The sequence below is a fragment of the Clostridioides sp. ES-W-0018-02 genome (genome assembly GCF_020658175.1).
Lineage (GTDB): Bacteria > Bacillota > Clostridia > Peptostreptococcales > Peptostreptococcaceae > Clostridioides.
Genome location: NZ_JACVVY010000001.1, coordinates 1,153,430 through 1,268,772 on the forward strand (window position 1 = coordinate 1,153,430; position 115,343 = coordinate 1,268,772).

Genomic DNA, 115,343 nt, shown 5'->3' on the forward strand with positions numbered 1-115,343 from the left:
GGAGTAGAAGCTGTATGTTGACCTTGTACAGTAGTTGGAGCCATTTGCCCACCTGTCATTGCAAACATATTATTATTCATAACTAAAAATATTACATTATCATTTCTAGTAGCAGCTGACATAGTTTCTCCAAGCCCTATTGCATAAGCTCCACCATCTCCAGCTATTGTAAATATATATTTATCTGGTCTAACTCTTTTCATAGCTGCCATAGCTGCACCCATTTTACCATGAGGAGGAACAACAACATCTACATTCATACTAAATTGAAACATATGATTACATCCTATATCTGAGCATATAATCGTATCTTGACATATATTCATTTCTGTTAATACTTCTCCAATAATTCTATCGACTATAGAGTGTCCACAGCCTCCACAGAACATATTTTCACACATCATTATTGCTGGTGCTTTTTTAGCCATAATTAAAATACCTCCTCTTGCTTAGCTTTTCCATCTATAATCTCTTGAGCAAAATCTATTAATTGATTTACTTCTGCCATATATTGAGCTGTTGCTACTGAATATACTGGGAATCTATTATTACATGCTATAATTACATCTTCCTTCATTTGTGCCATCATATTCATTTCAACTGTTACAAGCCCTTTTAATGAATCTTTTAATTTTTTAAAAGCTTTTCTTGGGTAAGGCCACAATGTTTTTGGTCTTATTAATCCAAGTTTTATACCTCTTGCTCTTGCATCTCTAACTGCGCCTTCTGCTATTCTTGAAGAAATTCCATATGCAACAAATACCACATCTGCATCTTCTATCTCTATTTCTTCCCATCTTTGTTCATTTTCTTGAACTTTTCTCATTTTTTCTATATAACCTTTTTGCCATGTATCTTGGTCCTCAAAATATGTTATATCAGTTATTACTTTATTTTTTTCTCCAACAGGAGTTCCTTTTGCTGCCCATGGAGCGTTATCCTTATCATATTCTTTCATTGGTGGTGCTATACAAGGTTCTACCATTTGACCTATTGTAGCATCAGAAAGTATAAGTACTGGATGCATATATTTTTCAGCTAATTCAAAAGACTCATATGCCATATCCATATTTTCTTGAACACTATTAGGTGCTAATACAATTAAATGATAATCTCCATTTCCTCCACCTTTTACAGCTTGCCAGTAATTATCTTGACCAGCTCCTATAAATCCATCTCCTATACCATATCTCTGTACACATGCTACAACTGCTGGTAAACCAGCTGATACCCAATATGCAATTCCTTCTTGTTTTAATGAAAATCCAGGTCCAGATGAAGATGTCATAGCTCTTGCTCCAAGTGCACTTGCCCCCATAACCATATTTACGCTGGCTATTTCAGATTCACCTTGAATAAATACTCCTCCAACCTCTTTTTGTCTCCAAGCCATCATTTCTAATATTTCTGATTGTGGTGTTATTGGATAACCTGCATAAAATCTACATCCACCACGTATAGCTCCTTCTGCTAAGGCTTCATTTCCCTTAATTAATAAACTTTGCATACGTTTTCTCCCTTCCAATAAAAAGTTATTTATAATATCTCAAATACTAAATCAGGACACATTGTATAACAAGCGCCACATTGAACACACTTTTCTTCATCGACTTTGACTGTTACAAAGCCTTTTTTATTTGTGTAATCAGAAAGACTTATTGCTTCTTTTTTGCAAGCTTCAATACAAAGATAACACCCCTTACATCTTTCAACACTCAACTTGACTTTTTCCATTTTTCAAATCTCCCCTCTTATGTAGTAATTTTTTTACCTAATTTTAAATATATAATATTCATGTGGGTTTATTATATATATTTTATTATTGTTCTATTCTTTAGAACACTGTTCTGTTTTGTATTGCTTAATTAAAAGATATCACATTCGCTTATATATTTCAATAATTTTTTCAATTTTAAAAATATTTAATTTTTATATTCAATAAAAAAGAGACCCTATCTAAACTGGTATTTACAAATAACAATTTAAATTTAGTCTCTTTTTATTATTCAAATTTATTTCTTAAAATTATCTAAAAAGTTCAGATATGCTCTTTGCAGTTTCTATAACCCTTTTAATTTTATATTCAAAGTCTCCTTCTCGCATCCTTATAGTAGGACCTGATAGACTTATTGCTGCTATAGCTTTATTGTTTTTATCCAAAATAGGTGCTCCAATACAAGTTAAACCATGTTCTAGTTCTTGGTCATCTAGAGCATATCCTTGCTCTTTTATTTTTGCCAAAAAAATCATCATATCATCCCAATTATCAATTGTATGTTCTGTATATTTGTGTATTGGAGTTTTTCTGTATTTTTCAAAATCTATAGAATCATTAAATGCCATAAGACATTTCCCAACCGCTGAACAATAACATTCGCTACTAGAACCAACTGACGGATTTACTGAGAGTAATTGATTTGAACCATATTCTTTATGTATTATGATACTTCTTGGAGAATCTTGAGCTCTTTCTTCTAGTATAGACACATTCACCACTTCGTTAAATTCTTGATTTAATTTTTTCGTATATGGTTTTACTATTTCAGTCAATGACATCTGTTCTCCCACAACCATACCTATTGCATATAAATTTATTCCCAACCAATACTTACCATTCTCAGTGTTTTGTATAACAAAACCTTTGTTTTCAAGAGTTACTAAAGTTCTATGTATAGTACTCTTATATACTCCCATAATCTTACTTATTTCAGTTATTCCCATTTCTCTCTTTTCATGATATAATAGCAAAATTATGTCTAGGGCTCTATCTAATGCATTTATTATTTCTCCCATATACAAGTACTCCTCCTGCGAATATTAAGCGTTTATTCAACACTATACTAAATATTATATATTAAAATTACAAAATTATCTATTTATCTTAATTATATTTTATAAAACAAAAATATTATACTTATTTAACAAAATAAAGAGTCATACTAAGTATATGTTCCTTATTTTGACTTTTAATAGTACTCTACTGTTATATTTTTACCAACTCTAGATAATAATATATATATAATTATACAGCATATTTATTTTTATACAAGTCTAATAATGAGGTGAAATAATGGATAATTTAAAAGAGACATTGTTAAATGAACTAGATAATTTTAAAGAATATTCTTTAAAATTATTAAATGGAGAAATAAATAAAATGCAATACAAAGGATTTTCTGGTGGATATGGAGTTTAAAAAAATCATTTATGATAAGACTTCGAGTATCTGCTGGGGTATTGTCGAAATCTCAACTTAAAAAAATTTACCAAATGGCTACCAAACATAAGCTAGATAAGATACACTTAACAACTAGACAAGCTATACAATTACATGACTTGTCTATAGACTCTATAGTTGATATTATGGAAGAGGGAATAAAAAATGATATCTTCACTAGAGGCGGTGGTGGTAACTATCCTAGAAATGTAGGCTTATCTCCATTATCAGGAGTTGACCCTGACGAAGCTTTTGATGTTACCCCTTATGCAGTTGCTACTGATAAATATTTTATCAAAAATGCTACTACATATCACTTACCTAGGAAACTAAAAGTTTCCTATTCTAGTTGTTACACAGATTCTGCCCATTGTAGTATACAAGACTTAGGATTTGTAGCTACTCTAAAAAATGGCAAACCATATTTTAGAGTTTTCTTAGGTGGAGGTTTAGGTAAACAACCTAAAGTTGCTTTAGAACTTGATGAAGTTATAAAACCTAAAGATGCATTATATTGTGTAGAAGGAATGATTAAATTCTTTATGGCTTATGGTAATTATGAAAATAAAAACAAAGCTAGGGTTAGATATATGGTTGAAACGCTTGGAGAAAATATGTTTTTAGAAAAATTTAAAGAATACTATAAATTAGAAAAAGAAAAAGGTAATCTTGAACTTAATGTTGAACAAATCGACTATTCTAAACCTGGAATTAAGATAGATTTACATGACTCTAGATTAATACATCAAAAACAATCTGGCTTATATACTGTATATATACATCCAATTGGAGGTCTATTATCTAATAAAGATTTAAAACTTTTACTTCAAGGGTTAGATAATATTAAAAATCCTATGATTAGATTAGGTATGACAGAAGGCTTGTACATTCTAAATTTAGATGGAAATGAGGCAAAAAGGATATTAGAAATAAGCAAGACTATTAGTTGTAACTCTCAATTAGAACAGAGTATCTCCTGCATAGGTGTTCCTATTTGCCAGATGGGTATACAAAATAGCCAAAAAATATTACATGAGATAATAGATTATTTTAGATTACAAAACAATGAAGAAGTTTTAAGTAAAGCTCCTAAACTGTATATTTCAGGATGTCTAAATTCATGTGGTGTTCACCAAATTGGTAGCATAGGATTATGTGGTAAAAAGAAAAATGTCAATGGAGTATCTACTGATGCATTTGAATTATTTGTTGGAGGTAGTTTTGAAATAGGTAAGACTAGACTAGGAAAATCTCTAGGAGATTTTAAGGCTAGTGACATTCCTAAAATGCTTTATGAAATAGCTGAGGTTTCATCAGAAAATTTTTATGAATGGATAGATTCAAATGATGATTTATTAAATAAAATAATTGATAAGTATAAAATATGACTTAACATAAATGATTATAAAAAATGAGATAGCTTATAACTATCTCATTTTTTACAATCGTTTATGTTTTTATACTATTTATAAACTATTTTAGATAAATCACAAATTTCTAACATAGTATCATATATTTGTTTAAGTAGACCAAGTCTGTTATTTTTAATTGCTTCATCATTATCCATAACCATAACTGAATCAAATAGGTTATCAACTACAGGTCTTAAAGATGCAAACTCATCTAAAGCAGTACCGTATTTCTTATCTTTTAATAATTCTTTTACTCTTACTTTTACTTGCTTAAATTCATTATAAAGCTTAATTTCAGCATCTTCTTTTAATAGACTTTCATCAACCTTATCACATTCTGCTTTCTGAGCCAAAGTAGAAACTCTATTAAATGCAGTAAGCATTTCCACTAATTCATCTTTTTCTAGCCAATTATTAAGCTCTAAAGCTCTCATATGCATATCAGAAATATCATTTATATCAGAACTTAAAACAGCATCAACAACATCATATCTTATACCTAAATCTTTAAATAGATTTTTTACTCTTTCATTAAAGAAGTTCATTATTTGTTCAACAACATCTTCTTTATTAAAATCTAAGTTAGAATAATTATCTAAAGCATGTTCAATAAGTACTTTTAAGTCTACAGCTACTTTTCTATCCATAAGTATACTAAGTATACCTAAAGCTTGTCTTCTTAAAGCATATGGGTCTTGAGAACCTGTTGGTTGTATTCCTATAGCAAAAAATCCTGCTATTGAATCTAATTTATCAGCTATTGATAAAGCTACCCCTGCATTAGTTTTAGGAAGAATATCTCCTGCAAATCTTGGTAAATAATGTTCAAAAATAGCTTCACTTACAACATCATTTTCTCCTCCAACCTTCGCATATTCTTTTCCCATAAAACCTTGTAATTCATCAAATTCTCCTACCATTCCAGTAACTAAATCTGCTTTAGATAATTTAGCAGCTCTCATAGTGTCTGCCTTTTCATCTGCTAATCCTAAACTATCAAGTATATCAGCGCTTAGTTTTTCAAGTCTTAAAGTTTTGTCATAAATAGTACCCAATTTTACTTGGAAAACAACAGTTTTTAATTTTTCTATGTAGCTTTCTAAGTTTCTCTTAGTATCTTCTCTATAGAAAAATAAAGCATCAGCAAGTCTTGCTTCTAAAACTTTTTCATTTCCAGCTTTAACATTATCTATTCTGTAAGAATCTCCATTTCTAACAGCTATAAAGTTAGGTAACAGTTTTCCTTCTTTAAGAACTGGGAAATATCTTTGATGTTGTTTCATAGGAGTTATGACAACTTCTTTTGGTAGTTTTATATAATCTGTATTAAATTCGCCATAAAAAGCAGTTGGATATTCAACTAAGTAAGTTACTTCTTCAAGTAAATCTTCATCAAACTCAACTTCGCCACCTAAAGAATTGGCTACTTCTATACATTGTTTTCTTATAATTTCTTTTCTCTTATTTTGGTCTAAAACTATATGATTTTTCTCTAATTTTTCAAAATATTCTTCTATAGAATTAACTTCTATTGTACTTTCTCCTAAGAATCTATGCCCTTTTGTTACATTAGAAGATATTATTCCTTCTAAATCAAATTCTAATACCTTATCATTTAACAATGTAACTATCCATCTTATAGGTCTTGCAAATTTTAGGTTTTTTCCTCCCCAACGCATAGCTTTTGGAAATACTACAGATTTTATAGTTTCTGGTAATATCTCTTTTAACACTTCTGAAGTGTCTTTCCCAGCTTGCTTTATAGTAGCAAAAATATATTCATCTTTTCCAACTTGTTTAAAATATATATCAGATTCGCTTAATCCTTTACTTTTTATAAATCCTAAAGCTGGTTTTGTGAAATTATTGTCTTCATCAACAGCAATCTTCTTAGCTGGACCTTTTATTTCTTCTTCTAAATCACTTTGCTTATCACTTAAACCTTCAACTACTAAAGTCAATCTTCTTGGTGTTCCATAGGCATCTATTTTATTAAAAGATATTCTATTTTCCTCAAATAATTTATTAAGATTGTTTTTTAATTGTTCTAGTGTACTACCCATAAATCTTGATGGCATTTCTTCAACACCGATTTCAAATAAAAGATAATTTTTCATTATTTGTCACCGTCCTTTAAAAGAGGGAATCCCATTTCTTCTCTTTGTTTTACAAAAGTTTCTGCAACAGTTTTTGCCATATTTCTAACTCTACCTATAAATGAAGCTCTTTGACTAACACCTATTGCTCCTCTTGCATCCAATGTATTAAATGCATGAGAACATTTTAATACATAATCATATGAAGGTATTACAAGACCACTTTCCATAAGTCTTAATGCTTCTTTTTCATATATATCAAACAGATTAAACAACATATCTGCATCACATAATTCAAACGCATACACTGAATTTTCATACTCAGCTTTATTAAACACTTCGCCATAAGTTATTTTATCATTCCATTTTAAATCATAAACACTATCAACTTCTTGAATGTACATAGCTAATCTTTCTAACCCATATGTAATTTCTCCTGTCTCAAGCTCACATTCAATATTACCTACTTGTTGGAAGTATGTAAATTGAGTTATTTCCATACCATCTAACCAAACTTCCCATCCAAGTCCCCAAGCACCAACTGTGGCAGCTTCCCAGTTGTCTTCAACAAATCTTATGTCATGTTCACTTGGGTCAATTCCAATTTCTTTTAAGCTCTCTAAATACAATTCTTGTATATTATCTGGAGATGGCTTTAGTATAACTTGGAATTGATGATGTTGATATAATCTGTTTGGGTTTTCACCATATCTTCCATCTGCTGGTCTTCTTGAAGGCTCTACATAGCATACTTGCCAAGGCTCAGGTCCTAATGATCTTAAAAAAGTATTAGGATTCATAGTTCCAGCACCTTTTTCAACATCGTAAGGTTGCATCATGATACAACCTTGCTTTGACCAGTATTTTTGCAATGCCAGTATCATTTCTTGAAAATTCATAAAAATCCCTCCTATAACAATAAAGCCTCTCGTCTACACGAAAGGCTATTTTAATAGTTCTTCTACAACTTTTAGAATATCAAATTCTATAAAATTTGTCAATGTTAGTGATAATTCTTATAATTATCTTCTTTTCATTTTTTAAAAGTCACTTTATATCTATTTATTTTCGTCTTCGTTTTCATTATTCTTTTCAGATTCTTCTTTCATTAGATCAGCAGTTACATCTTTATCATCTTCTTTTTTATCAACTACTACATCTTTTACATCTTTGGCTGCATTAGTTATCATATTCTTCAAAACATGAAGTTTTTCTTCATTTAATTCACCTAAGTCTACAACTTCACCATCTTCTTCATTTTGAACTTTTATACGATATTTACTTATAACAGCAGCTGATAAACCAACTAGAGTAGCTAATGGTACAAAAGCTAATCCAACAACTCCTACTGTTAAAGGAATATTCATCATAGTTTTTCCATCTTTTTCAACTATTACTCTTACAACACTACTTTTTTTAAGAAGTTCTTTTAATTGATATTTTATATTTTCTCCATCTTTACCAAATACTTCTTCCATAGTTTCTTTAGCAGATTTAGCTTTACAATTACAAGTATTCTTTTTATTTTCTAAATATATTACTGCCTCAATTACATCTCCATTACATTCCACTAATGCTTCTTTTGCTTCTGCATAAGTTGCTCCTGGAACTCTTTCAAAGACTGAATCAACCATTTCAATAGTTATATTACTACTCATTATTATCCACTCCCTTATTGTTTTTTACACTTTGCAATACGTGTAATGATTTTAGATTAATATTATCAACATAAACTTTCAAATATTTTTCTAGTATATTTTCGAGTTCATGTGTTATATATTTTGATACTTTAGCTTTGCTACATGTTAAAATATCATTCCTTAATACATATTCCATGAGACTAACAGTTGTTAAATCCAGTTTTATATTATTATCAAAAAGTGTATTACACTTACTACATAGTATACCACCTTCATAAACATTAAACATAGAATTTTGCAAAATTTTACTTCCGCAATTAATACATTTATTTACTATTGGTTTAAATCCTATATAGTCCAAGAACTTTAACTCAAATGCAGCTGTTACAAATCTATTATCTGTATTTTCTTGTGTATATAAATACAGCGTCTGTGCAAGTAATATAAATAACCTATTATTAGTCTGATTTTCAAGTATAGAATTTTCAACTAATTTTGTAATATATGTAGCATAAGAAAATGCCTCTATATCGTAGGATATATTATAAAAACTCTTTATGATTTCACTTTGAGTAACCTTGTACATATTTCCTTGTTTTTTTAAAGTAAAATTGCTATAAGAAAATAACTGTGATGATGAAAGTAAAGAGCTCTTATTTTTTTTAGCTCCTTTTGCTATTGCAGATACTTTTCCAAGCTTTCTCGTAAACAGAGTAAGTATTATATCACTTTCCTTGTACCTTATAGCTTTAAGTACTATCCCCTGGGTGTTCAGGATTATCATCGTCTTCTTTTTTCTCCCTTACTTCTTCGACTTCTTCACTTAGGTTTTTGCAATCACAGAAGTATAGATATGCATCTATACTGCCTGTTTTTTTAAAAACTTCCCAACTGATATTGTTCATTTTTAAAAAACCCCCTTCTTACATTTATACTTATATTTTTAGTAAGAAGAGGATAAATCATACATAAAGTTATTAAACAATTTTTGACAATAACGCTGTCGTTATTATAAAATAAACTGCTATACCAGTTATATCAAGAGCTGTAGATATAATTGGTGATGAAACTGTAGATGGATCTGCATCCATCTTTTTTAATAAAACAGGCATAAATGCACCTATTGTTGCACCCAAAACCATATTTATAAATAATGATATTGAAACAATTAATACAATGTCTAATTTTTTCATAACAAAGTAAATTACAATACCTGTTATTATACTACACAAAAGACCTGTAATAATTCCTACAATACCTTCTCTTACCACATTGCTAAAATTCAAATCTTTATTAGACAGTGTTATTACTGTAACAGAAGATGATTGTGTTCCAATATTACCACCCATACCTATTACTACAGGTATAAAAAATACCAGTGGAGCATATATAGGGTTCATTATATAATCTAAATTAGAAAGTATTAGAGAAGCCAATAGACCTCCAATTAATGTAATAATTAACCATGGCAGTCTACCTCTAAGAGCTGATATTGTCTGCTCTTTCAATGTAGGATTTTCCTTTTCAGCAACTTCTCTTTCATGCTCTGAACTTCCTGCAAATTTATACATATCTTCAGTTGCTTCTTCTTCCATAACATCTATTATATCATCTACTGTTATTATCCCTTTTAACTTTTCTTGTCTATCTACTACTGGAATTGCTATTAAATTGTATTTCGATACTAACCTAACCGCTTCTTCTCTATCTTCATCTACATAAACAGAAATTATATTTTCACTCATTAAATCTTCTACTATATTTGCATCTCTCGCTATTATTAGCTCTCTTAAAGATAATACTCCAACTAGCTTTTCTTCATCATCAACTACATATATATAATAAATAGTCTCAGCTTCATCAGCTTCTTCTCTCATATGTTCTATTGCCTCAAGAGCTGTCATATCTTTATTTATAGAAATATATCCAGTGGTCATTGTTCCACCTGCAGAGTCTTCATCATAGAATAATAATTCTTTTACATAGTCAGCGTTTTCTTGATTTAAAAGATTTATTATATGTTCTCTTTCTTCTTCTTCAAGTTCACTAAGTTTATCTGCCATGTCTCCAAGAGACATAAGTTCAAGTATGTTTTTTGCATGTTCTACATCTAACTTAGATAAAATACTAATAAAAAACTCTACACTACCTTCTTCTAATATAGAAGATGCCATATCTAGAGGAAGTACTTCAAACAGTTGAATTTTCATGTCTTCCTCTAAATTTTCCATTATATCGAATATATCAATTATATGATATTCCTCTATTAATTCTCTTAACTCCAATACTTTATTATTATCAATTAATGATTTTACTTCATATAATAAATCTTGGGAAGCATCCAGTTTCCTATCCATATAACCCACCTTTATTTATCATTATATCCAAAATTATTTATATAATTTTGTAAATTTCTCCAATTTTCTTTAACCTTAACCCATAACTGGAGATTTATTTGTGAACCTAAAAGTAATTCTATATCTTGTCTTGCTGATTTACCTATTCCTTTTAGTTTCCTACCATTCTTTCCTATTATTATTCCCTTATGTGAATCTCTTTCACAATATATTACAGCAGATACATCTACTATTTCTTTATCATTTCTTGCTTTCATTTTTTCAATTTCAACAGCTACACCATGAGGTATTTCATCATTAAGATAATGAAGAACTTTTTCTCTTATAAGTTCTGCTATTAATACTCTCTCTGGTTGATCTGTAATCATATAATCTGGAAAATACTTTGGTCCTTCTTCTAAGTAATTTTGTATAACTTTTATTAGAGTATCTGTATTTTTTCCTTTTAACGCTGATATTGGTACTATCTCTTTGAAAATACCTTCTCTATCATACATTTTTATTATATCAAATAATTCATCTTTTTGACCTAGTTGGTCTATTTTATTTACAACTAGAATTATTGGTGTCTTAACAGATTTTAAATCCTCTATTATTTTTCTGTCTCCAGGACCTATTTTTTTAGAATCATCAACTACAAATAATATTAAATCTACATTTTTAAAAGCTTCTGTTGCTGCCTTTACCATGAATTCACCTAATTTATTTTTAGGTTTGTGAATACCTGGTGTATCTAAAAATACTATTTGAGTTTCTTCATCTGTATAGACTGCTTGTATTGTATTTCTTGTAGTCTGAGGTTTATCACTCATTATAGCTATCTTTTCCCCTACTACATTATTCATTAAAGTAGATTTCCCTACATTTGGTCTACCTACTATACTGACAAATCCTGATTTGAACATTAACTGTCTCCTAACTTTTATCTTCTTGTATTTAATTGCTTTAAATTTATTTTAGTTTTTTAATTTATTTTAAATCATTTCCAGAGAAATAGTTTGGTAGCAAATCTTTTATATCATGCTCAAACACCTCTCCTTTAGTATATCCTGTTATTATTTTTATATCAGAACCAAACTCTATAATTACTTGTCTACATATTCCACAAGGATATGTTTGTTCATTATTTTCTGAGTTATCACTTGCTATTGCTATTTTATATATATCCTTATCACCTTCTGATATAGCTTTAAAAATAGCTGTTCTTTCTGCGCAATTTGTTCCACCTAATGATGCACATTCTATATTACATCCAGTATAAACTTTTCCACTCTTAGTCAAAAGAGCTGCACCCACTCTAAAACTTGAGTAAGGAGCATAAGAATGTTGTCTAGCATCTTCTGCCAACTTTAACAATTCTATGTTGTCCACAACATCTCCTCCTGTATACACTTATTAGAATTTATTTTTATTTAATACTCTACATTATATCATAAAAATTTAATTGTAACAGATTTGTTTCATTGTTAAATATTTTATGTACATTCATTTTAATTATAAAACATTCCAAGCTGAAATACTAATACTGCTATTAACACGCCTAACAAAGCTCCTGCTATGGTTTCCCAGAATGTATGTATTTTTCCCTCAATCCTACTTTGAGCAACCAATACAGCCATTATATATGCAAGAGTAGATGCAACTACTCTTTCTGTCATAAGTGTAATTGCAGTTGCTATAGCAAATGCTAAAGCAGCATGACCACTTGGCATACCTCCTTTTAAAGGTGTCCCTGTTGAAGTCAATGCTTTTACTACTACTACAGCTATAAGAACCAATAATATGCATATCAAGGTTATATGTAATTCTGATTCTCTTATCTTGTAAATTAACATTCCAGATATATCTGTCAATTTATCATAAAATAAAATATATCCAACTACTACTGAGTTTAATGCTGCTACTAGTACACCACCTGCTGCAACATCTTTTGCTATTTTTGCAAGTACATGATATTCATCAGTTACCAGGTCTACTGCTTTTTCTATAGCTGTATTAAACATCTCAGCAACTACAACTAAACATATAGACATCAGTAACATTATCATTTCCAATTTTGAAAAGTTAAAAAATAAACTTATTATAAGCACAGCAACTGAGCCTAAGTAATGTATTTTCATATTCCTTTCAAATTTAAATGTATATAATATTCCTTCTATAGCTGCATTAAAAGCTTTAATTATACCTTGACGAGTTTTTCCTGTTTTCATAAGAATTACTCCCTTGTTATGTTTAACTTATTTAATATGTATTCTTCTTTTTCTCTCATTTCTTTTGTATTTTCATCTGTATCATGGTCATACCCTAAAAGATGAAACATACTATGACATATTAAAAAACATACTTCTCTTTCAAAGCTATGATTATATTCTATGCTTTGCTCTAAAGCTCTTTCAAGAGATACTACTATATCTCCTAAAGATTCTTCTTCCAATTCAACATCTTCAAAATCATCACTTAAAAGAGGAAATGATAAAACATCAGTTGGTCTATCAACTCCTCTATATTCTCTATTTAATTCATGAATCTCTTTATTATCTACAAAAGAAAGACTCACTTCATAATTATCATCATATCCTTCATAATCCAAACACTCTAAAATTATATCTTTTATTTTTTCTATTAGTTCTTCATTTACTTCTAATTTATCTTGTCTATCATCTAATATCAAATCCATTAATTACACCTACTTTTTATTCATTAATAATGCTATACATCTATATTACTACACTTTTACTTTCTTTTGAAAGTCTTTTCCTGTATTTTCATTTTTTTGCGCTCTTCTTTTTTAAATTCTTCTTTTTTATCATGCTTCTCATAAGCTCTTATTATTCTCTGTACTAGCTCATGTCTTACAACGTCTCTGTCTGTTAACATTATAGAGCCTATCCCTTGAACGCCCTTAAGAATCTCTGTAGCTTGTATAAGACCACTTTTTTTATTTTGAGGCAAATCTGTTTGTGTTATATCACCTGTAACTACAGCCTTAGAACCAAATCCTAATCTAGTTAAAAACATTTTCATTTGCTCAGAAGTTGTATTTTGAGCTTCATCTAATATTATAAAAGAATTATCAAGAGTTCTACCTCTCATAAATGCAAGTGGTGCAACTTCTATAGTACCTCTTTCTAAATACTTATTAAACTTATCAGCACCCAACATTTCAAATAATGCATCATATAATGGTCTTAAATATGGGTCTACTTTATCTTTTAAATCTCCTGGTAAAAATCCTAAACTTTCTCCAGCTTCCACTGCTGGTCTTGTAAGTATAATTCTACTAACTTCATCTCTTTTAAAAGCTTTCACTGCCATAGCCACAGCAAGATAAGTCTTTCCTGTTCCAGCAGGGCCAACACCAAAAGTTATATCATTATTTTCTATAAGCTTTATATACTCTTTTTGCCCTAAAGTTTTAGGTTGAACAGCTTTACCTCTTTGAGTTATAACAATTGTACCTTCAAGTTCTTTTATCTTTTGCTCACTACCTTCAAGTAAAAGAGATAATGAATAAGAAATGCTTTGTTTATCTAAATGCTTACCATTTGATACAGTTTGATGCAATTCATTCATAAGTTTTAATGCAGAATCTACATTTTTTTCTTCTCCTATTAAAATTATATTGCCTTCTCTAAGTATTACATCTATATTTAAAGTTTTCTCTATCAATTTTACATTTTCATCAAAGTTGCCAAATAACTCTCTTTCAAAATTGCCATCTGCTATTGTAAATTTTTTTTGTATTATCAATTGAATTAATCCTCCTCAAGTTTTAGGTTAAATTTTATTAATTGTTGTTACTATTATTATTTTGACTATTGTTACTATTTTGATTACTATTATTTCCATCAGAATTATTTTGGTCGTTATTATCTTTATTATCCTCATTAAACTCATTTCTTATATCATTTATTGGTCTTTTTTGTGGATTAGAAGGAACTTCCTCTTCTCCCTCTTTTGGTTTACTATCTTCCTTTATAAATCTTTCTGCCTCTGCTTTACTAAGAGGATAAATTTTAGCTATATTTTCACTAGTTTGAACTGTTATTAAATATTCTAACATATTTTTATTAACCTTATAGCTATGTTTTACATCTATTATTCTAGCCGAAGCTGGTATTATGTATTCTAATTCTTTTAAAGCTTTTTCAGATAATTCTTTTTTCAACTCTTCTTTGTTCTTTTTCACTTCAACTTTTTTGGTTTCATAAAAAGTACTCGTCTTTATTTTTATAGGGAAAGTATAATCTCCCATTGAAAGTCTTTTTTCTTTATTTTCAACAACATAATTTTTATATTTTATATTTTTTCTAATTGTAAATTCTTTATCATAAAAACTTATTGTGTGTACCTTTTTCTTTTCTCCAGTTTTTTTATTTACAGTATCTACATAGCTTGCCTTTTTAGTAGATTCATAAAAAGTACTTGCCCATACTTCGGGTATTGATTTTGTATTAGCACCATTTAGTAAAACAGCGCCCTTTTGGACTATATCTCCAGATTTAACAACAGACTTACCACTTCTAGGGATTACCTTTTCTATTATACCATTTTTTAAAGCAATTACATTACAATAATTTGATTGGTCTGTAGATTTTAAGGATTCAGCCTTTTTTGTAACAGTAACAAATATATTGGTTCCTTTTACATTAATAGATAAATATGCGACATCATTAAATTTTGACATCATATGGTCCCTAACTTCTTTTCTGTCAATACTCTTTTTGTATACTCCTGGTCTTACTCCAACTTTATAAAGTTCACTTCTAAGAGTTTCTTTTTTTATACCTTCTGGAGATTGTATATATACATCCGTTACAAATTGTGATGTTGACATCAATAAAAGTAAAGAAACAATAGCACAAATCCACATACCTTTGTGCTTATAAATTCTTTTAATAATAAAAGGAACTCCTGTTTTTTGTTTTACCTTAATATCAAACTTACTTCCTCTATAAATATTCTTAAATTCTTTTATATCTTGTCTATTTATATTAAACTCGATTTTAGTATTTTTTATTCTAGTTACATTGTAAACATTTATTCCATTTCTTATAAGATGATTTAAAAATTGTTCAAGCCCTACTCCTTCCACAACTATAACATAGTATCCCCTTATAAAACTTATCAAGTGTATCTCCTCCTAATCAACATACTCCACATTGTATATAATTCCCTTTATACCTATCTCACTGTCAGTAATATACTTAAGCGAAAGTTTATCCCCAGATATTTTAATTGTTTTTACCTTAGTCTTTATTTTTATTAAATCAACTTCATATTCTAGTATTGATAGATAATTTTCTATACTCATAAAAGTATTACTTGTAACAGTAACAACTGGTTGATTTACTTGTAAATCAGTGGATATTTCTAACATAAGCATTACCCCCTTAATTAATTTTATGCTTAAAATAGGTATTTATGCACTTTATTGATACTATCATGGAGTAGTTTTAAATTTTTTTAGACAGTAAATACCTAATATTTAATATATTATTTAAACAAGAAAAAGGTAATCATATTGATAAAAATCAACATGATTACCTTTTTACTTTTTTGTATATAAAATATAAAAAGTATACAATTTTTTTATTAGTCTTGCTCTATTAAACCATATCCACCTGCTTTACGCTTATATACTATATTTATTTCAAAGTTATCTTGATTTCTAAACATATAGAAGTTGTGTCCTACCAACTCCATTTGAAGAATTGCCTCTTCTGAACTCATAGGTTTTACATTAAATTTCTTTCTTCTCTCTATAACTATATTTTCATCTTCCTCATCATCATAGTCATAATCATTAAATTCGCTACTATTATCTATAAAGTCAATATTTTCAAATCTTATGCTTTTATTATTTTGAACTTTGTCTTTAACCTTAGTCTTATACTTTACAACTTGTCTACTTAATTTGTCACAAACAATGTCAATTGCTGCATATAAATCTTCTTCTACGTCTTCTGCCCTTATTATTTGACCATTAATAGGAATTATTGTAACCTCCACTTTCTGTCTATCCTTTTTCGCACTTACTGTTACTTTCACTTCTGATTCAGGATCAAGGTATTTTTCTAACCTACTTAATTTTCCATCTACGTATCCTTTTATTCCGTCAGTTAATTTCATTTGTCTTCCAGATACTATTATTTGCATAAAAACCTCTCCCTTCGAGCCTTTCCAATTCTAATACTTTAATATGTTAATCTTTAAATATATTTTTGATACATTTATTATATTTAAATTAATATAATTGTATATGAAAATGATTATTTTTAATAGTCTATTCATTTTTTATTTGATATGATATTATTAAAAGTACGGGGTAATTTACAAAACCTTTACATTCTATTTATTAATAAACCATATAAAATAATTCAAAAATCCAGCATAAACCAGCCATATCAAATAAACCAAATTTATATATCCAGCTCTCTTATCTATTTTAGAAAATTTTAAAATAACTATTATAGAAACCATAATCATTATTATTATGTCTATTAAAGCTGTAAATCTAAGTCCAAATCCAAAAAATAGTATACTCCAGACAAAATTTAATGCAAGTTGTAATCCATAATAAAACACTGCATCTCTTACTTTAGGCAAGTTGTAACCTTTTTTTAATATTAGGTATGAAGATATACCCATCAATATGTACAATATAGTCCAAACAATAGGGAAGATAAAAGCTGGTGGTGCAAAGCTTGGTTTTGTAAGTTGTAGATAGTACGTTGAAATATCTGTTCCACTAATCAACATGGTCAAAATACTACTTAAATAACCTATTATTAATGGTATTGATATGTTTATCAAAAAATTTCTAATTTCCTTTACCGATATAATCAAATTTTTCCCCTTCTTTCAAAATTTTCTTTGATTATAGATATGCTCAGATATGACTTGTTATTCTCAAAAATTATAAAAAGCCTAGAGATTTCTCTCTAGGCTATATCAATCTATTGTAAGTTTTGTTTTACCAACTTATTTATAAGTTTTCCGTCAGCTCTACCCTTAACTTTTGGTTGAATAACTGACATTATTTTTCCCATATCCTTCATAGATGTTGCCCCTACTTCAGATATAGTACATTTTACAATTTCTTCTAACTCTTCTTCGCTTAATTGTTGAGGTAGGTACTCTTTTAAAACTTCAATTTCAGCTTCTGTTTCTTTTACTAAGTCTTCTCTTCCAGCTTTTTCAAATTCAACTAATGCATCTCTACGTTGCTTTAATTGTTTTGCTATTACATCGATAATTCCATCTTCATCAAGTTCAGTTCTATTATCAACTTCATACTGCTTTATGGAAGCTCTTATTAAAGTTACTACAGATTTTCTCACTGTATCTTTGTTTTTCATCGAAGATTTCAAATCCTCTTGTAACTTTTGCTTAAGGGACATCCCCTTCACCTCTTTATTCTTATTTACTACTATTTTTTAGCGTTTTTTCTTCTTGCTGCTTCAGCTTTTTTCTTACGCTTAACGCTTGGCTTATCATAGTGCTCTCTTTTTCTTACTTCTGACATGATGCCAGACATTGCACATTGACGCTTAAATCTTCTTAAAGCGCTGTCTAATGTTTCATTTTCTCTAACTCTTACTTCTGACATTTCTTTTTCCCTCCCTCCAATAGCGCAATTATGCTGGGACTGTAACTATGTTCTTTTTGCATAATATGCATTACAACCTAACACTTTGTTTATTATAAACTAAATTTTTACTTTTATCAAGTATTTTTATCAAGAAGGAACTCAATTTTTCAATAATTTAGTTTAGTTTTGTTCTGCTTCGTAATTAGGAAGCTTTTTACCTGCTAAAATATGATAGTGCAAATGCTTAACTTCTTGCCCTCCATCGCTTCCACAATTATTTATGATTCTGAATCCAGTTTGGTCAAAACCTTTCTCTTTAGCTATTTTATTAATAACAACATGAATATGTGACACAATATCCATTTCTATATCAGGAATATCAATTACACTATCATAATGTTTTTTAGGTACAACTAATATATGATATGGAGCAACTGGGTTCAAATCATTAAATGCCAATACTCTTTCATCTTCATAAACTTTAGTTGAAGGTATTTCTCCGTTCGCTATTTTACAAAATATACAATCCATTTCCTTCCACCTCCTATCTTATAAATATTATAATTTCTACATGTTATAGCAAAATTCCTTCTACATATTCATTTTTTACATCATTTATTTTTACTTTTAATATCTGACCTTGTATGTTTTTGTCACTTTCAACAACAACTCTTATATAATTTGAAGTCAGTCCTTCAAACTTATTGCCCTCTATATTTTGTTCAAATAAGACTTCTAATTCACTACCAATAAATTTAGTTGCAAATTTACTAAAGTTTTCTTTACTTAAATTTAAAAGTTGTTCACTTCTAAAGTGTTTCATTTGAGGGTCAATTTGATTTTCCATAGTTGCAGCTGGAGTTCCTTTTCTTGGCGAATATTTAAAAATATGCATTTGTGAAAGCTCTATATCTTTTAAGAAATTGTATGTTTGTTTAAATTCCTCATTAGTTTCTCCTGGAAAACCTACTATTACATCTGTAGTTATTGCTACATTTGGTATTTTATCTCTTAATCTATCCACAATAGTCTTATACTCTTCAGTTGTATATCTTCTATTCATTCTTTTTAGAGTTTCATCACATCCACTTTGAAGAGATAGATGATAATGAGGACAAACCTTCTCCATCTTTAAAACTTCATTCACAAATTCATCAGTAAACAAAATCGGTTCAACAGAGCTAAGTCTAATTCTTTCTATTGCATCTATTTCATTTATTTGTTTTATTACATCAAGAAGTTTAATATCCTTATCTTTTAAATCTTTTCCATAAGAGGCTACATGTATTCCTGTTAATACCACCTCTTTATAGCCATTTTTAGCCAATTTTTTCACTTCATCAACTATACTATCAATATCCCTACTTCTAACACGTCCTCGGGCATAAGGAATGATACAGTAGGTACAAAATCTGTCGCATCCATCTTGAATTTTCATAAATGCTCTAGTCTTTCCATTAGTTTGACTAATTTCTATTTCTTCAAATGCTTTTACCTTCATTATATCATCAACTGTGCTAACTTTTTTACTTGCATCTATCCTTCTAATCTCTTCAACAATCTTCCTTCTATCATTTGTACCCATGACTAGGTTTACTTCTTCTATATCCAAAATTTCTTCTGGCGATACTTGTGAATAACATCCCACAACGGCTATTATTGCATCTGGATTTTTCTTTTTAACTCGTCTTATATATTGACGAGATTTTCTATCACTCATATGAGTTACGGTACATGTATTTATAACATAAACGTCTGCATATTCTTCACTATTAACTTGTTCATATCCATCTTTTTCAAATAGTTCTAGCATAGCTTCAGTTTCGTATTGATTGACTTTACACCCAAGTGTATAAAAAGCTACTTTTTTCAATTTATTATTCTCCTCCTAAATCACTCAGCTCATACAAAGCTATTGTTGATGCTACAACAGAAGCTGTCTCAGTTCTCAATATTCTAGGTCCTAATGATACAGTACTGCAATTATCTTTTTGAACTTGCTCTATTTCTTCCTCAGCAAAACCACCCTCTGGACCTACAAAAATTCCAACTCTATCTATATTAGAATCACAATTTTTAAGTGCCTGTTTTATTGAGACAGTTCTTTCGTTCTCATAAGGACAAATATTTACATCATTTTTTTTCATATCTTCTAAAGCTTCTTTAAAACTTAAAACACCTCTTAAATTTGGAATTTTACCTCTTTTACTTTGCTTTGCGGCTTCATAAATTATTCTTTCCCAACGTTCAAATTTTTTATCTTCTTTTTTATCATCAACTTTAGCAACACTTCTCTTAGTTTGAACTAATATTATTTCATCTACACCAACTTCAGTTAGTTTTTGAAGTATCATCTCCATCTTTGGAGCTTTTGGAAGACCTTGATATAATTTTACCTTAAGTTTAGATTCTCTATTTATATCAACTTCTTCTAAAATTTTTAAATTAACCATATTTTTTTCTATATTTGTTATCTCGCAAATATACTCATTATTATCTTTATCACATATCTCAAGTTTTTCTCCTAGTTTACACCTTAAAACTTTTGAAATATGTTTTACATCTTCACCTTCTATAATGCAGGCTTTGTCTTGTAAATTTATATTATTTTTTTCAACAAAGAATCTATCCATTATATTCCACCCAGCCTTTTACTTTTTAAGTTTAGAAACTATCGCTGACCATTCACCTAGTTTTTGAACCTCAACTATTTCAAATCCATTTTCGATTAAGCTTTCTTTAACTTCCTCTACTTTGTCCAAAATTATACCTGAAGATATAAATATAGCATCTTCTTTCATAAAATTTTGTACATCTTTTGCAAGTATTTTTATTATATCAGCGATTATATTTGCAACTACAACATCAGCTTTATCTTTTATTACATCTGTTAAATTCCCATGCATTACAGATACATTCTCTTCAACTTTATTTTCAAGCACATTTTCTTTTGCAACTTTCACTGCAACTTCGTCTAAATCTACAGCTACAACCTCTTTTGCCCCTAATTTAGCTGCTGCTATTGCAAGAATTCCGCTACCACAACCAATATCAAATACTTTAGAATCTTTATTTACATATTTCTCTAATTCTCTAATACACATACTAGTAGTCTCATGTGTTCCTGTACCAAAAGCCATACCAGGGTCAAGCTCTATTATCAAATCCCCTTCTTGCATATCGTAATCTTCCCATGTAGGTTTTACTACTACCTTTTGACCTACTTTTGTTGGTTTATAGTATGCTTTCCATGCATTTGCCCAATCAGCTTCATTTACTTGGTCTAATGACACACTTCCTTCACCTATATCTATACCAAAATCTCTTAGTCCTAAAACTTTTTGCTTTATTATTTCGACAAATTCCATCACATTTTTTTCTTCTGACACATAAGTCTTTATCAGTACACCATCTTCTTCATTCTTTTTAAATACTTCTTCTTCTACATAATCCCAATCTAATTCATTTTTCTTTTGAAATAAGAAATCTTTTGGGTCTTCTATTACAGCCCCTCCAGCACCTTGTTCATATAGTATATTTGTTATTGGCTCAACTGCCTCTGTTGTTGTTTTTATAGTTACTTCTATCCAATTATTCATAAGTTTACCTCTCTTTTCTATATTAATTTTCCTATTTTTCCATAACTTTTATTATATCACAAATATCATACTTTTTTGTTTTATAAATTTTTTATTAGTTTATATCTACATTATAGTTAATTTACTTAATTTATAATAAATTGTCTAACTTATTTTTAGCACTTTATTTGATTATGCTTTTCCCTTAATACATTTTAAATAGTTCACATTATATTTATTATATACAAATTAGCAAGATATACATTTTAAACAAAAATTTTTGGTTATTTTATATGTTTCCTACAATAAAATCATCTGATATTATATAATTAAATTTTAAATTATTAAGGAGAATTACAATGTCAGAAGTAATATTAAAAGATATATCAAAACTTTATTCTAATGGATTTAATGCAGTAAAAAATATAAATATAGATATTAAAGATAAGGAATTTATAGTTTTAGTGGGACCATCTGGTTGTGGTAAATCGACAACACTTAGAATGATTGCTGGTCTTGAAGAAATATCTTCTGGAGAATTATATATAGGAGATAAACTTGTCAATGATATAGAACCAAAAGATAGAGACATAGCAATGGTTTTTCAAAATTATGCTTTATATCCTCACTTATCTGTTTATGAAAACATGGCATTTGCACTTAAACTTAGAAAAATGCCAAAAGATGAAATAGATAAAAAAGTTAAAGAAGCCGCTAAAATATTGGATTTAGTCCCTCTTTTAGATAAAAAACCTAAAACATTATCTGGTGGACAAAGACAAAGAGTTGCTCTAGGACGTGCAATAGTTAGAAATCCTAAGGTATTCTTAATGGATGAACCTTTATCTAACTTGGACGCAAAACTTAGAACTGCCATGAGAACAGAAATAACTAAGTTACATCAACAGCTTGGAACTACATTCATCTATGTAACACATGACCAAGTTGAAGCTATGACTATGGCTGACAGAATAGTAGTAATGAAAGACGGAGTGGTACAACAGATTGCAACTCCACAAGATGTATACGACTATCCAGCTAATGTGTTTGTTGCAGGATTTATTGGAGCTCCACAGATGAACTTTATTAATGTTACATTAATAGAAGAGAATGAAGAAATATATGCTAAAAACGAATACATTAAGATAAAATTAAATAGAGAAAAACACTATGATTTAATAAAGGACAACTATATTGAAAAAGAAGTTATTATGGGTATTAGACCAGAAGATATACATATAGGAGATAATTTTGTTAAATCTAATCAAGATACTTGCTTTAAATCAACAGTTGAAATAAAAGAGCTTATGGGGGCAGAGACCTATGCTCATTTAAAATTAGATGTAAATACAATAACAATTCGATTTGACAGCAAAAATAGAGTTGATGTTGGTGATAATTTAACTCTTTCAGTTGATAATAATAGAGTACACTTATTTGACAAAGAAACTGACTTAGCTATAAGATAATAGTATAATCTTATTTCTAAGGAGACTTTATGGAAGACTTGAAAAGTTTTTTTGAAAAACAACTCAATAAAAAAATAAATATTTACCCTTATAAAAATCAAAGTTTAGATGCCAATAGTCATTTAGTTACTTTTAATGATACTGTTTATGTTATTGATTTTTTAGATGAAAATAACTTAGATAATCTAAATGGTCACTTTTATTTAATTTATCAGCCACATATAGATTTTGAGTATCTAAAAGGTATTTTTTATAACTTATATGATGATATAAATACAATTCAACATAGTAGTTTTTTTGTAGTAAACTCTAAGTATAACTTAGACATTAATGTAACTACACAAAATATAATTGAAACTGAAACTTATCAAAGTACTTATATTTTCTATCTTGGTGAGTTAGATAACAAATCTGATTTTAATTTTAGATTGCAGTTATGCTCTAATTTACTATCTTATATTGTAAAAGATAATGCTAAGGATAAATTTTTAAATTTATTTGACCTTATTAGGTATAAAACTTTAGACTTAATTAACAAAGACGATGTACTTAATAGACTGATAGACTTCAATAAGATAAAATCTATTGATGAAGAACTTCTATCTACAGGAATAAAATTTATAAATAATGACTTAAACATCTCTAAAACATCTAGTGATATGTTTTTACATAGAAATACACTGGTATATAGGTTGGAAAAAATTAATGAAATACTCAACCTTGATTTAAAAAACTTTGAAAATTCAATGATTTTTTATCTAAGTGTAAAATCTTATTTTCTATATAAAAAAAATTAATTGCTAAATCAAGCAGAAATGCTAACTCACATTTCTGCTTGATTTTAAGTTAAAATACTATATACTTTATCAAATGTTATTTATCAAATATTCTCTCCTTTAAACTTGTAAATATTTGATAAGATATCCTTTTTTATAAATAATATCTTTAATCTTATTGAATCTATTATTTCTTTAATACATTATTTCGCTTGCTTTAATTGTTTTGTAAAAACAAAGTTTAGCAAAAAACTTATTGTACCTAAAATCACCATAACATATCCTAAAATTTTAAATTGACTTGATGTTATAGTTGCTTCAAACACCATTCCAAGTAGTACAGTAGCAAAAATTGAACCTAAATAACGACTAGTTTGAAATAGACCAGAGGCTGTACCTATGCTCTCAGGAGGACTTTCTTTAAACATTGAAGATTGTAATGCTACATTACCAACTCCATAACTAACACCTGCTAATGATAAAATTATCCCCTTACCTATTACTGGTATTTGAATAAAGATTAATGAAAGAAGTATTGCACTAATCAACATAAAAATTGATGACACTATAAGAGGTACTCTAGTTCCAGATTTGTCTATCCATTTTCCAGTCAATGGAGATATGAAAATTCCTATACCAGACATGAACAACATAAATAGACCAGTTGACCTAGCACTGTAATGTAGTGCATCTTGAAAATAACTTGGAAGACCAAAAAATAAGATATAATTGAAGAAGTTTAATATAATAAACTGTAAATATACCTTTGATAACTTAGGATTACTCATAAAAAGTTTAATATCTATAAAGGGTAATCTCGTTCTCAGTTCATGCCAAATAAAAATGCACATCAAAATTAATCCTAATACAAATTGCTCTAAATTAAAAGACTCCTTAACTGATAATAAGAATAGTAATATAAAAATCATTGCAATTGAAAATAAAACTATACCAACAACATCTAATCTTGATAAAACATTCTTAAAAGTCTCTTTTATACTTTTTTTCTCTTTTATTTCTTTTGGAAATAAAAAATATCCTAGACAAATGGCAACCATAACAATTGGTATATTTACAAGAAATATAGCATGCCATCCACCTAAATCAAGCAATACTCCGCCTAAAGTTGGACCTAACCCTGCTGTAGTTGAAGCGAAAATAGTTAAAACTGCTAATGCAGAAGATTGTCTTTCCTTTATATTATTTTGTATAAGAGCAACTCCAGATGGATACAATGTACTTGTTCCAATAGCTTGAATTACTCTTATAAAAATCAATATAAAGAATGATTGAGTAAATGGTACCATAAATGCTGAAAAACTTACGAGTATTAAACCACTTAAAAATAAAACTTTTCTACCTATTAAATCTCCAATCTTTCCTGAAACTGGCTGTGCAATAGCACTAGCTAAATAAAAGGCTGAAACCATCCAAGACACAGTTGTAAAACTAATATTAAAATCGTTTTGTATACTATGTAATGCAAGTGAAATCATAGATGAATTAAGAGGATTCAGCATAGTTCCTGAGCCTATAGCCACTAAAAAAAGAGTTCTTTTAGCATTTATCTTACTCATATATCATGCCCCCAATATTTTTGATTCATTTATCTTATAAAAAAGCTGCTCCTATAATTCCTGCATCTGAACCTAGGGTTGCACATACAATTTTTGCTATATCTTCTTTTTTGTATAAAACAAACTTTCTTACCAATTCTTCAATCCCATCAAGTATTATATCACTTGCTTTAGAAACTCCTCCACCAATTGATATCACTTCTGGGTCTAATGTATTTATTGTATTTGCAAATGTTTTTGCTAAATAAGTTTTAAATCTAGTTATTACTTCAATTGCAACTGTGTCATTTTCTCTATATGCATCAAACACCATCTTTGCATTTATTTTTTTTAAATCTCCTTCTGCTAAATCTAAAATCATACTTTTTCTACCTTCTTGTATAAGTTTTTGAGAATATTTTATAATGGCAGTTGCTGAGCAAAAAGTTTCCACACAACCATTATTTCCACAATTGCAATCAAAATAGTTTTCTCCTATTACTTGATGCCCTATTTCTGAGCCTAATCCATGGGCTCCAGAAAAAACTTTTTGATTAATTACTATTCCTCCACCTACTCCAGTTCCTAAAGTATATAAAACTCCAACATCTGCACCTTTCATACTTCCAAACTTTGATTCTCCAAGTGCTGCTACTGTTGCATCATTTTCTCCATGAATTTCAACATTTGGAAACCTTCTTTTTAGTTCATTCTCAAAACTTTCTCCATCCCATTTTAAGTTTACACAAGTTACTAAACCTTTTTTATTTATAAACCCAGGTACTCCAAATCCAATAGACTTTATCTCTTTCATCTTTAGATTGTTTTCTTCTAACAATTTATCAATCATTATTTTTATATCATCTAGTATTCCTTCAAATCCCTTTTCAACCACAGTTTTACATTCTGTTCTAAAAAGTATCTTTCCTTGATTATCAACCACACCTGCTTGTATGCCTGTTCCTCCAATGTCTACACCTATATAATACATCTTTCTCACCTTTCTCTTTTAAATTTTATTAATATATCTATATTATCATGTCTATATTATATTAAAATGTAAAACCATGCAAATCTTTAATAATATCTTTAATACAAAACAAAAACACCTTCCCATAGTATATTTTCACTATGAGAAGATGTCTATTTTTATAAATTATTTCAATTTATTAGATGTCAAAACAAACTATATTTAAATCAATTATTTTAAACTTTTATCTCGACTTATTTTTTCGTACTAAACAATATTTTTGCAACTATATATCAACCAAATCTTAAATATATTTTTTACAAACATAAATTAGTTTTCCATAACATAATAAGTTGCTTTTATTATTCACCAATCTATACTAAAAATCTTATACACATAATATATATATTTCTTTACATATACATATATTTGACTAAATACATATTTCTTTACATACATATCTAGCCTATTACCTAACCATACATACATATTTCTTTACATATGCACATATCAAAAGCAATTTTTTACATAAATTTTTCTAACTAAATTATAAGCAAATATGCAATTTGTAAAAGTTTTAATTCTTACAAATAACTTTAAAACTTAGATGCTTTGGCTATACAATATGACTATTTTACTACCAAAATTTTAAGTCTAGGCAATTCCAATAATTATCCCAGCTTTTGAGTTTTTCCAGTACTTAATATAGCACTAAAAACATCTAACTTTATTTCATAGATTATAATTGAGTTTTCTTCATCATTTGGCTGTGCCACATCCGTTCCCACTGGAATCACCCCTTTCTCTTATTTGATTATATTATAGCATATTAGATATGTAGGGACAAGCATTTTTTCAGAAAATTATTTATATTCAGTTTTATTTTTTGTCTATCTTATAGCATGTTAATGTAATTAATATTTATACAATTTACTCTTTACATATATAAACAATAGAAGAATATTTTGAATCTAAGTCAGTCTTATATATAGATTTTAGATTTTTAACACTTATAGTATACTCTTTTCCAGATTCAAATTTAGCCTTTATATTCACTATAAAATCTCTTTTAGAATCTACTATAATATCTTCTACTTGAACTACTGGATCTATCAAGTAGTTCAATTCATCTTCTGCTAATACCTTATCAAGTGTCATATTAAAAGTAAGAGAAATTCCATCATTATTATTATCAACTGCTTCAAGTTTTAATTTTGGCTTTTCTACACCACCTGCACAAACTGGTAAACTTCCCCCTTGTATACCAGAAGCCATTGCGCTCAATCTACATTTTATAGATGGTTCTTCACAAACATTATATTCATTTCCTGTAGCATTTTCATCTGATATTAATCTACATAAATCTCCCAATTGCTCATATCCTCTAAGAGTTAAAGTCATCCATTGGTCACCAAACCATATTTTTCTACTTACAACACCAAACGAATAATAATCTGATGGTCCTGTCCCTGACATTTTATCACTATTTTGTGGTACTCCTCCATAGAAGCGACCTATCCCATGACCAATTGCCATAGCAAGACCCTCAACATCTAAGTTTTCCATTCTAACTAATCCACCAGATACTAGGACAGTCTTTACTCCATATTCTTCAAATGCATATACATTTGGTTCTATTCTATCCCATTCTAAATGTATATTTATATCTGGATAAAATCCTTTAAATAGTTTTATTAAATATTGGATTGCATTTAAGCCCAATGTCATATGTATTGGAAATTGTGTGCCATTTTGGAATATATCATTTGCTTGTTCTCTTGTAAATAGGGTATGTGCAGATGTTATAGTTCCTTTATATCCAAATTTATATGGTGAGAATTTTTTATTAATGGCCACCTCTGTGTTGTCCTCTTTATGGAAAAGTAACACACCTCTTTCTTTCACAAGATGTTTACATGCTTTCATATGTTCTTCACTTCCTATAATAGGTAATTCATTGTAGTTTTCCACTTTTAGATTATCCTCTAAATCTTCAAAGTGAAGTTGAAGTGTATAATCCCCACAAACTACTCCACCTGCAATAACTAAATGTTTGTCAGCACTTCCCTCAAAATTAATATCAGTTGTTATATGATGAACTCCACCAGTATAATGACCTAAACTTGCAGTTAAAACAGGTACTTCATTTCCATCTTTGTCAATTAACATGTCTCCAGGTTTCAATTTACCTGCCACAGTAAATTTTCCATTAGCAAGTAAAAATACGTGGTCTGCAGTTACGATTAATTCGCTCTTACCATTTTTTATTTTCTTTTCTAACTCATCTGAACTTTCTTCATCTAAAGAACGATATACAATGTATACCATTGATAGTTGTTCTCCACTTTCTGTCCCTGTACTAAATTGTACTTTTACAGGCTCCCATGCAAGATTTATTTTTTCTCCAGCCTTTTTTATAGAACCTCCCAATACCTCATCACCATTTTTAATATTTTGTACTTCTACTTCTCCATCTGGTATTGCAATGAAAGTACCATCTGCAAAGCATGAACAGCAGCAACAACAATCTTCTAAATTCCAGTCTTTATTCTCCATACGTTTAGCTATACAGTCATCAATTAAATGTTCTGTAGAAGATGGAAGTGTTTCTCCTGTCTTACTATTCCTACACATTACCACATGTACTGCTTGATATATTCCTTGGTCTCCACATGAATCATGATATGCCTTTGAAGTAGAAAAATCCATACAATGCATTTCTAAACAAGCCTTTAACTTTTTTTGCTCCAAACGTCTTTTACATTCATTATAATCATAGCCCATAGTAAAACACTCCTCATTATTTTAATTTTCTAATAATATTTCTCTTGCCACTTCTTCGTTGTTCGATTTTAATATATAAATAATTTGTTTAAGATATTTAAATAGATACTCTAAGTCTTCTTTACTTGTATTAAGACCAAAACTAAAACGTATTGAAGCATAGTGTTTTGTGTTTGCTCCTATTGCTTCAAGTACATGAGAAGTTTTTATCCTTTTTGAACTGCATGCAGACCCAGGAGAAACACTTATACCTATATTATTTAAACTTCTTATAATCGCATGACTATCAAGAAGCGGAAAGCCTATATTTAAATTATTTGGAAGTCGATTTTCAAGAGACCCATTCACAATATAATCTGGTTCAATTTTTTCAATCTCTTCTAAGAAAAACTTTCGTAATTCTAAAAGTCTATTTGATTCATCATTCATTTCATTGTAAGCAAGTTTAGTTGCCATTCCTAAAGCCATTATATGACCTACATTTTCTGTACCAGCTCTAAGTCCATATTCTTGTCCTCCACCATGTATTATTGGAACTAAGCTTAATCCATTTTCTACATATATTCCACCAATGCCTTTTGGAGCATATATTTTATGTCCTGAAAATGTAAGAAGTGAAATTCCCCACTCCTTAGGTTTTAAAAGTATTTTACCAAAAGCTTGTATTGCATCCACCATGAAAGGTATATTATAACCTCTACATATATCTCCTATCTCCTTAATAGGATTTATTGTACCTATTTCATTATTTGCAGCCATTACTGATACAAGTATTGTATTTTCCTTTATAGAATTTTTTATATCTTCTGGTGATATCCTTCCCAATTTATCTACATCTATATAGGTTACCAAAAATCCAAGTGTTTCAAGATATCCCATAGTTCTAAGTACTGATGGATGCTCAATCTTAGTGGTTATAATATGACCTTTTTTATCCAAATACTTAAACGCTATCCCTTTTATAGCCAAATTATTTGATTCAGAACCTGAGCCTGTAAGATATATTTCCTCTGTATCAACCATTAAACAGTCTGCTATTGTCTTTCTGGAACTATTTATAATATCGAAAGTATAATGTCCTTGTACTGTTGAACTACTTGGATTAGCATAGCCATAAACCCCATCATAATAATCTTTAAGTAATTTAACTATCTCATCACGAATATAAGTTGTTCCATTTGAATCTAAGTACACTTCTCTAAAATCATTTGCTTTAATTTCAGCACATGGTTTACATGATTTAGCTTCAGGATTTTTTTTCTTTTCTTCCTCTATATAAGAACCATACTTATCTTCATAATCTTTTTTATTATCTTCATATACAAAACTTATTTTAGATTCTTTAATTATGTTATCAAGTTTAGAAAATAATGTGCTATCTAAAAATTCTTTTTCAACTTCTTCATCTGTATAATCTAAAGCTGGATTCTTTATAAGATATTCAAGAAAACTTTGAACATTTCTACATGTATGCAGATTATGTGCATATGTACTATCTTTTGCAATACTTAATAAAACCTGACTTGATATATTATCTTTTAACCCAAATAAATTTCTAAATTCTACACAATAGCTTTGTATATTTTTAATAATATCCATTTGTATTTGCCTTCTTTCTAATATGATTTAAAAAACATAATACTGACTAGATTTACCAATTTAATCAACTTAAAAAATTTTACTTTCATAGTCCAAAACCATTTCTATTCCATATAATTTCTTACCATCAATATGATTATTTTCTTTAAGAAGCTTCTTTAAATCCTTATCTTTTTTCATTTTTTCTAAATCTATCTTTATACTCCATTTGCCTTTAATATCATTCATATTTAAATTGATATTATTTACCATTCCAATATCTTTATTTAAATTTATTACAGTCTCTTTCATACCTAAATTTTCAATTGTTATGAAGTCTGATTTTATTGGTAAAACAATATCTTTTAATATATCTAACTTCATATATATAGCTTTAACATTAACTTCTCTAAAGAAACTAAGTTGGGATAATGAAATGTCAAAATTAAAACTCTGTAGTTCTTGATTATCACATTCATTTATAAACATATTCCATTCTGTAGAAAATATCTGTTGTAAAGGAAAATAAAGTCCACCTACATATGGATAACTTTTAGATAACAATTCTATAACCTTTTCTTTTAAATTTGAATCCTCAAGAGCTGTATATTTTACATTTATTATTACATCTGATATACTATCAAAATTAAACCTATTCGTTTCTTTTAACATCTCAAGTTCCCAGCTAGAAACAACTCCTGTACCTTCAAATGGTAAGTATCTCTCATCATTAAAATTAAGCAAGAACATTCCACTATCATCAATACCTTTTGATATGGCAATTTTTTGATTAGGCAACCAATTTTCTCTAATACCTTCTTTTGGTTTATTTCCAATTTTATTACCCAACAGGTAAGTTACAACTTCCAATAAAGGTTTTGTAACAACACTATTGTTTTTCTGAACTAATGTAGCTTTAATATTTTGAAATGGACCAACCACTGCTGGCACAGATATAGATATACTCTTAATTTTTCGTAAATAATGTCCAGGGAAATCATAATCAAACATTTTTTCAGTCAATTCAAAACTACATTTTCCAAATGATTTGAGATTTAATAATGCTTCAGGACTAATCATTGCCAAAGATATAGTTTTTTCTACTTCTAGACCCCTCTTATTTTTATTATAATAGGATGCCTCCATCTGACTTAATGCTAATTGAAGTCCTTCACCTGCCAAGAGTCCCTTTCTCATACTATCCCAATTGTTAAAATTTATAAATTTATCATCGCAACCAAATTCAAGTTGATAAGCTTTCTCAGCTACATGAGCCATATTTAATCCTATTTGGTACATTTGCCAATATATTAAACTTATTCTACCTACCATCCAAGAATATAAATCTACATTATTAAATTTATTTTTTAGAATATTATAAACTTCATTACCCTGTAAAATTGTTTTCTTATGTATTTCAAGCTCTTGTTTTGCGCTCTGGACTTTTATTTTAAGAGTCTCAATCTGTTTCTTAATATTCTCAATTTCATAATTAGCTAATTCTTTGTTAAGTGTCCAATCTTCTTCTCTTCTATTATATCCAGCCATTGTTAAAGAACGTTGTGCTTCATAATTTGAGATAGATGCCCCTATTTCTGCTGCACCTGCCATTCCTTCTAATACAGCTCCTAACTGCTGTCCTCCATACGTCATGGCAAAAGGAGAACCTACTTGTGGAACTGCATATCCAATGCTTGAAGATGTTTTAAATATATTTGCATAAACTTGGAAAAATAAGGCTACTCCCATTGCATCTAAATTTGTTTGTTCTTCTTCTGAAAGTCCATCTTTTATTGAATTCTCATAATATGTTTTCTTATGTTCTGCACTCTTAAGGGATTGATCCATTGACTTAATAGTTTCATTTAGCTCTTCTATTTGCTTCTCTTTTGTTACTGTAACCATATTTAAAATATTGTTTTCTTGTATTGAATGAAGCACTGCCATACTTTCTGCATCGTTTTTTTCAATTGTATTTAATAAACTTGTTCCAAGTTGACATATATGCCCTGCAAATTCCTTTGCTTTTTCAATTAGAAATGAAAAACGATAATTAGAAAGTTCTATATCTAGTGATTCTGCTAATGAATTTACATTATTGATTGAACTTGCAACCCTAGAAAGTAATTCTGGTGAAATTGGTGGTTGATATAACTCCAATAATCTCTTTTCACCTTTAATATTCATTGAATGTCTAATCTTATTTAATCTATCATCCACTATATCCCAAAGTTTTATAAGTTCCTCATTTTCTGGTATTCCAAAATAAACATCTATATTATTAAACCCTAAATCAACTTGTATATCTGAATTTATATTAGATATATGATTTTCAAGGTCTATCAGAAATTGAGGTATACCACCTGGACAATCTTTATATTTTGTCTGTATAGACTTAAATGTTTCTACATTTTTTTTGTCATGTCTACCTAAATTAACTGGTCTTTCTCCCAATAAGCTTGATGCTAATATATAAAGCATCGTTGCAGAAGTTATAGATTCCCATGTATCTTGCATAAATTGTTTATCAGCCCACTCTATTATATTTTCTATATATTGAATCACAGTGTACTTTTCATATGCTCCCATTCTTAGTCTAGCAATAGCATGTGGGTTAAATGGGTCATTATTATAAACTTTCATTGCAGGATTACTGTCATCTAAAGTATCTATAAATTCATCTAAAACATGAGTACGAAATAGTTGGAAATTCCAATAACAACTTGATGGTGTAGCTAAAAGCTTATTCATCAATATATTTCTTACCATGATTATCATTTCATTATTTAAACTGCATTCTGTTAAAAAACTAAGTTCTGTATTTAATTTAAATTCTGGGTTTACTCTTCCATTAGCATCAATAATAGGATATGCTGGATTACCTATTTTTTTAGTATTTAAAACTGACAGTACATCTTCAGACATTTTATCAGTTATTATATGCTCAGTTTCTTTTGAAAAAGTATCTTTAACTATTTTTGTTTCTGGATTTGTTGGATTAAATACATATTGATACCATCTTTGCGCTTGAGCATAATTTTGATTATTTCTCAGATTATGAGCTAATAACATCGGTGCATGATAAAAAAGTTCCCAATAGTATTCACCATAAAGCCCATCAAAATCTACCTGTACACCATCAATTGCACTTGGATAGTTTATATAATCTTTATTTGGTTCAAATCTATCAAAAGGTAAAACAGGAACAACTGGTATATTTTGAGAATTAGTACTAAGAAGCATATCAATTCCACCTATAAATATACGTTTTTGTAATATTTTTGTTGCACCTGTTGACAGTCTAGTTATATTAAATTTATATTTAGATAGGTCTGACATATTCTTATCTTCATATAAATTTTCATATTTAAGTGTTACTGGTACAGGTGAATGAACTAGTTTTTCATAAATATCATAAATCTGATTTACCTTAATAATACCTTTCTCTATTTGATTTTTTAGAATCAACTTAACATCTGGATATGTTAAATTATTTCCATCTGCTCTACCATGTGAATCTATAATTTTATAATACTCAAAAGTATTGTAAATAGTTTCTGATACACTCTTACTAATATCCTTATTTACAAAACTATATTTATTTACTATTGGAAAATTCATCAACATCCTATAGATAGATTTTTTTGTTGTGTCATCCAACTGAGCATTACTCAATATTATTTCTATTATGTTGTAATCTATATTCGAAACTTTAACTATATTATTTTCATCCAATAACCCATAATTTTTCAAAAGTTTTATACATTTTATTGATTTATCATAGTTAAGACCAAGTGATAAAAAAGAACTTACACTTGCTGGTGGTCTTGTAATTATTAGCCCATCTGATAACATGCTAAACCTTGGAACTGAAATTTTATCCTCTGGAGAAATCATAAATGTTTCATCTACATTGTCAAATACAAAAGAACCAACTTGGTTATATATAGGCATAACAGAAATATCCTTTTGATTTATATTATTAAATATATTTAAACCACCAACATGGCTAAACAATACTTTTTGTATATCTAAAAGTTGATTAGGACTAATTTCTTTTGATACAATCCTATTTATAAGCACTATTTCCAAATCTAATGTACTGAGATTTGATTTTAATATCTTACCATTATCATCAATTATCTTACTTGTTTTTAAATCATTAAAAATCTTACTTGATAAACTAAATTCAATTGTATCTGATGTAAAAGAATCTGACTCAACAAAGCTTTCCTCTATTTGATGCGATAAGTCTTTCATATCGGATAGATAATTATCATAAATTACACTTTGAGAATAAATAATCCCAAGCTTATTATTAAATTTATCTATAATAGGTTTATAAGGTATTTGATATTTATTTTGTGAGTATCTATCAACCAATAAAAATTCATTTTTTAATAATAGTGGTTCATTGTTCATATTCATATTAAATGAATATTGATGTTGAATAGGTAAGTAACCCGTATTATTTGCTAAAACCAATCTATTAAAACTTTCCCCTATTTCACTTAACTTGGATTCAAAACAATACTTATTTGTACCATCATCATTGATTTGCTTTATTTCAATTACCTTTCCAGATTGATTTGCAAATGGTCCATAAAGTATATTTATACGCTCAAAATCCTTGGATTTTTTATCAAACGCTTTAAAATTAGATGCATTAACGGAAAATGCATTTACTTTAAGCCAAGAAATACTATCCATTTCAAAAATATTTTTAAAAGGCAGTTGATTTTTTATTGAATCCTTGTCAGAGTAATCAGTGTAATATACCAAATCTTCTGATAATATATTTTGAGGATTTACCCACTTCTGTTGAATATTTAAAAACGAATAGTACATATCCATTTTAAATGTTTTGCTATTATTAGATTTACTTACTGAGCCCACCACATCTATGGATGTACTTTGATTTTCTTTTAATTCCACCCAGAATATGAATAGTTTGTTAAATGCAAATACTGGAGTTATATAGTGTGAATTTATAGCTAAATCTATTTTTTTCCATTCAGTCCAAGGCATCCCCTCTTCTTGATAACAATAATAATATATATATGGTTGTTGACTTGTTCGTCCAAATAAAAATAAGGTACAAACATCTCCACGCATTGAATCTTTATATGTACAACGATATGAACTTGCTATAGTCAATTTTGATATATTTGAAAATTCTTCTATATAATCATTATAAATTGTCTCTATATATGCATCTGTTATTTCAGATTGAGATAATGCACTTTCTAACTTATTAAATATTTCTGACTTTGTATGTCTTATTGATGGTAATAAATAATTTTCTGGATACACAAAAATTTTTCTATTCGCTTCCCACATTCTATAATTCATAATCCAGGACCACCAAGATTCAGGTATATTTAGTGACTCTACTCCTTTTTCCATTTTTAATCTACATCTTTGAAGATAAAGTTGAGTAGCATTTAATGCTTCTACTATATAAGAAATCTGCGTAGAATCATCCATTTCTACATCAATTAATAAATACTTATAGACATCATTTGATGTTTTAATATCTACAAACTTTTTATTGAGAGTATACAAAGTGATACTAAGCAAAATATCTCGTTTAGAACCTTCTATAATTGCTTGTAATTTTGTATTTATCGATTTCCATTCTTCTATACTGTATGTCCCTTTTACTTTTTGTACTGCCATATTCGAAATGTCAACATATTTAGTCCAATTTTTTTCTTCATCCAAACCTGATAATGTAAGAATATTGTCTATAAATGCATTATCAGACTTTAATTTATTAACTATGTCAAAACAGCTTTTTAGTTTTTTTATCAAAATCACTAAATTTTGTTCTTTTGAAAATTGCTTCGATATTAACTCATCTATTTGAGATTTATTCCAATTAGTTGCTATTGACAGATATTTTGTACTATTTGTTTCTTTTTTTGCGCTTGATTCAATAAAATTAAGCATGTCATAATCTACATCATCAAAAGTATATAAATACTCATTAATCAAATAAAAATTCATAATATTATCTATAGAATACAACTTAAAATCATTTTGGAAACCATAATAGTTCGGATACTTAATAATACTTTCAACAAGCTTATAATCTGGTGCTATCTTAGTTACTAAGTTAATCCATCTTGAACAACATCTTAATACCTCTATAACATAAAACTTATATTTCTCAGGGTTAGAATAGTTTATAAATGCTTCTGTCCAATATTTTATACCCTCAGGTAAAACAATTGACTTTTTAAACACAATCACTAAATATTTTAATAACTCTTTTTCTGTACCTAGATAAGCAGACATCATTTCTATAATTTCATTTTCTATATCTAAACTTGAATCTTTTTTTATGCTCATACATAATGACTTTAACCAATTATCAATACTATCTTCTTTGAATATTTGCTTTACATACTGACTTTCTTCTCCATTTATAAAATAGTTAAAGTTGTATACGTTGATTTTAGAATTTTCTATAAAACTTACAACATTTTTAATGCAATAAATATCATCAATAGAAAAAACCTTTTTAGTATCTAAGTGGCATAGCTTAAGCAATATTATATAGGTTTCAATTTTCATTTTAAATTTTCTTGCAAGTAATGAGTGTCTATATAAAGCTGATAAATTATCTACAGTTAATTCTATATCTGCATTTAAATCTATGTTTGCATTTTCTTTAAAAATTGTGATAGCTAAAAAATTTAAATCTTCAATTGACATAATTAAGCTACTGGAAAGCCATCTTGAAATTTTAATATTATTTTCATCAATTTTAGCAGGATTCCAAAGTTTTAAATTGTCTATATATAGAGGGTTTAGTTTATTGTTTTTAGGATGATATGTAGACTCAGTTTTTTTAGTTTTACAATTATTATATATGACATCAAAAGGTACTTTTGACTTTAATAAGTCATTGCCTTCTCCATATGTTTTTATTGGAGCAATAAGTGCACATAAATCTATTACATCAAGTTCCATATCGCTCGATAATTTTAATAAACGGGATATATCTGTAATAGTTTTTTTTGATATTTCTATATTTTTATCATAATAATGAATTGAGTTTATCATCCAGTCTAAATCCATAAAATTTAAAGAAGTTACTTTACTTAGTCTTATAAATCTATTTAATCTATCGAGAACATCATTATTGATGTTTTTAATTGAATTTGATAGATTATTATTTTTATTTTCCTTATTGTCATCAATATACAAATATTTTTTGTCTAAAAGACCTTGATTTATATAAAAATTATGTGCTATATTATTATCTTTTTCGTTCTGTGAAACATTTTGCATTAGTAATTCTTCAAGTTGATTATATTTTAATTGTGTTACTTTTAGTAATGTTTGTGTATTATTTAATTCTGCTAATTTAGCTTTATCACTCATACCATAATAGTTTGCTAATTGATTATCATCTTTAAAACTCTGTGTTAAAATATTATACTGTTTTAATGAAATACCTAACCTTTCTCTCTCAACTTCGTTTTGTTCTATATCCCAAGTTTCATATATGTCACTCAAATTTAAATTTTCTTGATTTAGATATACTCTTATCTGCTCCAAGTTTAAATTAAATGGGAGATTAAATGGATACACAGTTTTTGTAGCAAGAACCTCAAATATACTTGTGTCTTTTGTATTAAATAAAGTTTTAATACAATCATACAAACGTTCATTTACTATTTTTAGATATGGAACAAGATTATTTGCATTTTCACATGTAAGAGGTATCTCTTGTAAATCAGGCCTTCTATAATTTAAACTCAGGTCTTTATCAATAGTATGCTCATTTGGTTTAGTTATATATTTATCTATTATTCTCATTAAATCTACGAAATACGCAGCAGGTCCAAATATTGATTTACAATCTTCACAATCACAAAAATCTAAATTTCCGAACATCTCTTGGTAACTAGGTAATTTTTCAAAATATCTAATTGTATCATCACCTATTGTATTTACTTTGAGATTTCTAAAATATGGAGATGCAACTGTTGTTTTTATATTTACTAAGAGATTCATTACTTTATTCTGTATTGATATTGCATTTTTATAAATTTTCCTAGCAGTTTCTTTGCTTATTTCTAGTTTAGTTGAATATGTATTAACAAAATACTCTTCTTCCATACTTGCAATTTGTTGAGCTGATATTAAATCATTTTCAATCAACTTTGAATGTATACCTTCTGACGCATGCAATTGATGTAATCTTTTTTGTATCATAAGGTTTTTTAAAAACACTTCTTTATTAACTCCATCTAAATTTAATTTATCTAAAGTTTCTTTTTTATGTAACTCAATATCCGATAATTCAAAATCTGGATTATTACCATAAAAAACATTGAGTTGCTCTTTTTGTGTCAGCTTGTCCTTATCCATAGTATTCTCCTTTCTAAATTTATATTATACACTTAAAACTTTTTTTAACTTATAACCAACCTTACTAGCAACAAAGTTAAGAAATAATGGAGCTAATATTACAGAGGCAACATATCCTAATTTTTCAAGTGTACTTAAAATCTTTCCATACCCTTTAACAGTTTTACTTTCATACCAAGTGTTCCACCACTTACTATTACTTATCCATGGAGCTTCAACTTCTCTACCTTCTTTATAAAATTTTATGTTTTGCATAAAATTTGCATCATTACGTCGTTTATATATAAATCTAAGCTCTCTTTCTGTATAGCTTCTTTTTTCATGAGTATTGTAGCATATACTTCTTATATTCAATCCATCTAACACAAACCTTATAGTTTTTCCTGATGCAACAGTAAACAACATTCCTGCTTTACACCCAGATATGATTCTTCTTTTTATTGAAGAAGGGCTACTATCTCTAGGTAATTTACTTCCTAAAAAATTATGCTCTAGAAAAGCCATAAATCTAGATACAATAGGAGTTCTTATAGTCATCCCATTAATTGCTACTTTACCTTGACCATAAGTCTCACCTCTTTGCACTCCCAAAAACAAGTTATTCATATTGTCCACTACTATGGGTCCTACACCTAAACGGCTACGTCCATTAGCTGCTCTAACTTCATTCATATAAATATCTTTAGACCTTGATTCATGCAATCCGTAAAGTAAATCATCTCTTTCAAAGGTAAAATTATCACCTATATCCATTCCAAAATCATCACTATATCTAATAGGATTATTTATAGTAAATGTGTATAAATTTAAACCATTCACTTTACCAGCAGGGTCAGCTGAAACCCATCTCCCAATATGAGACGCATAATACCTTTCCCCATAATAATATAGTCCTGTCGATAAATCTCTCTCTTTTGCTGAATACCTGTATTCCTTTAGATTAACTTCTCTATCATCTTCTCCTAAAATCAGAGCTGTTCCACCATATGGATAGTATTCCTCATAAGTTATTAGTTCTGCATTTTCATTTATCTCTACACAATATGAGCCATTACTATTATCTAACTGATATTTAAAAAAGTACTTATTAGTATTTTTAGTCTCTCGTTGTCTTTCATCAATATTCCAGAAATAGATCATTGATATACATTTCTTATCATCCATTACCTTTATAGATTTTCTACTTAAAATTATAGTTTCATTTTTATTATTTATCCTCTTTATCTTTTTAATTTCAAAATTACCAATATAAAATTTTTCTTCTATCTCAAAAATATTTGTATTTATCTTTCTTTCACTAACTTTTCTTACACGTTGACCATTTGCATCATATATATAATAATCACTATCACATATTTCATCTTCTCTAGTTAAAGTATCTACATGAGATATATTATTTTTGTAATTCCAGCAAATTTGAGAAATAGTTTCTAAGTTTCTCATATTACCATTTTCATCAAAATTAGTTTCATAATATAATTCATCTTTATTTCCATACTTGATGCCACGAGAATGATTTGATTTTTTATCAATATCAATAGATTTAATCCATGTTAAACTATCTGATATATGCTTTATAGATACTAAATTTTCTGAATCATCATATCCGTACATCTCTCTATAATTTTCAATTTTTTCACTATCATTTATATGTAATGTTCCTAGTTTAATGTATTTTGAATTTCCAAAGCCACAACCTGATTTATCTGCAATAACACCTGAATGTTTCCTCCCAGTTGCATTAATTAATTGATACATAGCATCGTATGTGTACTCCATTACAGGACTTATTTGTTTTTTGCTTTTTAATATTGCTTCCAAAGAACTATCTATTATAGTCATAACATTTCCACATGGGTCAAATATATATTTTAACTCTTGAAATGTGCTCATCTCATTACCTTTATCTGCCTCATTTTTATTTATTGTCCTTATAGACTTAATTCCTCTCAACCTATAATCTATATCATCGTAAGTATACTGAGTAATTAAACCATTATTCATATAAATCTTAGTTCTTTGCTTATTTGCATTGTACTCTATATCTTTTATAAAATTGTATTCTTTGTTTTCTTCAGATAAAAATACATCTACACCATTTAATAGACCTAATTGATTATACTTGGCTTTATATATACTTAAATCTGGTGTAATTTCTATTTTTAATCTTTCAAGTGCATCATACTTATATTTAGTATGAAATACATCTTCTTCAAGCTGAACACTACTTATTTTATCCCAATTAATTTCATTCTTATAATCGGAAGCAAACTGTCTACTAACACTAATAGCCTTACCATTCAAATCATAAATATCTGAGATAGCTATACCTGCACTATCATAATGTTTATAAATTTTGCCTATTAGGTTCCTACTTTTCACCTTTTTAATATCTTGATTATAAAATTCTCCATAAACATACTTTTCTACAGTTTGATTTATGTTTAGACCACTTTCACATCTTCCATCAACATAAATTTCTTTAATTCTTTGTAGATTATCATAATATATTTTTTTATGAAAACCTCTTAAGTCCCATAAATGTGTAGGCTTATTATACATATTTAATAGGTTTAACTTTATACCTGCATCTGCACTTTCTACATAAATTTCATTACCTTTCATATCATAAAAATACTTAAAATTACAAAAATCTGTTTTTTCACTAATGTTTGAATAATACAATCTTGCATCTACACTACGCTTAATCTTACCAGTTACATCTATATCATTAAACGTTGTTAGACAACTCTTTTTCATAAAATCTATTAACTCATTACTGCAACTTTCATATTTCTCATCTATCTCTAATTTAAAATTACTACTATATGGTTGAAATTTTTCAGATACCCATCCACTTAAAATTTTGTTTTCTTGAATCTTGCTTGGTTTTATATATTCCTTACCCAAAAGCTCATTCCATATATCATCTACACTTATACCTCTTTTACAAGCTATCTCTTTAAATGAATCCTTATAAACTTCACCTAGGTTATCCCTTATAAATAGATATTGATTTCCCATATTATCAAATACTTTTTTTTCAGGGGTATTATAAAATTTACTAGCTTTTAAAAGTGCTTTTTTCTCATATTCTTGTTCTACAGTAGGATTTTCAGGATAATTATTTATATATTCATTGAAATAATCTGAATCTACTAATGTGTCATTTTCATCATAGTGAATTTCCTCCCATGGAGAATACTTAACTTTAGTAAATACATTCTTTACTATAGAACATTTTGATGGTATACCTTTAGCTTTTTCAATCTTCACAACCCTAAGAATTGAATCATAATAAATAACTTCTGATGCAGTTAATATATTATCTAGATATTTTTGTTGTTCATATTCAGAAGTTGATGAAAAATATGGCTTAAACTGCTTTATAGGTTTTCCCTTATTGTTGTACACTACTCTTCCGGACACTTGCCAACGTTCATCCACATACCCAGTTGATACTTCTCCTAACTTGTTATATATAAGATTTCCTTTGTTATATAAGATTGCTTTTCCTGAATCAACTTTAGTTTTTTGTTCTATATTTCTACCAAAACCATCTGAAAAACCTATATTAATTTGAACCTTATCTTCTTCCTTAGTTTGAATCTCACTTAAATAATTCTCTCTTACAAGTTGAATAAAGCAAGCTGGTTTTTTATTATCACTCCATTCCCACAAATCATAAAAGAAAAATTCAGATGCCATTTGTAAATATTTTTGATTATTTTTTATAACCTCTTTAAACGTAGCATTCTCTAAATATTTATATATATCTAAATCTCCGTTTCCCTGAAAACTTTCGTCAACAATACCATAGTTAGATTTTGCAATTACCATTGCTAATGGATCAAAAATAACTTGATATATATTACCATTTATATCTTTCAATTGTTTTGGTAAAGTAGTTATATAGTCAATTATAAACTCTGATTCATTTGATATTTGCTCAGACAAATATTCTCCTATTTTAATTGGAAATAATCTATATTCATCATACTCAATATATTTTTTACAATATAATTTTGAATCTTTTTCTATAAATAAATTTTCATTTGATATAGGCATAAAAAATCCATTTTCTTCTCTAGTAAAATAACTTTGAACAAGCCCTCTATTCCACCAATAATTTTCTTTTTTGATATAACCACAATCTTGAACTAATATATTATCATTTATCCTATCCGCAAATATATCATTTACTAAAGTTTCTGGCATAACAGCAAATTCCTGATGATGAAGTAACGCTTTATCAGTTATCTTTCCTAAATCCAGTAAATTATCCTGATGCTCATTCCAAAAATATTTTCTATCACAAGAAATACATCTAGCTTGTACTCTTCCTTTTTTGAAACTTTCATTGTAATTTACTACATTACAAAAAGATTCATTTGTTATTGTTTTGATTTCATCATATGAAAAATAGATTTTTCCATTTAATGATACTTCTCCTATCTCAAATAAACTATGTTCATATGCAATTCCAATTAAATTAAAATCTTCAGTTTCATTTATAAATTTTGTACATTCTGCTGTTATATTAAGGTTGTATTGTTTACTATAAACACTATTTTGGTTTATTATTTTAAACCTTCTTGGGTAATATACTTCACAAGATTTTTCTATATTACCAAACTTATCTACATCTAATATAAATTTGTGTGCTATACGTGGGTCTTTTACTAATCTTTCATAATTGTATGTTATACACTCAGTTGGATGAGAATAAAACACACCAAAATTATTTTCTATTTTATCTTGAAGCTTTACTATCTTAAAGTTAGTTTCAGACACAGTATATGGTATATCTGAAATTTCTATATCACTATCTAATCCATAAGTTTCTTCACGCAAAATTTTTCCAGCTAAAGAGATATATGCCTCTATCAGTTCTTCTGAATCTTTTTTGTTAATAGAACTATCTAATATAATATCTGGTAGTACATAGGCATCCAAATCTTCAGAAAAAAAGTCTTCTTCATTAAGTTTAGATATATTTTCTAATTGATCACAACACCCTGTATGATACCATTTTTTTATATAAGTAGTAGGTACTATGAGTGGATTTTCTAGACTTGAATTAATCTTTTCTGAGTTCCAATTTTCAACAAACCCAAATCCTCTAAACTTTCGTTCCACATAATCATAATAACCAGAATGATATTTGTAATATTCTGTAAATTTAGATTCTGAAATCTCATCAATAAACTCTATCTTTTCCACTACATGTAGTGGAAATGGTAACTTTGTCTGCCATTCTTTACCTAAAGCCCTATCTTCAAGATAAAACTTTACAGAACTAGAATAAGTTATATTTGTCAACATACCTAAAGAATTATCTATATTAGTTAATAAATATGGCTTTGAGTTATTTGTAAAATCATAAACATAGTGCTTTATTATTTCTCCTACCTTTGTAAATATCATACAAGAAGCTCCATTTCCATTTACATCTTCAAAGTTTATTTGGTCAAACTTTGAGTAATTCTCTGGTAATGGTATTGATATTGCATCACTAAATCTATTGCCACTTAAATTTAGATATATATCTACTCTATCTAAATATACATAACACATATCCATAGTTCCCGAACCATCAATATCTGCAAAATGAATTCTTGATATATCCAAATCTTCATCAAACTTTGGTGCATTTCTCAACAATATTTTTTCTCCAAAATTACCATGACCACAATTTGGCCAACATTCAAAACATCCATTTCGGACTCTAATTCTATGATAAAGACCGTCTCCAAGTACATTACCAAATCCAATAAATTCATTTATGTTTTCACTATTCTTATATGGAAATTCTCCTGAACTTATTCTATTTCCAAAATCAATTCTATTTGCTCTACTAAAACCACTTTTTTTAATAGATGAATACACATTTAGGTAATCATCTCCAAATATAGCAATATCTATTAGTCCTCTTCCATTTATATCAACCATTTCTTTTCTACTGCTTCTTGTAAATTCCATAGGAAAATATTCAAAATCCATATATTGTTTCCAATCTCCATTACTTTCACACTCATAAAATCCTGCTCTTTCTGTTTTTGAAACAATAAAGTTCAATTTGCCATTACCTTCAAGACTCATTAAAAAATAATTAGAGGAAGTTAAATCTTTTTCAATAGGAAACTTAATTGGTTTTTCTAAAAATCCATATTTTCCATCTCCTTCTGCTCTCCAAAAAAATGTAGACTCTTCATTGCTCATTAAAATTCCTGGTAAACCATCACCATAAATATCTATAAAATTAAACTCAGTTTTTTGTAAATATCCTTGTAAATTAGAATCATCTTTTGTTTTTAATAAATTGAATTTTTTATTATTTGGATTAAAACTAGAATATCCTAACTTTATTGGAGGCATAGATTTTAAAAAATAACTATTATCTTTATTCCTTCTGTATCCTTTCAGTTGAACTTCTGATAGCATAGACATTTGCAGTGTTTCTTCATATTTTAAGTTAGTTACATTTACAAGGCATGGTATCTCTCCAAGTTCATTTTCAAATTTATGAAACATTAATATATTTCTACAAAGCCTACAAATTCTTATTTCAAATCCACTTCTATATGACGAAAAAGAATCTTTTCTCACTTTCCACATATTTGTATATACATATGGATTCGACTGACTCGTTTTTAATAAAGTATCTTCTAATTCATATTCACCATAATCAAAGACCACTTCAAAGGCCCATTTTTCTTTTTTTTGTTTATCAAAATAGTTCCCATATCTTATTTTATGTATATATTTATATGAATCAAATCTTCTATCTACATAATTAGATTTATCTATTATATTTTCATTATTTTCTTGTTTATAAATATACTCAATTTTATTTCCTTTTGAATCAAAACTTTCTTCAATAAGCCACATAAATATTTGACTGTCATTGTTTGGATTTGCAACTTTTGAATTTAAAGACTTGCCATAGATTGATGTAATGTTATCTTTTGTAGTAATTTTCCAATAAGAACTCTCTTTACTCTTCCAATATTCTATTCTTGAAAAGTCTCCTTCTACTCTAGGTAAATATGAAGTCACTTCCCATGAGGAATTTAAATTTTTTGATTTCTTCATTTGTTTTCTATTATCACATGTTTTTACAAGTTCTGATGAATTAGATAATATAAACTTATCCAAAATATCCTCATATGTAGGCACACCCTTCTCCGTATTTCTAGATATATAAGGCAATGAAATAGAAAATCCTAATCCAAATGGACCATTCCCAGCACCAGAGTTATAATTTAAAGAAATATCTGGTTCAAAACCTCGACCTTTTGAAGTTTTTATTGGTATAGAAAAATTTCCAACTCCTGTAAATGGATTTGAACTAAAAGTCTCACCCATACCTTTTATTGCACCACCACCTTTAGGCATAGATACTTCACCTATAGAAATTGTTCCATTGTTAAACACACCTTTATTATTACTTTCCATATGATTAACACCGCCTATAATTTCATTAGATTTTCTTTTTATATCTTTTTTTCTAAATTTTCTGATAAATTATACTATAAAGTATATAGATATTTAAAAGAATATTCAACAATTTATGCGTAACTGGTCGTCTAAAATGTACATTTGGTCAAAACAATTATTTTATAAAAAAAAGTTATATAGTTAATACCTGCCACAAAGCTCACGTTAAAAAACATAAGTATTTTTGTCATCAACTACATATTTTACATACTCAAAATTAAAAATAGCCAATATAAAAATCATATTATATTAATTCAAAATCTTATAACTAAATAATTTAGATTCTAAAGAATATGATTACATTATATTGGCTATTTTAACTACTTTTTCTTAAACATATCTTCTATTTTCTGTCCGAATGTTTTTTTCTTTTCGTGGACGTTCGACCCGCACTCCTTCGCAAATTCTCTTAACAGATCTTTTTGCTTATCATTTAATTTTTTAGGAATCTCGACTACAACTTTGACATATTGGTCTCCTCTTGAATTACCTCTAATTCTAGGAATTCCTTTTTCTTTAAGTCTAAATACAGTTCCAGTTTGTGTTCCTTCTGGCACACTATACTTAACTTTTCCATCCAAAGTAGGTACTTCTATTTCATCACCTAAAGTTGCTTGAACAAATGTAATTGGCATCTCAAAGTAAATATCATTTCCATCTCTAGTAAACAATGGATGAGATTTTACATTAACTACAATGTATAAGTCTCCTCTTGGAGCACCTTTTTCTCCCACTTCACCTTGACCAGCAAGTTTTATCATTTGACCATCATCTATACCTGCAGGTATATCTACTTCTATAGTCTTAACTTTTCTTGTGTTTCCAGTTCCATGACATTTGCTACAAGGAGATTCAATTACTTCTCCAGTTCCATTACAAGTACTACAAGGTCTTGAGCTTGCTATATTTCCAAATGGAGTTCTTTGAACAGTTCTAACTTGACCAGTTCCATTACAAGTTGAACAAGTTTTCTTTGATGTTCCTGGTTTTGCTCCAGTTCCATCACACTCATCACATTCTTCACTTCTATTTAGCTTTATAGACATTTTTTTACCAAATGCAGCTTCTTCAAAAGATATAGTAACATTTTGTCTTATATCTGCACCACGTTGTGGACCTCTTCTTCTTTGTCTTCCACCTCCGAAGCCCCCTCCAAACATGTCACCAAATATATCTCCAAACATATCTTCAAATCCACCAAAGCCTTGGCCATTAAATCCACCTTGGCCTCCAAAGCCTCCTTGACCATTTAGCCCATCATGTCCAAATTGGTCATAAGTCTTTCTCTTTGTATCATCTGAAAGTACTTCATAAGCTTCATTTATTTCTTTAAACTTTTCTTCAGCCTCTTCATCACCAGGGTTTCTATCTGGATGGTACTTCATTGCTAACTTTCTGTAAGCTTTTTTTATCTCTTGAGCTTCTGCACCTTTACTGATACCTAAGACTTCATAATAATCCCTTTTTGTACTCAAAAATTGACACCACCTTCATTTTACAAAACGATAGCTTGTAGAATAATAAACTACAAGCTATCATTAATTCTTATATTCTACTTTAAGTTATATAATCTATGATATATTATATTCTTTATGATGTATATTGTCCATATATCTTTAATATCTATATGATTTTCATAAATAATCTATTCTTCAATTATCATTTGATGTTATATTATATAGCTTATTTATCTTCATCTACTTCTTTAAAGTCAGCATCTACTACATTGTCATCTTTAGGTCCATTATCTTGAGCTTGCTCTGCACCTTGTGCTGCTTGTTGTTCTTGAGCTGCCTTTTGGTACATTTCTTGAGATACTTTTTGGAACTTAGTCATTACTTCTTCTGTAGCTTTCTTAAGTTCTTCTGCTGTAGCATCTTGATTATCTTTTACAACTTTTAAGTCTGCTATTGCTTTTTCTATATCTTCTTTATCACTTGCACTTATTTTATCTCCAAGTTCATTTAAAGTTTTTTCAGTTTGATATATAGTAGATTCAGCTTGGTTAAATGCTTCTATTTTCTCTTTTTTCTGTTTGTCAGCTTCAGCATTCATCTCAGCTTCTTTTATTTTTTGTTCTATATCTGCTTCTGATAAATTAGTATTTGATGTTATAGTTATTTTTTGTTCTTTTCCTGTACCTAAATCTTTAGCTGAAACATTAACTATACCATTTGCATCTATATCAAATGTAACTTCTATTTGAGGTATTCCCCTTTGTGCTGGTGGTATATCAGTTAATTGGAATCTTCCTAAAGTTGTATTGTCATAAGCCATACTTCTTTCACCTTGAAGTACATGTATATCAACAGCTGTTTGGTTATCAGCAGCAGTTGAGAATACTTGAGATTTCTTAGTTGGTATTGTAGTGTTTCTTTCTATTATCTTAGTCATTACATTACCCATAGTTTCTATACCAAGAGATAATGGAGTAACGTCTAGTAATAATAAGTCTTTAACATCTCCTGCTAAAACTCCTGCTTGTATAGAAGCTCCTGCTGCAACACATTCATCTGGGTTTATACCTTTATGAGGATCTTTTCCTATAAATTTCTTAACAGCATCTTGAACTGCTGGTATTCTTGTAGAACCACCAACTAGTAATACATCATCTATTTCACTTGTAGAAAGTCCTGCATCTTGTAAAGCTCTCTTAGTTGGTTCCATAGTTTTTTCAACTAAACCTCTAGTTAATTCTTCAAATTTAGCTCTTGATAAATCTATATTTAAATGCTTTGGACCTTCTGCTGTAGCAGTTATGAAAGGTAAGTTTATGTTTGAATTCATTGTTGATGATAATTCTTTCTTAGCCTTTTCTGCTGCTTCTTTCAATCTTTGAAGAGCCATTTTATCATTTCTTAAATCTACACCTTCAGCTTTTTTGAATTCATCTGCTAAATAGTCTATTACTATTTGGTCGAAGTCATCTCCACCTAATCTATTGTTACCAGCTGTAGCTAAAACTTCAAAAGTACCATCACCTATTTCAAGTATAGATACGTCAAAAGTTCCTCCACCTAAGTCAAATACTAATATTTTCTTTTCTTGGTCTAATTTATCCATACCATAAGCAAGAGCTGCTGCTGTTGGCTCGTTTATTATTCTCTTAACATCTAGCCCTGCTATTCTACCAGCATCTTTAGTAGCTTGTCTTTGAGCATCTGTAAAGTATGCTGGAACAGTTATAACTGCTTCTGTTACTGTTTGTCCTAAGTAACTTTCTGCATCTGATTTTAATTTTTGTAATATTATTGCTGATATTTCTTGTGGAGTATATGATTTTCCATCTATATTCACTTTGTAATCAGTTCCCATGTGAGTTTTTATTGAAGTTATTGTTTTATCTGCATTTGTAACTGCTTGTCTTTTTGCAGGTTCTCCAACTATTCTTTCACCATCTTTTGTAAATGCCACTACTGATGGAGTAGTTCTCATACCTTCATTATTTGCTATTATTTGTGCTTCTCCACCTTCTAATACTGCAACACATGAATTTGTTGTTCCTAAATCTATTCCTATTATTTTTCCCATGACTAAAAATCCTCCTTGAGTAATTGTATAATTAAATTTTACTTATTTGTGTATTTTATATTAGGCTAAATATTTTAACCTTAATTTATATACTTAGCAAGAAACTTTAACCATTGAAGGTCTTATAACTTTAGTTCCTAGCTTATATCCTTTTTGAAGTACCATCACTATTTGATTTGCTTCTACTCCATCTACACTCTCTTGCATAACTGCTAGATGTAAGTTTGGGTCAAATTCCTTAGATTCTGCTTCTATTTCTTCTACTCCAAATTTTACTAGAGTATCTATTAATTGTTTATGTACAAGGCTTATACCCTTATACATAGTATCTTCCTTATCTTCACATGCATCTAAGGCTCTTTCCATACTATCTATAACTGGTATTAACTCAGTTATTATTTTCTCATTTGCAAACACACCAATTGTTTCTTTTTCTTGTTGAGTTCTTCTTCTATAGTTTGCATATTCGGCTTGAAGTCTTTGATATTTGTCATTTAATTCATCTACTTCATCTTTTAATTTTTTTTCTGCTAATTTAGAATTTATATCTGTTACATTTTCATCATCAGCTTTTTCTTCATCAGTTTTTTCGCTTGACTCTTCACATTCTTCATTAACAACTTCATCTTCTAACTCTACTTGAGTTTCAGATTCTTGGTTAATAGAAGTATCATTTTCTTCTTTTACTTCTTGTTGCTCATTTTTTTTATCCAAGACTTTACACCCCTCAATTTAAAATTTCTTTACTTTCTATTAATTAATAAACTCATATAATTTATTATAGAGTAAATTCTAGCGTAATCCATTCTTGTAGGTCCTATGAAGCTTATTCGCCCAACTAAGTCTCTGTCTACATTATAAGTTGCTGTAACTATACTACAATCCTGTGCCAATTTACAATCATTATCACTACCAATTATTATATTTAGATTTTCTTTTTGTATTCCCTTTGATTTAATTATGTCAGCTATTGTTTCCTTTCTTTCTAACATATTTAAAAATGACTTTGCTTTTAACACATCATTGAATTCTGGATAACTAAATATATTAGTGGCTCCATTTAATGATAGAGAAAAATCTTCTTCTTCCATATTTGAGTTTAGGGCATTTAAAAGTTCATCTATAAACCCTGAATACTCACTTATTTCATATTTAATAAAAGCAATCAGATTATCATCTAAATCTGTTATACTTTTTCCTAAGAGCTTCTTTGTAAGATTATCAGAAATCAAATTTAACTTAGATTGATCTAAATATACATTAGTTGTAAGGTTAGCTTTTTTTAAGTCCCCTTTATCTGTTACAACTATAAGTAAAATATTATTGTCATGCATAGCAACTAACTGTATATGCTTTATGACGCTTTGATTTATTAAACTCTTAGTAACTGCTACAGTTGTGTAGTTAGTTAATTGAGATAATAGCTTAGACGTTTCATGAATTAATTCTTTTATATGATTTATGTTATGATTCATACATTGTTCAATAAGAATCTTATCATTATCATCTAATTCACTTTTACTCATAAGAGAGTTTACATATAACTTATAGCCTTTTTCAGATGGAACTCTACCCGCAGAAGTATGTGGCTGAATTAAATATCCTAATTCTTCAAGGTCAGCCATTTCATTTCTTATGGTGGCAGCACTAACACCTAAATCATGCCTTTTAGATATTGTTCTAGAACCTATAGCTTCAGCTGTTTCTATATAATCTTTAACTATAGCTTTGAGGATATTTAATTTTCTTTCATTTAATTCCATATTATTATACCTCCTAGCTGTTAGCACTCACTAAGTTCGAGTGCTAAAAAGATTATATATATTATATACCATTATAAATTTATTTTGTCAACACCCTAAAAATCATTCCATAAATTCTATAAATATACTATTAGATATTTCTCTTCCCTTTTGAGTTAATTGTATTCCCTCAAAGCTTTGGTTTATAAGGTCTCTAGCTAGTAACATTTCTATCTGCTTACTGTATTTTTTTCTAAAATCTATTCCAAAATTTTTTTCAAAATCTTTAAATTTTATTCCCTTATTCATTCTAAGGCCCATAAATATCTTTTCTTCTATCATATCTTTTATAGAAAGATTTTCACTATCTTGTATTGGCTTCTCTCCTTTAATCAGACTTAAATGATAATCCTCTAAAGATTCTAAATTATTATATCTATTATTATCAATATAACCAGAAGCTCCTGCTCCAAGACCTATATAGTGTTCACATTCCCAATATAAAATATTATGTTTACAATTATAGCCTTCTTGTGAGTAATTTGATATTTCATATTGATTGTATCCTTTTGATTTTAAATAGTTTATTGTATACTCATACATTTCTATATCTATATTTTCATCTATAAGGTCAAATTGATTATTTTCATACATATTATACAGTTCAGTACCTTCTTCTAATATAAGAGAATATGCTGATATATGTGCTGGATTTAAATCTGTAACTTTTTCAAGAGTTTCCTTCCAATCACATAGTGTTTGATTGGGAAGACTATACATTAAGTCTATGTTAATATTTTTAAATCCTACACTCAATGCGTCCATATAGTTTTTCTCAAATTCTTTATAACTATGTATTCTTCCTATAAAGTTCAAATGCTTTTCTTGGACAGCTTGTAACCCTATGCTAAGTCTATTGATACCAACTTCTTTCATAGTTTCTAATTTTTCTAGTGTCAGTGTGCCAGGATTGCATTCTATGGTTATTTCTGCGTTTTTGTCTATATTGAATTTTTCTTTTACACTTACAAATACTTCTCTTATTTCTTCAGATGTCAAAATACTAGGTGTTCCTCCACCTATAAATATACTTGTTATTATATCGTTTTTGTCTATATTGAAATCTTCTTTATTTTTGTATTTATCATCTCTATTTAATTTATTACTGTATAACTCCATTTCTATTTTCAAATCTTCTATATATCTTTTTTTTGAATCTAGGTCCATTTTATAAGAATTAAAATCACAATACTTACATTTTTTCACACAAAATGGGATATGTATATAAAGTCCTAACATTTTATATTCCTCATTTCTTAAAATTATCTTAAAGCATCAGTTATTAAATTATAAATCAAACAAAATAACTCATCAAATAACATATAAAGCATCTTCACTATGTAATATCATAAAAAATTTGGATAAAAGTAGATTTTTACTTTTATCCAAATTTTTCAACTTAAAATAAATGACTATTTTTTCTTCATATAATAATAAACTGGTAATCCAAGTAGGGTTATAAATATACCACCTAAAGATACTGCTGTTGAAGTCAGTATTTGATTTATTATTACAAATAATCCACCTAATATAGCTATAATTGGTATTATTGGATATAAAGGAACTTTATACGGTCTGTGTAAATCTGGTTGTTCTCTTCTAAGCCTTATAACTCCAACAAAAGTCAATACGTAAAATACCCATATTGAAAATATAGTTAAATCTGTCAAAAGATTAAATTGACCAGATAAAGCATATATACATGCTAATACAGTTATGAGCAGTATTGAATTTACAGGAGACCCACCAGAATTTACTTTTAATAAAACCTTAGAAGCAGGCAAAGTTCCTTTTTCAGCTAATGTATATGGTATTCTTGACCCTGTTAATAAATATCCATTTAATGTACCAAACACTGATATTAATATACCCACAGTTATTACTTTTCCACCTAAATTTCCAAATAATTTTTTTGCAACTAATGTTGCTGGTGAAGTAACAGTTGCTAATTCACTTGCTGGCACAACCCAAAGATATGCTACATTTATTATAATATATATTGCCATAACTAATGATAGCCCACCAACTATTGCTCTTGGTAAATCTTTTTCTGGAGATTTCATCTCTCCTGAGATAGCACCGACATTTATCCATCCATCATATGCAAACAACGTTGCTATTAATACTTGTCCAAGTGCGCTTGATACACTAACTCCATCACCTACAAATGGATTTAATATCTCACTACTTTGGCCTTTAATAAATCCAAATATTATTATTAGAGCTAATGGTATCATTTTTCCAATAGTAGCTACTGTCTGAACTTTTCCTCCCAATGATGAACCTATTATATTAAGTAATGATAAAAACAGTATTACTCCAATTGCTATTGGAAGCACAACTGACATATTGTTTGGACTCATATTTAAAAGTTCAGATGCTTGTTGAGCAAATATTACCCCTAATGCTGCTGACGTACCTGGAAAAAATAATACAGTTTGCATCCATCCAGTTAAAAATCCTAATTTTTCTCCATATATTTCTTCAATATAAATCATCATACCACCAGTTTTTGGGATAGCAGCTGATATTTCTGTAGCTGTAAGTCCAGCTGTTATTGTTATAAATCCACCTAAAAGCCATGCTATAATACCTAGTCCTGGAGCTCCATTAGTTGTGGTATATATTGCCTGTGGCTTAAAAAAAACTCCTGAACCTATAACCATACCTACAACAGTAGAAAGAGCTGCTGAAAGACCAATCGTCTTTTGTAGTTGAGTACGCATGATGTCCCTCCTTACTGTTTTATAAGTGCATAAAATATTAATTTTATAAATTTATGGTTTTAGTATTCCCAAAGTTTTTTTTTATATTAACTTACTAACTTTATATTAATTTGCTATACATTTAAAATTATAGAATACCAACCTTCATAATTTCAACCTTTAAAGACTGTCTATTTTTTTAATGTAAATTATATTTACTATCTTAAATTAATTAAATTAAAGTTTAATCTTTTAACTTAAAATGTGTATATATCTAATACTTTTCCTTTTAAAATTTCTTTTTCATTTAGTTCTGGATTATTAATAACAATTTCAAGCATCTTATTTAATAGATACCCTATATCTTTACCTGGTTTAACACCTATAGACATTAAATCGTTTCCATTAATAGCTAAGTCTTTAATATGAAAGCATTCATTTTGACTTATTATATGTTTAAATTCCTTTTCACTCTCAATAAGGTTTAATATTTTCTGTTTTGCATATTTTGGGTTTTTAGCAAGTGTGTCAGCCCAATTAACCTTTATTAAATCTTCAAATAGTTCAACGTCTCCAAGTTTATTTAATAACTTTTTAATAATTTTTCTTTTTGGTTCTATTCTATAATCATGATATTGTATTAATATTAAAACTTTATTAATAGTATAATTATCATACTTAAGTCTCTTCAAAATTTGCTTTGCTATTTTGACAGACTCCCTACTGTGACTATAAAAATGGTCAATTCCATTTTTATCTGTCGTTTTAGTAATTTTTTTACCCAAATCATGAAATAACATTGTAAGCTTTAGATATAATTCATCTTCAATTACTTCAGTAGCTATCAATGTATGTTTTCCAACATTATAAATATGATATGGATTATTTTGAATAACATCTTCTAAGTCACATATTTCAGGAATTATAAATTTTAATAATCCTGTTGAAATTAATAAATTTAACTTAGATGAATCAGATATTAGCATTTTATTGAATTCTACTTGAATTCTTTCCATAGACACACATTTTATTAAATCTGCGTTTCTGTAGATACTTTGTTTAGTATCTTCAGCTATTTTAAAATTAAGCTGTGCAGAAAATCTAATCGCTCTAAGCATTCTAAGTGCATCTTCTTCAAATCTATCTACTGGATTTCCAACGCAACGAATACACTTATTTTGTATATCCTCACAACCATTAAATGGGTCAACTAATCCAGTCTTTGAATTGTATGCAATTGCATTAACAGTAAAATCTCTTCTTGACAAATCCTTAACTATATCATTTGTAAATTCTATTGAATCTGGATGTCTACCATCACTATAACTTCCATCTATTCTATATGTTGTCACTTCAAATGGCTCATGTTCAATCATGACTGTTACAGTACCATGTTGTATACCAGTTGGAATAGTCCTTTCAAATATCTCTACCACTTTTTCAGGTCTTGCACTAGTTGTTATATCCCAGTCATTTGGAATTTTTTCTAATAAACAATCCCTCACACATCCTCCAACTACATATGCCTCATAACCATTCTTTTCTAATTCTTTAATTATATAATCCACTTTTTTAGGAATTTCTATATTAGTCATAAATATCACCTTTTTTTATTTTTTCTTTAATATACTCTTACTTATATTCTCTATGTGTTTAATTAAAATATACCACAAAAAAACTAGATTAATTTAGAAATAATTCTAAAATCACTCTAGCTTTTAAGTATATTTATCTAAATTTATAAAAATTTAATAAATTATTCATCCAACTTAAGTACAGACATAAATGCTTTTTGAGGAACTTCAACAGAGCCAATTTGTCTCATACGCTTCTTACCTTCTTTTTGTTTTTCAAGAAGTTTCTTCTTACGAGATATATCTCCACCATAACATTTAGCAAGTACATCTTTTCTTAAAGCACTTATTGTCTCTCTTGCAATAACCTTATTACCAACAGCAGCTTGTATAGGTATAGCAAATTGATGTCTTGGAATTTCTCCTTTTAATTTCTCACACATTGCCTTTCCTCTAGGGAAAGCACGAGTTTCATGTACAATAAAACTAAGTGCATCAACTTGCTCTTTATTAATTAAAACATCAAGTTTTACAAGAGTAGATGCAACATATCCCTTAATCTCATAATCAAGAGAACCATATCCTCTAGTTCTTGATTTTAAGGCATCAAAGAAATCATAAACAACTTCATTAAGAGGAAGGTCGTAATGAAGCATTACTCTTCTCTCATCTATATATTCCATGTTTAACATATTTCCACGTCTTTCCTGGCAAAGTTCCATAACAACACCTACATAATCTTTAGGAACTATTATATCACCTTTTACTATAGGTTCTTCTATCATTCTTATCTCAGCTACTTCTGGCAAATTTGCAGGATTTTGTATCATTACAACTTCTCCATCAGTTTTTGTAACTCTGTATATAACAGATGGTGCTGTAGTTATTATATCAAGATTAAATTCTCTCTCAAGTCTTTCTTGCATTATTTCCATATGTAAAAGACCTAAAAATCCACATCTAAACCCAAACCCTAGCGCAGCTGAAGTTTCAGCCTCATATTCAAGGGCAGCATCATTTACTTGTAATTTTTCAAGAGCATCTCTTACATTTTCATATTTTTCACCTTCTCCTGGATATATACCACAATATACCATTGGAGTAGCTTTTTTATATCCTGGTAAAGGTTCTTCTGTAGGATTATTTGAATCTGTTATTGTATCCCCTACACGACAGCTTCTTATGTCTTTTATACTAGCAGCAATATAACCAACATCACCAGCTGATAATTCACTAAGTTCAGTTTGCCCTGGAGCCATAACACCAACTTCAGTTACTTCAAACTTTTTCTTAGTATTCATCATTTTTATTGTCATACCTTTTTTAACAGTTCCTTCAAACACTCTAACATAGGCTACAACACCTTTATAAGCATCGTAATAAGAGTCAAATATTAACGCCTTTAATGGTGCTTCATTATCTCCTTTAGGTGCAGGTACATTTTTTACAATATCTTCTAAAACATCTTCTATATTTAAACCTGTTTTAGCTGAAATAAGAGGTGCTTCACTTGCATCAAGCCCTATTATATCTTCAATTTCATGTTTTACTTCATCTGGTCTTGCACTTGGTAAATCTATTTTATTTATTATTGGTAATATTTCTAAATCTTGGTCTATTGCAAGATACACATTAGCTAAAGTCTGTGCCTCAACACCTTGTGCTGCATCGACTACCAATAATGCTCCCTCACATGCTACTAAACTTCTTGATACCTCATAATTGAAGTCTACATGTCCTGGTGTATCTATAAGATTTAAATAATATTCATTTCCATCCTTCGCCTTATACATTAATCTTATATTTTGAAGCTTTATAGTGATTCCTCTTTCTCTTTCAAGATCCATGTTATCAAGTAATTGACTCTTCATGTCTCTTTCACTGACAAGCCCCGTTTGTTGTATTAATCTATCAGCTAAGGTAGACTTTCCATGGTCTATATGTGCAATTATACTAAAATTTCTAGTTCTACTTTGTTTATTGTCCACCTTAAATTCCCTCCTCTTGATTATTCTTATAGTTATCATTTTATATTATATAAAAACTTTTTATATATCAAATTTTAAATTTTTGAATATAAACTAATTGGCATTAAACAAAATTATCCACATTATATGTGGATTATCAAGTCTAACACTAAATATTATATAATATCATAAACTTAAAGTAAATCCTATAAAATATAGTTAATGTGTTTTTATTTTATACAATTAAAGATACATAACTAAAATAAGGCTTATTTTAATCAATAAACCTTATTCACTTATTTCCTACTTATTAAATTTTTCAACGATTTTGTGTATATCAAAATCTGGTATATCAATCTTTGGTATATCAAACTTTGTAATATCAAATTTAATACTTGAGAAATAATTATGTTGCTTTATTCCCAACATACTTTTAGCATTACTATCAACTATAAACACACAAATGGATGTACCTATAATCATAATAACTAAAAATATAATTCTCATAATATACTTATATTTTCTTTGTTTACTTTTACCTTCTATATTTCTTTCTAATCGGCTCATTCAACATGCTCCTAATTACACTAAACAATCTAATTTTTTTGTTTAAAATATTCATCTAAAATTTCAGCAAGATACTTTGTAGTAGCCTTAGATTCTTCTATACTCGTTGCATTATTTCCAATTTCTATTAACATGTGATTTTTAACTGCAAATTGATTAAATCTAGCATAGTCTTTTTCTACTATTGGAGACACCAAGCCTGGATATTTCTTTTCAGCAAAAGCAGTTATGTCATCTGCTAAAGCTCTAAGTTGTGCTTTATTTTCATTTTTTCCTCCTACAACAAAGAAGAATTTAGATACTCTCTCTCCATTTATCATAGTTGTATATTTCAAATGGTCTTTTTCTTTAGTGGCTGGATTAGTTAAATCCCTAGCATCCCTATGTAAATCTATTGCTATGTCCACTGTATTATATTTAGGGAGTATACTTTTTATTGTTTTTAAACTACTTGCATAAGAGTTATTATAAGATGGATAGTCATGGTATTTAGTAGTATGGACTACACCCCATCCCTTACTGTCTAAAGCACTAGTTAATGCATTTCCTACTTCCATTACTGAATTTTTCTTATCTCTTGAATGATAATTTCCATCAGGTGAGTTTGAATAAGTTTCACACCCATGAGTATGATATATCAAAATTCTTGGATTTTCTTTAGTCACTCTTAAGTCATCTTTATACTCTGCACTAGACGCAGTACTAGTTTCAGTTGTATCTGAGTTTTTTGACTCAATATCTGGAACATTTTCTTTACCAACATAAAGTTTTATATATTCTTTTTCGCTTTCTTTCTTATTGTCGGCTTTACTTACATCCTCAGATTTTTTATTTTCATTTTTACTTTCTTTACTTGCTTCTTTATTTTTATCACTCTTTTTATTTTCTGTATTATTTCCTTCGACTTTAGCTTCTGGATAAGATGAATTTACTAAAAACTTTAAAAAGTCATCTTGATTTAAAGCCAATGATTTTCCTGGTAAAATGCATGCTAATATAAAAGTCAAGGTTACTACTTTAATGCATTTTTTAAACATATTTGCTCCTCCTTATTTTACAATCTACCTGGATGTAAAGACCTATTCAGACCTTCACTTATTATTATAGATAGATTTTCAATTGTATCATCTATATCTTTTGGTGTTACGATTAAGTTCTTATCATATGGATCTAATGAATCTTTTATTAGATGATATTTTTCTTCCTCTTTAAGTTTTTTCAACATATTATAAAAACTTTCTGTTTCTTCTGATTGAGATATTAAATTATCTATTGCCATATCCAAAACATCTATAGTAAGAGTTGCTGCGTCAACCACAGTTGGAACTCCTATTGCAATAACATCCACTCCTAAGGTTTCTTTAGTGAGAGATTTTCTTGTATTACCAACACCTCCACCAGGTGATATTCCTGCTGTTGATATTTGTATAGTAGAGTTTACTCTTTCCATTTTTCTTGATGCTAGTGCATCTATTGCTACTACTCTATCTGGCTTCACTTTCTCAACTAGTGACTTCACTACTTCACTAGTTTCTATCCCAGTAACACCCATAACCCCTGGGCTTAAAGCTGATACCTCAGTAAAATCATCATCATAATCCTTGTTGTAATTTTTAAAGAGATGTCTAGTTACTAGTGTTTTAGATACACTTTTGGGACCCAATGCATCAGAAGTAATATTTCTATTTCCAAGACCAATTACTAGTGTCTTTTTATTTTTGTCTTGTCCAAATACATCTACTAATTCATCTTTTAGATAATTTATCATCTCTTCTCTTGACTCATCATCATCAAACTTCATAAGATTACTTTCTAGGGTTATATACTTTCCTATATCTTTGTTCATTATCTCTGAACCTTGTTCATCTATTACTTCAACTTTTGTTACAACACAATTTTCTAATTCTTTAGTTTCTATTTCCACCCCAGGAATACTACTTCCTTCTTGAGACTTTTCACACATTTCACTAGCTTCTAAAGCCAAATCTGTTCTTACATTAATCATATAAACCTCCAGTATAAATTAAATGCTAATTATAATTGTTAACAAAATTTAGTATTTTATAACAAAAAACTATAAATTTATTTAAAACAAGTAAAATTAAGGCTTTCAATGTAAGAAAATTGAGTTTGGTCAGTAAATAGTCAGTAAACGTCCTTAACTATCATCTATTTACAAATATAAAAAGGTAGCAACTATTTATATAGGCGCTACCTTTTAATCTATTTATCAATTTCATATTATCAAATTCCTGTCAAATTTTCATTCATTATACATTTCTTTTTTATCAAAATAACTTTATAATTTCTATATCATTTCATTCTGTTGAAAAAATGGTTCAGCAATCTCCAACCACTCATTTGGCAAATAAATAGCTAGATAACCATGATTATATCCCTTAGCTTCATAAATTTTACAAGAAGGTACATAAGACTGAAACATCTTTGCAGAGTTTTTTACACATTTCATTTCCTTTTCACCATACCAATACATCACTTGTGCTGTAGTTTCTCTTAAACTCTCCTTAAGTGTGTACTTCATCATATAAGTACGATACATAGCATAGAGTGTTTCTTTTCTGACATGTGGCATATCTTTCATATAATAGTTCTTAATTTCATCTGGATATTGCATGTTTTTTGGAAATAATTTTGACATCATAGCAATTTGAAATCTACAAGCTTTTTCACTAAATAAAAGCCCTCTAAAAAATCGAATCGACATCATACAAGCTCGTGCCATATTGGGTCTAGGATAGCAAATACTGCCATCAATAATTGCCTTTTCAGTAATATCTGGTTTTCGAGATAAAATCTCTATAACAATCTGTCCACCAAGAGATACTCCACACAGAGAAAAAAGATGACCACCACATTCTTCATCTATATATTTCATCAATTTATCTGCTGTATCCTCTGTAGAAATATATGTAGTCTTGTATTCTTCTCCATGACCATCCAGTGTAGGAAGTATTACATGATAGTATTCAGACAATACTCGTGCTTGTCGTAAATAATTCCACCATGCATTCCCACCTCCATGAATCAGCATGATATGTGGATTGTTTTTATTCCCAAATTCATGAAAGTTCATATATAATGCCTCCTTATAAAAACAAAATGTTTGTTATTTCTTCTTCTCATCATTTTTTGCAGGTGGAGAAGATATAATTGAGAGTTTTCGGAGTTTTAAATCTGATTTGGGTTCTTGGTCTATGTATGGCTTCAATAAATCAACTATACTTTGAAGAAGATTTTCATATTCTCTATCAGTTATATATAACAATGCTGAAGTGAAAAATACATTGTCTTTCTTATGGTCTTGATTTTTTAAACTAAAATATTCATTCATTTCTTGCATCAAACCCATATGAAATGCTGTAGAGAGTGAAACAGATGCATCTACTTCCATATCCAAAGCATATTCCTTTAATGAATAAATTTTTTCAATTGTACCACGTACACGATTTTCTTTAACTACTTCAATCATATTGTTATCTTCCAAAATTTTAACATGGTGGTAAACTGTTGCACGAGGAATATCACTTAGATACTTCACAATATCAGATGTACGAACACTACCATGAATTCTGATATACTGTAAAATTCGGAGTCTAGCTGGATTTAAAATTAGTTTTGTTGTATCCACTTTATCAATCCTTTCTTTAATCCATAAAATTATTATAGTCTAATTTTTTAGACTATACAAGAGTATGATATAAAACTATTAAACAGTCAACAGTAATAAAAATAGCGATAGTATAGTTCTGCTTATCTGCGACAATAAAAAAATTACCTTTAATTAATAGAAAAACTTTCATATTAACCATATAAATTCATATTTTTATAAAATTTATTACTAAGTCCATAAAAATGAGTAATTTCTTGTATTATCTTATAATTATTGGAAATACTATCAAAATGTATGTTAATAATTTGTATTATTTCAAGATATATGTTACAAAAATAAAATATTAAATTGTATCTATTAAAATATTTAAAGAACAAAATATATCAACATAAAAACAAAATATTTCAAATTATTTATACATAATTTATAGTCTAAAAAATCAAAACAAAAAACATTATTAAAATATATAAATAATAATCCTTGATTTTTAGATTTATTTCTGTTAAAATCTAATATGTTGACGATGAATATGAGAAAAAAATACAGGGAGGTGAACACGGTGGCAAATATAAAATCAGCTAAGAAAAGAATAAGTGTTATCGAAAAGAAAACTGCTTTAAATAGAGTTAGAAAATCTCAAATAAAAACTGCAATAAGAAGATTCGAAGATGCTGTTGCAGCTGGAAACAGAGAGGATGCTGTTGTTAAGTTCCAATACGCTCAAAAAAGAATATACCAAGTAGCTTCTAAAGGAACTATACATAAGAATGCTGCAGCTAGAAAAGTAGCTAAATTAGCTCAAAAGTTAAACGGTATGAACGCTTAATTACCAGTTTATATTTCTTATATATAATAACCCCTATGTAGGGGTTTTTTATTTTGGAAATTTATACAATAAAAAATAAATAGTTAGACATATTATAGTAGATTATATACTCTTAGACTCAATCTAGCCTACTTGTACTTTGAACTATAACATATCTTGCTATTTATTTTTTATTAATGTATAATTTTTTTTACACTGCTTGTCTTTTACAGTATCTACTAACCAACATTTCTACTGCTAAGGTATCCCTTATAAGACCTGTTTTTATTTTATAATCACTTTCTAATATATAGTTTAAAATTTCTATGATTATATCATCAGAAAAGTTCTTAGCCTGCTTTAATGCTTTTCCTATTACAAATTGATGAATTTTTAATTTATCTGCTATAAATTTTGCTGAGTATCCCTCTAATTGTAATTGTCTTACTTGCATAACTATTTTAAACTGTCTAGCTATCATAGAAAATATACCTAAAACAGATTCGCCCTCCTGTATCATATCATTCAATATTTTCATTGCATTAGAAGCACTTTGCTCTCCAATATAATCAATTAACTTAAATATATCATTTTCAACCTTTTTAGGAGATAATTTATCTATTATATCATTAGTTACACTATTTCCCTTTCCAACAAATGAGCTAATTTTATTTATCTCGTTTTCTAAGTCTGATAAAGTCTTTTCACTACTTTTATCTCTATATCCTTCTTGTTCAATAAAATACATTATCTGAGAGTTTTCTATTATAACTTCATTTAGAGCAAAAGATTTTTTTATCCACTTAAATAAGTCCATATCAGAAAGCTTGTCACAGTTAAAAACAATTCCATTATTACTTATCTTTTTAACTAAAGATTTTCTTTTGTCAATATCTCCGTATACAACAAAAACTATGGTAGTAGTGTCTGGAGTATTATCTAAATGCTCTATCAAGTATTTTTCGTCACTATCTGTAAAATTCTTTTTCTTTCCTTTTAGTAACTCAAAGTCTTTTACTATTACTATTTTTCTATCATCCATAAAAGGAAGTGTCTCTATAGAGCTTATAAGCTGATTTAAGACTATTTCCTTTCCATCTATTATATCTAAGTTAAAATCGAGCATTCCTTCGTTTAAATTCTCTTTAAAGACTTTTATTGCATTTTCTATTAAATAATACTCTCTGCCATAAAAAAGATACATTTTCTCAAGTTTTTTATCTTTTATATTCCTTATAATATCCTTGTAATCCATTTTCTTGCTCCTTTATCTCTTTTCCTTCTATGTAAAATATGTAAAAAAATACTCCTATGTAATAAATCACTACAATATAAAGTTTAGGGTTATCTATATCAATATATGTAAAATTTAAATTGCTGAGTTTCTCTAGTAAAAAAAATATGATTTCTATCAATGTACTGTTAAATAAAGCTATTATTTTAGCTATTACTACACTTATTTTAAATATTATTAAACTTGCAATACTCAAATACATTATTATACCTATAAATGGTACTATGATTAAATTTCCTATGATTGAAACCAATGGTATACCTTTAAATGTATAATATATTATAGGCAAGGTTAATATATTTGACGATATTGTCAATGATACCATACTTAATTTTATAATACTATTTATTTTATTGTAAAATATTAGTATAGAGAATGTAGCTAAAAAAGATAATTGAAAACTTACATTATATATAACATAGGGGTTATTTATAATTAAAACTATCCCTATTAGAGACAGTGTTGATATTCCATCCTTTTTTCTATTAATAAAGACTGATAAATAGAAAACCATAACAAATGTTATAGACCTAATTATAGATGGAGACGCACCTACCATTATACAATATAAAGATATAAAAATCGACAATATTAATAATTTATACAATTTATTTATACCTCTTAATAAAAAAGCAATTACAACACATAGTATGCCTGTATGAAGACCAGATATAGATATTACATGGCTAGTTCCTGTTCTGGTGAACATTTCTTTTTGCTCATCTGTCAGATTTTCAACTTCTGCTAACAATATAGAATTTATAAAATCCGAATTTTTCTTATATAAATATCTATACGTTTTATTTATGTAAAACTTTACTTTACCTATTAAGTCATATATTTTATTCTTACCAATAATTTTATAGCTATTTATATATATTATACCTTTATATCCAGTGCTTTTTATATACCTTCCATAATCAAAATCTTCATATTTCATTTTAGCTAAACTTTTAAATTTGCCTGTAATATTAACTTTCTGACCAATTTTCAAATTTTTAGTTCTTGTGTAATCATTTATTAAGAAAGCGCCTACTTTATACTGATTATATCTAGGCTTTTCAAGTCTTCCTTTAACTGTTCCTTGTATAGTTATTATCTTATCATTAAATTTTTCATCCTCTTTCTTCTTATTTGTGATAATAAAAGATACAGCTATCACAAATATTAATATAATTAGTAAAGGTCTTCTTATTTGAATCATAATCACTCCTCTATAAAACATATTATTTAGATTATTTTCAAATAAATATTTTTTAAACAAAAGAAATTATTCTATAAACAAAAGAATACGTCAAAAGATTTATTAAAATCTTTTGACGTATTTTCATTTCTATATATATTCATTTATATAATTATCTTTTTTAGAAAAAATGCAATTAAGTATTTCTATTGTTTTTTTTGAAATACCCTTTATATTATTTAATAAAAGTGCTTCTTCAATGTCTATATAAGAAAATGCCAATTGTGTTAAAGCATTTATATCTAATTTAATATCAAAACACTCTTGAAGCTCATCTGTACATTCTTTATTTAATTTTTCTAACATTACTTTTTTATTTTGTATAGATATTTTGAATAGTCCATTATTCTCTTCTATATATTTATCTTCTATATATAATTTTATAGAGCCATTAATATCCTTATCAATATCTATATCTTCAATAAATTGCTTTACATTTATAACTCTTCCCATCATAAAAGGTTTTATTTTTATCTCACAGTCTTTAGGATTGTCTAATATAAACCTTATCTTATCTATCATAGGAGTAGCTATAGTAACTATCTTACATTGAGTATTGTGATTATATATAAATTTAAGCATTGATTTAAGGGCATCTATGTTTTTATAAAATAGCTCTCTGACAAACATTTTATCTCCTTGAAGAAAATAAATTACATATCCATCTTTTTCACTATCTTCATGGATATATAAATGTCCATCTTCACTTTGGATTTCTTTAAATAAGTTTTCATAATAATGTTCATCTTTTAACACATTACCATTAACCTCATTTAAAAATACTTTATCTATTTTAATTAAATCATCAATTTGTGATAAATTAGCTTTTATCATTTTTCCATTTGCCTTGAAAGTTTTTAAATCATCTGTTTTGATAGTATATTCAATTTGGTCATAACAATGCTCATATCCAAACCTTCTATAAAGTCTATAATCAATTGGCATTAATATAGATACTAGTTGTCCTTTCTTATACAACTCATTTAAAGTAAATTTAATAACTTTACTCATATAGCCAGTTCCTCTCCCCTCAGGAAGTGTGGAAACCCCTACTACATACGATGTATTGTATACCTTACTATTTAAACTTAATTTATACTGGTTTAGCTGAAGAGAGGAAACAATTTTTCCTTCATCTAAAGCTATTACAGTATTTTCATATTTATATTTATCATTAAAATAGTATTTCATAAAACTTTCACTATCATTAAAGCAATAACTCCATATTTCTTTTATACTTTCTATTTCTTCTTCTTTAGCATACCTAATCTCCATATAGTTTATTAAGCCTCCCTAACACTGTACTTTTCAACAAATCTACAAGGGTGGTAAGAAAGTTTAGCTTTTCTCAGACCTTCAATACCTAAGTCTTCTTCTCTATTTACAAACTCAACATCTTTAAATTCACTTACTAAAAATTGTTGGTTTATAAATGGATATAAACCTCTTATATCTGGATTGGCTTTTTCTATATGAATTAATGCCATGTTTTTATTTAAAAGCTCTCCGATACTAAATGCTTCTAATTTTCCATCCACATATACACCAAATACTTTTACTTTATCTTTTAAAATATCATAATTGTTAAATATCTTTTTGATACCAACTAATTCATCATCCATACTTTCATCAAATTCGTTATTTTCTTCTTTGTTACTTTCCCATTCTTTCATTAATACTAAACATTCATTGAAGTTTTCTTTATCTAATAATCTTGCTTCATATCTACCTGCATATTCTTTTAAGAAATAATTTATATGATTTCTCTTCTTTTGATTCTTTTTACCTGCTAGCGTTCTTAAACTTTCTGCATCATAGATATAATCAAATAAATCTCTTTCTTCTATATACTCAAATCTATTTGGGTATTTTTCTTTTAAAAATTCTACCACTTCAGTAGTAATACCTCTTAAGTATATCTTTTTGTTGTTATGTGAAAAATACTCAAGTACAAAATCTACAACTTCTGGAAGTTTGTCTTTTTTAGCAAGTGGTAATATTGAGAAACTATCTCCTTCATATTCACCAACTAAAACAGCAAAATCTTCACCTATATAGTATCCTGTCTTATAAACATGTTGCCACATATATAAAGTACTAAAACAGTACTCACAAGCTTCATAATCTACTAAATCAAAATAAGGGTCTAGCTCCTTTTTTGAATTTAGTTCAATATCTTTGAAAAACATAAAATCCTCCTACCTTTTTATTGCTTAATTTTTTAAAATTTTATTTTGTATCTATAAAAACTCCAATTTAGTTATGGTATTAATTTCACTTATATTGTCTAAAATATAAAATAGGATAGTTCCCATATATCTTATATTACCCATCATAAAATTATATAAACATGTAATGACTGGAGTGATTTTTTATTGAGAAATAAAATTTTTTTATTAATACTTATTATAATATCACTTTTAAGTGCTTGTGACAAAAAATCTCTACTATCTATACATATGATAGATGTTGGACAAGGTGATAGTCTTTTAGTTCAAACACCTACAAAGAAAAATATATTAATTGATGGAGGTGATGAAGATAGTGGAAATATAGTTACTAGTTACTTGAAACAAAAAAGAATAAAAACCATTGATATAATAATAGCTACGCATCCAGATTCAGACCATATAGGAAGTCTTGATAATGTCATAAAAAAATTTAATGTAAACTCCATCTATATGCCTGAACAATCAACAGAAAGTGAAGCTTATCAAAATCTAATAAGTTCTTGTAATGATAAAAACCTATCTATACAGTATCTATACAGAGATGATGTTTTAAATATCGATAACAATATAAATATATATGTATTAAGTCCTTCATATATACAGGAAAAACCTAATTTAAACTCAATAGTTTTTAAATTAAATTTTAATGACACCTCATTTTTATTTATGGGCGATGCTGAAGAAGCAATTGAAAAAGAAATTTTACATTATTTTAAATTAGATAACATCAATTTTATAAAAATCGGTCATCATGGAAGCAATTCATCAACTACTTCAGAATTTATTGAAAAAATTCATCCAGATATAGCCGCAATATCGTGTGGATATAAAAATCAATATGGACATCCTCATAAGGAAGTTATCAATAATTTAAAACAAAACAATATATCAATTTATAGGACAGATAAAATAGGTGATATTGTTTTTTATAGTGATGGTAAAATGATATTTACAAAACACAAATATAAAATAGACACTTAACATAAGAAATAAAACTGTAACTACATAACAGAACTAGGCTAAAAGTATCAACATAAAATGGTTTTATATTGATGCTTTTAGCCTTTAAAATATGTCCATAAAATTTATAGATAAAATATTTAGCATTATTACCCTAATAATTCATTAACTATTACAGATGCAATTACTAGACCTCCAACAGATGGCACAAATGATACACTACCTGGTGTTACCTTTTTACCATTCATGACTTTCTTTTTAAGTTCTATTGGTTGTTCAGTTGAATATACCACCTTTAATTTTTTAATTCCTCTATCTCTAAGCTCTTTTCTCATGACTTTAGCTAAAGGACAAGTACTTGTTTTGTGTATATCAGTAACAACTATTTTAGTTGGGTCCAATTTATTTCCCATACCCATAGAACTTATTATTTTTAAACCTCTTTTTTCACATGTTTCAATTAAATGTATCTTCGAGCTTACCATATCTATTGCATCCACAACATAATCATATCTTTCTGTTAGTATTTCACTACTAGTATCTTTATTATAAAGATTTCTTATTTTTTTTATATTAATATTAGGATTTATATCTAAAATTCTTTCTTCCATAACATCGACTTTATATTTTCCCACAGTTGAATGTAATGCTGGTATTTGTCTATTTATATTTGTTATATCTACATCATCAAAATCAACAATAGTGAGATTACCCACTCCAGCTCTTGCTAAAGCTTCAACAGTAAAACTACCTACTCCTCCAACTCCAAATACTATTACATTTGAATTTTTAAGTTTTTCTATACCATCATCTCCAACTAGAAAACTAGTTCTCGTTGTAAAGTTATTTTCCATTTTTCCACTCTCCTAGACTTTTATATACCTAATATTAGTATTAGAAAATTTACATTATATAATACTAGATATTATATATTACTAAAACTAAATTATCTCAAAATAATTTTTAAATTTAAAAAGGTATCTTTTAATATTAAAAGATACCTTTTATACTGGCGGGAATGCGTGGGAATCGAACCCACCTAAGAGGCTCTTAACCCCTCATACTAGTTTTGAAGACTAGAGGGCACACCGGCACCCATCCACTCCCATAACGAAACGTTTCTCAACGAAATCTATAATATCATATATTTTGACTCTTTGCAACAATTTTTATAGATTAATTTGATAGCAAATCATATTTTAAATAGTTTTTATCTATAGCAATTAATATTTATATATCTTCTTATTATATTTATAACTATATTTATAAACTTAAAAACTGGAAACCATATTTTAATTATCTATAAAGAATTTTTCCTCTATTTAATCAAAATACAATTTCCAGTATAAATATAAATTATTTAATTATTTTAATATACGTATATCTATAGTTTTTCTTCCCCAATTGTAAACTGTCTTTGAATCATTCATAAATATATCAATTTTATTTCCTTTTATCGCACCACCACAGTCTTCAGCAGTAAATACCATATCAAATTGAGGTATATATACTTTCGTTCCATATGGTATAACCTTAGGGTCTACAGCTATTGTTCCCCACTTAGGCTTTGTTCCTGTTGCAGTTATACTATGACCAGAATATGCAGTTGCTACAACTCTCATACTTCTACCATTGTTACTACTGCTACTACTTGAAGAAGATGAAGCCATCCTTCTTGAACTTTCTCCCCTTGATGAAGCTACTTGCATTTCTACTTTTGTTCCTTTATTTACAACTTTATTAACTGGCTCAGATGTAACAACTTTTTTCACAAATTCCTTTTCTACTTTCTTGCCATTGTGATAAGTTTCTTTATATACTAATTCACTTTTACCAGATTTTCCTTCTTCTTTAACTTTAGAATCTCCTTTTGACAAAGAGTTATCTTCAACAACTGTAACTTCAAACGGAATGTCTTTAGTCTCTACAACTGTTTTTTCCTTAACATCAATTACTTCTATTTTATCTCCATTAGATAACTTTGAATTTACATCCAAACTAACTATATCATTTCCATCATAGCTAATGTTTTGGGCTTCCAAAAGGTCTCCTACATTAGAACTAAATGTAGATACAGTTCTTTCTTCTCCTTTTACTACTAATGTTACTTGTTTATTAAGTGCAGAGTATCCAGATAAAATTCCAACTGATAAAACAACCGCCATTGCCGAGACTTTAACATTACTCAATTTCTTTAAATTCATATAAAATTTCCTCCCTCAAATTTTTTACACTATATATTTTGCTTCGTAATATTCTGCTTCGTAAATTTCTTTTTTGTTTTTTGTGTAACTAAATTGTAACTATTTTTTCAAGAGTTGTCAACTTGACAAAAAAATAGAAATATGCATACATAGTATTTTCAACTATTGAAGCATATTTCTATTAGTTACAACAATGTCATTGTTTATTGTTGTTTTGTTATCATTTTGTTACCTTTTATCTTTATATATTTTCTATCTGCCAATTGATAGGTTCTTTTCCTAGCTTTTCGAGAATTTCATTTATCTTAGAGAAGTGCTTACATCCAAAAAAACCTTTACTTGCTGATAATGGACTTGGATGAGGTGCTTCCAAAATATAATGCTTACTTGTATCAATCAATTCTACTTTTTTACGCGCATTACTTCCCCACAGTACAAAAATTACTGGGTCTTCACGGTCACTTAAAATAGAAATCACTCTATCTGTGAAAATTTCCCACCCTTTATTTTTATGAGAATTGGCTTCATGTGCTCTAACAGTAAGTGCTGTATTTAAAAGTAACACACCTTGGTCTGCCCAAGGCATTAAGTATCCATTATTAGGTATAAAGCATCCTAAATCTTCTTTCAACTCTTTGTACATATTTAATAGAGATGGTGGAGTTTTTACTTGTGGTTGAACTGAAAAAGCTAAACCATGAGCTTGATTATCTCCATGATAGGGGTCTTGTCCTAGTATTAAAACTTTTGTATCTTTATATGAAGTGTGTTTTAAAGCTTCATATATGTTATGCATATTAGGAAAAATTTGACGTGTCTTATATTCATCTATAAGGAATTTTCTTAAATTTAAATAATATTCTTTTTCAAATTCTTCCTTTAATAATTCATTCCAATCGTTTCCTAAATTAACCATAGTTATCACCAATTCCTTTCAGCTATTTTTATTTATTGTTTTATTTAGAAATTATGTCCTCTTGATTGTCATTTTTTTCATTAGTATTTATTTTTATGCTCACTCTGTTAGGTATACAAACTATACTTTGACTTGGTTTGTTTATAAAACCTGTATGTACACACACCTTATCAGGACATGAAGCATCTATTATCTCCACACCTTTGTCATGAATTTTAACTACATTGTACCCTCCTCTATTTTCTATTTTAAATTCTTCTTTGGCATTTATTGAAACAGTCTTATACAATTTATTATCTACATAAATTTCAATACTTCCAGCATTTTTAGAATTTATAACATTTATTATTCCATAACATGCTGTGATAACAATCAAAACACCTAAAATAAGAAGAATGTCTTTTTTCTTCATTTTTTGTCCTCCTATGAAATTATGCTATAATAAGATAATAACACAATTTCATAGGAGGAATATACCATGAATAAGAAAAAAATCACATTTATTTTTGTGATATTGATTTTAGCATTAATTTTATTTTCATTTTTTAGGAGTTCAAGTCAAAATACTAAATATAGTAAGACAAGCTATTACCTTGGTACAGTAAATGAAGTTACTATATTTAATATAAAAGAATCAAAAAGTGATAAAATTTTAAATGAATGTGATTCAATTTTAAGATATATTGATAACAAGATGAGTACCCATATACCAGGAAGCGATGTTTCTAAAATAAATGATAATGCTGGTAAAGATTTTGTCAAAGTTTCTGATGATACATTTTTTGTTGTACAAGAGGCTATAGAATACTCTAAGTTGTCAAATGGATACTTTGACATAACAGTTGGTCCACTATCCAATCTATGGGCAATTGGAACAGACAAGGCTAAAGTCCCAAATAACTCTGAGATAAACGAACTTCTGCCGCTCATTGATTACAAAAATATTATATTAGATGAAAAAAATAAATCTATAAAGTTAGCTAAAGAAAATATGAAAATTGATTTAGGGGCAATAGCTAAAGGATATGCTGCTGATAAAATCGTAGGCTATTTGAAATCAGAAGGTATAAAAAAAGCTTTAGTAAACTTGGGAGGTAATATATTTACTCTAGAAGATAGCAAAAATAACAAACCTTTTAAAATTGGTATTCAAGACCCAACTAGCAAAAATGGAGAATCTATAGGGAATATAGAAACTACAAATAAATCTGTTGTTACATCTGGAATTTATGAGAGATTTATAGAAAAAGACGGTAAAATATATCACCATATGTTAAATCCATTTACAGGATACCCTTTTGAAAACAACTTAAGCAGTGTTACAATAATCTCTGATAAATCTATTAATTGTGATGCTTTATCCACTTCTACATTTGGACTTGGACTTGAAAAAGGTATGGATTTAATTAATAGTATTGATAATGTAGATGCTATATTTATAACCAAAGATAAAAAAGTATATTTAACTAATGGCATACAAAATAATTTTAAACTTACAGACAAAGCTTTTTCTATTAAAAAGTTCAATAAATAATGAGTTTAAATAATAACTATATCTATTATGCATACAAATTTATACATACAAATTTAAATAACTCTAATATAACTAATGTAAATTTAAGTTTTATATAAAATATGGTATATACTAAGTAGTCTAAAACAAATTGTACTTATGTATATACCATATTTATAGCTTGATTTGTATAAAACACTACCCATTACGCTTTAACTTTCGATAATAAATAACTCCTACAACATATAAAACAATCCACAAAACAAATAAATATATGATTATTACCAATGAGTTGTATATATCTAATGCATTTAGTACAGAGAAAACAAAAGCAGATATAGGAATTATTATCATACATACAATGTAAGCATATCTTCCTGCTTTATCTCTATACATAACATTTCTTTCATCATGAAGATTAATGTTTTCTATTTCGAGCTTTTCTTTGTATTCTTCTTTATGCTTATTCCAGTAAAAGTAACGATAAATGGCAGAAATTCCACCAAATCCAAAGCCTCCTGCTAGTCCAGCAAACAAAGAACCTAACTTATCACCATTCATTAAACAAAGAAACAAGAAAATAACACCTAAAACTACAAATACAATTCCTATTCTTAAATTTTTCTTTTCCATGAACTATTTCTCCTTCCATAAAAATATTTCTTCAATCGACATTTCAAAAAAATCAGATATTTGAAATGCAAGTTCTAAAGATGGATTATATTTTCCATTTTCAATAGAACTAATCGTCTGCCTTGAAACCTTAAGAATTTTTGCAAAATCTTCTTGATTAAGACCTTTTTTCTTTCTTAAATCCTCTACACGATTTTTCAAAAAGATTGCCTCCTTTTTGTAAAGTTTCCTTTACATTTATAATATACCACTTGCTTTTATTTTTGTAAAGGAAACTTTACAAAATATATATAAAAATAGACATTTCATTAGAAATGCCTATCATTAAACATATTTAATTTTATAATTGAATTACATCTTGATGTCTATAAACCTTATTTTTTAATCTTTTTTAGTACATCTTTGAAACAACCTACATTTTTTTATTTTTAATAAATAACTCAACTAACTTTTTATAACGACTTTACAAACAAATCCATTCTATTTAATGCCTCAATTACATTTTCTTTTTGAGTTCCTAAATTTATCCTAACATACTTTTCTCCATCTTTTACAAAGTGACTTCCATCTTCTATTAGCACTCCTGTATTGACAGCTAACCTATCTGTAAATTCACTTGCACTTAGTCCTAGATTGCTTATGTCCATCCAAGCCAAATAAGACGATTCCATCTTCATTAGTTTAATCTTCTCATATTTATTTACCCAATTCTCTAAAAGTTCATAATTTGATTTTATATACTCATTTACGTTCCTTAACCACTCTCTACATTCATCATAAGCTGTTATTAATCCTATTATTCCAAATACATTTGGAGAAGTTATAGAATTTTGTTTTAGTTTCTTTCTAAAAGTATCTCTTATATCCTTATTTATGACGATTGAATAAGAGGTCTTTAATCCTCCAAGATTAAACCCTTTATTTGGTGATGTCAATAGGATAATATTTTCTAAAAGTTCTCTTTCAAGCTTAAGAATAGAATTAAATTCGCCATAATGAATATGCTCTGCATGTACTTCATCTGCAACTAAAATAACATTGTTTTCTTTACATATAGTTGCTACTTTCGTCATTTCTTCAATTGACCAAATTCTTCCTGATGGATTATGTGGTGTACAAAACATCATTAACTTAGGTTTATTTTCTTTAATTTGAGATTCTAATCTATCAAAATTTATATAATATCTATCATTTATCACATCTAATGTATTACAAACTACATTTACACCCTGCTTTTTAGCTGATGATTCAAATGGGTCATAAACTGGTGTATTTAATATTATACTATCTCCTTTTTTACAAAAAGCTTGTACTACATAGTGAAGTGTTGACACAGTTCCATAAGTCAATGTAATCCATTCTCTTTCTACATTTACTTTATGCATATCATTTTGCCACCCAATAACTGAATCATAAAATTCATCATAACAGTATGTATATCCAAATACACCTCTTTTTACAGCTTCAATAAATTTACTTTCTATTTCTGTTGGTATTTTAAAATCCATATCAGCAATCCACATTGGTACAAAATCTTCTTTAATATCTCCAAATTTATCTCTTATAATATTTAAATCCCACTTTCTACACTTTTCACTTACTCTATCTGGTCTATCATCAAAATTATACATTTAAATTTACCTCGTCTTTTCTTATTATTATAAAAATACTTAGCTACAATTTATTTTTAATTTACAACTATTAAATCTTTGGTAGATATAGTCAATCTCATACACCCATCTTGAGTTATAAGTACATCATCTTCAATTCTTACTCCTCCAAGTTCTGGCACATATATACCAGGCTCTATAGTTACAACCATGCCTTCTTTTAATACTTCATTTGATTCTGAAGTTAATGCTGGATACTCATGAACCATAATACCTACACCATGACCCAGATTGTGTCCAAAATTATCACCATATCCATATGAACTAATTATATCTCTTGCAACCTTATCTATTTCACCAGCAGTCATGCCTGGCTTTAAAACCTTTATACACTCTTCATTAGCTTTCTTTACTATATTATATATTTTTTCTAGTTCTTTATTTGTAGTTCCCATACAAATAGTTCTAGTAATGTCTGAACAATAATTATTATACTTTGCTCCAAAATCGAATGTAACAAAATCTCCATATTCTATAATTTTTTCACTAGCTTTTCCATGAGGTAAGGCTCCTCTCAAACCAGATGCAACTATAGTGTCGAATGATTCTTTTTGTCCGCCTAATTCTTTTATGAATCTTACAATTTCATTTTCTACTTGTCTTTCAGTCATACCAACTTTTATAAAGTCAATTATATGATAAAACGTAGCATCTACTATTTCACAAGCTTTTTTTATATATTTTATTTCATCTTCATCTTTCTCTTTTCTTAAAGTAGATAAATCAATTGATTTTAAAGTTACATTTAATTTGTTATTCATACTTTTATATGAGTCAAAAGATACTTCACTTCCTTCAAAGCCAATTTCTTTTATATTTTGATTTCTGCAAATATCATTAATTATATCAAAATACGTTCTATTTTTATCCATTAATATAACATCAAATAAATCTGATTTTCTTTTAACTTCTTCAAAGTATCTAAAATCTACTATTATATATTGTTTATCTTTCGTTATAAAAACATAGCCTGATGAACTAAATAGATTTCCAATATAAAACTTATTGGTAGAACTATTAATAAGAATTCCATCTACATTATACTCTTTAAGATACTTTCTTATTTTTTCTATTTTATTCATAATTTTATCTTCACCACCCTTAATTAGTCATATAGGTAAGGCTGGTAATATTGTTTCAATCAATATTACCAGCCAAGGTTATTATAGATAGTAAAATTTATAAATTAATCAATATAATCTACAACAAGTTTACCATCCTTTATTAATTTATTTCTGTAAAATACATTTCCTACAGCTATGAATATAGCACCAACTGCTATACCTATTACATATCCAAATAAGTTATCTACTAGAGGCCATGCCCATATAGCTGACTCTGGGAACCACTGAATTGCCCCTAAAACTATACCTGTAATAGCTCCTATTATACTTCCTACGATATTTAAAGGTATAACAAAACCTGGTCTCTCAAGTGCAAATGGTATTGCTCCCTCTGATATACCCATAAATGATAGGAATATAGAAGTTTTTCCTGCTTGATAGAATTGTCTATCATATACTCTTCTTCCCACTAATCTTTTATCTAATAAAGTTGTAAGTCCTAATCCAATTGGAGGAACAACTATAGCTATTGTTCTTGCTGTTATTGGTAGTACATTTTCTGTAGTCAAACCAAGTGCAACGAATCCTGCTGCTTTATTTATTGGTCCACCTAAGTCAAATGCTGTAGCTGCTGCTAAAGCTGTTGCATATACATATTCTCCCGCTGCTCCTGCTGCTGTTAAGAAGTTTTTCATACTTTCATTAATTAATCCACCAAATGGAGTTATTATAAATATCATCAATACCATACAAGTTAATGATGCTATTAGTGGTATTAAAAATGTTGTTTTAAAAGCTAACCAGTTATGAGAAACTTTTATAGATTTATTTAACCATTTTACAAAATATCCTATTATAAATGCGATTAATATGGCACCTAAGAATCCTGATGCAACTGGTACAACTTCTGTCCATTGTCCATCTACGAATTGTGGTACACCTACAGGTTTATTAGCTATATATCCACCTATAAATCCTGCGATTAGGGCTGTTTTTCCACCTATAGAATTTGCACAGAATGCTGCAAATAGTGGTATTGCAAATCCAAACAGAGTAAATCCGAAGTTTGACATTAATTGTGCCATGTTTAAAAGGCTAAGTTTAAATCCTGTAAATTCACCTGAGTTCATAGCATCAACTATACCTACAGATGGGTCAAGCCCTAATATTGCATATGGTATTAACTGAGATAAAGCTCCTATAAGTCCACCCATTACTAAGACTGGTATCATATATGATATACCTGTCATTATATGTTTACTAATTTCTTTCCATTTTCCATTTCCCTTTGATTGAGTTGGATTAGATGGAGTAGTTTTTCCTGCGTTATTGCCTCCTGTTGTAGAAGCACCTGAACTGTTTATAACTTTTTTCTTGATTGCCATTCTATTTCCTCCACAGTAAATTTATTATATTCCTAAATCCTCTTCTATTTCCTTTATAACACCTTCTGCATTCTTTATAGCCTCTTGTAATTCAACCTCATAAACTTCACAACCATCAAATCTTTCCATACCTTCTGGTGTTATTGCTACTGCATGTATTATCATAGTTGCTCCTAATATGTCTTCTCTTGTTAATTCATTTTGCACACCATCTGCACCTTGAGTTTCAACTTTTGCTTCATAACCTAATGCCTTTGCAGCTTGCTCTATTGCTTCTGCTGCCATAAAAGTGTGAGCTAGTCCCATTGGACAAGCACATAATGCTACTAATTTTTTATTCATTTTAAATTCCTCCTATTTACTTTAATTAATTATTTTTATTTTAACTTTAGTATTTATCTATAAACCTAAAGCTTCATTTATTAAATTAGCGATTTCTTCCACATTATCACTCTTTAAAAGAGAATCTTTAAAATCTTTATTTATTAATTTTCTTGAAAGAGACGATAATAATTTAAGGTGTATGTTTTCTTTACTTTTTCCTGGCATAAGCAAACTTATTGCCAATTTGACATTATCCTCACCTTCATTCCAAACAACATTATCATTAAACTTTAGTACCACTACTGCTGGATTTTCAATTGCATCATTTTTAGTATGAGGTATTGCTATAGATTCTCCCAAATTTGTAGTAAATTGCTCTTCTCTAGCTGCTAAGCCTTCGTATACTAGATTTTCATCTTCTGTTAAATTTAATTCTTTAGCTTTCTTAGCTATAAATTTTAAAACCTCAACCTTAGACTTAGCCTCAGTATTTAAAAATACATATTCTTTGTTAAATATGTTTGTTCCCATTGTTAATTTCCTCCTTAATTACCTATCAGTGCCATTAATTTATTAAAGTCACATATTTTAATAATTCCTCTTACTCCACCTTCATCTTTTATAAAATTGTAAAGGTATTTAAATATTGAAAAATTATGTTTTTCTTTAGTATTAAAAAATACCATAAATACTAGTTGAACTTCTTGCTTATCCCAAATTATTGGATTTTCAAGTATTCCAACTCCGATTATAGATTTTTTATCTCCCTTCACTATTGTGTGAGGTATAGCTACTAGATTTCCTATTTCAGTTGATGAAATATTTTCTCTATCTATTATACTTTTTATTGAGCTTTCTTCTATAAAGTCTCTTTCTTTTAACTTGTTTGAAAGCGAAAGTATAACTTCTTCTTTTGTATTTGCTTTTATACTGAAAAAAGCTCTTTCATCAAACATATTACTTATTATTTTTCTTCTTTCTTCCTTTTCATAAAAGGCTTTGTTTACGTTTTCAATTAGGCTATCATCAAATATATTTTCTATATATAAGACTGGCTTTTCATATCCTTTTAATTCAACTGTTGATACTACCAAATCAACATCTTGACCTATTGCCATATCAAGATATCTAAATGGATAAACACCTACAACATTTAAGTCACTTATATTCTGCTTTAATTTTTCAGAAAGAAGCTGACCTGTGCCTATACCATAATGACAAACTATACAAATTTTCTTACTTGTATTTTTTTTCATTCTTTCATTTGAAGCAGCAAAGTGAATAGCTATATATCCAAGTTCATCTTCATCTAATTTTAAATTAAATTCAGTTTCTAGCTTATTTGATAAAAACACAGCTAAGTTAAAAGCTATTGGAAATTTCTCTTTTATTTGATGAAGCAGAGGATTATTAGATTTTATATTAGCTTTTGCTCTATTTAAAAACCTCTTTATATGGTCAGAAATCGCTATCATAAACTCTTCATCTTTTGTATAGTCACTTCCTGAAATAAGCAGTATATCTTGAAGAGCACTACTTATAACGCTACTTATTCTTTCTTCAATTTCACTTGCATTTTTTATTCCTTGTGCACCTCTATATGCTATTACACCAGAATAATTGGAAATATAAATTACTTCATCTTCAATAAGTTTAAATCCAACTTTATCAGATATTTCTTTCATAAGCTTTTCTATAAAACTGTAATTATGAAATCTATATCCTGTATCTATTAAATTTATATTTTTGCTATGACCTCTCTTACTTCTAAACACAGAAACTATTATTTTTGAAAGTAAAAGATTAAAGTCTTTATCTGAAATTATTGTTTCTTTTTCTCTTAAATGCTTTTCTAAAATACTTTCTATGCAATTTATATCGTTTTCACTGATATCATCCAAAAATACTTTGATTTTACTCTTCTCATCCAACTTTATTGCATAATCAGTAATCAACTGTCTTATATTAATTTCTTCACCATATATATAGCTTCCATAATAAGGTTTAGATTTTATAACTAAGTCATACTTTTCAAGTTTTCTTTTAAGCTTACTAGATAATTTATTTATGGCTGCTATACTTAGATTTAATTCTTCTGCCATTACTTCTATACTCATATAATTTCTGTTAATCAGCATACATATTATATTTGACATCCTTGCTTCTTCAGAATCATCCAAGAAACCATTTATATATTTATTTGCTTCTTTTACAGCTTTTGATATGTTGGTTTTAGAGCCACTTAGCTTATATCCTATACCTCTTGAAGAATCTATTTCTAAATCATACTTACTCAAAATACCATTTAAATCTGCTATATATCTTTTAATAGTTTTAGTAGATACATCTAATTTAATAGCTAGTTCATTTGATGTCATATATCCATCTTTATTGCTTAAACTTTTTACTATTACTGCATGTTTCTTAGTTATCATTGTATCACCTTCTCTTTGATTTCAATTATATATCAAATAAAATTTTAGTTGTATATATAATATGTCTATATAAGGGACATTTTGTATTTATATATTATTGCATAATGTAACTATTGCCTCCGCATAGATACCTATCGCAGTTATAAATCTATCTAAACTGGCAAATTCATTTGCACTATGAACATTTCCAAAACTACCATCAGGAAATTCACACCCAAATATTACTGAATTCTTCATTTCAGCTGCATAGCTTCCTGCACTGGTTACTCTAACAACACTTTTTGAGTCTCCAGAATACTTTACATATATCTCATGTAAACGTCTTACAAGTTTCGAATTCTCATCTATATAATTTGCTTGCTTTAAATTTTCCCCAATAAACTTAAATTTATTAATATTATTTATTTTTATATACAAATCAAATTTTTCTATTATTTCTTCAACTGTCAATACTTCAGGATACCTAACACTTAAAATTACTTCAAGCTTTCCTTCTTTTATATTTATTATTGTTGGAACCATTGAAAGAATTCCACATTTTCCTTCAACATTTAAGCCAAACAGTTTTCCATCTATATTATCTTTATTTATTAGCCTGTACAAATCTTTTGCCCAATCTTCATCAAGATTTTCTGCTAAAATTTTAATTGTATCTAATATGGGATTTATTGCTTTTTCAGGTTTAGATGAGTGTCCACCTTTCCCATTCACAATATACTTACCATCATTAAAACTTATTGAAACATTATTAAAATCAGAATTTATATAATCATTACTTAAATTTTCAATATTTTTGATATACACTTTATCTGGAATTGTATTAAACTCTATTCCACCACTTATATCTAGATATTTATCATCTATATCCAGCATTAGCTTTATTATCGCTCCACCCTTTTCTCCATTTAATACAGGAAATTTAGCATCTGGAGTAAATCCATATACACCATGTGGCTCTTTGCTATAATAGTGCTTTATGCACTTAAATCCACTTTCTTCATTTCCTCCAGCAATTAATCTAACTTTTCTCTTTAAATCTATATTTAGACTTTTTATCATTTTTAATGCCAAAAAATTTGCTATCATAGGGCCCTTATTGTCGGAAACACCTCTAGCAACTAATTTGTCACCCATAATATCTAGCTTAAATGGCTCACTATCCCATCCTTCTCCTGGATTTACAACATCACAATGCCCAAATATGTCTATATAATCTTTACCATCTCCATATTCAATATAAACAGCATGATTATCTATATTTTTAACAGTAAAATTATTTTCTCTACCTAAATTTTCAAACCACTTTAATGCATCATATACACCTTTTCCAAAAGGCATATCTTTAGATACAGTATTTTTATCATAAAAGGAAGGTATACTTACCCATTCCTCCAACAATTTCAAGAATTCTTTTTTATATTTTTGATTTTCTTCTTTAAATCTCTCCATGATTATCACTCCAATTTAAACCTTTATATTATATATCATAGTTTATCTTGTTTCATAAATCCTTATACTTTATGTCATTTCAAGGGACAAAACTTTTTTGCTATTGATTTTATAATCTATTTATATATAATTATTTGTAGGATAAATTTAATATCATAGGAGGAACAAGATTATGGAACCATTATTTTTAAAGCCTATTTTTATGGATAGAATATGGGGTGGTACTGCACTTAAAGATAAATTTAACTATGAGATAAAATCACCTACAACAGGTGAATGTTGGGCTATAAGTTCTCATAAAAATGGAGATTGTCTGATAGAAAATGGAGAATATAAAAATAAAAAGCTATCTGAATTATGGGAGAAAAATAGAGAATTGTTTGGTAATACACCTGGAGATAAATTCCCTTTGCTTACAAAAATACTCGATGCCAATGACAATTTATCGGTTCAAGTTCATCCAAATGATGAATATGCTCAAAAAAACGAAAATGGAGAATTGGGTAAAACAGAATGCTGGTATGTAATAGACTGTTCTGATGATGCAGAAATTATAATAGGTCACAATGCAAAATCTCGTGAAGAATTTATAGAAATGATAAATAATAACGAATGGGACAAACTGCTTAGAAAAGTTAATATAAAAAAAGGTGACTTTTTCTATGTTCCAAGCGGAACTATACATGCTATATGTAAGGGAACATTAATTTTAGAAACTCAACAAAACTCAGATACTACTTATAGAGTTTATGATTATGATAGAACTGATAACTTAGGAAATAAACGTGAACTTCATGTTCAAAAATCAATAGAAGTTACAAATGTTCCTCATACAGATTTTGATACTGATTATAAAATTGTATCAACACCAAACTTTAAATGTACAACATTTGTATCAAATGAATTTTTTAGTGTCTATAAATTAGATATTTTTGGAAAATGTGATTTTACTCACAATACACCTTTTTCTTTGTACAGTATCCTAGATGGAGTTGGTAAATTGATACACAATTCTATAGAGTATGATTTAAAGAAAGGTATGCATTTTATATTACCAAATAACTTTGGAAGTTTTGGATTTGAAGGTAATCTAGAAATCATATGTTCTCACATATAGATACAAAATACAATTAACATCAAAAAAAGCTAGACTATCATAAAAACTTATTTTTATGATAGCCTAGCTTTTTATAATGTACTCTATTAAATATAGAATATTTTATTTTACTTTTACAATTTAATAACTTTCTAATAATATATATCAGAAAATTCTATTTTTATTTTTTCTTGAAGATTGTATATTCTCTTATCTTCTGTATAATACTCATTACTAAAGCTTTTCATTGGCAGTGAGATTAAAAATTCTGTACCCTTATTAACTTCACTTATTACTTCTATATCTCCACCATGAAGACTTACTAGGTTCTTAACTATAGCAAGTCCTATTCCACTTCCTTCAGTATTTCTAGATAAAGTCTTGTCAACTTGTGAAAACTCTTCAAAAATCAACTCCAATTTATCTTGAGGTATACCAACACCAGTGTCTTTAACACTTATTATTACTTTATCAATTTTATAGTAGATGTTTACATATATCCATCCTCCATTATCAGTAAATTTAATACAGTTTGATAATAGATTTAGTATAATTCTCTCAATTTCAGCCTTGTCTACATAGACATTGATTTCTTCAAGCTCTGTATCAAATAGAATTCTTATATCTTTTCTGCTTGCATACTCTTCTATATTCATAAACAAATCTTCTATTACAGATACAATATTGTATTTTGCAAGTTTAAGTGTGTAAAATCCTGACTCCATCTTTGTCAAATCTATAATATTATTTATCAATCTTTGAAGTCTATAGGAACTTTGTCTAACTAAATCAACATGAGATTTAATATTATTATTATAGTCTTTTATTTTTTCACTTCTATAGAAAGAATCTACCAATTGATTTGAACTTGATATAACATTTAATGGTGTTTTTAACTCATGAGACATATTTGCAAAAAACTCAGTTTTTATTTTATCTGTTTTAAATCTTTCAAGTAATTCTTTTTCAGCTTGTTCAGAGTATTTTTTATGTGCTAAATCTTTTATAATAAGCATTATATATCTAGTGTTATATATCGAAAAAGGCAAGGCGCTTAATTCTACTTCTACTATATCATCATAATTATTTATTAATTCATATTCTAGTAAAAGTATACTCTTATTTTCATTTAAAACTTTAGTCATATTTTCAGTAAATTTCATTTTTTCTTCAGTATTTGCATTCATTAATATCTTAATATTAGAATCTTTTACATCATCTATACTTGTAAAAGATAGCATATCCAAAAATGATTTATTTGCATAATTTACACTTAAGTCTTCTCTTAACAAGCATATACCATCAGGTAGTATATCTATAAATCTTGAATAAGAGGATTGACTTTCTTCAAGTTTTATTTGAGATATCTTTCGAGAAGTTGTATCACGTATTACAATAATAGTTTTATAAGTTCCTTCATTATTATAATGAGAAAAACTCATCTCTACATATTTTACTTCACCCTCTATTACATACCTTTTTTCTATATTTTCTTCACTTTTACATATTGAGGAAAAATCGATGTTTTCTAATGTCTCTTTAAATATTTGTCTACATGCATTATTTACATATATTTTATTACTACCTTCAAGTACTACTATACCATCTCCAACACTTTCCAAAAAGTCTTCACTTCTCTTATTTGCTTCAATAACTTTTCGTTCGTATTCCTTTTTCTTAGTTTTGTCCTTTAATACACATAAGACTCCTTCTATTTGTGTAGCTATAATTAAAGGAGCAAATATAGCTTGGTAAACCTTATTGTCACTTGTATCAATAAATTTTTCTATATTTTTTTTATTGATAAATACATAATTAATGCTTTCTATTAAATCACTAAAATTTTTAACTTTATAGCTTAATTTATCTTGTTCTTTATAATCTCCAAAAATATTTCTAAAACTTTTATTTGCATATGTAATTTCTCCATCCTTACTAAACACAACTATACTATTTACAGCAACATCTAAAGTAGATTGTAGTCGTAATTCTCTTTTTATAAGTATTTCTTTAAGTTCTTCTATTTTTTCTGTTTCATATATTAATTTTTTATTTTTTTCTTTCAAACTTTCCGTTTTTATTGTTAATTCTTCATTTGTATCATGTAGTTCCAATGCTGTTTTCTTAATATTCTTAGATACTATATAATTATATAAATAATATAATGCTACATTTATTGTTATTTGTGATAACATACCTTCTATATGTATATTACCAATTACTATATGTAGTAAATTTGGAGCTCTTGATAAGATTGTTATTATTATTATTCTATTAAAAAACTTTTTCTCACTATATTCCCATTTATTTGCGTTTGAACTTGAGTTTAGTTCAATTCCACTCATAATAGAGACAATTATCATAAATATAGATGTAACAACCCCTAAAGTATAGTGTAATGTCCCTCTATCTAAAGAGTTACAAATTTCAGATATTATGAATAAAGATGATATTGTTAAAACTACAGTTACTACAAATAAAATTATGCTCGAATGAATTTGTTTATTATCCTTAACAAATTTAAAACTTAAATACACACCTAATATAGGAAATAAATCTGTCATTGCTGATATTGTAATGTTAATTCCAATTACAGCTTCTGCTCTAGTACCTAAACAATTAAATAAATATATACACTCCAATACTCCAGTTGCTGCAAATACTAATCCTAAAAATGTAGAAAATGAATCTACTTTAAATTTTGTAGTATTAAATATAATCATTCCTGTAGCTATTAAGAATGTAGCATATACAGCATGCAGTAAAATTTCATATTTATTTGTATCTTTTATAATAAATAACAAAAGCACTGAGCCCATTATTATAAATAAAAGGCTCATGTCTTCTCTTTCTTTTATATCTGGTTTCACAGCAGGTATTATATTCTTCAATACTTTACACTTCCTCTTAATTAATATTTTATACTAATTAATTTATACGATACTCGACATTATAATTCCTTCTTTATACCTCAAAGCAAAAACAGACATTTTCCGCTAAAACAAAATTCTTTTGTTTTCTACTCTTTTAGTTATTTTGTTTCTATCAAAGTTTTCTAATATAATCATACAGTTTTTTCTACTAGAATCTATCAAATCTCTGTATTCTCCTAATGTTATTTCCTTATTTTCTTTTATATAATTTATTAAAGTATTCTTTGCATCTTCATAAATATCTTTATCCATTATATACAAATCATCCAATTTTTCTACCTTGTTACCTATCATTGACTCTAATACTTCAGCATAGTTATGATTTCCTTCAGAAACTTCATCTATTGTCAATATTGAAGAAACTCCACATGATTTTAGCTTTTTTTCTATTTTTTTTGCTATTTCTCTTTGTTTGTCATTTAAGATAACTTCAAAATCAAATAATGATATTATATTATTTTCTATTTTTATAATATTTTCTGTAGATAATTTTTCTAATAAGATATCCATTTCTCTAGTCTTAAAATTACTTTCTACCTTAGACCTTACTTCTTCTTTTAACATACCTTTTCTCAATCTATACTTCTTATGGTACTCACTTAAAAGATTTATTGTACTTTCCTTCAGTTTATTGTATTGATTTATATGCATGTACATGTTTCCAATAAGCAATACTTTATTTTCTGATATAAGTATCTCAATAGCTTTTTTTACATGCTCTTCATGAGCACCACTATAACTCATTATTTCTTTTAGATTTGGATAATTTTTTAGATTTCTCTTTAAGTATTCTTCTATTATATCTTTAAGTTCACCTTTTTCTTTTATTTTTAATCCCTCTATAACTTTTTCATCAAATCTCTTATGCTTTTTAGGAGATGGGTCAATTATCACACCTCCACCTATAGTTTCCATTGGAGAATAACGTCTGACAACAAAAGTATCACCCTTCTTAGATACTATACTTTCTTCAAGTCTTAATTGAACATATCCATTCTCTCCGTTTTCAATTAAATCTTTATCTAGTGGAACTGCTCTACAAAGTATTTCTCTAGTCCCATGATACAATCTCAATCTATCCCAATGCTTTATCCCTTTTTCTAGATGATTTACCAATGATAATTTCACATCTAACATCATTGATTCTTCTAATGAATTTGGAGCAGCCAAAACATCTCCTCTTTTTATATCATCTACCTTTACATTTGATATGTTGATTGCTGTTCTTTGTCCTGCATAAGCTGTATCTTTACTTTCCCCATGAACTTGTATACTTCTTATCTTTGTTTTTAATACTTGTGGATATATAACCAAGTCATCCTCTATACTTATCTTTCCTTCTATTAATGTACCTGTTATTACAGTACCAAATCCCTTTATAGAAAATACTCTATCTATATTAAGTCTTGCTGGAGAATTTTCGTTTTTATCTTCTATTGCCTCACTCATCTTATCTATTTTTTCAATAAGAGTATTTATTCCTTTTTTAGATACAGAATCAACTTCAATTATTTCTGCACTTTCAAGAAAAGTACCTTTTATTTTTTCACAAACATCCTCTTTTACTAGTTCTCTAAATTCTTCGTCTACAGTATCAGATTTAGTCAAAACTACTATTCCATTTTTTATATTTAAAAAACTTAAGATGTCTAAATGCTCAACTGTCTGTGGCATAACACCCTCATCTGCTGCTACAACAAGTAAAACTATATCAAGTCCTGATGCTCCAGCTAGCATGTTTTTTATAAATTTTTCATGTCCTGGTACATCTACGATACCAGCCCTTCTATTGTTTGGTAAATCAAAATAAGTAAACCCTAAATTTATTGATATACCTCTCTTTTTTTCTTCATCCAAGGTATCAGTTTCTCTTCCAGTCAATGCTTTTATAAGAGTTGTTTTTCCATGGTCTATATGACCTGCTGTTCCAATTACTACGTTTTTCATTTTTTGCCCCCTATCAAAGCTTCTATGCTTTTAATTTTCAATTAAAATTAATAGTATTACTATATCAAATTTAGTTAATTAAAGGCTTTTCTTAATTCCTCAACTACTACATCAAATTCATCATCAAATATAGTTCTTACATCTAAAACATATTTATTATCATATACTCTAGCTATTATATGAGCTTCACTGAGTCTTAATTTTTTTTCTAAAGATGATACATTCATATGCTCAGGAGTTATTGTTATTACCTTTGTGGCTATTGTTTCAAGAGGCATAGACCCTCCTCCTACCTGAGAGAATCCATCTTCTATGTTTATCTTAGCATTTAGATTTAAGGCAGTTATTTTTTCAAATAATTTATTTGCCTTTGCTTCTAATTCTCCAATGCTATATGTCAACATTTTTAAAGTAGGTATGTTTTCTACAGCCTTTGTTTCATCTAGGTACATCCTTAAAGTTGCTTCAAGTGAACATATTGTAAGCTTATCGACTCTAAGAGCTCTAGTAAGTTGATTTTTCTTCATTTTTTCTATATACTCTTTTTTCCCAACTATAATACCTGCTTGTGGCCCACCAAGCATTTTATCTCCACTAAAAGTAACTACATCCGCACCTTGTCTTATAGAATCTAATACAGTTGGTTCATAAGATAATCCATATTTTGATAAATCTATAAATACTCCACTTCCTAGGTCTTCTATTACAGGTAACTTATATTTTTTACCCAAATTAACTAGTTCTTCGATAGATACACTCTCTGTAAATCCCATAATTCTATAGTTACTTGTATGAACTTTCATCAATACATTAGTTTCTTCTGTAATAGCTTCTTTATAATCTTTTAAGTGTGTCTTATTAGTTGAGCCTATTTCCACTAATTCTGCACCACTAAGAGCCATTATACTTGGAATTCGGAAAGAACCTCCTACTTCCACTAACTCTCCACGTGATACAATTGCTTCTCCTCCTTTTGCCATTGTACTAAGTACAAGAAGCACTGCTGCTGCATTATTATTTACAACTAGTACATCTTCTGCACCAGTAAGTCTTTTTATTGTATTAGTTAAATGAGAATATCTTGAGCCTCTTTCTCCATTATCCAAATCATATTCCAAGTTTGAATATCTTGAAGCAGCACACCATAATTCATCTTTTATATCTTCACTAAGTAAAGACCTCCCCAAATTTGTATGAATAACTGTACCAGTTGCATTTATAACTTTTTTTAATGATAATGAGTAATTTAATTTAACTCTCTCTATTGAAGATTCTATTATCTCATCAAATTCTATTGTTACAGAATTAGATGCATCCTCTTTTAATCTTAAAATAAATTGTCTCTTAAAATCTATCACTTCTCTTACAGATTCTAAAACTAAACTTCTAGGATATTCCTCTATTATTTCTACTATTCTATTATCACTTAATACTTCATCAACTGAAGGTAACATTGCAAATAATTCTCTTTTGCTCAAAATAATCACTCTTTCTCTACATATAATATTTTATAAAACTTTAATATATTTTTCCCCTTTTTTCACTACAGAACCTATGATTTTTGCTTCTATTGCTCCATTTAACTTCATATCTCTTACAAGTTCTTCTGCTAATTCTTCTTTTACAGAAATCAATAACCCTCCAGAAGTTTGTGGGTCATATAAAATATCTTGAACTGCAACTTCTACATCTCCTACAATTTCTACATCTTTTGATACATAATGCATGTTTTTATACATCCCAGCAGGTATGATTCCCATTTCTGCCATTTCTACAGCACCCTCGATAATTGGAACATGCTTTGAATCAATTTCAATACTCACTTCAGAAGCTTTAGCCATTTCTAAAGCATGCCCAAGTAAACCAAATCCAGTGATATCTGTAACTGAATTTACATCAATTTTATCAAAACTCATTGCTGCATATTTATTTAAATGTATCATTATTTCTACTACTTTGTCACATACATGTTGTTCTACCATACCTTCTTTCATGGCTGTATTTAATACACCCACACCAATTGGCTTTGTTATAACTAACTTGTCGCCAGGCTTTGCAGTAGCATTTGATAAAACTTTATTTGGATTTACAATTCCAGAAACTGAAAGACCATATTTAGGTTCTTGGTCATCTACAGTATGCCCTCCGACTAATAGTGCACCACTTTCTTTTACTTTATCAAATCCACCTTTTAATATTTCTGCAAGTACATCCATATCATGACATGATGGAAAACAAACAATATTCATTGCAACTAAAGGCTTTCCTCCCATAGCATATACATCTGATAGTGAATTTGATGCAGCAATTTGACCAAATACAAATGGGTCATCTACCATTGGTGTAAAGAAATCCAGTGTTTGAATAAGTGCCATATCATCATTTAACTTATACACAGCAGCATCATCTGCTGTATCTAATCCTACTAATAAATTTTCTATATTATCATTTTTAGGCAGTTGAGATAAAACTGATGCCAGAACCTCTGGCCCTATTTTAGCTGCTCATCCACCTGCTGTTGTCATCTCTGTAAGTTTTTTTTGTTCCTTCTTCATAAAAGTACCTCCTTTACTAAATTTCCGCATATACACACATATACATACATATTTATAATACCATATCTATAAGTGAGTTTTGTATTATATTTTTAGTCTATACAAATTAAATCTTTTAGATTTTCGTATTTTTTATCTCCTATCCCATTCACATTTTTTATATCTTCAATTGAATCAAATTGTCCATTTTCTTCTCTATGTTGTAAAATTTTATTAGCTGTAGCTTCTCCAACTCCAGGTAAAGCATCCAGTTCTTCTAATTTTGCTGTATTTATATTTATTTTTGATTTATCAGATAGATTTTTATTATTTTTACTTTCAGATTCATTTTTAGGTTCATTTTCTAGACTTGGCTTATTAGAATCGCTGTTGCTTGTAACAGATATTGTTTCTCCTATTTTAGGTATTATGTAATGTTGTTCATCTTCTAACTTTAGTGATAAATTAATTCCATTTAAATCAGCTTCTTTTGTTGTTCCACCTAATAATTCTACAGCATCATAAAGTCTCTTATCTGATTCTATAGTTACAATCCCTGGTCTATTCACTGCTCCACTTATGTATATAGTTATTTTATTAATTTGAATATTTTTATCTATTTTCCCCTCATATTTATTATGCTTATTTACTTCATTTTTAACTATTTTGTCTACCTTATCTGTTTTTTTATTATGTGAATTATTTTTACTTACAACATAAATATCTTCTTTGAAGACATCTAACCGATTAATGATTATTGCTGACAATGTTAAAAAACATACCATAGAAAACAAAATAATTTTTACCTTTTTTTTCATATATTAATCACTCCTTCATTTTAATTATTGACAAAAATATGCTATACTAAAAGATGAATTTAAATTTTGGAGGCTCACAATGAAAAGAAATTTATCACTTTTATTAATCTGTTTCTTGATATTTGCTTCATTTTTAGGAAGTTCTAATATATCTTTTGCAGATGATGAACCAGCTATAGTTGCCAAACATGCCGTTTTAATGGACTATGAAACTGGAAAAATATTGTATAATAAATCTGGAGATTCTAAGCTTTATCCAGCTTCAACAACTAAGGCATGGACAGCTTGTTTAGTTCTGAAAAAGGTTAAGAATTTAAATCAAGTAATAGAAATTAAAAACCTACCTCAGATAGAGGGTTCTAGTATGTACTTGAAAGAAGGCGAAGCTTTCACTGTAAGACAATTATTAAACGCTCTTTTGATTCATTCTTCTAATGATGCTGCCTTTGTATTAGCTAGATATGTTGGTGAAGGAGATGTACAAAAATTTGTTGACCTTATGAATTCTGAGGCAAAAGATATTGGAGCTACTGGCACTCATTTTAACAATCCTCATGGATTACCAGACCCAAATCATTACACTACAGCTCATGATATGGCTCTTATGGCCAGAGAAGCTATGAATAATGATGTTTTTAGACAGATTGTAAAAACTAAGTCACTTAAGTTTGATGCTACAAAAGCATACCCTTATGAAAGATATTTTGTAAATACTAATAAATTTTTAACATCACATGATAAGATTACATATAAAGGTCAATCTATAGATATAAAATACGATATAGTTGATGGTATAAAAACAGGATATACTGATGCTGCTGGTAAATGTCTTTTATCTAGTGCAGTAAAAGATGGAAGAAGAGTCATTGCTGCTGTATTTAATTCAACTAATTACGATTTATATTTAGATTCACGCATCTTAATTGATTATGGATTTGATAACTTTAAATGCGCTACTATTGTTGATAAAGAAAAATATACTGATACTAAAAAAGTATTATTTACAAAACAACATGAATTAATTTATGAACCAAAATATAGTTATAAGATAACTTTAGGACAAAATGAGTCTCAAGGTGACTACAATACTAAAACTGAACTAGATAAAATTGATTTACCTGTAAAAAAAGGTACTAAGGTTGGTACTTTAAATATATATAATAGTGGTAAGCTAGAAAAGAGTATAGATTTAGTTGCAAAAAATAACCTTGATAGTAGTCTTCCATTTATAACTGAAAATAAAACTTTGATGCTTTCTATTAAAATTATTATGGCTATTTTAGTACTTCTAGTTATATTTATAATAGCTTCAAATATTAAAAAGAATAATAAAAGAAAGTCTAGAGGAAAAAGAAATATGAGAAAATAGCAATACCACTTATTTATAACACCCTTATCTGCTATAATTATAATGTTTTTTTAAAGAACAATTATCACATAGAAAAGGAGTTCTTAGGAATCCCTTTTCTTTTTTATACAAAAAAGGAGATACCCAAATTTTTATTTTGAGACCTCCCATATAATTACAATTAATCATAATCTTAAGCAAATCTAATTTTTAAATTTTTCTTTTTATAAAATATCATTTTTTTAATTATCTATACTGTATAAAACAACAACCTATATATCAAATTGAAATGTAAAGTTATCAATTAATCTAGTTTTTCCTATGAAAACAGCACTTGCTACAAGTACAGAATTTTCTATATGTTCAACAGGTTGTAATGTCTCACTATCTACAATTTCAACATAATCTATTTTCGTTGAATCTTCAGAATTTATTTTAGATGTTATTAATTCTTTTATTTTTTTTACATCTAGATTTCCTTTTGCCAGTTCTTCTTTTGCCAAGCTTAGGCTTTCATTTAAAACTAAAGCAGTTTTTCTTTCTTCTTTTGAAAGATATGTATTTCTTGAGCTTTTTGCTAAACCATCTTTTTCACGAATTATAGGGCATCCTATTATTTTTGTGTCTATATTCAAATCTTTGACCATCCTTTTAATTACTGCTAATTGTTGAGCATCTTTCTCTCCAAAATAAGCTTTATCAGGAGTTACTATATTCAGAAGTTTTGAAACAACTAGGCATACACCACCAAAATGAACAGGTCTTTTAGAACCACAAAGAAAATCTGTAAGTCCAGACACATCTATGGTAGTACAATTGCCTTTCAAATACATTTCTTCTGATGATGGGTTAAAGACTACTGATGCACCACTATCTATACAGTATTTAAAATCTTTTTCTATATCTCTCGGATAACTGTTAAAATCTTCATTTGGTCCAAACTGAGTTGGATTTACAAATACACTTACTACTACCTTATCATTTTCTTTTACAGCTTTTTTAATAAGGCTTTGATGTCCTTCATGTAAAAATCCCATAGTAGGAACAAGTCCTATAGAATAGCCAGTTTTTTTCCAATCTTTAATTATATTTCTTAGTGATTTTATTTCTTTTACAAGCATTTTGTACCATCCTTAATCTTAGTATAATTTTTCTAATTCAGATTCATTTATTGAAAAGCTATGTTTTTCTTGTGGAAATACGCCAGTTTCAACTTCTAGTATGTAATTTTTAATTGAATCTTTCATTATATCTCCTATATTTGCGTATTTCTTTACAAATTTAGGTACAAAATCTCCAAACATCCCCAACATATCTTGATAAACTAAAATTTGACCATCACAATTAATTCCTGCTCCTATCCCTATTGTGGGAATTGAAATAGAATTAGTCACCTTCTCAGCTATTTTAGCAGGAACTCCTTCAAGGACAATAGAAAATGCTCCTGCTTTTTCTATTAATTTAGCATCTTCAATAAGTTGTTTTGCTGTTTCACTAGTATTTCCTTGAACCTTAAATCCACCAAATGAATTTACAGATTGAGGTGTTAGTCCTAAATGGCCCATTACAGGTATTTGAGCATTTACAATGTTTTTTATTTGTTCTATAACGTTTGAGCCACCTTCTAATTTTACAGCATGTGCCCCACCTTCTTTTACAAGTCTGCCAGCATTTTTAACAGCCTCTTCTGTAGAAACATGGTAAGATAGAAATGGCATATCACTTACAATTAAGGCATTTTTGGCACCATTTTTTACAGCTTTTGTATGATATATAATTTCATCTATAGTAACAGATAGAGTGTTTTCTTCACCTTTTACGACCATTCCTAATGAATCTCCTATTAAAATACCATTTATATTACATTCATCCATTATTTTTGCTATTGAGTAATCATAAGCAGTAAGCATAGATAGCTTCCTTCCATCACTTTTAGCATTTTTAAAAGTCAGTATAGTATTTTTCATTGTTTTTTCCTCCTAAAATTTTGTAAATCTCTTTATATTTTTCAGATTTACTCATTAAATCTTCGACTGCATTTTCTATAGAAATATTTTTTGTATATTTTAATGAATCTTCATTTTCCAAGGCTATTATTTTTAGTAGATTTAAGGAGAGTATTTTGTAAATATCTTCATCTTTTTTATCTAATGCTGATAAATGTTTTTTTATTGGTGTTATATCACCACGAACAACAGGTCCAGTAAGGGATTTAGTAAATCCCTTATCAAGTATATTTTCTATATTTATTTTGACCAAAGGATTTATAGCTTTTAAAGCTTCTTCTTCAGATAGACCCAATTTAATAAAGTAACTTACTCCTACATATAGTAAAGATAACACTAAATTTGAAACTAAAACATTGGCCACATGATAAGTGGATGAAGTATTTTTATCTCTTATGAAAAATCGATTTCCTAAGCTATTTATAAAATTTTGAATAAATAAATCATCTTTTTCATTATCACCTTCTATGGAAAAACAAATGTCTTTCATTTTTTTAATATCAGTATTTTTATTGGAAAATGCAAATATAGGATGGACAGAATAAATTAATGCACCTGCTTTTTTTGAACAGAACAATATACTAGATTTTAAAGAGCCACTTGTGTGGCAAATGTATTTATGTTTTAAATTAAATTTGGAAAGTTTTTTGTCTATGATTTCAATAGAATCATCTGATGTTGTAATAAATAATATATCATTTTCATAAATAATGTCTTTCAAGTTACTATAAATCTTTGTTTTTGTTAAATCTGTTGATTCTAATAAAGATAATTGATTTCTTCCATAAAAGCCCGTTACACAATAATCTTTTGACAAAAAATAATTTGCTAAAGATGTCCCAACTTTTCCAGAACCAATAAATCCTATTTTAATAGTATCACCTCCAACTTGTGATACAACATCTTAATTTCCAATCTCATTCATGAAGATATGAGTTATATAAGACAAAATAATTAAAAACATTTAAAGTATAGTTCTTATAACAAGATACCATCCATGAATATTCTACCATTTAAATAAAAAATTGACAATTAATTCTACAAAAATTAAGTTAATATGTTTTTATTTATGTTTTCTTATTTTACTAAAAATGCACTTAACTTAAAAATAATTAAAATAATATTTTTCAATAATCTCTTTAACATTTTATTTTTGTTAAAAAATAAAAATGTGCTCCTTCCTTGTATATTGTGATATCTTTACTATCACAACTTTTTGGAAGAATGCACACTTTATTTCACACACTCAACACATATTGAATATGTATTCTCAAACTTATTAAATTATATATTTATGTATTTTTCTGTTTTTGCTTATCGTTAAGTTTACATTTTGAACAGTTTCCTAGACATTCATCAACCATATCTAGACATTCATTAAATGCTACCTTACTACTATTTTTATGTCTTACAATTAGTATATCCTGTTTTTTAGCCTGAGACTCAACTGTTCTAGACATCTTATGTGAAACTGTTGATGTAAGTATAACAACAGCATCAGGTTTTCCTATAGAGTTATTTAATTTAGATGACATAGTAGTATATACTTTTGTTTTATAACCTTTTTTCTTGGCCATAACCATATAATCTTTTTCCATTCTTTCATGGCCACCAATCACTAATAAGTTCATTAGACTGCCTCCCGCCTTACTTGATATTGATTTTCATTATTATTTATACTATATATAATAATATCTAAAAATAATTTTGTCAATACTTATTGATATTAATTATCATTTTAATAGTAGAAGGTTTTATTTTTAGTAACTTTTTAGTGTTAATAAATTTAAATTTATTGGCTCTAAAAGTTATTGATATTGCATTATAAATAATGTTTTATATAATAAAAAGCTGTAAGTTTTAATGATACCACTCATTAAAATTCACAGCTTTTAAAACTTAATATCCTGTATTATTTTAAATTCTTTTTTATTCCTTTGTTTAATATACTTTCATAGTTAATAAAGTCATAAATATCTTCCTTAAATTCATCTGAAAACTTATGTAATTCTTCTAGTGTCAAATCTTCTATTGCTTTTTTATTATCTTCACAATATATTACAATACTTCCAACAATTCCATGTGCATCTCTAAAGGCAACATTATTTTTAACTAGATAGTCAGCAACTTCTGTAGCATTTAAAAACCCATTTTTAACTGCTTGTTTCATTTTATCTTCATTTACCTTTAATGTAGCTATCATTCTCTCCATTATTTGTATACACATTTCAAGAGTGTGTACACTATCAAAGAAGCCTTCCTTATCTTCTTGCATATCTTTATTGTAAGCTAGTGGTATACCTTTCATCACTGTAAAAAGACCAAATAAATTTCCATATACTCTACCAGTCTTACCTCTTATAAGTTCTGCACCATCAGGATTTTTCTTTTGAGGCATTATACTACTTCCAGTAGTATATAAATCATCTATTTCAACAAACCCAAATTCTTGAGAACTCCAAAGTATCAATTCTTCACTAAGTCTACTTAAATGCATCATTATAATTGAAAAATCACTCATTAGTTCTAATAAATAGTCTCTATCACTTACACCATCCATAAAATTATCTACAACTTTTTTAAATCCTAATTGCTCACAAGTTATATTTCTATCTATATCATGTGTAGTTCCTGCCAAAGCTCCACAACCTAAAGGTGATTCATCTAATATTTCTATAGCATTTTTTATTCTTTTCTCATCTCTATCAAACATACTATAATATGCCATCAAATGATGTTTAAAAGTTACCACTTGCGCTCTTTGAAGATGAGTATATCCTGGCATCATTACTGAATTTTTATCAGCAACATCTTTTATAGTTTCTTTAAATCCAGATATTAACCCCACTAAATCACTTGCCTTTTCTTTGGCATATAATCTCATATCAACTGCAACTTGGTCATTTCTACTACGAGCTGTATGAAGTTTCTTCCCAACATCACCTATTCTTTGAATCAAGTTTATCTCAGTAAAACTATGTATATCTTCATAATCTCCATCTAATGCCAATTTCCCATTTTCAATATCTTCAAGTATTCCATTTAGACCTTCTGTTATAGCTTTTCCCTCTTCATCTGTTAAAAGCCCACATTTTACTTGCATATAGACATGTGCTATACTTCCTTCGATATCTTTTTTGTATAGTATACAGTCATACCCAAAAGATTTATTAAATTCTTCCATAAGTTGATTTTCAGCTTTTCTAAAGCGTCCACCCCATAATTTCATATTTTTCACCTCATATTTTAATTTTTTATATTTTAATTATAATATTTTTACTTTAGCTAAAAATAAAAAATCTCTTGGTCAAAAAGACCAAGAGACGAAATATTCCGTGTTACCACTCTAGTTGATAAACTATGTTTACCCACTCTATTCTCTTAAGGCGAGATTACCTATTACCATACTGAATTTCAAGTAATATTCTCCAAAGCTCTATTCAATATAAAGTATTATCATTAGGCTTACACCATCCCTAACTCGCTGAGACCTGCTTTATATCTACTCTCTTCTTCACTGAATCTAAATTTTTATATTTTACCTATTTGTATTATAATTACTATCTATAAAATAGTCAACCTATTTTTTCCTTTAAATGCCTTTTTTAAGAACTAAGTGACTCTTTTAACTCAAAAAACTTATAAATTGCTTTTGCAACTCCACTCTCTTGATTGCTATCTGTCACATAATCAGCCTCTTGTTTAATCAATTCTTCTGCATTTCCCATAGCTACACCAAGACCAGCAAATTGTATCATTTCTATATCATTGTAATTATCTCCAAATGCAATTATATCTTCTCTATCTATATTCATTTTTTCAGCTAAAATTTTAACCGCATTGCCTTTATCAACACCAGTATTCATAACCTCAATATTATTTGGCCAAGAAGAAGTTATTTTTATGCCTTGAACTTTTTTTAATTCTTTTCTTATTTCGTCTAAAATAGCTGGATTTTTTTCTTCTATTATTACAAACTTTAATATGTCATTTTTAGAAATCTCTTCTCTTAAATCATCCCTTATAATTACTTCTGTTTCAGAGCCCAAAAACACACTTATTCTATCTTCACGCCCTTCTATTTTTTTTGAAAGCATGGAATCTATACTATTACATTGATAGTAAATATTATATTTGTCTAACACATCTAAAATATCTAGACATGTTTTTGTATCAATTTTATTTGAATATATTATATTTCCATTTTGTTCCCTTATCAATGAGCCATTACAAGCTATTATTGGCATATCTTCTTTAAGAAAATCTACATTGCATTTAGCTGAATCGAAAGTTCTTCCTGTTGCTAAAGTTACATTAATACCACTTTTAATAACTTTTTGCAGTGCAATTTTATTTTCATCAGTAACTTTATGGTTATTTCCTAATAAAGTTCCATCCATATCTGTTACAATCAATTTATATCCCATCATCCAACTCCATAACATTTTATTGTATACTTATATTTCCTTAATCTAATTTAAAGAATTACCCTTATTAAATTATATCATAACTTTACACTTAAACTATTCCAATTTATAAAATTAATAACATTCCTATACTTCCATATCAAGGCAAAATAAATCGTTTCTTGTAGTATTTTTCTGAATATTTTCAATTTATAGTCTTATAATGCTAGAAATTTTACAATATATGATATATAATCATATTAAATAAAGTGAGCAATTATAATATTTATATTTGTTTTTTACTATTATGTATTTTCACAATATTTTAAATCTAGCAACTTTTTTAACATTTATTATTGACTAAATAAGGAGTGATAAGCTATGAAATTAAAAATTAACAAAGCTATTGAAATGCAGTTGAAAAAAAGTTATGCCATAGAATCTGGTCATTGCGAAGATGTATTTGAGATAGATTGTGGCGAAGGTATAAATACAGTATCTTTCTCAAATAAAGCTGTAGAAGCTTTTAATGCTTTAGAATTTGATATGATAAGAGGATACCCTCATTCAATTAGTCTAAAAAACAATATAGTTGATTATTGGAAAGACTTTACAGCACTAACTACTGATAGAATTTGTCTAGCTGATGGTTCTATACATGTTATTTATCTTTTAAATAGATTATTTATTGAAAAAGGAGATAAGGTTTTAGGATATTCACCTCAATTTTCAGAATATGAAACAGATATAAAAATGCATGGTGCTACTTATGACTATGTTCTTTTAAAGAAAGAAAATAATTTCAAGTTTAATGAAAAGGAATTTATTGAAAAAATAAATTCAGAATATAAATTAATTTACATAGATAACCCAAATAATCCTACTGGACAAATTATACCTCTATCATCAATTGAAAATATAGTAAAAGAGGCAGCAAAATATGATATAGCTGTTATGATAGATGAGGCTTATGGTGAATATATGCCAAAAGAAAATTCAGCTGTAAAACTTTTAAATGATTATGATAATGTAATTGTTCTAAAAACATTCTCAAAAGGTTTTGGTTTGGCTGGACTAAGAGCAGGATATGCAGTCCTTCCTGAACAACTTGTTAATCCTATTAAAAAGATTTCTACTCCTTACGAAGTATCTGAAATCTCTCGTAGTATTGCAGCTAATTTATTAGATGATGTTCAATTTATAGAAGAATTAAAAGAAAAAACAAAAGCTATAAAAAATCAACTATTGATTCCATGGAAAAACCTTAACATAGCTGAGACTAGTGATACTGTATCTATAATGACAGTTGAACATAAAAATAAAGATATAAATTTACAACAAGAATTTGCAAAATTAAAAATAAGAGTTATATCTGGTAGCGATTTTACTGGACTTGATAAAAACTTTATAAGATTTAGAATGCCTGAAGAAAAAGAACTTCCTGAGGTTATAAAAGCATTCCAAATAATCGATAATCTAGAATAAAACTAACTATATAAGGGACATATTGATAAAATCAATATGTCCCTTTAGTTTAGTATTTTTAATTATTCTACAATATTTCTATTCATTAATTTATTAAGTTCCATCAATATTGATGAAAGTAATGCTAAACCTAAACAAATTCCTAATTCATATAAACCAAATACTGTTGGTATAGAGAATATCCCTCTCAAAACTGGCATTAATGTTAAAGAGTAAAGCCCAAAACATATTAAAACTGCTCCTATAACATATTTATTACTAAAAAAGCCTAGTTTTACTATTGTCTGATTATTAGAACGTGCAGGCAATGTTTGCATTATTCTCGCTAATATTAAAGTTGAAAACGCCATCGCTACACCAAGTTCTGGTGACACTTGTAATCCTATATATTGTGCAATTATTGTAACTATACCAATTATACAACCTCTTATAGCCACTGCTTTTAATGTTCCTCCTGCTAATATACTTTCATCTGGATGTCTAGGAGGTTTATTCATTATATTTTTTTCTGATTTTTCAAATCCTAATGCTATTGCTGGCAAAGAGTCGTTTACTAGGTTTATAAATAAAAGTTGTAAAGCTGTAAATGGGTTCGACCATCCTGCAAATACTGCAAACAAGATAGCCACTATAGCACCCAAGTTTCCTGCAAATAAATAAGTTATTGCTTTTATTATATTGCTATATACTGTTCTACCAACTTCAACAGCATTTACTATACTTGCAAAGTTATCATCAACTAAGACCATAGCAGAAGCATCTTTTGCTACATCAGTACCACTTCCCATACCTATACCTATATCTGCTTGTTTTAAAGCTGGTGCATCATTGACACCATCACCAGTCATAGCAGTTATGTTATTCTTATGTTGCCATGCTTTTACTATACGAATTTTGTTTTCTGGTGAAACTCTGGCATATACACTTATATCTTCTAATTTTTTATTTAATTCTTCTTCACTTAATGCATCCAACTCTTTTCCAGTAAGTGCTAAATCTCCATCTTCCATTATACCTATTTCTTTTGCAATTGCTGCTGCGGTTGTTTTGTGATCTCCAGTTATCATAACTGTTTTTATGCCAGCGCTCTTTGCTTCTTTTACTGCGTCCATTACTTCTTCTCTTGGTGGGTCTATCATTGCCATTATCCCAACCAATATCATATCATGTTCGTCATCAATTGAAGGTGTAAAACCTTCTTCTGGAACATCTTTTATTGCAAATGCTAATACTCTAAGTGCTCTATTTGAAAACTCTTCATTTTTATTCTTGTATTCTTCTATTATCTCATCTGTTATGTCTACTTTTGAGCCATTTTTTAAAGCATATTTACATCTGCTAAATACAATATCTGGAGCACCTTTTGTAAACATTATATAATCTCCATATATACTATTTACTGTAGACATAAGCTTTCTATCTGAATCAAATGGTATTTCATTTATTCTAATATATTTACTTCTTAATCTATCATAATCTAAATCATTTTTGCTTGAATAATTTATTAGTGCAACTTCTGTTGGGTCACCTACTTCTTTTCCATCACTAGTTATATGAGAATCATTACATAATGTAGAAACCATAGTCAACAATTTAGCATGATAAGAATAATTTATATTTTCTTTATTAAGCTCATCATTGTTAGTTCCATACATATAACAGTCCACAACTGTCATTTTATTTTGTGTAAGAGTACCTGTTTTATCAGTACATATGACACTTGTTGAACCTAAAGTCTCGACAGCTGGTAATTTTCTTATTATAGCTTGTTTCTTTGCCATACTGTTTGTTCCAACAGCCAGCACTATAGTAACTATTGATGATAAAGCTTCTGGTATTGCTGCTACTGCTACTGCTACAGAAAACATGAATGAATCGAGAATAATTTGTGTCATTTCTCCATTTCCAGCCATCATATAATTTCTTGCTACCTGAATTATAAATATTAAGAGTGCAAGTACTACAATACCTACACCAAGCTTTTTACTAAAAGCTTCTATTTTTTGTTGTAATGGTGTCAACTTATTTTCCGCAGTTTCTAAAAGACCAGCTATTTTACCCATTTCAGTATTCATACCTGTTCCAGTTACTACAAATGAACCTCTACCATAAACGACTACAGCACCACTAAATACCATGTTTTTTTGGTCACCTAAACTTACATCTTCGCTTATTTTTTCTGTATGTTTTAGAACTGGTTCTGATTCACCAGTTAACATCCCTTCTACAACCTTTAATGATTGTGCTTCTATAAGTCTTCCATCTGCTGGTATGTAATCACCAGCTTCTAAAAATACAATATCTCCAACTACTAAATTTTTTGCTGGAATTGTCATTTTCTTATTATCTCTTATTACCTTTGCATTTGGTGCAGATAAATTTTTCAAACTTTCTAATGAACTTTCTGCTTTTTTTGTTTGTACAACTCCTAAAACAGAGTTGATAATAATAACTGCAAAAATTATTATTGACTCTACAGTTTCACCTAAAAATATTTGTACTAAAGCAGCTATCAATAGAATTATTACCAGTGGGTCTTTAAAACTTTCTAAGAAAAGCTTATACGTAGGAACCTTATCTGCTTCCTTTAATTCATTAGTTCCATTTTTTTCTAATAGCTCTTCTGCTCTTTCCTTGCTCAAACCATTTAAGCTTGAGTCTAAATTTTTAATTATTTCTTGATAAGTACTTTTGTAAGACATTTGTTGCCCTCCTCTTTAATAAATTTATTTTATGTTTGGGGACTCTTATGTATACTTGAAATTTTAAATTTTTTAAATAAAAAATTCCTTGAATAAAAAAAGACCCCAAAACAAACATACTTAATGCTTATTTTGAAGGTCTTGCTATCAAGGAATTCCTTGTTAATTAACCGAGTATCTCTACTGTCCTGACGATTAATTACCACTTTCGTGTAAGCTACTCCCCTTCGAGTAGTTATCTTTAATTGTATTTACATTATAACACCTTACATAATTAATAGTCTAGATTATTTTTTATTTTAACCTAAATTTAACAAATTATGGCTTAATCTATATGTAAATATTCTTCTAGTGTTAGATTGTTCATTGCAAAGTTTTTACTGTGTTCAGTTCCAACATATCTATAGTGCCATGATTCATACATGTATCCTGTTATGCTTTCTTTTCCCTCTGGATATCTAAGTATAAATCCATACTTATATGCATTTTCGTACAGCCACTTAGCTTCTTTTGTATTATTAAATTTTTTATTTGCCCAACAAGATTGGTCGTCTCCTCCAATATCAAATGCAAGTCCAGTTTGATGTTCACTTTCTCCTGGCTTAGCTGAAAATCTGTTTGCTTCCTTCTCACCATGTTTCTCTGCATATGTGTTGAATAAATTTTCTTGATATTTATAACTTCTATATGTACTGAAGGCTTTTAGATTTAATCCTGCTTTTTGAGCCTCTTTATTCATTTTATAAAAAGCATCTTTTGCTTCATTACTTTCTTGTGGAGAATAGTCTTCAGGTAAGCTATACTTTTTGTTTGCTACTACAATATTATTTATTGATAAAACGTTCACACCTTTTCTATACTTACTTATTTCATATGCCATGATTTTATTTTCTCCACTAGATATATTAATAAACATTTTTGCGAAAACTAGAAAAAATGCAAAAACTATAATCAAGCCTCTTTTCTTTTTCATATACTGCACCCCCATAATTTAGATTTAATATCTAAAAAATTTAAAGACATTTTACTTCATAGTATAATCATATCATTAATTTATTGCAAATTCTTTAAACAATTCTTAAGAAACTCTTAAATTCTTCTTTATGTTACTAAAACTAACAATATTTTTTCAATTTTTTTATATCACAGGTCCAGATATTGATTTTTTTTCCAAATGATGTATAATGTATTTATGGAAACTTTAAAGTACTACTTAGTACTTATCGTTTTTACATGAAAGGAGATAGCCAATTGACTGACAAACAAAAATTTATTATAACTATTGCTCAAAGAATCTTTGACCAAAAAGGTTTTCAAAATACTTCAATACTAGATATTGTAAAAGAATGTAAAATGTCTAAAGCTACTTTTTACAAACATTTTGAAACTAAAGAAAGTTTTATCTGTGAAATAATTAATTATTATGACGAAAAATTTTTAGAAATTATACATTCTATTAATGAAAACAATGATATTCATCCATCTGAAAAATTAAAAAGAAAAATAATAGCTGTATGGGGAAATATTTTTTCTAGAACTACTATAAATACTTATGTTAGGGAAAATTTTTCTGAAGTGCAACGTAAAACGACAAGTAAGTTACAAAAAAAATCTCGAGCTAATTTATTAAATGAATATAAGCTGAGTTTATTTGATAATTATGGCGACAAAATAGAAAACATTCTATTTGATTTAGTCTTCTTACTAGATGCTCTAATTCACCAGTTTACATATATTATTCATATACAAAAAAGAGAAATAAATGTATACTTTATTGCTGAATTTACTATACAAATGCTTGATTTAGTTGTAGAAAATGCGGATAACCTAAATCCTTTAATTGAAAAATCAATGTTTTTATATGAACAAGAAGATGAAGCTTATTCTTCTCTTTATAGTAAATCATTATTTTTTAAAACAATAGAGGATATAGAAGAGCTAATCAAAACAAACACTTCTCTTGTTGAAAACCCTAAGTTACTAGAAGCATCAAAAAAATTATATGAAGAAGGAAAAAATCAACTATATGATTCTTTAATTATGGATGCAATGATTACATATCTAGAAAAAGAAGACATTTTGAGACCAAAAGTACTTTTATTGAATAGTATTAAAAATCAATTAAAAAAGGAGACGTTATAAACTATGGAAATACAAAGTAATAGCAAAAACAATAAAAAAGGAAATTTGATAATAGCAATCGTAATGACTGGTGCTTTTATAAGCTCTCTTAGTCAAACATTACTGGCAACTGCACTTCCCAATATAATGTCAGATTTTAAAATTACTGCTGATGTTGGTCAGTGGTTAACTACGATTTATCTACTTATTGCAGGTATCATTATTCCTACAACAGCTTACTTGATAAATAGATTTAGTACTCGAAAATTATTTATTACATCAATGACTATCTTTTCTTTAGGATGTGTTATTGCACTTTTCTCTCGTGATTTTTCAACTATGTTGATTGCTCGTGTGTTACAAGCAGTAGGTTCTGGCTCTTTAATGCCACTTTTACAAGTTATTATATTATATTTATGTCCTATAGAAAAACGTGGTACAGCTATGAGTCTAGTTGGTATTACAGTGGGATTTGCTCCAGCAATAGGACCAACTTTATCTGGATGGTTAGTAGATTCATTTGGTTGGCATAGTTTATTTTTGCTTCTTTCACCTATAGCTATATTAGATGTTATACTTTCATTTATATTATTAAAAAATGTTGGAGAAGCTCAGAAACTAAAACTGGATATACCTTCAATAATACTATCTTCTTTAGGCTTTGGTGGTTTATTGATTGGGTTTACTAATCAAGGTAATTATGGCTGGACTAATAGTGCAACATATCTACCAATAATATTAGGAATTGTATCATTAATTTTGTTTACATGGCGTCAATTAAAATCTAAAGAACCATTCTTAGAACTAAGAGTTTTTAAAAATAAACCATTTCTTATTTCTACATTATTAATTATGATTGTATATGCTTCAATGATGTCTGCTACATTAATGATACCTCTATATATTCAATCTGTAAGGGGATTCTCTGCACTTGCTTCAGGTTCTTTAATGATGCCTGGTGCTATACTAATGGTTGCATTAAATCCAGTTGCAGGACGTCACCTAGATAAATATGGTCCTCACGCTCTATCAATATTAGGAACTGGATGCTTATTTTTAGGAACTTTATCTTTTGCGTTTTTAGGCAAAGATACATCTTTAATTCATATATCATTAATGTATTGTATTCGTATGATTGGTATTTCAATGGTTCTAATGCCATTAACTACATGGGGAATTAAAACACTAGATAGAGAACTTATATCTCATGCTACAGCAATTAATAGTACACTTCGTCAAATATCTGGTGCTATAGGCTCTGCTGTACTTATTACTATAATGACAACTGCTACTAAAAAAGCTCACATGAGTTCAGCTATCCTGTCTAATATCCATGGAATAGATGTAGCATTTTCAATAGCAGCTACACTTGCATTTATTGGATTAATTGTATCAATATGTTTTATAAAAGAGCGACAAACTGTTAGAAGTTAAAATAAAAAAAGAGATGTTTTAAGATTAAAATCTTAAAACATCTCTTTTTTTCAGTTTGAAAAATATTGTAATCTTATAATACAGCTATTACTTCTATTTCAACTTTAACGTCTTTTGGTAATCTAGCAACTTCTACACAAGCTCTTGCTGGTTTATTTTCTCCAAAATACTCAGCATAAACTTCGTTTATAGCCCCAAATTCATTCATATCTTTTATAAATACTGTAGTTTTAACTACATTTGAAAAATCAGCTCCACTTTCAGCTAATATTGCTTTAAGATTTTTTAGAGATTGAGCAGTTTGAGCTTGTACATCTCCTTCAACTACTTCCATAGTTTCTGGCACAAGTGGAACTTGTCCAGATACAAATAATAAGTTTCCAGCTTTTATAGCTTGAGAATATGGTCCTAACGCTGCTGGTGCATCATTAGTATGTAATACTTCATGTTTCATATTAAAATCCTCCTAATTGGTTAATCTACTATACATAAAATGTATCTTCATACACTATTATACTATTTTTCTTGTATATTATATACACTTTTATTATAATTCTATAATTTTAAAACCTTTTTCTTCTATTGCGTTCTTTATTTTTGCTATATGGTCATAATCTATTGTTTCTAATATAAATTCCGCACTTTGTTTTCCTAGAGCTTCACCTGCTGATAATTTACCTTGATTAGCACTTAAAATATTTCCACCATTCTCACTTATTATTCTAGTTAATTCAGCAAAGTTTCCTGGCTTATCTTCCATAATTGTACTAAATGAATATCTTCTTCCTTCTTTAGCTAGAGCAACACCTATTATTCTATATAATGTATTTATATCTATATTACCACCAGATATTATACACACTACGTTTTCATCTTTTGCTGGTGCATATTTACCACTTAATATTGCAGCTGTACACACAGCCCCTGCACCTTCTGAAACTATCTTTTGACTTTCCATCATAAATAATATTGATTCAGCTATTTCTATTTCTTCAACTACTACTATTTCATCAACTAATTCATTTATTATTTCAAAAGTTAAGTCTCCAGGAGTTTTAACAGCTATACCATCAGCTATTGTACTATCATTAAATGCTGTTGTTACTTTTCCGTTTTTAATTGACTCTTTCATTGAAGGTATATTTGCAGTTTGAACACCAACTATTTTTACATTAGGATTTAATGCCTTTGCTGCAACAGCAACACCAGATATTATTCCTCCACCACCAACTGGGCATAGTATAGTATCAACCTTATTATTTAATTGTTCGAAAATTTCAAGAGATATAGTTCCTTGCCCTGCTATAACATATTTATCATTGAATGGATGTAAGAAAGTTGCTCCTGTTTCTTTTTGTATTTCAACAGCTTTTGCATATGCATCATCATAAACTGCACCATTTAAAACTACTTCTGCTCCATAACCTTTAGTTGCACTAACTTTTGCCAATGGTGCCGTTGCTGGCATTACTATTGTTGATTTTATACCAGTCATTTTTGCTCCTAATGCGACACCTTGTGCATGATTTCCTGCACTTGAAGCTATTACTCCACTTGCTTTTTCTTCATCGGTTAAACTTGCTATTTTATTACAAGCTCCTCTTAACTTAAAAGACCCTGTTTTTTGAAGGTTTTCACATTTATAGAAAACATTCGCTCCTGTTTTTTCGCTAAGTTTAACGCTTTCAAGTAAATCAGTTTTTTTAACTATGTCTTTAATGGTCTCTCTAGCTTCTTTCACATCTGTTAAGGTAACATTTATCATTTTATTCCACTCCCGTAAATCCAATTTTTATTTATTACTTTCTATATAATTCTATATCTTTTTTTTTTAAAAATCAACATGTAAACGATTTTTATAATTTTTTAATTAATCACAAAAAAACTAAAAATACAACAATTGAATACAATAAACACATCTATTCAATTAAGTTAGATTACGCTAAATGATAATATTAAAATAATTTTTACATTTTTATCAAAATAACAGTTTATTCTTTATTATTTTTATTAAAATTTATATTTATATTATTTTACTTAATTAAAAATTGTTTTTTTATTCTCTTTAATAACATTAATATTACCACATCTAACCTAAAATATTTTTATAAACAACATTAAATAAAAAAAGTTTTATTTTACACATTTTCATAATAATAAAACTGTACCTTTTATAACAAATATAACAAAAAAAATAAAATGCAAGTTAAATTAGAGTTTTATTTTATATAGTAATCATTTTTTATTAAAAGGTATTTTATCTTTTAACATACATTTTATAAAGCTAAATAGAGTTATTATTTTAATTTTATACTTTACTTTTTCTATAAACCTATTATAATTAAAGTATAATCATTTTAGGAACTTGTTTATTTTATTATAAAAATGTGAAACTTATTACATAAGGAGGAATTAAACATGAAAAATAATACTTATAAAGAAATCAAAAACATATATGGAAAAATAAGTCCTTTTGAATTTAAGGACAAATTAATAGATATTGCGAAACATACTGCAAATGAAAATCATAGAGAACTGCTTGATGCAGGTCGTGGAAATCCAAATTGGACTTGTTCAACTGCTAGAGAAGCTTTTTTCACTTTTGGTCATTTTGCGATTACTGAAACACGTTCTAATTGGGATTTAGGACATTTAGCTGGTATGCCTCAAAAAAAGGGCATTAAGGAAAGATTCTTTAAATATATAAATGAAAATATAGATATGCCTGGAGCATACTTAGCTAGAGATATTATAAATTTTGGTATAAATGAACTTGGATTTGATGGCGATGAATTTGTTCATGAACTAGCTGATGGGATTATTGGTGATAATTATCCACTTCCAGATAGAATGTTGCCTCATATGGAAAAAATAGTGCATGATTATTTAGTTCAAGAAATGAAATATGATATATCAGGTAAATATGGTGATGTAGAAATATTCGCTGTTGAAGGTGCTACAGCTGCTATGTGTTATATATTTGATTCATTAATGGCAAATGAACTTCTAAAAAAAGGCGATACAGTAGCTTTAATGACTCCTATATTTACACCTTATCTTGAGATACCTAATCTTCCTCGCTATGATTTTAAAGTTGTAAACATAAACGCAAATGCAGTTGATGAAAAAGGTGCTCATACATGGCAGTATACTAAAAAAGAATTAGAAAAGCTTCGTGACAATTCTATTAAGGCTTTATTTGTTGTTAATCCTAACAACCCTGCATCTATAGCTATGGATGAGACATCTTGTAATAATCTAATAGATGTAATTGAAAATTATAATAAGGATTTAATGATAATATCAGATGATGTATATGGGACTTTTGTAGAAGATTTCTCATCATTAATGTCAAAACTTCCTTATAACACTGTTGGAGTTTATTCTTATTCAAAATATTTTGGAGTTACAGGATGGAGACTTGGTACATTCGCTCTTCATAAAAAGAATGTTTTTGATAAAAAAATAAATGATTTAACTGGAGAATTGAAGAAATCAGTAGATAAGCGTTACAGTGATATGAGTCTTAATCCTTCTAGTCTTTCATTTATGGAAAGAGTTGTTGCTGATAGTAGACTTGTTGCTCTTAATCATACTGCTGGTCTTTCAACTCCACAACAAGTTCAAATGTCATTTTTCTCTGCCTTTGCATTAATTGATAAAGTTGATGCTTACAAAAAACTTAATATGAGTATATGTCATAGACGTCAAAAACTATTGTTTGAAGCTTTAGAGCTTCCAGTTAATAAAAGTAAAAATAATGCTGCATATTATACTCAATTTGATATTGAAGAATGGGCTAAAATAAACTATGGAGAAGATTTATTCAAATTTATAAGTAAGAATGCCTCTCCAGTAGATATACTTTATAGATTGGCTAATGATTATTCAGTAGTCTTACTTAGTGGAAATGGATTCTATGGACCTGAATGGTCAATTAGAATATCTTTAGCAAATCTATATGATGAAGCCTACACTAAAATAGGGAAAGCAATAAGAGAAATATTGAATAGCTATATTGCTGAATGGGAAAAAACAAAAAAATAATCCTATTACACTGAAATGTCTAAATTATGTGAATAAAAGGATTTATATAGACCTAAATAATTTTTTTTGATATAATCCTATCGGAATTATAAATTTTATTTGTGAAAGGCAGAGAATATTATGAGTATTAAGAAAAAAGTTGCCATAGTCTTTACTGGTGGAACTATATCTATGACAGTAGATGATAAAGTAGGTGCTGCTATACCAACTTTATCTGGGGAACAAATATTATCTATGGTCACTAATATTGATAAAGTTGCAGATGTTGAAGTTTTTAATTTTGATGAAATTCCAGGACCTCACATAACACCTTGTAGAATGATGGAATTAAAAAATTATGTAAATGATTTATTAGCAAGAAAAGATATCACAGGAGTTGTAATAACACATGGTACTGATAGTTTAGAAGAAACTGCTTATTTTCTAGACCTTACAATTGATAATATTAAGCCTGTAATAGTTACAGGTGCTATGAGAAGTAGCTCTGAACTTGGCTATGATGGTTCAAGCAATTTATCTGCATCAGTTTGTACTGCTGTATCTAAAGATGCTATGGGTAAAGGAGTTCTTGTAGTTTTAAACAACGAAGTGCTATTGGCTTCTGAAGCTACTAAAACAAATACACTTTCTTTAAATACATTTAAATCTTTAACTAGTGGTCCATTGGGAATAATCGACTGTAACGAACTTGTTCTTACGAGAGATATTGTAAATAGAACCATTATAGATACTGATAAAGTAGAATCTAAAGTTGCACTATTTAAAGCATATGTTGGAGAAGATGCAGATTTTATAAGATTTGCTGTTGATAGTGGATATAAAGGTATAGTTATTGAAGCTATGGGTAGAGGCAATATTCCTCCTCTAATGCTTTCTGGTGTTGAATATGCAAGGGAAAAAGGACTTCCTGTTGTTATAGTTTCTAGATGCCATTCAGGTAGAGTATTTGATAGTTATGGTTACTTTGGTTCTGGTAGAGACTTAAAAAATATAGGATGTATATTTGGTGGAGACCTTCCAGGTCAAAAAGCTAGAATAAAACTTATTTTAGCTCTTGGAAAGACTAATAATATTGATGAAATCAAAGACTTCTTTGAAAAAGGAATCTATTGTTAATTATATTATAGAGTTTAGAATTTAAAATAAATTATATCATAGAGTTTAAAATAAAACGTCCCCCTACTGCAATCTTTTACTTATATTGCAATAAGGGGATTTTATTTTATAGTTCTCTTTTTTTATTTATTCCACAACTTTTTTATTTCACAACTATATTAACTAATTTCTTAGGAACTGCAACAACTTTAACTATAGTTTTATCTTCAACTAGAGCTTTAATTTTTTCATCTTCTAAAGCCACTTTTTCCATATCTTCTTTAGATATATTTGAACTAACAGTTAACTTTCCTCTAACCTTTCCATTAACTTGTACAACAACTTCTATTTCATCTTTTACTAAAGCTTTTTCATCATATTTAGGCCAGTCTATATCAAATACACTTCCTTCTTGACCTATCATAGTCCATAATTCTTCACCTAAATGAGGTGCAAATGGTGAAATTATAGTTACGATTGTTTGTACACCTTCTTTTATAACTGCTTCATTGATATTATCTAGCTCCTTATATTTGTACATATCATTTATTAATTCCATCAGAGCTGATATAGCAGTGTTAAATCCAAATTTCTCACTTAAATCTACAGTAACTTTTTTAAGTGTAGAATGTATAGTATATCTCATATCTTTATCTTGAGAACTTAACTCGCCAAACTCAACATCTTTTTTGAAGACATCTGCTAACTCATCAACTAATCTATATACTCTATTTAAGAATCTAAAGCATCCATCAACACCTTGTTCTGACCAGTCTAAATCTCTTTCTGGTGGTGCTGCAAATAATACGAAAAGTCTTGCAGTATCTGCTCCATATTCATCAATTATATCCATAGGAGATACTGTATTTCCTTTAGACTTACTCATTTTAGAACCATCCATAAGAACCATACCTTGAGTAAGTAAGTTTTTAAATGGTTCATCAAAGTCTACCATGCCCATACTCTTAAATGCTTTTACAAACCATCTAGCATAAAGTAAATGCATTATAGCATGCTCTACTCCACCTATATATTGGTCTACTGGATGCCATCTGTTAACTAAGTCTTTACTAAATGGTTCATCTTCATTTTTATTGTCTACATATCTTAAGAAATACCAAGAAGAATCAACAAATGTATCCATAGTGTCAACTTCTCTTCTCGCTGGTTTTCCACAGTGAGGACAAGTTGCTGACATAAACTGTTTTGAAGTAGTAAGTGGAGACTCACCTTTTCCAGTAAATTCAACATCTGTTGGTAAAAGAACTGGTAAATCTTCTTTCTTAACTGGAACTATTCCACACTCATCACAATAAACTACAGGTATAGGACAACCCCAATATCTTTGTCTTGAAACTAACCAGTCTCTTAATCTATAATTAATTGTTCTCTTTCCTCTACCTTCTTTTTCTAATTTATTTATTATTCCTTCAAATCCTTCTGAAGCATCTAATCCATCAAATTCTTCTGAATTTATCATTTTATTATCTTCTGTTATTACATCTATTATATCTAGATTATATTTTTCAGCAAAATCTCTGTCTCTTTCATCATGTGCAGGAACTGCCATTATAGCACCTGTTCCATATTCAACTAATACATAGTTTGCTATCCATAGAGGAACTTTTTTTCCATTTAAAGGATTTATAACATATCTACCTATAAACATACCTTCTTTTTCTACATCAGCTGCTGTTCTCTCTATTTCTGTCATAGTGTGCATTTTTTGAACAAAAGCTTCAACATCTGCTTCATACTCAGTACCAGCAACCAATTCTTTAACTAGTTCATGTTCTGGAGCAAGTACCATATAAGTAACTCCATAAGTTGTATCTGGTCTAGTTGTAAATACTGTCATAGATTTGTCAGTTCCATCTATATCAAATACTAAATCTGCTCCTGTACTTTTTCCTATCCAGTTTCTTTGCATTATTTTAACTTTTTCTGGCCATCCATCTAATGTGTCTAAATCATTAAGTAATTCTTCTGCAAATTCAGTAGTTTTAAAATACCATTGTTCTAAGTCTTTCTTTAATACTGTTGATTTACATCTTTCACATGCTCCTTGAACAACTTGTTCATTTGCAAGAACAGTCTCACAAGAAGGACACCAGTTAACATAAGATTTTTTCTTATATGCAAGTCCATGTTCTAAAAATTTCAAAAATATTTCTTGAGTAAATCTATAGTATTCTGGAGTTGAAGTTGCTACTTCTTTATCCCAATCATAGCTAAGCCCTAATAAATTTAATTGTTCTTTCATTTCTTCTATATTTTCCATTGTCCATTTATGTGGATGTATTCCATGTTTTATAGCTGCATTTTCAGCTGGTAAACCAAAAGAATCCCATCCCATTGGATGAAGTACATTATAACCTTCCATTTTTTTGAATCTTGCGACAACATCGCCTATAGAATAATTTCTAACATGTCCCATGTGTATCTTTCCAGATGGATAAGGGAACATTTCTAATGTGTAATAATTAGGTTTTTCAGTTTGTGCTGTATCCATTTTGTATTGGTCATTATCTTTCCAAATTTTTTGCCATTTCGATT

At 28.2% G+C, this 115,343-nt stretch carries 91 protein-coding genes, 1 tRNA gene and 1 other annotated feature (2 of these 93 running past the window's edge); of the genes, 14 read left to right on the forward strand and 78 right to left on the reverse strand.

The features are described 5' to 3' along the window. From IC219_RS05145 to IC219_RS05160, 4 genes are all read right to left on the reverse strand, one after another. Positions 1-428: the 5' portion of a thiamine pyrophosphate-dependent enzyme gene (locus tag IC219_RS05145; protein WP_227432607.1), read on the reverse strand. Its footprint begins 292 nt before the window's first position; only the first 428 of its 720 coding nucleotides appear in the window; it begins with the start codon at positions 426-428; its stop codon lies off the left edge, out of view. A 2-nt stretch (positions 429-430) separates the two neighbouring features. Beyond that, positions 431-1,507 (reverse strand): 3-methyl-2-oxobutanoate dehydrogenase subunit VorB, encoded by a 1,077-nt coding sequence (vorB, locus tag IC219_RS05150; protein WP_227830749.1) that lies wholly within the window; start codon positions 1,505-1,507, stop codon positions 431-433. Between the two features lie 29 nt (positions 1,508-1,536). Beyond that, a complete protein-coding gene (locus IC219_RS05155) occupies positions 1,537-1,734 on the reverse strand; it encodes a 4Fe-4S dicluster domain-containing protein (RefSeq protein WP_227432605.1) in 198 nt (65 codons plus the stop codon). Between the two features lie 291 nt (positions 1,735-2,025). Beyond that, positions 2,026-2,793, reverse strand: coding sequence for an IclR family transcriptional regulator (locus IC219_RS05160; RefSeq protein ID WP_227432604.1), 768 nt, complete (start codon positions 2,791-2,793; stop codon positions 2,026-2,028). 277 nt (positions 2,794-3,070) lie between these two features. Between IC219_RS05160 and IC219_RS21960 the strand changes: the two genes are divergently transcribed. Together IC219_RS21960 and IC219_RS05165 are read left to right on the forward strand one after the other, a co-directional pair. Continuing rightward, positions 3,071-3,196, forward strand: coding sequence for a hypothetical protein (locus IC219_RS21960; RefSeq protein WP_413926911.1), 126 nt, complete (start codon positions 3,071-3,073; stop codon positions 3,194-3,196). 11 nt (positions 3,197-3,207) lie between these two features. Next, the gene (locus IC219_RS05165) at positions 3,208-4,605 is read left to right on the forward strand and encodes a nitrite/sulfite reductase (RefSeq protein ID WP_413926910.1); all 1,398 of its coding nucleotides are present in this window, start codon (positions 3,208-3,210) and stop codon (positions 4,603-4,605) included. A 74-nt stretch (positions 4,606-4,679) separates the two neighbouring features. On the opposite strand, the gene glyS is transcribed toward IC219_RS05165, so the two are convergent. The 21 genes from glyS to prmA form a co-directional block, all read right to left on the reverse strand. Then, on the reverse strand, positions 4,680-6,746 hold the full coding sequence (gene glyS, locus IC219_RS05170; protein ID WP_227482836.1) for a glycine--tRNA ligase subunit beta: 2,067 nt from the start codon (positions 6,744-6,746) through the stop codon (positions 4,680-4,682). After that, the gene (glyQ, locus tag IC219_RS05175) at positions 6,746-7,624 is read right to left on the reverse strand and encodes a glycine--tRNA ligase subunit alpha (protein ID WP_227432601.1); all 879 of its coding nucleotides are present in this window, start codon (positions 7,622-7,624) and stop codon (positions 6,746-6,748) included. Before glyQ ends, glyS begins: the two co-directional genes overlap by 1 nt. Before the next feature lie 159 nt (positions 7,625-7,783). Continuing rightward, complete coding sequence (locus tag IC219_RS05180) at positions 7,784-8,383, reverse strand: DUF4342 domain-containing protein (protein ID WP_227432600.1); 600 nt, start codon at positions 8,381-8,383, stop codon at positions 7,784-7,786. Continuing rightward, entirely contained in the window at positions 8,376-9,149 is a 774-nt protein-coding gene (gene recO / locus IC219_RS05185; RefSeq protein ID WP_227432599.1) for a DNA repair protein RecO, read from the reverse strand. Before recO ends, IC219_RS05180 begins: the two co-directional genes overlap by 8 nt. Continuing rightward, positions 9,115-9,270 (reverse strand): YqzL family protein, encoded by a 156-nt coding sequence (locus tag IC219_RS05190; RefSeq protein WP_227432598.1) that lies wholly within the window; start codon positions 9,268-9,270, stop codon positions 9,115-9,117. Before IC219_RS05190 ends, recO begins: the two co-directional genes overlap by 35 nt. A 72-nt stretch (positions 9,271-9,342) precedes the next feature. Beyond that, positions 9,343-10,722 carry a magnesium transporter gene (mgtE, locus tag IC219_RS05195; protein WP_227432597.1) on the reverse strand — a complete coding sequence of 460 codons (1,380 nt, stop codon included), beginning with the start codon at positions 10,720-10,722 and terminating at the stop codon, positions 9,343-9,345. Positions 10,723-10,733: 11 nt separating this feature from the next. After that, positions 10,734-11,627: a GTPase Era gene (gene era, locus IC219_RS05200; protein ID WP_227432596.1), complete on the reverse strand. Its 894-nt coding sequence runs from the start codon at positions 11,625-11,627 to the stop codon at positions 10,734-10,736. A 64-nt stretch (positions 11,628-11,691) separates the two neighbouring features. After that, positions 11,692-12,093: a cytidine deaminase gene (locus IC219_RS05205; RefSeq protein ID WP_227432595.1), complete on the reverse strand. Its 402-nt coding sequence runs from the start codon at positions 12,091-12,093 to the stop codon at positions 11,692-11,694. A gap of 119 nt (positions 12,094-12,212) precedes the next feature. Further along, positions 12,213-12,932 (reverse strand): diacylglycerol kinase, encoded by a 720-nt coding sequence (locus tag IC219_RS05210; protein ID WP_227432594.1) that lies wholly within the window; start codon positions 12,930-12,932, stop codon positions 12,213-12,215. 5 nt (positions 12,933-12,937) lie between these two features. Beyond that, positions 12,938-13,399: an rRNA maturation RNase YbeY gene (gene ybeY, locus IC219_RS05215; protein ID WP_227432593.1), complete on the reverse strand. Its 462-nt coding sequence runs from the start codon at positions 13,397-13,399 to the stop codon at positions 12,938-12,940. 56 nt (positions 13,400-13,455) lie between these two features. After that, complete coding sequence (locus IC219_RS05220) at positions 13,456-14,472, reverse strand: PhoH family protein (RefSeq protein WP_227482837.1); 1,017 nt, start codon at positions 14,470-14,472, stop codon at positions 13,456-13,458. Between the two features lie 37 nt (positions 14,473-14,509). Beyond that, positions 14,510-15,853, reverse strand: a complete 1,344-nt coding sequence (yqfD, locus tag IC219_RS05225) for a sporulation protein YqfD (protein WP_227432591.1) — start codon at positions 15,851-15,853, stop codon at positions 14,510-14,512. A 12-nt stretch (positions 15,854-15,865) separates the two neighbouring features. Then, entirely contained in the window at positions 15,866-16,102 is a 237-nt protein-coding gene (locus IC219_RS05230; RefSeq protein ID WP_227432590.1) for a YabP/YqfC family sporulation protein, read from the reverse strand. 215 nt (positions 16,103-16,317) lie between these two features. Then, complete coding sequence (gene hpf / locus IC219_RS05235) at positions 16,318-16,881, reverse strand: ribosome hibernation-promoting factor, HPF/YfiA family (protein ID WP_227432589.1); 564 nt, start codon at positions 16,879-16,881, stop codon at positions 16,318-16,320. Between the two features lie 192 nt (positions 16,882-17,073). Then, positions 17,074-17,571 (reverse strand): TspO/MBR family protein, encoded by a 498-nt coding sequence (locus tag IC219_RS05240; protein ID WP_227432588.1) that lies wholly within the window; start codon positions 17,569-17,571, stop codon positions 17,074-17,076. A 110-nt stretch (positions 17,572-17,681) separates the two neighbouring features. After that, positions 17,682-18,125 (reverse strand): GatB/YqeY domain-containing protein, encoded by a 444-nt coding sequence (locus tag IC219_RS05245; protein WP_227432587.1) that lies wholly within the window; start codon positions 18,123-18,125, stop codon positions 17,682-17,684. A gap of 29 nt (positions 18,126-18,154) precedes the next feature. Further along, positions 18,155-18,334 carry a 30S ribosomal protein S21 gene (rpsU, locus tag IC219_RS05250; RefSeq protein WP_003416618.1) on the reverse strand — a complete coding sequence of 60 codons (180 nt, stop codon included), beginning with the start codon at positions 18,332-18,334 and terminating at the stop codon, positions 18,155-18,157. 162 nt (positions 18,335-18,496) lie between these two features. Further along, positions 18,497-18,847, reverse strand: a complete 351-nt coding sequence (locus IC219_RS05255) for a histidine triad nucleotide-binding protein (protein WP_227432586.1) — start codon at positions 18,845-18,847, stop codon at positions 18,497-18,499. Between the two features lie 43 nt (positions 18,848-18,890). Further along, entirely contained in the window at positions 18,891-20,189 is a 1,299-nt protein-coding gene (gene mtaB / locus IC219_RS05260; protein WP_227824174.1) for a tRNA (N(6)-L-threonylcarbamoyladenosine(37)-C(2))-methylthiotransferase MtaB, read from the reverse strand. A gap of 4 nt (positions 20,190-20,193) precedes the next feature. Then, positions 20,194-20,949, reverse strand: coding sequence for an RsmE family RNA methyltransferase (locus IC219_RS05265; RefSeq protein WP_227432584.1), 756 nt, complete (start codon positions 20,947-20,949; stop codon positions 20,194-20,196). Positions 20,950-20,967: 18 nt separating this feature from the next. Further along, complete coding sequence (prmA, locus tag IC219_RS05270; RefSeq protein WP_227432583.1) at positions 20,968-21,915, reverse strand: 50S ribosomal protein L11 methyltransferase; 948 nt, start codon at positions 21,913-21,915, stop codon at positions 20,968-20,970. A 338-nt stretch (positions 21,916-22,253) separates the two neighbouring features. Here prmA and IC219_RS05275 point away from each other — a divergent pair, with 338 nt between their 5' ends. Both IC219_RS05275 and IC219_RS05280 read left to right on the forward strand, forming a co-directional pair. Then, entirely contained in the window at positions 22,254-23,363 is a 1,110-nt protein-coding gene (locus IC219_RS05275; RefSeq protein WP_227432582.1) for a sn-glycerol-3-phosphate ABC transporter ATP-binding protein UgpC, read from the forward strand. 29 nt (positions 23,364-23,392) lie between these two features. Then, positions 23,393-24,160 (forward strand): helix-turn-helix domain-containing protein, encoded by a 768-nt coding sequence (locus IC219_RS05280; RefSeq protein WP_227432581.1) that lies wholly within the window; start codon positions 23,393-23,395, stop codon positions 24,158-24,160. A 182-nt stretch (positions 24,161-24,342) separates the two neighbouring features. Here the strand turns inward: IC219_RS05280 and IC219_RS05285 are convergent, their stop codons facing one another. From IC219_RS05285 to IC219_RS05375, 19 genes are all read right to left on the reverse strand, one after another. Then, a complete protein-coding gene (locus IC219_RS05285) occupies positions 24,343-25,716 on the reverse strand; it encodes an MFS transporter (protein ID WP_227432580.1) in 1,374 nt (457 codons plus the stop codon). 34 nt (positions 25,717-25,750) lie between these two features. Then, on the reverse strand, positions 25,751-26,686 hold the full coding sequence (locus IC219_RS05290) for an ROK family protein (RefSeq protein WP_227432579.1): 936 nt from the start codon (positions 26,684-26,686) through the stop codon (positions 25,751-25,753). 909 nt (positions 26,687-27,595) lie between these two features. Then, complete coding sequence (locus IC219_RS05295) at positions 27,596-29,449, reverse strand: hypothetical protein (RefSeq protein WP_227830751.1); 1,854 nt, start codon at positions 29,447-29,449, stop codon at positions 27,596-27,598. Between the two features lie 21 nt (positions 29,450-29,470). Next, on the reverse strand, positions 29,471-31,048 hold the full coding sequence (locus tag IC219_RS05300; RefSeq protein WP_227830752.1) for a cysteine desulfurase family protein: 1,578 nt from the start codon (positions 31,046-31,048) through the stop codon (positions 29,471-29,473). 69 nt (positions 31,049-31,117) lie between these two features. Next, on the reverse strand, positions 31,118-39,412 hold the full coding sequence (locus tag IC219_RS05305; RefSeq protein ID WP_227830753.1) for a neuraminidase-like domain-containing protein: 8,295 nt from the start codon (positions 39,410-39,412) through the stop codon (positions 31,118-31,120). 24 nt (positions 39,413-39,436) lie between these two features. Beyond that, on the reverse strand, positions 39,437-46,870 hold the full coding sequence (locus IC219_RS05310; protein WP_227830754.1) for a SpvB/TcaC N-terminal domain-containing protein: 7,434 nt from the start codon (positions 46,868-46,870) through the stop codon (positions 39,437-39,439). Positions 46,871-47,232: 362 nt separating this feature from the next. After that, the gene (gene dnaJ / locus IC219_RS05315; RefSeq protein ID WP_227432574.1) at positions 47,233-48,387 is read right to left on the reverse strand and encodes a molecular chaperone DnaJ; all 1,155 of its coding nucleotides are present in this window, start codon (positions 48,385-48,387) and stop codon (positions 47,233-47,235) included. 208 nt (positions 48,388-48,595) lie between these two features. Continuing rightward, positions 48,596-50,443 carry a molecular chaperone DnaK gene (gene dnaK / locus IC219_RS05320; RefSeq protein ID WP_227432573.1) on the reverse strand — a complete coding sequence of 616 codons (1,848 nt, stop codon included), beginning with the start codon at positions 50,441-50,443 and terminating at the stop codon, positions 48,596-48,598. 93 nt (positions 50,444-50,536) lie between these two features. Then, positions 50,537-51,157, reverse strand: a complete 621-nt coding sequence (gene grpE / locus IC219_RS05325) for a nucleotide exchange factor GrpE (protein WP_227432572.1) — start codon at positions 51,155-51,157, stop codon at positions 50,537-50,539. Positions 51,158-51,186: 29 nt separating this feature from the next. Further along, on the reverse strand, positions 51,187-52,206 hold the full coding sequence (gene hrcA / locus IC219_RS05330) for a heat-inducible transcriptional repressor HrcA (protein ID WP_227432571.1): 1,020 nt from the start codon (positions 52,204-52,206) through the stop codon (positions 51,187-51,189). Positions 52,207-52,308: 102 nt separating this feature from the next. Beyond that, positions 52,309-53,484, reverse strand: a complete 1,176-nt coding sequence (gene hemW / locus IC219_RS05335) for a radical SAM family heme chaperone HemW (RefSeq protein WP_227432570.1) — start codon at positions 53,482-53,484, stop codon at positions 52,309-52,311. A 173-nt stretch (positions 53,485-53,657) separates the two neighbouring features. Further along, positions 53,658-54,971 (reverse strand): APC family permease, encoded by a 1,314-nt coding sequence (locus tag IC219_RS05340; protein ID WP_227432569.1) that lies wholly within the window; start codon positions 54,969-54,971, stop codon positions 53,658-53,660. Positions 54,972-55,207: 236 nt separating this feature from the next. Continuing rightward, positions 55,208-56,545, reverse strand: coding sequence for a CCA tRNA nucleotidyltransferase (locus IC219_RS05345; protein WP_227432568.1), 1,338 nt, complete (start codon positions 56,543-56,545; stop codon positions 55,208-55,210). Between the two features lie 161 nt (positions 56,546-56,706). Further along, the gene (gene lepA / locus IC219_RS05350) at positions 56,707-58,512 is read right to left on the reverse strand and encodes a translation elongation factor 4 (RefSeq protein ID WP_227482848.1); all 1,806 of its coding nucleotides are present in this window, start codon (positions 58,510-58,512) and stop codon (positions 56,707-56,709) included. A gap of 282 nt (positions 58,513-58,794) precedes the next feature. Continuing rightward, positions 58,795-59,058: a hypothetical protein gene (locus tag IC219_RS05355; protein WP_227830755.1), complete on the reverse strand. Its 264-nt coding sequence runs from the start codon at positions 59,056-59,058 to the stop codon at positions 58,795-58,797. A gap of 29 nt (positions 59,059-59,087) precedes the next feature. Then, complete coding sequence (gene spoIIP, locus IC219_RS05360; protein ID WP_227830756.1) at positions 59,088-60,095, reverse strand: stage II sporulation protein P; 1,008 nt, start codon at positions 60,093-60,095, stop codon at positions 59,088-59,090. Between the two features lie 17 nt (positions 60,096-60,112). After that, complete coding sequence (gpr, locus tag IC219_RS05365) at positions 60,113-61,063, reverse strand: GPR endopeptidase (protein WP_227432564.1); 951 nt, start codon at positions 61,061-61,063, stop codon at positions 60,113-60,115. 303 nt (positions 61,064-61,366) lie between these two features. Then, a complete protein-coding gene (locus IC219_RS05370; RefSeq protein WP_227482851.1) occupies positions 61,367-62,152 on the reverse strand; it encodes an alpha/beta fold hydrolase in 786 nt (261 codons plus the stop codon). Positions 62,153-62,185: 33 nt separating this feature from the next. Continuing rightward, complete coding sequence (locus IC219_RS05375) at positions 62,186-62,707, reverse strand: helix-turn-helix domain-containing protein (RefSeq protein WP_227482852.1); 522 nt, start codon at positions 62,705-62,707, stop codon at positions 62,186-62,188. 541 nt (positions 62,708-63,248) lie between these two features. Between IC219_RS05375 and rpsT the strand changes: the two genes are divergently transcribed. After that, on the forward strand, positions 63,249-63,515 hold the full coding sequence (gene rpsT, locus IC219_RS05380) for a 30S ribosomal protein S20 (RefSeq protein WP_227432754.1): 267 nt from the start codon (positions 63,249-63,251) through the stop codon (positions 63,513-63,515). A 190-nt stretch (positions 63,516-63,705) separates the two neighbouring features. Here the strand turns inward: rpsT and holA are convergent, their stop codons facing one another. From holA to IC219_RS05400, 4 genes are all read right to left on the reverse strand, one after another. After that, on the reverse strand, positions 63,706-64,749 hold the full coding sequence (gene holA, locus IC219_RS05385; RefSeq protein WP_227482853.1) for a DNA polymerase III subunit delta: 1,044 nt from the start codon (positions 64,747-64,749) through the stop codon (positions 63,706-63,708). Next, positions 64,712-65,992: a ComEC/Rec2 family competence protein gene (locus IC219_RS05390; protein ID WP_227432560.1), complete on the reverse strand. Its 1,281-nt coding sequence runs from the start codon at positions 65,990-65,992 to the stop codon at positions 64,712-64,714. Before IC219_RS05390 ends, holA begins: the two co-directional genes overlap by 38 nt. A 129-nt stretch (positions 65,993-66,121) precedes the next feature. Next, positions 66,122-67,306 (reverse strand): enhanced intracellular survival protein Eis, encoded by a 1,185-nt coding sequence (gene eis, locus IC219_RS05395; protein WP_227482854.1) that lies wholly within the window; start codon positions 67,304-67,306, stop codon positions 66,122-66,124. 8 nt (positions 67,307-67,314) lie between these two features. Then, the gene (locus IC219_RS05400) at positions 67,315-68,220 is read right to left on the reverse strand and encodes a DUF2156 domain-containing protein (protein WP_227432558.1); all 906 of its coding nucleotides are present in this window, start codon (positions 68,218-68,220) and stop codon (positions 67,315-67,317) included. A gap of 186 nt (positions 68,221-68,406) precedes the next feature. On the opposite strand from IC219_RS05400, the gene IC219_RS05405 reads away from it, so the two are divergent. Next, positions 68,407-69,243 carry a ComEC/Rec2 family competence protein gene (locus IC219_RS05405; protein WP_227830757.1) on the forward strand — a complete coding sequence of 279 codons (837 nt, stop codon included), beginning with the start codon at positions 68,407-68,409 and terminating at the stop codon, positions 69,241-69,243. A gap of 128 nt (positions 69,244-69,371) precedes the next feature. Here IC219_RS05405 and IC219_RS05410 read toward each other — a convergent pair whose 3' ends face one another. The 5 genes from IC219_RS05410 to IC219_RS05430 all read right to left on the reverse strand — a co-directional run bounded on the left by IC219_RS05410 (position 69,372) and on the right by IC219_RS05430 (position 72,754). After that, positions 69,372-70,076, reverse strand: coding sequence for a ThiF family adenylyltransferase (locus tag IC219_RS05410; RefSeq protein ID WP_227432556.1), 705 nt, complete (start codon positions 70,074-70,076; stop codon positions 69,372-69,374). A gap of 156 nt (positions 70,077-70,232) precedes the next feature. Next, positions 70,233-70,329, reverse strand: a tRNA-Sec gene (locus tag IC219_RS05415). 257 nt (positions 70,330-70,586) lie between these two features. Beyond that, positions 70,587-71,426, reverse strand: coding sequence for a G5 domain-containing protein (locus IC219_RS05420; RefSeq protein ID WP_227432555.1), 840 nt, complete (start codon positions 71,424-71,426; stop codon positions 70,587-70,589). Positions 71,427-71,667: 241 nt separating this feature from the next. Continuing rightward, entirely contained in the window at positions 71,668-72,342 is a 675-nt protein-coding gene (locus IC219_RS05425) for a uracil-DNA glycosylase (RefSeq protein ID WP_227432554.1), read from the reverse strand. Between the two features lie 40 nt (positions 72,343-72,382). After that, positions 72,383-72,754, reverse strand: a complete 372-nt coding sequence (locus tag IC219_RS05430; RefSeq protein ID WP_227482856.1) for a NusG domain II-containing protein — start codon at positions 72,752-72,754, stop codon at positions 72,383-72,385. A 66-nt stretch (positions 72,755-72,820) separates the two neighbouring features. On the opposite strand from IC219_RS05430, the gene IC219_RS05435 reads away from it, so the two are divergent. After that, positions 72,821-73,876, forward strand: coding sequence for an FAD:protein FMN transferase (locus IC219_RS05435; protein WP_227482857.1), 1,056 nt, complete (start codon positions 72,821-72,823; stop codon positions 73,874-73,876). 177 nt (positions 73,877-74,053) lie between these two features. Here the strand turns inward: IC219_RS05435 and IC219_RS05440 are convergent, their stop codons facing one another. The 9 genes from IC219_RS05440 to IC219_RS05480 all read right to left on the reverse strand — a co-directional run bounded on the left by IC219_RS05440 (position 74,054) and on the right by IC219_RS05480 (position 82,815). Then, positions 74,054-74,488 (reverse strand): tellurium resistance protein TerC, encoded by a 435-nt coding sequence (locus IC219_RS05440; RefSeq protein WP_227432551.1) that lies wholly within the window; start codon positions 74,486-74,488, stop codon positions 74,054-74,056. Between the two features lie 3 nt (positions 74,489-74,491). Next, positions 74,492-74,689, reverse strand: a complete 198-nt coding sequence (locus IC219_RS05445) for a helix-turn-helix transcriptional regulator (protein ID WP_227432550.1) — start codon at positions 74,687-74,689, stop codon at positions 74,492-74,494. Between the two features lie 251 nt (positions 74,690-74,940). After that, complete coding sequence (locus tag IC219_RS05450; protein WP_227432549.1) at positions 74,941-76,119, reverse strand: MalY/PatB family protein; 1,179 nt, start codon at positions 76,117-76,119, stop codon at positions 74,941-74,943. 56 nt (positions 76,120-76,175) lie between these two features. Next, on the reverse strand, positions 76,176-77,240 hold the full coding sequence (locus IC219_RS05455) for an aminopeptidase P family protein (RefSeq protein WP_227432548.1): 1,065 nt from the start codon (positions 77,238-77,240) through the stop codon (positions 76,176-76,178). A 104-nt stretch (positions 77,241-77,344) separates the two neighbouring features. Next, a complete protein-coding gene (locus IC219_RS05460; RefSeq protein ID WP_227432547.1) occupies positions 77,345-78,607 on the reverse strand; it encodes a PTS fructose transporter subunit IIC in 1,263 nt (420 codons plus the stop codon). Between the two features lie 24 nt (positions 78,608-78,631). After that, the gene (locus tag IC219_RS05465) at positions 78,632-78,949 is read right to left on the reverse strand and encodes a PTS fructose transporter subunit IIB (protein ID WP_227432546.1); all 318 of its coding nucleotides are present in this window, start codon (positions 78,947-78,949) and stop codon (positions 78,632-78,634) included. Between the two features lie 57 nt (positions 78,950-79,006). Further along, entirely contained in the window at positions 79,007-79,462 is a 456-nt protein-coding gene (locus IC219_RS05470) for a PTS sugar transporter subunit IIA (RefSeq protein ID WP_227482860.1), read from the reverse strand. 14 nt (positions 79,463-79,476) lie between these two features. Then, complete coding sequence (locus IC219_RS05475; RefSeq protein ID WP_227432544.1) at positions 79,477-81,366, reverse strand: BglG family transcription antiterminator; 1,890 nt, start codon at positions 81,364-81,366, stop codon at positions 79,477-79,479. Between the two features lie 87 nt (positions 81,367-81,453). Then, positions 81,454-82,815, reverse strand: coding sequence for a Sapep family Mn(2+)-dependent dipeptidase (locus IC219_RS05480; RefSeq protein ID WP_227432543.1), 1,362 nt, complete (start codon positions 82,813-82,815; stop codon positions 81,454-81,456). A gap of 172 nt (positions 82,816-82,987) precedes the next feature. Between IC219_RS05480 and manA the strand changes: the two genes are divergently transcribed. Beyond that, on the forward strand, positions 82,988-83,932 hold the full coding sequence (gene manA / locus IC219_RS05485; protein WP_227482861.1) for a mannose-6-phosphate isomerase, class I: 945 nt from the start codon (positions 82,988-82,990) through the stop codon (positions 83,930-83,932). Positions 83,933-84,063: 131 nt separating this feature from the next. Here manA and IC219_RS05490 read toward each other — a convergent pair whose 3' ends face one another. From IC219_RS05490 to IC219_RS05510, 5 genes are all read right to left on the reverse strand, one after another. After that, positions 84,064-86,802, reverse strand: a complete 2,739-nt coding sequence (locus IC219_RS05490) for a PAS domain-containing sensor histidine kinase (RefSeq protein WP_227432541.1) — start codon at positions 86,800-86,802, stop codon at positions 84,064-84,066. 105 nt (positions 86,803-86,907) lie between these two features. Then, entirely contained in the window at positions 86,908-88,791 is a 1,884-nt protein-coding gene (gene selB, locus IC219_RS05495; protein ID WP_227432540.1) for a selenocysteine-specific translation elongation factor, read from the reverse strand. 74 nt (positions 88,792-88,865) lie between these two features. After that, on the reverse strand, positions 88,866-90,245 hold the full coding sequence (gene selA, locus IC219_RS05500; RefSeq protein ID WP_227830809.1) for an L-seryl-tRNA(Sec) selenium transferase: 1,380 nt from the start codon (positions 90,243-90,245) through the stop codon (positions 88,866-88,868). Positions 90,246-90,299: 54 nt separating this feature from the next. Further along, positions 90,300-91,346, reverse strand: a complete 1,047-nt coding sequence (gene selD / locus IC219_RS05505; protein ID WP_227432539.1) for a selenide, water dikinase SelD — start codon at positions 91,344-91,346, stop codon at positions 90,300-90,302. A gap of 92 nt (positions 91,347-91,438) precedes the next feature. Further along, positions 91,439-92,143 (reverse strand): DUF655 domain-containing protein, encoded by a 705-nt coding sequence (locus IC219_RS05510; protein WP_227432538.1) that lies wholly within the window; start codon positions 92,141-92,143, stop codon positions 91,439-91,441. Positions 92,144-92,222: 79 nt separating this feature from the next. Here IC219_RS05510 and IC219_RS05515 point away from each other — a divergent pair, with 79 nt between their 5' ends. Continuing rightward, positions 92,223-93,512 (forward strand): D-alanyl-D-alanine carboxypeptidase family protein, encoded by a 1,290-nt coding sequence (locus IC219_RS05515; RefSeq protein ID WP_227432537.1) that lies wholly within the window; start codon positions 92,223-92,225, stop codon positions 93,510-93,512. A 251-nt stretch (positions 93,513-93,763) separates the two neighbouring features. Here IC219_RS05515 and panC read toward each other — a convergent pair whose 3' ends face one another. The 6 genes from panC to IC219_RS05545 all read right to left on the reverse strand — a co-directional run bounded on the left by panC (position 93,764) and on the right by IC219_RS05545 (position 99,924). Beyond that, entirely contained in the window at positions 93,764-94,612 is an 849-nt protein-coding gene (gene panC / locus IC219_RS05520) for a pantoate--beta-alanine ligase (RefSeq protein ID WP_227482862.1), read from the reverse strand. An 18-nt stretch (positions 94,613-94,630) separates the two neighbouring features. Then, positions 94,631-95,458: a 3-methyl-2-oxobutanoate hydroxymethyltransferase gene (panB, locus tag IC219_RS05525; protein WP_227830758.1), complete on the reverse strand. Its 828-nt coding sequence runs from the start codon at positions 95,456-95,458 to the stop codon at positions 94,631-94,633. Continuing rightward, entirely contained in the window at positions 95,433-96,371 is a 939-nt protein-coding gene (locus IC219_RS05530; protein WP_227830810.1) for a DUF2520 domain-containing protein, read from the reverse strand. The genes panB and IC219_RS05530 overlap by 26 nt, the downstream gene beginning before the upstream one ends. Positions 96,372-96,789: 418 nt before the next feature. After that, positions 96,790-97,128, reverse strand: a complete 339-nt coding sequence (locus IC219_RS05535; protein WP_021385441.1) for a DUF2325 domain-containing protein — start codon at positions 97,126-97,128, stop codon at positions 96,790-96,792. 281 nt (positions 97,129-97,409) lie between these two features. After that, a complete protein-coding gene (gene argH, locus IC219_RS05540; protein ID WP_227432534.1) occupies positions 97,410-98,726 on the reverse strand; it encodes an argininosuccinate lyase in 1,317 nt (438 codons plus the stop codon). Between the two features lie 87 nt (positions 98,727-98,813). After that, positions 98,814-99,024 (reverse strand) — a binding site (T-box leader). A 78-nt stretch (positions 99,025-99,102) separates the two neighbouring features. Beyond that, positions 99,103-99,924 carry a Cof-type HAD-IIB family hydrolase gene (locus IC219_RS05545; protein ID WP_227432533.1) on the reverse strand — a complete coding sequence of 274 codons (822 nt, stop codon included), beginning with the start codon at positions 99,922-99,924 and terminating at the stop codon, positions 99,103-99,105. 360 nt (positions 99,925-100,284) lie between these two features. On the opposite strand from IC219_RS05545, the gene IC219_RS05550 reads away from it, so the two are divergent. Then, entirely contained in the window at positions 100,285-101,388 is a 1,104-nt protein-coding gene (locus IC219_RS05550) for a pyridoxal phosphate-dependent aminotransferase (protein WP_227432532.1), read from the forward strand. Between the two features lie 62 nt (positions 101,389-101,450). Here the strand turns inward: IC219_RS05550 and IC219_RS05555 are convergent, their stop codons facing one another. Then, the gene (locus tag IC219_RS05555; protein ID WP_227432531.1) at positions 101,451-104,090 is read right to left on the reverse strand and encodes a cation-translocating P-type ATPase; all 2,640 of its coding nucleotides are present in this window, start codon (positions 104,088-104,090) and stop codon (positions 101,451-101,453) included. 325 nt (positions 104,091-104,415) lie between these two features. Then, on the reverse strand, positions 104,416-105,063 hold the full coding sequence (locus tag IC219_RS05560; protein ID WP_227432530.1) for a D-alanyl-D-alanine carboxypeptidase family protein: 648 nt from the start codon (positions 105,061-105,063) through the stop codon (positions 104,416-104,418). Positions 105,064-105,341: 278 nt separating this feature from the next. Between IC219_RS05560 and IC219_RS05565 the strand changes: the two genes are divergently transcribed. Next, positions 105,342-106,232: a TetR/AcrR family transcriptional regulator gene (locus tag IC219_RS05565; RefSeq protein WP_227432529.1), complete on the forward strand. Its 891-nt coding sequence runs from the start codon at positions 105,342-105,344 to the stop codon at positions 106,230-106,232. Positions 106,233-106,235: 3 nt separating this feature from the next. Continuing rightward, on the forward strand, positions 106,236-107,645 hold the full coding sequence (locus tag IC219_RS05570; protein WP_227432528.1) for an MDR family MFS transporter: 1,410 nt from the start codon (positions 106,236-106,238) through the stop codon (positions 107,643-107,645). A 73-nt stretch (positions 107,646-107,718) separates the two neighbouring features. Here IC219_RS05570 and IC219_RS05575 read toward each other — a convergent pair whose 3' ends face one another. Then, positions 107,719-108,099: a RidA family protein gene (locus tag IC219_RS05575; protein WP_227432527.1), complete on the reverse strand. Its 381-nt coding sequence runs from the start codon at positions 108,097-108,099 to the stop codon at positions 107,719-107,721. A 93-nt stretch (positions 108,100-108,192) separates the two neighbouring features. Beyond that, a complete protein-coding gene (gene ilvA / locus IC219_RS05580; RefSeq protein WP_227432526.1) occupies positions 108,193-109,410 on the reverse strand; it encodes a threonine ammonia-lyase in 1,218 nt (405 codons plus the stop codon). 653 nt (positions 109,411-110,063) lie between these two features. Here ilvA and aspD point away from each other — a divergent pair. Next, complete coding sequence (gene aspD, locus IC219_RS05585) at positions 110,064-111,692, forward strand: aspartate 4-decarboxylase (RefSeq protein WP_227432525.1); 1,629 nt, start codon at positions 110,064-110,066, stop codon at positions 111,690-111,692. A 120-nt stretch (positions 111,693-111,812) separates the two neighbouring features. Then, positions 111,813-112,808 (forward strand): asparaginase, encoded by a 996-nt coding sequence (locus IC219_RS05590; protein WP_227432524.1) that lies wholly within the window; start codon positions 111,813-111,815, stop codon positions 112,806-112,808. A gap of 142 nt (positions 112,809-112,950) precedes the next feature. Here IC219_RS05590 and leuS read toward each other — a convergent pair whose 3' ends face one another. After that, positions 112,951-115,343: the 3' portion of a leucine--tRNA ligase gene (gene leuS, locus IC219_RS05595; protein ID WP_227432523.1), read on the reverse strand. The gene runs 28 nt beyond the window's last position; 2,393 of the gene's 2,421 nt are visible here — the last part of the coding sequence; the start codon falls outside the window, past its right edge; it ends in the stop codon at positions 112,951-112,953.

Coding starts and splice junctions, on each gene's coding strand:
- vorB (WP_227830749.1), bottom strand. CDS start 1,507: ATGCAAAGTTTATTAATTAAGGGAAATGAAGCCTTAGCAGAAGGAGCT.
- IC219_RS05155 (WP_227432605.1), bottom strand. CDS start 1,734: ATGGAAAAAGTCAAGTTGAGTGTTGAAAGATGTAAGGGGTGTTATCTT.
- IC219_RS05160 (WP_227432604.1), bottom strand. CDS start 2,793: ATGGGAGAAATAATAAATGCATTAGATAGAGCCCTAGACATAATTTTG.
- IC219_RS21960 (WP_413926911.1), top strand. CDS start 3,071: ATGGATAATTTAAAAGAGACATTGTTAAATGAACTAGATAATTTTAAA.
- IC219_RS05165 (WP_413926910.1), top strand. CDS start 3,208: ATGATAAGACTTCGAGTATCTGCTGGGGTATTGTCGAAATCTCAACTT.
- glyS (WP_227482836.1), bottom strand. CDS start 6,746: ATGAAAAATTATCTTTTATTTGAAATCGGTGTTGAAGAAATGCCATCA.
- glyQ (WP_227432601.1), bottom strand. CDS start 7,624: ATGAATTTTCAAGAAATGATACTGGCATTGCAAAAATACTGGTCAAAG.
- IC219_RS05180 (WP_227432600.1), bottom strand. CDS start 8,383: ATGAGTAGTAATATAACTATTGAAATGGTTGATTCAGTCTTTGAAAGA.
- recO (WP_227432599.1), bottom strand. CDS start 9,149: ATGATAATCCTGAACACCCAGGGGATAGTACTTAAAGCTATAAGGTAC.
- IC219_RS05190 (WP_227432598.1), bottom strand. CDS start 9,270: ATGAACAATATCAGTTGGGAAGTTTTTAAAAAAACAGGCAGTATAGAT.
- mgtE (WP_227432597.1), bottom strand. CDS start 10,722: ATGGATAGGAAACTGGATGCTTCCCAAGATTTATTATATGAAGTAAAA.
- era (WP_227432596.1), bottom strand. CDS start 11,627: ATGTTCAAATCAGGATTTGTCAGTATAGTAGGTAGACCAAATGTAGGG.
- IC219_RS05210 (WP_227432594.1), bottom strand. CDS start 12,932: ATGAAAACAGGAAAAACTCGTCAAGGTATAATTAAAGCTTTTAATGCA.
- ybeY (WP_227432593.1), bottom strand. CDS start 13,399: ATGGATTTGATATTAGATGATAGACAAGATAAATTAGAAGTAAATGAA.
- IC219_RS05230 (WP_227432590.1), bottom strand. CDS start 16,102: ATGTTAGAAATATCCACTGATTTACAAGTAAATCAACCAGTTGTTACT.
- hpf (WP_227432589.1), bottom strand. CDS start 16,881: ATGCAAATAATAGTATCTGGAAGACAAATGAAATTAACTGACGGAATA.
- IC219_RS05245 (WP_227432587.1), bottom strand. CDS start 18,125: ATGTCCCTTAAGCAAAAGTTACAAGAGGATTTGAAATCTTCGATGAAA.
- rpsU (WP_003416618.1), bottom strand. CDS start 18,334: ATGTCAGAAGTAAGAGTTAGAGAAAATGAAACATTAGACAGCGCTTTA.
- IC219_RS05255 (WP_227432586.1), bottom strand. CDS start 18,847: ATGGATTGTATATTTTGTAAAATAGCGAACGGAGAAATACCTTCAACT.
- IC219_RS05265 (WP_227432584.1), bottom strand. CDS start 20,949: ATGGATAGATTCTTTGTTGAAAAAAATAATATAAATTTACAAGACAAA.
- prmA (WP_227432583.1), bottom strand. CDS start 21,915: ATGAATAATTGGATAGAAGTAACTATAAAAACAACAACAGAGGCAGTT.
- IC219_RS05275 (WP_227432582.1), top strand. CDS start 22,254: ATGTCAGAAGTAATATTAAAAGATATATCAAAACTTTATTCTAATGGA.
- IC219_RS05280 (WP_227432581.1), top strand. CDS start 23,393: ATGGAAGACTTGAAAAGTTTTTTTGAAAAACAACTCAATAAAAAAATA.
- IC219_RS05285 (WP_227432580.1), bottom strand. CDS start 25,716: ATGAGTAAGATAAATGCTAAAAGAACTCTTTTTTTAGTGGCTATAGGC.
- IC219_RS05290 (WP_227432579.1), bottom strand. CDS start 26,686: ATGTATTATATAGGTGTAGACATTGGAGGAACAGGCATACAAGCAGGT.
- IC219_RS05295 (WP_227830751.1), bottom strand. CDS start 29,449: ATGGGCTATGATTATAATGAATGTAAAAGACGTTTGGAGCAAAAAAAG.
- IC219_RS05300 (WP_227830752.1), bottom strand. CDS start 31,048: ATGGATATTATTAAAAATATACAAAGCTATTGTGTAGAATTTAGAAAT.
- IC219_RS05305 (WP_227830753.1), bottom strand. CDS start 39,412: ATGGATAAGGACAAGCTGACACAAAAAGAGCAACTCAATGTTTTTTAT.
- IC219_RS05310 (WP_227830754.1), bottom strand. CDS start 46,870: ATGGAAAGTAATAATAAAGGTGTGTTTAACAATGGAACAATTTCTATA.
- dnaK (WP_227432573.1), bottom strand. CDS start 50,443: ATGGGAAAAATAATAGGAATAGATTTAGGAACAACAAATTCATGTGTT.
- hrcA (WP_227432571.1), bottom strand. CDS start 52,206: ATGGAATTAAATGAAAGAAAATTAAATATCCTCAAAGCTATAGTTAAA.
- hemW (WP_227432570.1), bottom strand. CDS start 53,484: ATGTTAGGACTTTATATACATATCCCATTTTGTGTGAAAAAATGTAAG.
- IC219_RS05340 (WP_227432569.1), bottom strand. CDS start 54,971: ATGCGTACTCAACTACAAAAGACGATTGGTCTTTCAGCAGCTCTTTCT.
- IC219_RS05345 (WP_227432568.1), bottom strand. CDS start 56,545: ATGACTAATATAGAAATTCCTAAAAAAGTGGATTATATAATTAAAGAA.
- IC219_RS05355 (WP_227830755.1), bottom strand. CDS start 59,058: ATGAGCCGATTAGAAAGAAATATAGAAGGTAAAAGTAAACAAAGAAAA.
- spoIIP (WP_227830756.1), bottom strand. CDS start 60,095: ATGTTTAAAAAATGCATTAAAGTAGTAACCTTGACTTTTATATTAGCA.
- gpr (WP_227432564.1), bottom strand. CDS start 61,063: ATGATTAATGTAAGAACAGATTTGGCTTTAGAAGCTAGTGAAATGTGT.
- IC219_RS05370 (WP_227482851.1), bottom strand. CDS start 62,152: ATGAACTTTCATGAATTTGGGAATAAAAACAATCCACATATCATGCTG.
- holA (WP_227482853.1), bottom strand. CDS start 64,749: ATGGATTACAAGGATATTATAAGGAATATAAAAGATAAAAAACTTGAG.
- IC219_RS05390 (WP_227432560.1), bottom strand. CDS start 65,992: ATGATTCAAATAAGAAGACCTTTACTAATTATATTAATATTTGTGATA.
- eis (WP_227482854.1), bottom strand. CDS start 67,306: ATGGAGATTAGGTATGCTAAAGAAGAAGAAATAGAAAGTATAAAAGAA.
- IC219_RS05400 (WP_227432558.1), bottom strand. CDS start 68,220: ATGTTTTTCAAAGATATTGAACTAAATTCAAAAAAGGAGCTAGACCCT.
- IC219_RS05410 (WP_227432556.1), bottom strand. CDS start 70,076: ATGGAAAATAACTTTACAACGAGAACTAGTTTTCTAGTTGGAGATGAT.
- IC219_RS05420 (WP_227432555.1), bottom strand. CDS start 71,426: ATGAATTTAAAGAAATTGAGTAATGTTAAAGTCTCGGCAATGGCGGTT.
- IC219_RS05425 (WP_227432554.1), bottom strand. CDS start 72,342: ATGGTTAATTTAGGAAACGATTGGAATGAATTATTAAAGGAAGAATTT.
- IC219_RS05430 (WP_227482856.1), bottom strand. CDS start 72,754: ATGAAGAAAAAAGACATTCTTCTTATTTTAGGTGTTTTGATTGTTATC.
- IC219_RS05435 (WP_227482857.1), top strand. CDS start 72,821: ATGAATAAGAAAAAAATCACATTTATTTTTGTGATATTGATTTTAGCA.
- IC219_RS05440 (WP_227432551.1), bottom strand. CDS start 74,488: ATGGAAAAGAAAAATTTAAGAATAGGAATTGTATTTGTAGTTTTAGGT.
- IC219_RS05450 (WP_227432549.1), bottom strand. CDS start 76,119: ATGTATAATTTTGATGATAGACCAGATAGAGTAAGTGAAAAGTGTAGA.
- IC219_RS05455 (WP_227432548.1), bottom strand. CDS start 77,240: ATGAATAAAATAGAAAAAATAAGAAAGTATCTTAAAGAGTATAATGTA.
- IC219_RS05460 (WP_227432547.1), bottom strand. CDS start 78,607: ATGGCAATCAAGAAAAAAGTTATAAACAGTTCAGGTGCTTCTACAACA.
- IC219_RS05465 (WP_227432546.1), bottom strand. CDS start 78,949: ATGAATAAAAAATTAGTAGCATTATGTGCTTGTCCAATGGGACTAGCT.
- IC219_RS05470 (WP_227482860.1), bottom strand. CDS start 79,462: ATGGGAACAAACATATTTAACAAAGAATATGTATTTTTAAATACTGAG.
- IC219_RS05475 (WP_227432544.1), bottom strand. CDS start 81,366: ATGATAACTAAGAAACATGCAGTAATAGTAAAAAGTTTAAGCAATAAA.
- IC219_RS05480 (WP_227432543.1), bottom strand. CDS start 82,815: ATGGAGAGATTTAAAGAAGAAAATCAAAAATATAAAAAAGAATTCTTG.
- manA (WP_227482861.1), top strand. CDS start 82,988: ATGGAACCATTATTTTTAAAGCCTATTTTTATGGATAGAATATGGGGT.
- selB (WP_227432540.1), bottom strand. CDS start 88,791: ATGAAAAACGTAGTAATTGGAACAGCAGGTCATATAGACCATGGAAAA.
- selA (WP_227830809.1), bottom strand. CDS start 90,245: ATGTTACCTTCAGTTGATGAAGTATTAAGTGATAATAGAATAGTAGAA.
- IC219_RS05510 (WP_227432538.1), bottom strand. CDS start 92,143: ATGAAAAAAAAGGTAAAAATTATTTTGTTTTCTATGGTATGTTTTTTA.
- IC219_RS05515 (WP_227432537.1), top strand. CDS start 92,223: ATGAAAAGAAATTTATCACTTTTATTAATCTGTTTCTTGATATTTGCT.
- panC (WP_227482862.1), bottom strand. CDS start 94,612: ATGCTTGTAAAAGAAATAAAATCACTAAGAAATATAATTAAAGATTGG.
- panB (WP_227830758.1), bottom strand. CDS start 95,458: ATGAAAAATACTATACTGACTTTTAAAAATGCTAAAAGTGATGGAAGG.
- IC219_RS05535 (WP_021385441.1), bottom strand. CDS start 97,128: ATGAACTTATTAGTGATTGGTGGCCATGAAAGAATGGAAAAAGATTAT.
- argH (WP_227432534.1), bottom strand. CDS start 98,726: ATGAAATTATGGGGTGGACGCTTTAGAAAAGCTGAAAATCAACTTATG.
- IC219_RS05545 (WP_227432533.1), bottom strand. CDS start 99,924: ATGGGATATAAATTGATTGTAACAGATATGGATGGAACTTTATTAGGA.
- IC219_RS05550 (WP_227432532.1), top strand. CDS start 100,285: ATGAAATTAAAAATTAACAAAGCTATTGAAATGCAGTTGAAAAAAAGT.
- IC219_RS05555 (WP_227432531.1), bottom strand. CDS start 104,090: ATGTCTTACAAAAGTACTTATCAAGAAATAATTAAAAATTTAGACTCA.
- IC219_RS05560 (WP_227432530.1), bottom strand. CDS start 105,063: ATGAAAAAGAAAAGAGGCTTGATTATAGTTTTTGCATTTTTTCTAGTT.
- IC219_RS05570 (WP_227432528.1), top strand. CDS start 106,236: ATGGAAATACAAAGTAATAGCAAAAACAATAAAAAAGGAAATTTGATA.
- IC219_RS05575 (WP_227432527.1), bottom strand. CDS start 108,099: ATGAAACATGAAGTATTACATACTAATGATGCACCAGCAGCGTTAGGA.
- ilvA (WP_227432526.1), bottom strand. CDS start 109,410: ATGATAAATGTTACCTTAACAGATGTGAAAGAAGCTAGAGAGACCATT.
- aspD (WP_227432525.1), top strand. CDS start 110,064: ATGAAAAATAATACTTATAAAGAAATCAAAAACATATATGGAAAAATA.
- IC219_RS05590 (WP_227432524.1), top strand. CDS start 111,813: ATGAGTATTAAGAAAAAAGTTGCCATAGTCTTTACTGGTGGAACTATA.